The 115,343-nt window shown below is 43.6% G+C and carries 95 protein-coding genes, 3 tRNA genes and 1 pseudogene; 53 read left to right on the forward strand and 46 right to left on the reverse strand.

All coding sequences use genetic code 11. The features are described 5' to 3' along the window. Nucleotides 1–209 precede the first annotated feature (209 nt). The 7 genes from IQ457_RS13730 to IQ457_RS06055 all read right to left on the reverse strand — a co-directional run bounded on the left by IQ457_RS13730 (nucleotide 210) and on the right by IQ457_RS06055 (nucleotide 5,032). Complete coding sequence (locus IQ457_RS13730; RefSeq protein ID WP_446737533.1) at nucleotides 210–299, reverse strand: PAAR domain-containing protein; 90 nt, start codon at nucleotides 297–299, stop codon at nucleotides 210–212. A 150-nt stretch (nucleotides 300–449) separates the two neighbouring features. Next, a complete protein-coding gene (locus IQ457_RS06030; RefSeq protein WP_342343307.1) occupies nucleotides 450–926 on the reverse strand; it encodes a tetratricopeptide repeat protein in 477 nt (158 codons plus the stop codon). Nucleotides 927–935: 9 nt separating this feature from the next. Continuing rightward, entirely contained in the window at nucleotides 936–1,259 is a 324-nt protein-coding gene (locus IQ457_RS06035; RefSeq protein WP_200662466.1) for a tetratricopeptide repeat protein, read from the reverse strand. A 21-nt stretch (nucleotides 1,260–1,280) separates the two neighbouring features. Then, the gene (locus IQ457_RS06040) at nucleotides 1,281–1,766 is read right to left on the reverse strand and encodes a hypothetical protein (protein ID WP_200662467.1); all 486 of its coding nucleotides are present in this window, start codon (nucleotides 1,764–1,766) and stop codon (nucleotides 1,281–1,283) included. Between the two features lie 174 nt (nucleotides 1,767–1,940). Beyond that, nucleotides 1,941–2,852: a hypothetical protein gene (locus IQ457_RS06045; protein WP_200662468.1), complete on the reverse strand. Its 912-nt coding sequence runs from the start codon at nucleotides 2,850–2,852 to the stop codon at nucleotides 1,941–1,943. Next, the gene (locus tag IQ457_RS06050; RefSeq protein ID WP_200662469.1) at nucleotides 2,830–3,792 is read right to left on the reverse strand and encodes a PAAR domain-containing protein; all 963 of its coding nucleotides are present in this window, start codon (nucleotides 3,790–3,792) and stop codon (nucleotides 2,830–2,832) included. The genes IQ457_RS06045 and IQ457_RS06050 overlap by 23 nt, the downstream gene beginning before the upstream one ends. A 220-nt stretch (nucleotides 3,793–4,012) precedes the next feature. Continuing rightward, complete coding sequence (locus tag IQ457_RS06055) at nucleotides 4,013–5,032, reverse strand: lipoate--protein ligase (RefSeq protein WP_200662470.1); 1,020 nt, start codon at nucleotides 5,030–5,032, stop codon at nucleotides 4,013–4,015. Between the two features lie 233 nt (nucleotides 5,033–5,265). Between IQ457_RS06055 and IQ457_RS06060 the strand changes: the two genes are divergently transcribed. Both IQ457_RS06060 and IQ457_RS06065 read left to right on the forward strand, forming a co-directional pair. Beyond that, complete coding sequence (locus IQ457_RS06060) at nucleotides 5,266–5,712, forward strand: hypothetical protein (protein WP_200662471.1); 447 nt, start codon at nucleotides 5,266–5,268, stop codon at nucleotides 5,710–5,712. 36 nt (nucleotides 5,713–5,748) lie between these two features. Next, nucleotides 5,749–6,339 (forward strand): hypothetical protein, encoded by a 591-nt coding sequence (locus tag IQ457_RS06065; protein ID WP_200662472.1) that lies wholly within the window; start codon nucleotides 5,749–5,751, stop codon nucleotides 6,337–6,339. A 103-nt stretch (nucleotides 6,340–6,442) separates the two neighbouring features. On the opposite strand, the gene IQ457_RS06070 is transcribed toward IQ457_RS06065, so the two are convergent. Then, on the reverse strand, nucleotides 6,443–6,991 hold the full coding sequence (locus IQ457_RS06070; RefSeq protein WP_242465368.1) for a GMC oxidoreductase: 549 nt from the start codon (nucleotides 6,989–6,991) through the stop codon (nucleotides 6,443–6,445). A gap of 187 nt (nucleotides 6,992–7,178) precedes the next feature. Here IQ457_RS06070 and IQ457_RS06075 point away from each other — a divergent pair. Together IQ457_RS06075 and IQ457_RS06080 are read left to right on the forward strand one after the other, a co-directional pair. Then, a pseudogene (locus IQ457_RS06075) lies at nucleotides 7,179–7,403 on the forward strand (tryptophan synthase subunit beta); the annotation flags it as partial. Nucleotides 7,404–7,500: 97 nt separating this feature from the next. Continuing rightward, complete coding sequence (locus IQ457_RS06080) at nucleotides 7,501–8,397, forward strand: DMT family transporter (protein WP_200662473.1); 897 nt, start codon at nucleotides 7,501–7,503, stop codon at nucleotides 8,395–8,397. A 47-nt stretch (nucleotides 8,398–8,444) separates the two neighbouring features. Here the strand turns inward: IQ457_RS06080 and IQ457_RS06085 are convergent, their stop codons facing one another. Beyond that, nucleotides 8,445–8,627, reverse strand: coding sequence for a hypothetical protein (locus IQ457_RS06085; RefSeq protein WP_200662474.1), 183 nt, complete (start codon nucleotides 8,625–8,627; stop codon nucleotides 8,445–8,447). Between the two features lie 5 nt (nucleotides 8,628–8,632). On the opposite strand from IQ457_RS06085, the gene IQ457_RS06090 reads away from it, so the two are divergent. Next, nucleotides 8,633–9,178 carry a hypothetical protein gene (locus tag IQ457_RS06090; RefSeq protein WP_200662475.1) on the forward strand — a complete coding sequence of 182 codons (546 nt, stop codon included), beginning with the start codon at nucleotides 8,633–8,635 and terminating at the stop codon, nucleotides 9,176–9,178. Between the two features lie 344 nt (nucleotides 9,179–9,522). After that, nucleotides 9,523–10,626, forward strand: coding sequence for an alkene reductase (gene nemA / locus IQ457_RS06095; RefSeq protein ID WP_200662476.1), 1,104 nt, complete (start codon nucleotides 9,523–9,525; stop codon nucleotides 10,624–10,626). A 114-nt stretch (nucleotides 10,627–10,740) separates the two neighbouring features. Here the strand turns inward: nemA and IQ457_RS06100 are convergent, their stop codons facing one another. After that, complete coding sequence (locus IQ457_RS06100; protein ID WP_200662477.1) at nucleotides 10,741–11,736, reverse strand: pirin family protein; 996 nt, start codon at nucleotides 11,734–11,736, stop codon at nucleotides 10,741–10,743. A 256-nt stretch (nucleotides 11,737–11,992) separates the two neighbouring features. After that, nucleotides 11,993–13,294: an NAD(P)/FAD-dependent oxidoreductase gene (locus IQ457_RS06105; protein WP_200662478.1), complete on the reverse strand. Its 1,302-nt coding sequence runs from the start codon at nucleotides 13,292–13,294 to the stop codon at nucleotides 11,993–11,995. Between the two features lie 400 nt (nucleotides 13,295–13,694). On the opposite strand from IQ457_RS06105, the gene acs reads away from it, so the two are divergent. The 3 genes from acs (at nucleotide 13,695) to pgsA (ending at nucleotide 18,254) form a co-directional block, all read left to right on the forward strand. Next, a complete protein-coding gene (acs, locus tag IQ457_RS06110; protein WP_200662479.1) occupies nucleotides 13,695–15,656 on the forward strand; it encodes an acetate--CoA ligase in 1,962 nt (653 codons plus the stop codon). Between the two features lie 181 nt (nucleotides 15,657–15,837). After that, nucleotides 15,838–17,043: an NAD(P)/FAD-dependent oxidoreductase gene (locus tag IQ457_RS06115; protein WP_200662480.1), complete on the forward strand. Its 1,206-nt coding sequence runs from the start codon at nucleotides 15,838–15,840 to the stop codon at nucleotides 17,041–17,043. Between the two features lie 524 nt (nucleotides 17,044–17,567). Next, nucleotides 17,568–18,254, forward strand: a complete 687-nt coding sequence (gene pgsA, locus IQ457_RS06120; RefSeq protein WP_200662481.1) for a CDP-diacylglycerol--glycerol-3-phosphate 3-phosphatidyltransferase — start codon at nucleotides 17,568–17,570, stop codon at nucleotides 18,252–18,254. A 136-nt stretch (nucleotides 18,255–18,390) separates the two neighbouring features. Here the strand turns inward: pgsA and IQ457_RS06125 are convergent, their stop codons facing one another. Together IQ457_RS06125 and IQ457_RS06130 are read right to left on the reverse strand one after the other, a co-directional pair. Beyond that, the gene (locus tag IQ457_RS06125) at nucleotides 18,391–18,885 is read right to left on the reverse strand and encodes a pyridoxamine 5'-phosphate oxidase family protein (RefSeq protein ID WP_200662482.1); all 495 of its coding nucleotides are present in this window, start codon (nucleotides 18,883–18,885) and stop codon (nucleotides 18,391–18,393) included. A gap of 314 nt (nucleotides 18,886–19,199) precedes the next feature. Then, nucleotides 19,200–19,694 (reverse strand): pyridoxamine 5'-phosphate oxidase family protein, encoded by a 495-nt coding sequence (locus IQ457_RS06130; protein ID WP_102077008.1) that lies wholly within the window; start codon nucleotides 19,692–19,694, stop codon nucleotides 19,200–19,202. Between the two features lie 419 nt (nucleotides 19,695–20,113). Here IQ457_RS06130 and purL point away from each other — a divergent pair, with 419 nt between their 5' ends. Both purL and IQ457_RS06140 read left to right on the forward strand, forming a co-directional pair. Next, nucleotides 20,114–24,133 carry a phosphoribosylformylglycinamidine synthase gene (gene purL / locus IQ457_RS06135; protein ID WP_200662483.1) on the forward strand — a complete coding sequence of 1,340 codons (4,020 nt, stop codon included), beginning with the start codon at nucleotides 20,114–20,116 and terminating at the stop codon, nucleotides 24,131–24,133. A 353-nt stretch (nucleotides 24,134–24,486) separates the two neighbouring features. Continuing rightward, on the forward strand, nucleotides 24,487–26,259 hold the full coding sequence (locus IQ457_RS06140) for a hypothetical protein (protein ID WP_200662484.1): 1,773 nt from the start codon (nucleotides 24,487–24,489) through the stop codon (nucleotides 26,257–26,259). Nucleotides 26,260–26,378: 119 nt separating this feature from the next. On the opposite strand, the gene IQ457_RS06145 is transcribed toward IQ457_RS06140, so the two are convergent. The 7 genes from IQ457_RS06145 to IQ457_RS06175 all read right to left on the reverse strand — a co-directional run bounded on the left by IQ457_RS06145 (nucleotide 26,379) and on the right by IQ457_RS06175 (nucleotide 33,734). Further along, nucleotides 26,379–26,597, reverse strand: coding sequence for a hypothetical protein (locus IQ457_RS06145; RefSeq protein WP_200662485.1), 219 nt, complete (start codon nucleotides 26,595–26,597; stop codon nucleotides 26,379–26,381). A gap of 30 nt (nucleotides 26,598–26,627) precedes the next feature. Then, nucleotides 26,628–27,512, reverse strand: a complete 885-nt coding sequence (locus tag IQ457_RS06150; protein ID WP_200662486.1) for an N-acetylmuramoyl-L-alanine amidase — start codon at nucleotides 27,510–27,512, stop codon at nucleotides 26,628–26,630. 93 nt (nucleotides 27,513–27,605) lie between these two features. After that, entirely contained in the window at nucleotides 27,606–28,379 is a 774-nt protein-coding gene (locus IQ457_RS06155; RefSeq protein WP_200662487.1) for an MOSC domain-containing protein, read from the reverse strand. Nucleotides 28,380–28,579: 200 nt separating this feature from the next. Then, complete coding sequence (gene rsfS / locus IQ457_RS06160; protein WP_068406254.1) at nucleotides 28,580–28,993, reverse strand: ribosome silencing factor; 414 nt, start codon at nucleotides 28,991–28,993, stop codon at nucleotides 28,580–28,582. 149 nt (nucleotides 28,994–29,142) lie between these two features. Next, the gene (locus IQ457_RS06165) at nucleotides 29,143–30,036 is read right to left on the reverse strand and encodes a nicotinate-nicotinamide nucleotide adenylyltransferase (RefSeq protein ID WP_200662488.1); all 894 of its coding nucleotides are present in this window, start codon (nucleotides 30,034–30,036) and stop codon (nucleotides 29,143–29,145) included. Between the two features lie 201 nt (nucleotides 30,037–30,237). Continuing rightward, the gene (pta, locus tag IQ457_RS06170; protein WP_200662489.1) at nucleotides 30,238–32,394 is read right to left on the reverse strand and encodes a phosphate acetyltransferase; all 2,157 of its coding nucleotides are present in this window, start codon (nucleotides 32,392–32,394) and stop codon (nucleotides 30,238–30,240) included. A 110-nt stretch (nucleotides 32,395–32,504) separates the two neighbouring features. Beyond that, nucleotides 32,505–33,734 (reverse strand): acetate/propionate family kinase, encoded by a 1,230-nt coding sequence (locus IQ457_RS06175; RefSeq protein WP_200662490.1) that lies wholly within the window; start codon nucleotides 33,732–33,734, stop codon nucleotides 32,505–32,507. A 535-nt stretch (nucleotides 33,735–34,269) separates the two neighbouring features. Here IQ457_RS06175 and lptM point away from each other — a divergent pair. The 4 genes from lptM (at nucleotide 34,270) to IQ457_RS06195 (ending at nucleotide 38,205) form a co-directional block, all read left to right on the forward strand. Beyond that, the gene (gene lptM / locus IQ457_RS06180) at nucleotides 34,270–34,581 is read left to right on the forward strand and encodes an LPS translocon maturation chaperone LptM (protein WP_200662491.1); all 312 of its coding nucleotides are present in this window, start codon (nucleotides 34,270–34,272) and stop codon (nucleotides 34,579–34,581) included. Between the two features lie 131 nt (nucleotides 34,582–34,712). Then, nucleotides 34,713–36,047: a diaminopimelate decarboxylase gene (gene lysA, locus IQ457_RS06185; RefSeq protein ID WP_200662492.1), complete on the forward strand. Its 1,335-nt coding sequence runs from the start codon at nucleotides 34,713–34,715 to the stop codon at nucleotides 36,045–36,047. Between the two features lie 223 nt (nucleotides 36,048–36,270). Continuing rightward, nucleotides 36,271–37,158: a diaminopimelate epimerase gene (gene dapF, locus IQ457_RS06190; RefSeq protein ID WP_144297846.1), complete on the forward strand. Its 888-nt coding sequence runs from the start codon at nucleotides 36,271–36,273 to the stop codon at nucleotides 37,156–37,158. A 6-nt stretch (nucleotides 37,159–37,164) separates the two neighbouring features. Next, entirely contained in the window at nucleotides 37,165–38,205 is a 1,041-nt protein-coding gene (locus IQ457_RS06195; protein WP_200662493.1) for a tyrosine recombinase XerC, read from the forward strand. Nucleotides 38,206–38,239: 34 nt separating this feature from the next. Here IQ457_RS06195 and IQ457_RS06200 read toward each other — a convergent pair whose 3' ends face one another. Beyond that, entirely contained in the window at nucleotides 38,240–39,136 is an 897-nt protein-coding gene (locus IQ457_RS06200; RefSeq protein ID WP_200662494.1) for a carbon-nitrogen hydrolase family protein, read from the reverse strand. 298 nt (nucleotides 39,137–39,434) lie between these two features. Here IQ457_RS06200 and IQ457_RS06205 point away from each other — a divergent pair, with 298 nt between their 5' ends. Beyond that, nucleotides 39,435–41,123, forward strand: a complete 1,689-nt coding sequence (locus IQ457_RS06205) for an RNA polymerase factor sigma-54 (RefSeq protein ID WP_191690112.1) — start codon at nucleotides 39,435–39,437, stop codon at nucleotides 41,121–41,123. A gap of 430 nt (nucleotides 41,124–41,553) precedes the next feature. Then, nucleotides 41,554–41,934, forward strand: a complete 381-nt coding sequence (gene hpf / locus IQ457_RS06210; RefSeq protein ID WP_102077023.1) for a ribosome hibernation-promoting factor, HPF/YfiA family — start codon at nucleotides 41,554–41,556, stop codon at nucleotides 41,932–41,934. 289 nt (nucleotides 41,935–42,223) lie between these two features. Here hpf and thiS read toward each other — a convergent pair whose 3' ends face one another. From thiS to IQ457_RS06230, 4 genes are all read right to left on the reverse strand, one after another. Beyond that, entirely contained in the window at nucleotides 42,224–42,424 is a 201-nt protein-coding gene (gene thiS, locus IQ457_RS06215) for a sulfur carrier protein ThiS (RefSeq protein WP_102077024.1), read from the reverse strand. A 66-nt stretch (nucleotides 42,425–42,490) separates the two neighbouring features. Beyond that, entirely contained in the window at nucleotides 42,491–42,862 is a 372-nt protein-coding gene (locus tag IQ457_RS06220; protein ID WP_068406292.1) for a DUF423 domain-containing protein, read from the reverse strand. 63 nt (nucleotides 42,863–42,925) lie between these two features. Continuing rightward, nucleotides 42,926–43,789 carry an RNA polymerase sigma factor RpoH gene (gene rpoH / locus IQ457_RS06225; RefSeq protein ID WP_197488882.1) on the reverse strand — a complete coding sequence of 288 codons (864 nt, stop codon included), beginning with the start codon at nucleotides 43,787–43,789 and terminating at the stop codon, nucleotides 42,926–42,928. 240 nt (nucleotides 43,790–44,029) lie between these two features. Further along, entirely contained in the window at nucleotides 44,030–44,512 is a 483-nt protein-coding gene (locus IQ457_RS06230) for a sulfurtransferase TusA family protein (protein WP_200662495.1), read from the reverse strand. Between the two features lie 454 nt (nucleotides 44,513–44,966). Between IQ457_RS06230 and IQ457_RS06235 the strand changes: the two genes are divergently transcribed. Continuing rightward, nucleotides 44,967–46,538, forward strand: a complete 1,572-nt coding sequence (locus IQ457_RS06235; protein WP_242465369.1) for a M48 family metallopeptidase — start codon at nucleotides 44,967–44,969, stop codon at nucleotides 46,536–46,538. Nucleotides 46,539–46,600: 62 nt separating this feature from the next. Here the strand turns inward: IQ457_RS06235 and IQ457_RS06240 are convergent, their stop codons facing one another. Both IQ457_RS06240 and rpsU read right to left on the reverse strand, forming a co-directional pair. Next, nucleotides 46,601–47,050: a GatB/YqeY domain-containing protein gene (locus IQ457_RS06240; RefSeq protein ID WP_068406303.1), complete on the reverse strand. Its 450-nt coding sequence runs from the start codon at nucleotides 47,048–47,050 to the stop codon at nucleotides 46,601–46,603. 174 nt (nucleotides 47,051–47,224) lie between these two features. Then, the gene (rpsU, locus tag IQ457_RS06245; RefSeq protein ID WP_010195908.1) at nucleotides 47,225–47,440 is read right to left on the reverse strand and encodes a 30S ribosomal protein S21; all 216 of its coding nucleotides are present in this window, start codon (nucleotides 47,438–47,440) and stop codon (nucleotides 47,225–47,227) included. Between the two features lie 505 nt (nucleotides 47,441–47,945). On the opposite strand from rpsU, the gene IQ457_RS06250 reads away from it, so the two are divergent. The 4 genes from IQ457_RS06250 to IQ457_RS06265 all read left to right on the forward strand — a co-directional run bounded on the left by IQ457_RS06250 (nucleotide 47,946) and on the right by IQ457_RS06265 (nucleotide 50,616). Further along, nucleotides 47,946–48,386: a hypothetical protein gene (locus IQ457_RS06250; protein WP_200662496.1), complete on the forward strand. Its 441-nt coding sequence runs from the start codon at nucleotides 47,946–47,948 to the stop codon at nucleotides 48,384–48,386. A 144-nt stretch (nucleotides 48,387–48,530) separates the two neighbouring features. Continuing rightward, entirely contained in the window at nucleotides 48,531–49,058 is a 528-nt protein-coding gene (locus IQ457_RS06255; RefSeq protein WP_068406307.1) for a c-type cytochrome, read from the forward strand. 94 nt (nucleotides 49,059–49,152) lie between these two features. Continuing rightward, complete coding sequence (gene tsaD, locus IQ457_RS06260) at nucleotides 49,153–50,193, forward strand: tRNA (adenosine(37)-N6)-threonylcarbamoyltransferase complex transferase subunit TsaD (protein ID WP_200662497.1); 1,041 nt, start codon at nucleotides 49,153–49,155, stop codon at nucleotides 50,191–50,193. A 51-nt stretch (nucleotides 50,194–50,244) separates the two neighbouring features. Next, on the forward strand, nucleotides 50,245–50,616 hold the full coding sequence (locus IQ457_RS06265) for a CrcB family protein (RefSeq protein WP_200662498.1): 372 nt from the start codon (nucleotides 50,245–50,247) through the stop codon (nucleotides 50,614–50,616). A gap of 83 nt (nucleotides 50,617–50,699) precedes the next feature. Here the strand turns inward: IQ457_RS06265 and IQ457_RS06270 are convergent, their stop codons facing one another. From IQ457_RS06270 to potA, 4 genes are all read right to left on the reverse strand, one after another. Then, a complete protein-coding gene (locus IQ457_RS06270; protein ID WP_200662499.1) occupies nucleotides 50,700–51,590 on the reverse strand; it encodes a LysR family transcriptional regulator in 891 nt (296 codons plus the stop codon). Between the two features lie 118 nt (nucleotides 51,591–51,708). Further along, nucleotides 51,709–52,566: a spermidine/putrescine ABC transporter permease PotC gene (potC, locus tag IQ457_RS06275; RefSeq protein WP_207161704.1), complete on the reverse strand. Its 858-nt coding sequence runs from the start codon at nucleotides 52,564–52,566 to the stop codon at nucleotides 51,709–51,711. Further along, nucleotides 52,566–53,474, reverse strand: coding sequence for a spermidine/putrescine ABC transporter permease PotB (gene potB / locus IQ457_RS06280; protein WP_198328838.1), 909 nt, complete (start codon nucleotides 53,472–53,474; stop codon nucleotides 52,566–52,568). Before potB ends, potC begins: the two co-directional genes overlap by 1 nt. Further along, nucleotides 53,474–54,748, reverse strand: coding sequence for a spermidine/putrescine ABC transporter ATP-binding protein PotA (potA, locus tag IQ457_RS06285; protein WP_144297835.1), 1,275 nt, complete (start codon nucleotides 54,746–54,748; stop codon nucleotides 53,474–53,476). The genes potB and potA overlap by 1 nt, the downstream gene beginning before the upstream one ends. A 464-nt stretch (nucleotides 54,749–55,212) precedes the next feature. Here potA and IQ457_RS06290 point away from each other — a divergent pair, with 464 nt between their 5' ends. Then, on the forward strand, nucleotides 55,213–55,851 hold the full coding sequence (locus tag IQ457_RS06290; protein ID WP_068406318.1) for a carbonic anhydrase: 639 nt from the start codon (nucleotides 55,213–55,215) through the stop codon (nucleotides 55,849–55,851). Nucleotides 55,852–55,983: 132 nt separating this feature from the next. Continuing rightward, the gene (gloA, locus tag IQ457_RS06295; RefSeq protein WP_200662500.1) at nucleotides 55,984–56,553 is read left to right on the forward strand and encodes a lactoylglutathione lyase; all 570 of its coding nucleotides are present in this window, start codon (nucleotides 55,984–55,986) and stop codon (nucleotides 56,551–56,553) included. Nucleotides 56,554–56,630: 77 nt separating this feature from the next. Here gloA and IQ457_RS06300 read toward each other — a convergent pair whose 3' ends face one another. From IQ457_RS06300 to ribA, 3 genes are all read right to left on the reverse strand, one after another. Further along, nucleotides 56,631–57,101, reverse strand: coding sequence for a c-type cytochrome (locus tag IQ457_RS06300; protein WP_200662501.1), 471 nt, complete (start codon nucleotides 57,099–57,101; stop codon nucleotides 56,631–56,633). 503 nt (nucleotides 57,102–57,604) lie between these two features. Next, nucleotides 57,605–58,612 (reverse strand): oxygen-dependent coproporphyrinogen oxidase, encoded by a 1,008-nt coding sequence (gene hemF / locus IQ457_RS06305; RefSeq protein WP_200662502.1) that lies wholly within the window; start codon nucleotides 58,610–58,612, stop codon nucleotides 57,605–57,607. An 18-nt stretch (nucleotides 58,613–58,630) separates the two neighbouring features. Further along, nucleotides 58,631–59,314 (reverse strand): GTP cyclohydrolase II, encoded by a 684-nt coding sequence (ribA, locus tag IQ457_RS06310; protein WP_200662503.1) that lies wholly within the window; start codon nucleotides 59,312–59,314, stop codon nucleotides 58,631–58,633. Between the two features lie 541 nt (nucleotides 59,315–59,855). Here ribA and dxs point away from each other — a divergent pair. Both dxs and IQ457_RS06320 read left to right on the forward strand, forming a co-directional pair. Beyond that, a complete protein-coding gene (gene dxs / locus IQ457_RS06315; protein ID WP_200662504.1) occupies nucleotides 59,856–61,904 on the forward strand; it encodes a 1-deoxy-D-xylulose-5-phosphate synthase in 2,049 nt (682 codons plus the stop codon). A 264-nt stretch (nucleotides 61,905–62,168) separates the two neighbouring features. Continuing rightward, nucleotides 62,169–62,996: an inositol monophosphatase family protein gene (locus tag IQ457_RS06320; RefSeq protein WP_200662505.1), complete on the forward strand. Its 828-nt coding sequence runs from the start codon at nucleotides 62,169–62,171 to the stop codon at nucleotides 62,994–62,996. Nucleotides 62,997–63,046: 50 nt separating this feature from the next. On the opposite strand, the gene IQ457_RS06325 is transcribed toward IQ457_RS06320, so the two are convergent. Next, a complete protein-coding gene (locus IQ457_RS06325) occupies nucleotides 63,047–64,486 on the reverse strand; it encodes a WS/DGAT/MGAT family O-acyltransferase (RefSeq protein WP_200662506.1) in 1,440 nt (479 codons plus the stop codon). 260 nt (nucleotides 64,487–64,746) lie between these two features. After that, on the reverse strand, nucleotides 64,747–65,601 hold the full coding sequence (locus IQ457_RS06330; RefSeq protein WP_242465370.1) for a thiazole synthase: 855 nt from the start codon (nucleotides 65,599–65,601) through the stop codon (nucleotides 64,747–64,749). Nucleotides 65,602–65,985: 384 nt separating this feature from the next. On the opposite strand from IQ457_RS06330, the gene gspE reads away from it, so the two are divergent. Continuing rightward, nucleotides 65,986–67,542, forward strand: a complete 1,557-nt coding sequence (gene gspE / locus IQ457_RS06335; RefSeq protein ID WP_200662507.1) for a type II secretion system ATPase GspE — start codon at nucleotides 65,986–65,988, stop codon at nucleotides 67,540–67,542. A gap of 123 nt (nucleotides 67,543–67,665) precedes the next feature. Here gspE and IQ457_RS06340 read toward each other — a convergent pair whose 3' ends face one another. Next, nucleotides 67,666–68,160: a RidA family protein gene (locus IQ457_RS06340; protein WP_200662508.1), complete on the reverse strand. Its 495-nt coding sequence runs from the start codon at nucleotides 68,158–68,160 to the stop codon at nucleotides 67,666–67,668. A 74-nt stretch (nucleotides 68,161–68,234) separates the two neighbouring features. Further along, nucleotides 68,235–68,990 carry a DUF4442 domain-containing protein gene (locus IQ457_RS06345; RefSeq protein ID WP_200662509.1) on the reverse strand — a complete coding sequence of 252 codons (756 nt, stop codon included), beginning with the start codon at nucleotides 68,988–68,990 and terminating at the stop codon, nucleotides 68,235–68,237. Between the two features lie 350 nt (nucleotides 68,991–69,340). Here IQ457_RS06345 and IQ457_RS06350 point away from each other — a divergent pair, with 350 nt between their 5' ends. From IQ457_RS06350 to IQ457_RS13650, 23 genes are all read left to right on the forward strand, one after another. Beyond that, nucleotides 69,341–70,801, forward strand: a complete 1,461-nt coding sequence (locus IQ457_RS06350; protein WP_242465371.1) for an McrB family protein — start codon at nucleotides 69,341–69,343, stop codon at nucleotides 70,799–70,801. A gap of 18 nt (nucleotides 70,802–70,819) precedes the next feature. After that, complete coding sequence (locus IQ457_RS06355) at nucleotides 70,820–72,427, forward strand: McrC family protein (protein ID WP_200662511.1); 1,608 nt, start codon at nucleotides 70,820–70,822, stop codon at nucleotides 72,425–72,427. A gap of 242 nt (nucleotides 72,428–72,669) precedes the next feature. After that, nucleotides 72,670–72,746 (forward strand) — tRNA-Pro (locus IQ457_RS06360). A 109-nt stretch (nucleotides 72,747–72,855) separates the two neighbouring features. Continuing rightward, nucleotides 72,856–72,932: transfer RNA gene (locus tag IQ457_RS06365), tRNA-Arg, on the forward strand. A 39-nt stretch (nucleotides 72,933–72,971) separates the two neighbouring features. Further along, nucleotides 72,972–73,047 (forward strand) — tRNA-His (locus IQ457_RS06370). Between the two features lie 466 nt (nucleotides 73,048–73,513). Then, on the forward strand, nucleotides 73,514–74,449 hold the full coding sequence (locus tag IQ457_RS06375; RefSeq protein ID WP_200662512.1) for an AraC family transcriptional regulator: 936 nt from the start codon (nucleotides 73,514–73,516) through the stop codon (nucleotides 74,447–74,449). Between the two features lie 355 nt (nucleotides 74,450–74,804). After that, nucleotides 74,805–75,860, forward strand: a complete 1,056-nt coding sequence (locus IQ457_RS06380) for a hypothetical protein (RefSeq protein WP_200662513.1) — start codon at nucleotides 74,805–74,807, stop codon at nucleotides 75,858–75,860. A 79-nt stretch (nucleotides 75,861–75,939) separates the two neighbouring features. Beyond that, complete coding sequence (gene gspF / locus IQ457_RS06385) at nucleotides 75,940–77,142, forward strand: type II secretion system inner membrane protein GspF (protein ID WP_200662514.1); 1,203 nt, start codon at nucleotides 75,940–75,942, stop codon at nucleotides 77,140–77,142. Between the two features lie 486 nt (nucleotides 77,143–77,628). Then, on the forward strand, nucleotides 77,629–78,090 hold the full coding sequence (gspG, locus tag IQ457_RS06390; protein WP_190295551.1) for a type II secretion system major pseudopilin GspG: 462 nt from the start codon (nucleotides 77,629–77,631) through the stop codon (nucleotides 78,088–78,090). Nucleotides 78,091–78,364: 274 nt separating this feature from the next. After that, nucleotides 78,365–78,925, forward strand: coding sequence for a protein-disulfide reductase DsbD domain-containing protein (locus IQ457_RS06395; RefSeq protein ID WP_200662515.1), 561 nt, complete (start codon nucleotides 78,365–78,367; stop codon nucleotides 78,923–78,925). A 93-nt stretch (nucleotides 78,926–79,018) separates the two neighbouring features. Then, nucleotides 79,019–81,172, forward strand: a complete 2,154-nt coding sequence (locus tag IQ457_RS06400) for a cytochrome c biogenesis protein CcdA (protein ID WP_200662516.1) — start codon at nucleotides 79,019–79,021, stop codon at nucleotides 81,170–81,172. A gap of 393 nt (nucleotides 81,173–81,565) precedes the next feature. After that, nucleotides 81,566–83,002 carry a phospholipase A gene (locus tag IQ457_RS06405; RefSeq protein WP_200662517.1) on the forward strand — a complete coding sequence of 479 codons (1,437 nt, stop codon included), beginning with the start codon at nucleotides 81,566–81,568 and terminating at the stop codon, nucleotides 83,000–83,002. A gap of 27 nt (nucleotides 83,003–83,029) precedes the next feature. After that, complete coding sequence (locus IQ457_RS06410; protein WP_200662518.1) at nucleotides 83,030–83,836, forward strand: ComF family protein; 807 nt, start codon at nucleotides 83,030–83,032, stop codon at nucleotides 83,834–83,836. A 293-nt stretch (nucleotides 83,837–84,129) separates the two neighbouring features. Next, on the forward strand, nucleotides 84,130–84,618 hold the full coding sequence (locus tag IQ457_RS06415) for a pilus assembly FimT family protein (protein WP_342343305.1): 489 nt from the start codon (nucleotides 84,130–84,132) through the stop codon (nucleotides 84,616–84,618). Beyond that, on the forward strand, nucleotides 84,612–85,205 hold the full coding sequence (gene pilV, locus IQ457_RS06420) for a type IV pilus modification protein PilV (protein ID WP_200662519.1): 594 nt from the start codon (nucleotides 84,612–84,614) through the stop codon (nucleotides 85,203–85,205). The genes IQ457_RS06415 and pilV overlap by 7 nt, the downstream gene beginning before the upstream one ends. 1 nt (nucleotide 85,206) lies before the next feature. Continuing rightward, the gene (locus tag IQ457_RS06425; RefSeq protein ID WP_200662520.1) at nucleotides 85,207–86,277 is read left to right on the forward strand and encodes a PilW family protein; all 1,071 of its coding nucleotides are present in this window, start codon (nucleotides 85,207–85,209) and stop codon (nucleotides 86,275–86,277) included. Beyond that, the gene (locus IQ457_RS06430) at nucleotides 86,277–87,089 is read left to right on the forward strand and encodes a pilus assembly PilX family protein (protein WP_200662521.1); all 813 of its coding nucleotides are present in this window, start codon (nucleotides 86,277–86,279) and stop codon (nucleotides 87,087–87,089) included. Before IQ457_RS06425 ends, IQ457_RS06430 begins: the two co-directional genes overlap by 1 nt. A gap of 85 nt (nucleotides 87,090–87,174) precedes the next feature. Then, nucleotides 87,175–91,284 carry a hypothetical protein gene (locus tag IQ457_RS06435; RefSeq protein WP_200662522.1) on the forward strand — a complete coding sequence of 1,370 codons (4,110 nt, stop codon included), beginning with the start codon at nucleotides 87,175–87,177 and terminating at the stop codon, nucleotides 91,282–91,284. Between the two features lies 1 nt (nucleotide 91,285). Continuing rightward, complete coding sequence (locus IQ457_RS06440) at nucleotides 91,286–91,792, forward strand: type IV pilin protein (protein ID WP_200662523.1); 507 nt, start codon at nucleotides 91,286–91,288, stop codon at nucleotides 91,790–91,792. Continuing rightward, nucleotides 91,789–92,328 (forward strand): type IV pilin protein, encoded by a 540-nt coding sequence (locus IQ457_RS06445; protein ID WP_342343306.1) that lies wholly within the window; start codon nucleotides 91,789–91,791, stop codon nucleotides 92,326–92,328. The genes IQ457_RS06440 and IQ457_RS06445 overlap by 4 nt, the downstream gene beginning before the upstream one ends. Nucleotides 92,329–92,625: 297 nt before the next feature. Then, a complete protein-coding gene (locus IQ457_RS13645) occupies nucleotides 92,626–93,012 on the forward strand; it encodes a prepilin-type N-terminal cleavage/methylation domain-containing protein (protein WP_200662524.1) in 387 nt (128 codons plus the stop codon). A gap of 93 nt (nucleotides 93,013–93,105) precedes the next feature. Beyond that, nucleotides 93,106–94,446 (forward strand): O-antigen ligase family protein, encoded by a 1,341-nt coding sequence (locus IQ457_RS06455; RefSeq protein WP_207161705.1) that lies wholly within the window; start codon nucleotides 93,106–93,108, stop codon nucleotides 94,444–94,446. Nucleotides 94,447–94,587: 141 nt separating this feature from the next. Further along, nucleotides 94,588–94,965, forward strand: coding sequence for a pilin (locus IQ457_RS13650; protein WP_207161706.1), 378 nt, complete (start codon nucleotides 94,588–94,590; stop codon nucleotides 94,963–94,965). Between the two features lie 113 nt (nucleotides 94,966–95,078). Here the strand turns inward: IQ457_RS13650 and fdxA are convergent, their stop codons facing one another. Further along, nucleotides 95,079–95,402, reverse strand: a complete 324-nt coding sequence (fdxA, locus tag IQ457_RS06465; protein ID WP_200662525.1) for a ferredoxin FdxA — start codon at nucleotides 95,400–95,402, stop codon at nucleotides 95,079–95,081. A gap of 107 nt (nucleotides 95,403–95,509) precedes the next feature. Then, on the reverse strand, nucleotides 95,510–98,611 hold the full coding sequence (mutS, locus tag IQ457_RS06470; protein WP_200662526.1) for a DNA mismatch repair protein MutS: 3,102 nt from the start codon (nucleotides 98,609–98,611) through the stop codon (nucleotides 95,510–95,512). 470 nt (nucleotides 98,612–99,081) lie between these two features. Here mutS and secA point away from each other — a divergent pair, with 470 nt between their 5' ends. Both secA and IQ457_RS06480 read left to right on the forward strand, forming a co-directional pair. After that, entirely contained in the window at nucleotides 99,082–101,859 is a 2,778-nt protein-coding gene (gene secA, locus IQ457_RS06475) for a preprotein translocase subunit SecA (RefSeq protein WP_200662527.1), read from the forward strand. 315 nt (nucleotides 101,860–102,174) lie between these two features. Further along, a complete protein-coding gene (locus tag IQ457_RS06480) occupies nucleotides 102,175–102,732 on the forward strand; it encodes a hypothetical protein (protein WP_200662528.1) in 558 nt (185 codons plus the stop codon). Between the two features lie 110 nt (nucleotides 102,733–102,842). Here the strand turns inward: IQ457_RS06480 and IQ457_RS06485 are convergent, their stop codons facing one another. From IQ457_RS06485 to IQ457_RS06505, 5 genes are all read right to left on the reverse strand, one after another. Continuing rightward, a complete protein-coding gene (locus tag IQ457_RS06485; protein ID WP_242465372.1) occupies nucleotides 102,843–103,574 on the reverse strand; it encodes a YsnF/AvaK domain-containing protein in 732 nt (243 codons plus the stop codon). 204 nt (nucleotides 103,575–103,778) lie between these two features. Then, entirely contained in the window at nucleotides 103,779–104,627 is an 849-nt protein-coding gene (locus tag IQ457_RS06490; RefSeq protein WP_200662529.1) for a DUF2382 domain-containing protein, read from the reverse strand. Nucleotides 104,628–105,154: 527 nt separating this feature from the next. Continuing rightward, complete coding sequence (locus tag IQ457_RS06495; RefSeq protein ID WP_198328753.1) at nucleotides 105,155–106,336, reverse strand: thiolase family protein; 1,182 nt, start codon at nucleotides 106,334–106,336, stop codon at nucleotides 105,155–105,157. A 101-nt stretch (nucleotides 106,337–106,437) separates the two neighbouring features. Then, the gene (locus IQ457_RS06500; protein ID WP_068406383.1) at nucleotides 106,438–107,799 is read right to left on the reverse strand and encodes a homoserine dehydrogenase; all 1,362 of its coding nucleotides are present in this window, start codon (nucleotides 107,797–107,799) and stop codon (nucleotides 106,438–106,440) included. 223 nt (nucleotides 107,800–108,022) lie between these two features. After that, entirely contained in the window at nucleotides 108,023–108,880 is an 858-nt protein-coding gene (locus IQ457_RS06505; RefSeq protein WP_200662530.1) for a DsbC family protein, read from the reverse strand. Nucleotides 108,881–109,293: 413 nt separating this feature from the next. Between IQ457_RS06505 and IQ457_RS06510 the strand changes: the two genes are divergently transcribed. Next, on the forward strand, nucleotides 109,294–110,217 hold the full coding sequence (locus IQ457_RS06510) for a DUF808 domain-containing protein (protein WP_200662531.1): 924 nt from the start codon (nucleotides 109,294–109,296) through the stop codon (nucleotides 110,215–110,217). Nucleotides 110,218–110,494: 277 nt separating this feature from the next. Here the strand turns inward: IQ457_RS06510 and IQ457_RS06515 are convergent, their stop codons facing one another. Further along, a complete protein-coding gene (locus tag IQ457_RS06515; protein ID WP_200662532.1) occupies nucleotides 110,495–114,820 on the reverse strand; it encodes an Rne/Rng family ribonuclease in 4,326 nt (1,441 codons plus the stop codon). Nucleotides 114,821–115,343 lie beyond the last annotated feature (523 nt).

A 115,343-nucleotide genomic window follows, 5' to 3' on the forward strand; every position in this document is an offset into this window, starting at 1 on the left:
TTATTAGGTGTCTTAAGTTTGGGAGGGTTACCGGATGAACAAGCACTCAATAATATTAAAGAGCATGATCCCATTAAAAATCTGAATTTCAGCATCGATACACTTATCATGTTGTAGTCGCAATCATTGATAACCATAGTAAACCGCGTACATCTCTGTCGCTGGCAACAAGCTTATCATAAATGTCTGTTGTGTTAAGAATGGGGTATTTACAGAATAGTAGTGACTTTTTTGCATTTTTTACAAACGACTTTATCGCCTTTACGCGCGACAGGAATGCCGTTATGAGTGGTGACTATAAAGCATTATATTGATAGCCTGATTTGGGTCAATACGTGCCTGAAGTGAAGAAGATGTTGGATGGTTTGGCGGAGTGATGGGGTTGTTAGACATTTCATAAACTAGTGACTGTATGAGCTAAAAACTACTGGCTCATACAGCTATCGTTATCATTGGCTCATTTCTTCAATATCACCTAATGTGAGACCAGTTTCTTGGGTGCTGTAGATAGTGATGCCTGTATCATCGATTTTATCATTCATGACCAATCTACCAATGCGATTACTGGCTTCTTGATTGCCTTGGTCGGCAGATTTTTTGTACCATTCAAAAGCTTCGTCATAGTCTTGAGGGACGCCATAGCCGTTTTCGTAGAGACCACCGATATTAAGTTGTGCTAAATCCAGATCTTGAGCCGCAGCTCTTCTGTACCAATCCAATGCTTTGGTATAGCTTTGCGTCACGCCGTAGCCGTTTTCATAAAGATTGCCAATATTGTTTTGAGCATCGATAGAAGCACTACTAGGGTCTATGTTATTAGCTGATAACAAATACCACTTCATGGCTTTTTCATAGTTTTGATCAATACCTTTTCCATTTTCGTATATGATAGCTAGATCGGTTTGAGCGTGAGAATATCCCTGTATAGCAGCTAGCTAAACCCACTCAAATGCTTTGCGATAATCTTGATCTACACCAATACCTTCGTGATACATAATGCCTATGTGATGTTGAGCAGGCGCATAGCCTTGAGTAGCAGCTTCCTTAAATAGTTCAAAAGCTTTGTCATCATCTTCAGGGACTGAGTCACCCTCAAAATAGGCAAGGCCAAGCTCGTATATATCAGCAGGGGTGCTTTGATTAGATAATATGGGTATATTTGAAGACTCTGCTGAGCAAGCAGAAGCTATCAAACCACTGGCTAGCACTGTCGCTAGTAGTAAAGACTGAATTAAAGGCGTGATGTTTTTTTGATACATCGAAATCTCTTAGGTAAACATTTATTTGCTAGTCTGGATTGAATTTACCTGTGTATGGGTCATGGCTTTTGGTACAGGTATACACTCTACTTCTTTTTGGGATCGGTTAGGCTGACAATAATCAAGTGTGTCTGATATGATCTCTTCTTGCATCTCTAAAATATTTGGAACCGCTGGAGTCAAGTAAACTTTACCCATATCAATAAATTTTTTATTTTGGAGGTAGTCTTCATTTTCTTGTTTCTTAGTTGTTGAGGGTATATCGCCTATTGTATATAACTTTGAGACGTAGGCTTCATGGTCAAAAATTAAAGAAGCACCATAATAATTTTTGATAGAGTCATGGCTTGGACCAACTAACCAATACTTATATTCTACTGGTGGTATTAAAAAATTTCCGAATGCATCTGTATTACTGAAGTTCTGAGAAGTTAGGAATACTTTAACGCCATTTATAGGCTGATCAGTTTTTCTATCAATCACTTGACCTTCAAACTGAGGAGTCATGTAAGCTACCTTTGCTTCACACGCCGTGAGCACTACGCACATCATAATTGTAGTCATATAAAATATATTAAGTTTCACTTAATTAATCTCCAGTCGGCTGTGCGGTGAGGGTTTAAAACTGGAGTTTTACTATGAGAATTTCTTAACTTGGCACTTACTATATGAGCTACATGACTAAGAGATATTCTTGTCATTCATCTTTGCCATCAGATTTAAATACATAGCTTTTGCTTGCTTTAACGTTTCGGGAGGTAGTTCTGTTTGCATTGCTTCGACAAATCTAGTATCTACATTATTAAACTCATCCTCATGGCGCCCATCACGTAAGTCACTACTGACATAAGCATAGGCTAAGGTCTTAACGAGATCAGGCTCTATACTAGCGCCATAATCTTTTGGATATAGGTAAATATTCATAAGTGCTAATGCTGACTCCCAGTTTTTTTCTAACAATAAATCCGCCTTCAACAACTTAATGATTTCATCTCCTTTAGACTTATCTTTCATATGGTGAATATATAAGTACGCTAGTAAGCCTCTGGATTTTTTCACATTCTGCTTGATAGCAATTTTGTTATAATACTCTGCTTTAGTATAATTAATACGGTTGAACTTTGGATCGCGATAAATCATCATAAGCAATCTAGTGGCATCAGGATATCCTGCCTTAAAAGCTTGCTCTAAATAATAAATACTTTCATCTATATTTAAGCGATTGCTGTCAGTAAATTGTTCTGGATAGTTAACTTGATAATGACCTATCAATACGCCAGATTCTTTTTCACCTAAATCAAATGCTTTCATATGATATTCGTAAGCTAGTTGGTAGTCTTCTAGTACTAAGTCCTGATACGCTGCATAATTAAAGCAATACTCAGCTTTTTTTTGATCATCACATACTGACCGAAGGCGTTCTGGGTTTTTAATATTTTTTACTTCTTCTGTAAAGTTAGAAGACTCTGTTTTTATACTGGTAGCAGTATGAGGAACAAAATTAGCATCCGCACAAGCAACAGTTATATTTAACGATGACAGTATGATTAGTATCTTTGGAGCAGTCGTCTTAATCATCTTTTGGTATTGCATTCTGAATATCACTCCCTTTTTCTTTTACTGCATTATAATCGTCATAGGTATCCCATGCTTGTCTAACTCGTTTGGGCGCAATATCTTTAGCCTTTTCTACAAGCTTGCTTTTACCTGTACCTGTAGCTTTATCAATTGCCTTATCTTTTAGAGCATCATTATTCTTGTTTATTACGTTATCTAAAACAGCTCGTCCTGCATCATATTGAGGTGAAACCTGCCTTCCTGCGTTATCGAATACGATACTAGTCTTCTTAATACCATCAGCAGCCTCGCCTTTCCATTCATCTCGAACCTTTGCCATTGGGTTTTTATAATCTTCAGTCAGTTCAGTATTGCTATTGCCTTGACGAGTAGTATTAATAGCGTTGTCTGCTTGAGCATCGTCACCAAAACCAAAGAAATCTAATGTTTTATTAACGATACTTCTATCTTCTTTTTTCTGTTTGGTCAAAGCCTCAGCTTTAGCTTTGTTCTTATGATCATAGTATGCAATCCAAGCGTCGTTAATTTGTTTCTGAGTTTGTTTGGTTCCATCGGCATTATATCCTGTAGGCTTTTTAGGTTCGTTGCTATTTTTTAAACCTTTAGTGCTCGCAAAGCTATTCCCAAATAAAGCATCAGGCTCCGACTTTAGAAACACCAAAGGTTCTGCCTGCGCAATACTGCCAACATCAAAGTCAGACTCTGCAAACGCTTGCTGAGTCGCAATCAGTTTAGCGCCGCAGCTGGTGACATCGCCACCACGTGCGATAGGCGCACCATCGACAATAAAGGAGACATCACCACTAACAATAGTGGTGACCTTTTTGCATTTTTTACAGATGACTTTATCGCCTTTACGGGCAACAGGGATGCCGTTATGAGTGGTTTGCGGTGAGCCGGAGATGACCGTCCCACCATGAGAAGTCTTTGCGCCGACGGTGATATAGGCTGCCATAGTGCTACCTTGCTTAAATGCCCAAAGTGTAGACTCTTAACTCGAGTTTATTATTTGCATCACATTATAGATGGCTAGAGCGTTAAATATCAAACTTAAGTTTATCTAAGGGTGTGATTTAGGCAGCAAGCTTAATCTACGCAAAGTATAAAGGCGATTAAAATGCTGACGGTAATAAGAAATAGAAACTCTTTACTCACTATAAATAATAAGCAAAAATCTAACCTTCCATCTCACTAGTCAGCCACTTAGACACTTCATCAATTTGTACTGCCAGTTCAGCATGAGCCTTACCTAATTCAGCGAGCTTGGCATTAATCTCATGTTTGTCATATTTAATACCTGTCAATGTGTCTTTTAATAGGTCAATCAACTCAACGTTTAGCGCATCAGAGAAGATAACGACCTCACTGATAACCGCTTGCTTGATGTCCATATGCAAATCAATAATGCCCCAATCAAAGCGCGTCTCGATATGATGGCTAAATTCAGGCGTCTTACCAAAACGCCAATCCCAATCTGCCATTTGCTGATAGTATTTATTGAGTGTCGGCTGCTTGGCGAGACTGGCTTCATCCAATTCTTCTACTGGCGTAGTGTCGCCATACTCAGTGTCACGATAATATTCACAAAACGCCTCGATAATCGCATCAGATAAAATCTCATGATTGATATTTTCGTTAAACTCAATTAGGTTGGCGACGCGCGCACGCACCGACTTGATACCTTTGGCTTTGAGTTTAAGCGGATGCGGATTGAGATAATCGCCCAGCTTTTGCATGTTGGCATTAACTAATAAAGTCCCGTGATGAAAGCTGCGATCCGCCGCATGTTTAAAGGCGCTACCTGATATTTTTTTATCGCCGACTTGCATGTCGTTACGCCCAGATAAATCCGCGTCTATGCCCAACTTTTTTAGTGCATTAATAATGATGGTAAAGTTCGCTTCTTGATCGTAGTCAACTTTGGGTGATAAAAAGGTAAAGTTGGTATTGCCCAAATCATGAAACACCGCGCCACCGCCACTCTGCCGCCGCGCCAAAAATACATCATCGGCTTCCATCTTATCGATTTTGCATTCTACCCATGGGTTTTGCGAGCGCCCAATGACCACGGTCTCGCTATTGCGCCATAAAAATAGCGTGTGCGAGTCGGGATTGAGCGTATTAAATATCCAATCCTCGGTCGCGAGGTTAAACCAAGGGTTGGTCACGGCAGATTTTAAGATGCGCAGTTTCATTACTTATCCTTTTTCTTGAATAATTATTCTAGATTGAATGTTATCAATAGATAATGTCATTGTTGCCGATGCGTGGTTGGAATTCAATGGGTGTGTGGTATGGGAGCGGTTTAAGTCTGAGGTTTTAAGAAGTCAACTTATTTTTATTATTTCTGTTATGATTACGACTGATATTAAGTAACAAATAGCATTGGTTCAAACCAGCTAACTGATGCATAAGAAGAGATTTGGTTATGGATGAAAGGATAAAAAACTTAGACACTCCTAAGAAATGTGAGATTTTTGCTAAAAATGCTTTGAATGCAGGCAGAGAAGATTTGGTAAAACAAACAAAAGAACGAGCTATTCACTTAAAAGCTGAAAACTATGGTGCTGAAACGTCGGCAGAGAAAGAAGCTATAAAAGCAGTCTATGCTTATGAAGAGGTGCTAAGTGCCAAAAATGGTAAGAAAACACGCGCATCTAGAACTTGGCCAATGATTCAAAAATACGGAATAATTAATGCTGTCGAGCGCGCCGTTGATCGTAAATCTGAGACAAAAGGTTATACCGCATTATTAGAGATGGGCTTGGAAGCCTATGCTTTCGAAGCAGTAATACTTCGCTATCCTGAACTGTTTTCCGACAGTGCTGTAGAAATATCTCAACGACGAATGAGCGAGTGGAAAGAAAATGTTTAGAATAAACACAGTTTTAACTTAGTTGGAGAGTTATGCATGCAAATAGATTTGGCAAATTGGATATCTGTGTTTATAGCTTTAATAGCAACGGCCTCAGCTGCCATAACTTATGCGGTCTACCGTTCGTCAACCGATCCAGAAGTTATTGTTTATGTAGATACAGATAAAAAGCGACCATCACTTATTATTTTAATTATTGAGAACATAGGTAAAGGGCCAGCAGAAAATATAAGTTTTGAAACGTCTAGAGATTTACCTGAAAAAGCTTTCACTATAGAAGAACCTCAGAGCATGCCAAAAACAATGATATCTGGGCCTATCGTAGATGGAATTCCTTTCTTAGCCCCTAACCAAAAAATTATTATTTCTTGGGGGCAATATGGAGGGTTAAAAAAATATATTGGAGGTAAGAATATTATAGTTAAAGCTAAGTACAGAAGAGCTAATTCTATGACTTGGTTTAATAGATCATCGAGTTCGTCTCAGCTTTTCGTTGAAGCATTTCACGGAACAGATATTTCTGATTCAAACTGGGATAAGAAGATTTCAGAAAGTTTAATAAAAACTAATGAGCAATTACAAAATATTGATAAAGCAATTAAAAAATTAGGTTCAGGGGAAAGCTAGAATTTGCTCACAAGCACAGACCCTACACACAAGTTACCATTAGCCTTATTCCTATTAGTAGAAACGTGTATATTATGTTAGCAAATTCTACACTACTACTAACCTACCCAAAATCTTCCCTCAGAATAGCCGCCATATTACGCTCAGCAAGCCCCGTAATAAACACATACGGATTGACGCCAGCGCTACCGGGGATTAATGCGCCATCTTGCACGTAGATATTTTCGTGCCCTTTGACGCGTCCAAATTCATCAGTCGCCAAGCCTAACACACAACCGCCAAGCGGGTGATAGCAGAAGTTATCGCCGAAGCCTTTGGTAAATAATAAGCTTGAAGTAGAGCCACCATTTACTTTGGCGAGTCTTTCGATCAGCTCTTTAGCAGCGTTCACCGAATACTCATTTTGCTCGCGTTTCCAGTTAAGTTTGACGGTTTTAGTGGCGTTATCATAGTAATAGTTACCGCGTTCTGGATTGTCAGTGATGGCGAGATAGAGCGTTGTCCAAGTCTCAAGTCCTAATGGTAATGGCGCGAGTTCAGCAAAGATTTTATACTTTGAGCCGCCTCTATCGCCGTCCCACATATTGATACCTTTGACCGGAATGGTCGATTGGGTGGTGCCCGCGGCGTGGACGAAATTGCGCCCAGTCATGATGTTACCGTTTGGGCCCCAATGCTGGCCAATATGCTCGTTTAGCTTAGTAAGCTTGCCTTCCGCTTGGCTTTTTAATAATAGCTCTGAGGTGCCCGTACTGCCAGCATTAAGGAAGAGCTTATCGCAAGTGTAATGCTCAACTTTATCGATGCCGCCCGTGGTATTGAGGACATGAACTTCTAATCTGAGTCGCTCATTCTATGAGTCGGCGACTGATGCAGAATGTTTACAAGCCTTTATGGCGCTATCACGCCTTGAAGGTATCATTCCGGCTTTAGAGTCGGCGCACGCCATTGCCTATGCGATGAAAATCGCCAAAGATATGTCAGCGGATGAGACGATTTTGGTCAATTTATCAGGGCGCGGCGATAAAGATATTGATTTTATTTTGGATAAGGTAAAGCTATAAAAAATCTGCAAGCAGTATAAAAAAACAACAGCTCTCAAGCGTGTAACCAGTTATCATCGTGGTTTTTTTAACGTCTAACGCTTGATAGGATTCACCCATGTCCAACCGCGACCTCATTATTTTTATGACATTGTCCTTTATGTGGTCGCTGTCCTTTATTTTTTACCGTATCGGCGTGCCAGAATTTGGCTCGCTAGCATTTGCCAGTTTGCGCGTGGTGCTAGCTGGCTTGACCATGCTGGTTTTTGTCTTAATCAGCCCAAAAAACAGGGAGGGCATACGCGATAACTGGAAAGTGCTCACGCTGGTGGGACTATTTTCTGCCGCCATCCCCTTTATGCTGTTTGCTTTTTCAGCGCGCTCGGTCAATGCTGGGGTGTTGGCGGTGCTTAATGCGTCTGTCCCGATGATGAGCGGCTTTATCGCCAGTACCTTTTTTAAAGACAGACTGTCAAAAAAACAAATTCTCGGCTTAATCATTGGCGTTATCGGCGTGATTATTTTGATGAGTGAGAACTTATTTGGTAGTCAAAGTGCTTCTTCTGAGTCGTCATTATTACCAATGGGCTACGCTTTATTTGCCTGTGTTGGTTACGCGGTCGGCGCCAATATCACCCGCAACTATTTATACAACGTCTCGCCGGTGGCGATTACCGCAGGCTCGCTTATCATCGCCAGTATAATTATGCTGCCGATAGCGGTGTATGAGTTTCCCTATGGCAAGACCATTAGCCTCACTGCTTGGACGTCAGTGATTTGTATCGGCGTCTTTTCTACCGCCATCGCGCTGATTTTTATGAATCAACTCATCAAAAGTATCGGTCCGATGCGCGCGACCAGTATTACCTTAGTGATTCCGATTTTTGCCATTATTTTAGGCTATCTGCTGCTTGGTGAAGCTTTAGACACGCCAGCGATTATCGGTTCAATGGTGATATTGTTTGGTACTTATCTGTCGTTAGAGCTGTCTATTAAAAAGATGCTTAAATCCTAAGATATTGCTTTTTTCTAATTGATAAATAGCCTTTTAATAAATGCCACTTATTTAGCACCTTCTGCCATGATAAGTTGAATGGGAAAGGTAATAATGTCAAACGCCTTGGCAAGTGGCATCAGCGTTTTAAGCCTTTTTTCTTCTGCTAATGCTTTGTCCGGCTGATACGTATAAAACTTTAGCGTGGTCGGTTGCGGCAAGCGATAGGTAAGCGTCTCGATATTTTTCACCGCCGGTGCCACTGTCACAGGAAGGGGTAACACCGGGACCAGCGACTGATGAAGTTGCCTTACCACTAGCGGGCAAGACCGAAGTGAAGATGCCGCAGTCGGTCAATTTCGATTTCCAAACCAGTCTGAGTGAAAAGTATCAGCTATTAGGAATGGTTAACGCCCGCTGGGTAGATTGGAGTAACTTTAATGTTGCCCCGCCTTTAGCGACATTATCTACACAAGAGCCTTTGGCCGCCTATAAAAAAGATGGTTACGCGGTTGAGGTGGTATTGGGTAAGCAGTTTAATCCAAAAGTTTCAGGCGAAGTACGTGTCGGATATGACCACGGTACTGGTGCGCCGCTCAGTCTATTAGGACCTTATGACTCTATCAAAAGCTTGGGATTAAGCGCGCAATACAAACTGACCGAGCAGCTGAGTGTGTCTGCGGGCGGTCAGTATATGTGGTTTGAAGGCGGTCCAGTCGATACTAAGGTTGATGGTCGGGTAGCCAATATTGACGATGGAACTGGCTACGCGCTTGGTATGAAATTGGGTTATTATTTTTAAAAATTGACTGAGATTGTTTGTTAAAAATAGCTCATATTAGTGCTGATAGAAAATAGAAAAAATCACTAACTTAAAAGCAGGTGCTTTTTTTATTACTAAATTTTAGCAAAAATTAATGATTCTATTAGCTTAACACCCTTATAAGGTCACATAAATAATAGCGTTTAAAAGGTTGGAAATATACTTGCGTAGGTGTTTTTGTTTGTAAGTATTACTTGGAATCGCGGTATCTACCCTTATAAAGAACTCGGCTGATAAATGGCTGTCTTAACAATTAGCATGGCTATTTATCAAAGCTCAATAACTCTTATAAATCTATTTTATAACAACAAACAAGGCTCCTCATGGCACACGATACCTTATTCGAACCCGTAAAAATGGGTACCCAAACTCTAAAAAATCGCATCTTTATGGCTCCCTTAACCCGCTTACGCGCGGTCGAGCCGGGCGATGTTCCTACGGCACTAGCCAGTGAATATTACGCACAGCGTAGTGGTGCAGGATTGGTCATTACCGAAGCGACGCAAGTGTCTTTTCAGGCAAAAGGCTATGCTGGCGCGCCCGGTATTCATACCGAAGATCAGACGACGGCGTGGAAAACCATCGTTAATAATGTCCATGCCAAAGGCGGCAAGATTGTCGTCCAGCTATGGCACACCGGTTTGGTTTCACACGAAAGCGTCCAACCTGATGGCAAAGCGCCTATTTCGGCGTCTGATGTTCATGTGGGCGTGCGCACGACATTGCGTGACAGTAATAATCAACCGATACGCGTTGAATCTACAACTCCGCGTCCAGCCACGCTTGAGGAAGTAAAGCAAGTTATCGCTGACTTTGGGCTTGCGACTAAGAACGCTAAAGAAGCAGGATTTGATGGCGTAGAAATTCATGGCGCGCATGGTTATCTGTTGCATCAGTTTTGGGTTGAGCAAACCAACCAACGTGATGATGAATATGGCGGTAGCCGCGAAAACCGTGCGCGTTTGACCCTTGATGTTATCGATGCTTGTGTTGCTGCATGGGACGCTGACCATGTTGGTATTCGCATCTCACCGCTTGGTACTTTTAATAATGTTGAAGCAGGCTACCATGAAGACGAAAATATTTGGCTTATTGAGCAAATCAATAAGCGCGGGCTGATGTATCTGCATCTATCTGAGCCTGATTGGGCTGGTGGTACGCCTTATAGCACCGAATTCCGTCAGCGCGTTCGTGACGCTTTTGGGCAAATGATTATTGCTGCTGGTGGTTATACTCCTGAAAAAGCGGAGCAGAATATTAAGGAGGGCTATATCGATGCGGTGGCTTTTGGTCGTGATTATATTGCCAATCCTGACTTAGCTGAGCGTATCCGCCAAGGCGCGCCGCTCAATGAGCAACATCCGCAAACCTTCTATGGCGGCGGTACAGAAGGATATACCGATTATCCTTTTTTAAAACAAGCTTAAATATTATCGGATAGCCATTTTAAATTGGCTTTATCGATTTAAATAAAGTGATAATGAATAAAAAGCCACCTTGCTAACAATAGTAAGGTGGCTTTTTTAATGGGTAATATTTAGCTATTTACCAAAGTTACCCGTTTGGTAATCACGAAACGTTTGTTTTAACTCCGCTTGGGTATTCATGACAAAAGGACCATAGCCTACCACTGGTTCGCCGATCGGCTCACCGCTTAATAGTAATAGTTTAACCGTACTTGGTGCTTGCTTATCACCAGAAAGCTTATCATCAGCTGGCTTGGGGTACGTCAACTTAATACTATCGCTTACCTGCATTGCTGATTGTCCATTGTCGAAATCAATAATAGCGATATCAGTAACAGTCGGCGCTGTAAACTGAATCAGACTGCCTGCGCTTACTGACTTATCATTAACTAGTAGCGTGCCTTCTTGTACCAATATCATGATGTTATGATTGCTTGGCACTTGCAGCGTCGTTGAGCCAGCGCTATGCAAAGCGATATTCCACATATTGATTGGCGTAAAGGTACTTGCTGCGCCTTTAGTGTCTTGCCATTCACCAGCAATAATTGCCGCTTGACCAATAGCATGTCCATTTTCAATATTGCTTAAATCGACGATAGGCAAATCAGCGCGTTTTAGCGTTTGATATTTAGGCGCGGTCAGCTTATGGGCGCTTGGCAAATTGACCCATAATTGCCCCATGCTAAAAAGTCCACCACGGCGGCTAAAGTCGGGCGAGTGGAATTCTTCGTGCATAATGCCGCGCCCTGCGGTCATCCATTGCACATCACCTTCTTTGATGATGCCACAACCGCCAGCCGAATCGGCATGGCTAATCTCTCCTGCGTAGGCAATCGTCACCGTTTCAAAACCCTTATGCGGATGCTGCCCGATACCGTGCGGCTCATTCTCATGGTTTGGATTTGGCGCAAAGGTGGTCGGCTGACCATAGTCCAATAATAAAAACGGATCGGTATGCTGATAATTAAAATCAGCTTCGTTATCTAAATGATTAAACAAAGTTTTGACATAAAAACCATCACCGACCCAATGCGGTGCTTTATCGTTATGAATATGTTTGATGGCGCGCATTGCATACCTCGTCAGCCTAACTGTATTAAAGAATACTTATTTATTTCACTGCCATTCTTTAACAGGAATGAAATGCCTACTCTTAAGTAATTCTAAATCCATAAGGGTTTATATGGTGGTTATATTCAAAATAGTCAAATAATTAGTGTTTTTAAATTTGCATCGCTGGCGTTTGAAAGGCTAGCGTTTGAATGCTTACTGTTTAAATGCTTACTGTTTAAATGCTTATCGTTTAAATTAAGGGTCTGTCTTAACATCAAACCACTTCGCCGCAAACAAAACCACTGGCCCACGCCCATTGAAAGTTATAGCCGCCAAGCCAGCCGGTGACATCGAGCACTTCACCGATAAAATATAGGCTATCTTGATATTTGCTTTGCATGGTCTTTGACGAGACTTCATCGGTTGTGATGCCGCCGCGTGTGACTTCAGCGGTTCGATAGCCTTCAGTGCCAGACGGTTTTAGCTGCCAGCTGTTCAGCGTCGTGCCAAGCTCTATCAAGCGCTCATCTTTAATATTGGCAAGTTCGGTGTCTTTGATATCGTCCCACAAATGCGTTTGTAGCGCTGCCAGCAGTTTTTTCGGCAAAGCATTGTTGGTATTGTCTGCCAAGACCGTGCGGATAAGCTGGCGCGGGTGCGATTTTTTATGAGTTAGCAAAAGCGCCGTTATATCTATTTCGGGTAGCAAATTGATAGTAATGGTTTCGCCAACATGCCAATAGTTGGACAGTTGCAGCATAGCTGGGCCCGACAGGCCGCGGTGAGTAAAGAGCAGCGGTAGCTTAAAGGAGATGCGCTCATTACTGGCAATCACCGGCAGACTGATACCGGCAAGCGTGCGAATCAGCTCACCCGTTTTATCGGTAAAGGTAAAGGGCACAAGGCTGGCATCAGTTGCAACTAACGTATGACCAAACTGTTGTGCCAGCTCGTAACCAAAACCGCTCGCGCCTAGCGTTGGAATCGATAAGCCGCCCGTCGCTACCACGAGCGATTCGCAGCGATAGCTGGTTTGCGGCAGCTTACTTTGATTGCCGTTATTTTTTCTCTCTTGTTTTTCTTTTTTACTCAGGATTTTACTGGTAATTAATTCAAAGCGAGATCTCTTATTATTCTCATCAGTCTTTACTTGTTCGATGTGGGTATTGAGCTTGACTTGCACGCCCACAGCAGCGCATTCATCAAGGAGCATGGTTAAAATATCTTGCGCCGAATCATCACAAAATAGCTGCCCGTGCTCGCGCTCATGGTAAGGAATTTTATGCTGCTCAACCATAGCAATGAATTCCCAGCTCGGATAACGGCTGAGCGCGGATTTACAAAAATGGGCATTACTACCGATAAAGTGCTCGGGCTCGACGAAGTAATTGGTAAAGTTGCAGCGCCCGCCACCTGACATCAGGATTTTTTTACCGGCTTTATTGGCATGGTCGAGCACCAAGACGCGGCGACCACGGCGACCCGCAGTCAGCGCACAATATAACCCCGACGCCCCAGCGCCGATGACGATGACATCGTAGTGATTGTGTGCTGCTGCATTGCGCGGGTTTTCCATGATGATAGGTTCCAAAAAGCGCTAAGCTTTAAAAAAAATAGAAATAAAAAATCGTAAAACTAAAAAGTAGCCGAATGCGGCGTCTTAATCATAAAGGGTAGCTATTGTCCATGTTTTATAGCAGGTTACAAGGATTAAATAATTTTGCTCAGTCAACTTATAAAAATCGCTACCCATGATTAAGTATACAGCTGTGCAGCGAAATTGTTGTGTTTTGCGCTCGACGTCTTGCAACGACGCGGCTTATTTGTCAAACTAACTTAAGTGTCAGACATTATGGAAGATGACTCTTATCACTTGTATAGGCCACCGTTTGCCGTTCATATTTAACGCAAGCCGTTTAATGATAGTTGCAACGACAGCCGTTACAAGTCAGAATAATTAAAAAAGGATGACTACGATGACTCAAAAATCATTTCCTATCGCGGCTGAGTTTGTCGCCGCTGCCAATACTACCGCCGAGCAGTACACCAAAGAATACCAACAATCTATCGCGTCACCTGAGGCGAACGATGCCTTTTGGGCCAAGCGTGCCGAGCTGATTGATTGGATAAAAAAACCCACCAAAATCAGCGACGTCAGTTATGACTTAGAAGATTTTCATATCAAATGGTATGAGGATGGTGAGCTTAATATTTCAGTCAACTGCCTTGATCGCCATGTCAAAAATCACCCTTATAAGCCTGCTATTATTTGGGAAGGTGACCATCCATCGCTGCACAAAATTATCTCATTTAAAGAGCTGCACGAAGCGGTGTGTCGTCTCGGGAATGCCATGCGCAAACTTGGGGTCAAAAAAGGCGACCGCGTCACTTTATATATGCCAATGATACCAGAAGCGATGGTCGCCATGCTGGCGTGTACACGCATTGGCGCAGTGCATTCGGTGGTATTTGGCGGTTTTTCTGCCGAGAGTTTGGGCAATCGCATTATCGACAGCCAATCAAAATTGGTCATTACCGCCGACGAAGGTATTCGCGGTAATAAACGCACGCCGCTCAAAGCCAATGTTGACCGTGCGTTAGACATGGATGGCACCGATAGCGTGACCAATGTCGTGGTCGTCCATCGTACGGGTAACTCTGTGCCGATGAGCGGTCGCCGCGATGTCTGGTATCACAGTTTGGTCGATGGCGAATCAAAGCATTGCGAGCCTGAAATCATGAATGCCGAGGATCCGCTGTTTTTATTATATACCTCAGGCTCTACCGGTAAGCCAAAAGGCGTGCTGCATACCACTGGCGGTTATATCACTTATGCGCTTTCGACCTTCCGAGATGTGTTTGATATCAAAGAAGACGATGTCTACTGGTGTACCGCCGATGTCGGCTGGGTGACCGGTCATACTTATGCCACTTATGCACCGCTTGCTAATGGGACGACGACGGTCATGTTCGAGGGCGTACCAGAGTATCCAACCTGGGCGCGTATTGGACATATTATTGATAAACACCAAATCACGATTTTATACACGGCACCGACGGCCATCCGTGCGATGATGAAAGAAGGCGATACCTTTGTCCGTGAATCTGACCGTTCAAGTTTGCGCTTGCTTGGCTCCGTTGGTGAACCGATCAATCCAGAAGCGTGGGATTGGTATTACAATGTCGTTGGCGGCGGTAAATGTCCGATTGTCGATACGTGGTGGCAGACAGAAACCGGCGGTATCTTACTGGCGCCAATACCGGGTACTGTCGATATGAAACCGGGTGCGGCGATGAATCCGCTATATGGCATCGAGCCGGTCGTCGTCGATGCTGATGGTCATGTCTTAGAAGGTGCGGCAGAAGGTAACCTTGCGATTAGTGGCGGCTGGCCGGGGCAGATGCGTACTATTTATAATGATCACGAGCGCTTTTTAAAAACCTATTTCACAGAATATCCGGGCTATTACTTTACTGGCGATGGTGCGCAGCGTGACGAAGACGGTCACTACTGGATTACCGGACGCGTGGATGATGTGCTCAATGTTGCCGGGCATCGCTTGGGCACGGCAGAGATTGAAAGCGCGGTGGTTGCGCACCCAGCAACGGCTGAAGCAGCGATTGTCGGTATGCCGCATGACATTCGCGGTATGGGGGTTTGTGCCTTTATCATTCTAAAATCGGGCGAAACCGCAACGGATGCTTTAAAATCTGAGCTCAATCGCCACGTGCGTGCGGAGATTGGCCCGATTGCCAACTTGGATGCTATTTATATGGTGGATGTCTTACCCAAGACGCGCTCTGGTAAAATCATGCGCCGTATCCTGCGAAATCTTGCCGCAGGGCAATATGTTGGTCTGGGCGATTTATCGACCCTTGCTGATAGCGCTGTCATCAATGAGCTGATTGACGTGGTCAAAGCGGAACGCGGAGAGTAAAGAGTATGATTCGTTAATTGGATATACTAAAAGAATATGCACTAAACTAATTTTTCCCTTCTTTAAAAGCCATACTATCGTAAATATTATGGCTTTTTTACGTAGAGGTTATTGCTATTAGCGCGCTTTAAAGTTTCAATAACTTTTGTTTTTCTCCATATTTACAAGGTTTACCGTCATTATGCTGAACTCTTCTTTGCAGCCTACGCCGATATCAGCGCCAAAAATTGCCATTATCGGTGCTGGCTTAACGGGACTATTTACTGCCACCTTATTAGAGCGCGCTTCTAGCCAAATGAATGAGCAGAAAATTAATGACAAATCCTCAATACCAGAAATCACTATTTTTGAGAAATCACGCAGCGTCGGGCGTCTAGCAACACGTTACCGCAGCGATAGCCTTACTGATAAAAACTGGCAATGGGCATTTGGGGCGCAGTTTTTTACCGCCAAGAGCGCAAGCTTTCAACAATTTATTGAACCGTGGTCACAGACAGGTTTGCTACAGCCATGGTGCGCGCAAGTAGTGAGCTTAACGCCAATGTCGGCAAATAATCAGAAACCCGATATTCACTTCAAAGAGCAATGGGGCAGTACGCAAGCGCGTTATATCAGCACGCCAAAGATGACCAGTTGGGGACGAGCATTGGCTGATGAATTGCAGCATAGCACCATTAAGTTTAACACCCGCGTCGCGCCATTATCTCAATATAAGCAAACGCCAAATAGCAACATCAATAATAAAACTAACGACAAAACCAGTGAAAAAACCAGTAATAAAACTGAGCTATTCGATGAAAATAGCAACAGTCTTGGTCATTTTGATTGGGTGATTTGTACCGCGCCAAATGGCCAAGCAGTCGAGATTATGGCTGATAGCGGTTTTAGTGAATGCGCAAAAATCACTGAGCCAAAAATGCAGGCGTGCTATAGCTTAATGCTTGGTTGGAATGAGAACCAACCATTACCTGAGGCGCTAAGCCGTTTAGACACAGCGTGGGATGTGGCTTATGTACAGGATTCTATCATTGATAGAATATTTATCGAACATCATAAACCTGAGCATCATACGCTATTACCCAGCATGACCATTCATGCGCGCAACGACTGGTCAGAGCAGCACGTCGATGACGATATCAATACCATAAAAGCAAAGTTGTTAGAAGCCGCTCAGCGAGCATTAAACTGGAATGCGGAGAGCGCGCCAAGCCAAGTTGATTGTCACCGTTGGCGTTACGCCGCGACCGTAACCGCTTCTCATAAAGAGCAGTTAGGAGTATTGGTTGATGATAAGCAACAATGGATTGTCAGCGGCGATTGGTGCGGACAAGGTAATATCGAAAGCTGCTATCAAATGGCGGCGCAGACGGTGACAGCGATGGTTTAATTTACAGATAATAAAGGCTTTAAGGAATTAAACTTAGACGTATTACATCATAATAAATTTGAATTTATATAGATCATTAACTTATAGGCAAAAAAGAGCCCACGAAGGAGGTGTCGTGGGCTGAGGAAAACTTATCATGCGACCGAGCTACTACTGATTAACGAGCCACAAGTAAATTGATCAAGATTTATTATTGTTAATATAAAGATGATGACAAAATCTATGATTTCAAGAAATTATCACGTCTGCTTACAATTTCCAGTGTACAACTGTATTTATTCCTCAGTCATCATAACTGAAATTGGTCGATTTACCTAGCTTGCTTACATGTCATTACGTTTTGGTTTATTATCCGCCGATTATTGGCTAAAAACATTCATAACAAACATTTTGCTAAGGATTTTTTGCTCAAAAACACTTGCAATTGAGTAAAGCCAAAACCAACCGGCACAGAAGCATGACGACATGGCGGAAAAATGCTAAGCTAGCCACATTCTTATCGCTCACTATAAACTGGGTTTGTCATGACCGAGAGTACACCGCTGCACACACCAGAACAAAAACCGCTACCAACGCCAAACGACAGAAGTATCTTTAACCTACCCAACAATCTTACGATTGCGCGTATTTTAATGATTCCGCTGTTTGTGGCGATTGCTTATTGGCCACCCGCCATGGGAATTGGCATGCCAGCGATTTCGGACAATGTCATCGCGCGAGTAGGTATGAGCGAATTTAGCGACAGTTTGCTGCGCCATTTGCTGCTAACCGGTGTGTTTATTGTCGCCGCAGTGACGGATTGGCTGGATGGTTATTTTGCCCGTAAGCTTAACGTGGTCTCTGCTTTTGGGCGCTTCTTAGACCCAGTCGCTGATAAGCTCATGGTCGCAGCCGCACTGATTATCTTGGTACAATGGCATCCCAATATCATTATGGCGATTGCCGCGATTGTGATTATCTCGCGTGAAATTGCCGTCTCGGCGCTACGCGAGTGGATGGCGGAGCTTGGCAATCGCACCAGTGTCGCCGTTTCTTATGTTGGTAAACTCAAAACCACTTTTCAGATGATCGCCATAACTGTGTTATTGTTAAATTGGCAATCGCTTGAAATGATAGGGTATGTCTTGATGGTGGCGGCGGTAATTTTAACCTTATGGTCTATGATGATTTACTTAAGAGCGGCTTGGCCGTATTTAAAACAAAGCGGTTAGTATATAGAATAAATGCTATCAGTCCTTAAGTTTACATGCTTAAGTTTAAACCGCTCATAAACAAAAACGCCAGTCATGATAAGTGACTGGCGTTTTTTATTTATCATAGTTTTAAGTGTATTTAATGATCAAATAATTACAACTCAATAGAGAAATTTTCCCCTAAGCTTTTTTCAATCGCTGTATCGGTAACTGCCGCCGCCGTCATTTTGACCGCGCTGGTAATGGCATTACCATTTGCCCAGTATTCCGCCCCATGCGGCACCACTTTAATCAGCTGTACCCTTGGATCTTCTTTGCCTTGCTCAAAATAGGCGTTATACATAACCGACCATAGTTCATCGAGTTTTTCCGCATCCTCAACCAATTCAGCAGTACCAGAAATAGATAGATACCTATCATCACCTTTAGATGTATAAGCCAAATTTACTTCCGCATTTTGTTTAATGTTATCAACAGTCTCAGATGGCGTGTGTCCGATAAACCAAATTTCTTTGGCGCCAATGCTGGTTTCGGTGGTATTCATCGGGCAAGAGTGCAGATGGTCTTCGCCATTGCGTGTGGTCATCATGGTATATTTAATATCTTTTACCATCGCTTGGATGGTATCCATTTGCGCTTGTTTACTCATAATAGTTATCCTTTACTATTGAAATAGGCAGTTTGAGTTTCAGGTTTAAAAGTTTAAAAGCTACCGGCAGATAATTAATGAATCATTAATAACTCTTAGCCGATGACTCGTTATGTGTGCAATCAGTTATTAATATAATAAAGTTGCTTAATAAAACGATATAGCTGCTCTGTAATACGCTGTGACGCTTTGTAAGCTTTAAGGTTTTGATTAAACAAAAAAACGCCAGTAAATTAATAATTTACTGGCGTTCAAATAGATGTCTTATTTTTTGTTTTTTATTATTAAGACAGCAAAACTTACAGAAAGCGAGGTTATAGAGAGACGGAGAAAGTCTCGCCTAAATCTTCAGCAGTTTTACCTTCTTGCACCGCTGCAGTTGCCATTTTAAACATATTGACCACTGAGCTACCGCTAATCCAGCACTCGGCACCATGTGGTACCACTTTAATCAATTGGACGTTTTCATCTTCTTTACCTTCAGCGAAAAAGGCGTTATAAACAGGCGACCATAGCTCATCTAACTTGTCTTTATCGGTTGATAATTCAGCGTTACCACTGATAGAAACGTAATTCTTTTCATCTTGAGTAGCGTATGTTAATCCAATTCTTGCATCGTTTTGAATGTCTTTGACGACGTCTGAGGTTTTATCACCGATAAACCAAATTTCTTTGGCAGCGACATCCGCTTTATTAGTGGTCATCGGCCAAGCATGAATGTCACCTTTTTTATTGGTAGTACTCATCATAGCAAATTTTACGTCTTTGATGATTTCTTGAATTTTCGCGATATGCTCTTGGTTACTCATTAGGTTTATCCTTTTATCATTATAGCAAGTGGTTCTTTGTTTAACTTATGGTTGCTTATTAATCATTCAGTTTAGACAAGCCAGCGCCGTTTATAATAATTTTTATGAGCAGGTTATAGATATAGTTTTAAAGCTCTTTATATTTATTAGCTTGTTATAAGGCGCTTAACTCATCGCAACTGCCAACTAGAATAGCGATTATCACTCTCTTATTTATATAGGTCGCCAGTAATGCGATGTGAGTGTTTGTAAGGTTTACAAGAATTAGGTAAAAATTGTGACGCCAGCTGAGCAATATTTCTCTGACGAAAAGTTTTTTATCTTGGTTTTGACCTGCTTATTACAGGGCTTCTTGTTATAATACGCAGACCATTTACTTTGCATGGCAGAGATGCCTTGATCTTACGGATTATGCCTTTATGATGACCATCGCCGGACAACCGTTTCTTACCGATTTTCAGACGCAGCAACTCATCAGTCAGTTTCAGCAAAAAACCGAGCTAAATGTCAGCCAGATTCATACTCAGCAGGTTTATGTGTTATCGCGCGACCTCGTAGGTGATGAGCAGAAAAAAGCGCTGGATTTGTTTGGGGTGCATGCCGATATTCAACTTGCCACCCCTGAAGACAATCAAATACAAGTGATCGTCGGTCCGCGTTTTGGGACGATTTCGCCGTGGGCCAGTAAAGCGACCGATATTTTTAATAACTGTGAAATTGAGATTAAACGCGTCGAGCGCGTTATCGTTTATACCCTAACGATTGACGCAAAAGCAGACGGTGAATTGAGCGCGACCAATAACACGTTATCTAAAGCCGCTGAGCAATTATTGTTTGACCGTATGACCCAAAGCCTAGTTTATGATTTAAATGACGTAAATAAGCTGTTTGATGATGAACAGCCAGCGTCGCTTAATCGCATCGATGTCATCGGTCAAGGTCAATCAGCACTAGAGAATGCCAATAAAGAATTTGGTTTTGCCTTGTCGAGCGAAGATATCGACTATCTAATGAATGCCTACGTTAATGAGCTAAAGCGTAATCCAACTGACGTTGAGCTGATGATGTTTGCACAGGCCAACTCAGAGCATTGCCGTCATAAGATTTTCAACGCTGAATGGACAGTCGATGGTGTAGTACAGCCAAAATCCCTATTTCAGATGATTAAAAATACTTATAAAGCCAATCCACAAGGTATTTTGTCGGCTTATAAAGACAACGCCGCGGTGATGGCTGGTGCTAAGGGGCTGCGTTACTACCCAGTGCCGACAGATGCCACGGATGCAAATTCTGCCCATCCTTATGGCTTTCATAAAGAAGAAATCGATATCTTAATGAAAGTTGAAACCCATAACCATCCAACGGCGATTGCGCCTTATGCGGGTGCAGCGACAGGTGCAGGCGGTGAGATTCGTGATGAAGGCGCAACGGGACGTGGCGGTAAGCCAAAAGCCGGTCTGACGGGTTTCCATGTATCACATCTGCATATTCCAGAGCTTGCGGAAAAATGGGAACACTCGGGGCAAGTAAGCACAAAGGACTATGGAACGCCCGATCGTATGGCCACCAGCCTTGAGATTATGACCGAAGCACCACTTGGCTCAGCCAATTTCTCGAACGAGTTTGGTCGTCCAAACCTATGCGGGTATTTCCGTAGTTTCCAATTAGACACTTCAGCAGCAAAAGATGGCAGCCAAATGCGCGGCTATCATAAGCCCATCATGCTGGCAGGTGGTTACGGTAACATCAAACGTAACCTAATAGAAAAAAATGCCATTCAACAAGGTGATCTCTTGATCGTTCTTGGCGGCCCTGCGATGCAAATTGGGTTGGGCGGCGGCGCAGCATCGTCTGTTGATAGCGGCGAGTTAGATGAAGGCTTGGACTTCGCTTCTGTGCAGCGCGATAACGCCGAGATGGAGCGTCGCTGCCAAGAAGTCATCGATCGCTGCTGGGCCTTAGCTGGGAATGATGTCGATGCAAGTAACAACAGCGCGGACGGTAACCCAATCGTCTCATTACATGACGTTGGTGCAGGTGGTCTATCAAACGCCATGCCAGAATTGGTCAATGACCACGAGATGGGCGCCCATTTAAACCTGCGTAAAATCCCATCGCTAGAAGCGGGCATGTCGCCGATGGCGATTTGGTCAAACGAAGCGCAAGAGCGGTATGTGCTAGCGATTCGCCCAGAGAGTAAAGATCAGTTTGATGCCATCTGTGCGCGTGAGCGTTGCCCGTATGCTATCTTAGGGGAAGCGACTGAAATACGTCAGCTTATCGTTGATGATGAATTGTTAGACGCGCAGCCAGTCGATATGCCGATGCAAGTATTGCTCGGTGGTACGCCGCAGATGCAGCGTAGCTTTAATCGTCAAGACAATGAATTGCCGCCGCTTGAGCTTAATGACTTTAATTTAGCTGAATCTATCAAAGATGTGCTGCGTCATCCAACCGTTGCGAGCAAATCATTCCTCATTAGCATCGGTGACCGCTCAATCACTGGTATGGTTGTTCGCGATCAGTACGTCGGTCGCTATCAAGTGCCGGTTGCCGATTGCGCCGTTACCGCGTCTGGTTTATTAGCGCTAGATGGTCAGCCGATGAGCGGTGAAGCGATGAGCGTTGGTGAACGTACGCCTGTTGCCCTTATTAGCCCAAAAGCTTCTGCACGCTTAGCCGTCGGTGAAGCGATTACCAATATTGCTGGTGCGCGTATTAATCAGTTATCTGATATCACCATGTCAGCGAACTGGATGGCAGCCTGCGGCGATGACAATGAGGACGCTGCATTGTTTGACGCTGTGTATGCGATCGGTGAAGAGCTATGCCCAGCACTCGGTATAGCGATTCCTGTTGGTAAAGACTCGCTATCGATGCGTGCTAATTGGACGGATAGCAACAAAGACGGCAGCAAAGATAAATCAGTCGTATCGCCAATGAGCCTCGTCATTACTGCTTTTGCGCCTGTTATTGATGTGGCAAAAACCTTAACACCTGAGCTAATCAATGGTGACAGCGCCTTCTACCGTGTTGATTTATCAAAAGGCAAACTGCGCCTTGGCGGTTCAATCCTTGCGCAAACAGCAAGCCAATTAGGCAATGAATGTCCTGACCTTGAAAAGCCAAGCGATTTAATAGACTTCTTTAACTTTATCCAAGCGGGTAATGCCCAAGGCGTCATCAGTGCTTATCACGATATTGGTGATGGTGGCTTGCTGGCGACGATTGCAGAGATGCAATTCACCAGTCGACAAGGTATCAAGCTGTCATTGGACGATAAAAATTTACTCGGTCAATTATTCAGTGAAGAGCTGGGCGCGGTCATTCAGGTCTTACCAGAAAATGTCGCTGCTCTTATGCAATTGGCAGAAGAATTTAACATCAGCGATATGCTCAGCCTCGTCGGTCAAAGCTGTGAGGAAGACAGCTTAATCATCCAAACGCCGCTACATATGGGCGATGATACCTTACGCTTTAGCCGTTCTGAGCTACAACAAGAATGGAGTCAGGTCAGCTATCAAATCGCCCGCCGCCGCGACAACCCAGCGTGCGTCCAGCAAGAGTATGACTTGATTAGCGATGCTAGCCATCAAGGTCTAATCGCTGCACCAAACTTTGACCTCAATCAAAAAGTGGAAGAGCCATATTTAGCTAGCCGTGAAAGCAAGCCAAGAGTCGCTATCCTGCGTGAGCAAGGCGTCAACGGTCAGACCGAAATGGCAGCAGGCTTTACCCAAGCGGGCTTTGAAGCGGTCGACGTCCACATGAGCGATTTACTTGAAGGTCGTATCAATCTACGTGACTTCGATGGTCTGGTCGCTTGTGGTGGCTTTAGTTATGGTGACGTCCTCGGCGCAGGCTCTGGCTGGGCGAACTCTATCTTGTTCCATGACGAATTGCGCATGCAGTTTGTGCGCTTCTTTGCCCGTCCTGATACCTTCTCACTCGGTGTCTGTAACGGCTGTCAGATGATGGCGCAGTTAAAAGATCTGATCCCAGGTGCGGAAAACTTTCCAAGATTTATTGCTAATAAATCGGCGCGATTTGAGGCGCGTACGGTCAACGTCAAAGTCGAGCGCACCAAGTCTATCCTATTCAAAGGCATGCAAGACAGCATCCTGCCAATCGCTGTTGCCCACGGTGAAGGCTATGCCACGCTGGACAATACCGAGATCGACGGTATGGCAAAACACGGTCAGCTCGCCATGCGCTTTGTCGATAGCCAAGGTCATCCAACTGAGACTTATCCGCTCAATCCAAACGGTTCGGTCGGCGGTGTCACTGGTCTGTGTAGCACCGACGGTCGCGTCACCATCATGATGCCGCACCCTGAGCGTACGCTACGTGCCTACAATCATAGCTGGAAACCAGAAGCATGGGATGAAGACGGCGCGTGGATGCGTATGTTCCGTAATGCGCGGGCTTGGTTGCGTTAAGCTGTTTTAGGGTATTATTTTAGACAGATGTTTTTTAAAATGAGAAGGTGGGCGCAAAGCTCACCTTTTTTTGTATTTGGGATTTGAGTTTTAAGAAGTAGGCGGAGCTATTCCCGCCTTCCGCTTGTATCTGCCAGTCTAGGCGAGGCGCTGGCTACGGTTTGGGTCGTCGCTTGCTCCGCGTCGCCACCCAAAACCTACCCATCGCAACTCGCCCAAACCAGCAGGATACCGCTACAGTCGGGGCTAGCGGCGACATTGTGTTCTTGATACTATCTATTGTGGTTTAGAGATTTCATCTTATAAAGACGCGATTTTTACTTTATTGAATTTACGTTACGGATACTATTTGGATGACAAAAATAATCGACTATATGAACGAGTTTCCTCTACCAATGAGCTGTGTACCGCTAACTTTGAAGTCGCTTCTTTCACAAAAAAGTATCGATATATCAGATAGTAAAATAAATGTAACCACCCGATTTGAAAAAAATCAGTATATGGATGGATATGAGTATCTGCATATGCTCATGGTTTGTATTCCTGAGAAAGATATTCAATCTCTTAAAGTGCTACCAGAAAGTACAGAGGGCACAGTCAAATCATCTACGCCAACTTGTGATGAAGTAGGTGGTATTTATCCAATTCAAACAAATGTGTCAGGATACGACTATATTGTCGCATCATGGGGCGATGGGTCACGTTATTCCTATAACTTAGCTGAAAAAGTGTGGATGACTTTAGGATTGTCACCAAGAGTTATAGGTAATGATGTACAAAAAATAATATATGATGATTTATCACTACCTATCATAGGGGTTAGCGAAGGAGATGTTGCTTCTGAATTTGAGTTTAATCTCAAGCGAGATGTTTATTGGACGATGCGAAATGATTATTTGAGAAAGTATTTATGGATGACGGGCTGTTATGGTGTGCGAGTTTTCTTCTATGAAGCATATATAGATGACAGTTCTGAAGTAAGACAATTAATAAATGGTAATAATCACTATAATGAAATTATTGGCAATGGCTGGGGTGAACTAGATATAAGTGAAGTTGATGGAAAAATACTATTACAGCTATGGGCATCAGTTGTAGCAGTTTCTCCAGTTTTATGTAGTGAACAGGATATTTATTCATTGATATGGCCAGGCGATTCACAGCCCATTACACGTAATCAAGTTAGAGATATTCGTAGTAATAAATACGCTTATTTAGATGATAGGTTTTTAGAAAAATATGAGAAAAATAAAGTTTTTAGTGCTGTACCTTTTAAAGTCCATAATGGTTTCTCCAGCTGTCCTTCATATAAAGGCCAATGGGGATTTCGAGATTGTAAGCGAGTAGGCAGAAATATAATCAAAGCTCCTTTCTATGAGCTATATAGAGGTATACCAGACCAAGAGGTTTATCACGCACACCAATATGCGATCTCAGAAGAAGAGTTTGTAGCTAGAGATAGTTCAGAAGAGCATATTGTTTCTAAAGTAGATAGACTATTACTACAGCTAATAGATTTGAGTGAGAACTTATCGAAACTTGTTAAAGCTACTAATGGTGAAATAATGCCTCCCACTGAGTTTAGTGAGTTTGAGCGTAGACTTTATGATGAAGAGGGCTTTAGGAATTTTCCGATTATCCAGCGTATGGCGCAAGTTACTCCGTTAGACATGTATCAGCAGGATTTTCTATCTCGTTGCAAAACCTTAAACGAAATTATAGTTAGATTAAAAGTAGGTACTTTAAAAAGGGTTTTACGAGCTCTAGGCGCACGTAAAGATGAAGTTGCTAACTTAAAAGGATTAAAAGTTCTTCAAGCTATTCTAAATATTTTAGAATATTTGAATGAACAACTTGAAGATAAAGATGCATTAGCTGGTTCAGCAAATATGGTAGAGTGGAAGAACGAAAACCCTACTATAGCCCCTCTATTTGTTAATAACGATTTAAGAAACAGTGAGTCTCATGAGTCGATAGAGGATGCTATAAATTTTCTTGAAAGAATAGGTTTTGATACATCTACGGTTAATAGTGGTTACGGTAAAGCTTTAGACTTCCTACTTGATGGAGTCATTAACTCTATTGAATCAATTAATCGTAATATCACAGATTTACTTAATCGTTAAGTTTTTAAATACTTGTTGGCCGTAACAAACAGCGGGCTATATTTGTCTTCATTTACATAAGAGTTCATCAAAATTATAAGAGTTCATCAAAATTAATCTAATCTTTGGCAGTTATCCAATTACTCATCCTCCGACCGATCATTAGCCTTCTTCTGAGCCTCAGCAATCAACTCATGAATCTTTGCGCTTTCTCTTAACACACAAGCCTCATAAGCCGACAGCTGCTCATGTTCTTGTTCTTTTTTTATTTCCTGTTCTTGCTCCTGCCTTGCTTTTTCTTCCAGATATTTCTGTAGCTCGTCTTGCTCATTTTTCTCGTTGTATTGTGAGTTGCTCATGGCTTATGTCTCCTACTATTTTTTTATCCATTAATAAAAGTCATCACGACCAGCATACTTCTTATTGAGTGCACGTAGTATCGCATACGTTTCTAAATCCAGCTCGCCCGTTGGCTGCTGCGGACGGAAATGCAATTGAAAGGCATACACGACATCGCGACTGGCTTTATCCCACGCGTCTGTGTCATTGATTTGATAACCATAATCGCGAAACGCTTGCTTAATCTCAGGTATCGTTGCCGTGGCAAACGCGTCTTGATTCATAAAGAACTGCTTATCAAACTCATCATACCAAGCCCCAATGCCGTACTCCTTATGCAGTCGCTCCCAAGGGAATTTAGCACCAGGATCGATTTTACGCGACGGTGCCATATCCGCATGACCGATGATATTCTTTGCTGAGATATTATATCTTTTCGCCAAGTCTTGTACCAGCTGCGCTACTTTTTGAATCTGAACCTCATTAAATTCGACATAGTGCTCATAAGGATGATAGTCGAGCGCACCGCTTTTTAAGGCGTCTCGATATTCAGGTTTGATGCCTGGGTTGACAATCTCAATGCCGATAGAGGTATCGTTGAGTATCGTTCTACCAGCAAAACCGCCATTGCCAGCATGCCACGCGCGTTCGCCCTCGGGCACTAAGTTATAAATTTTATTATCGTTATTATCCAAAATCAGATAGTGAGCGCTGACGTCACCAGTAGTCAAAAGCCTAATAGCGCGGGCATTATTACTCACCGTATAATGCAAAATAATGGTTTTGATACGCTCGCTTTTGCCCGTAGCTTGATAGGTTTCGCTATCGATGACGAAAGGCTCGCTGGACGCTATTTGGACATTATGAGTGGTCACGCAGCCAATTAGGGGCAGCGTTAAGGCACATGCGAATGCTAAAAAGATATTTTTTGCCATGAAATGCTCTGTATGAATAAGGGTGGGCGATGATGCTTAGCTTTATCTGATATTGATAGTAGATAGATAAGATTGAGATATTTTTAAAGCTTTTTAATCCTTGCGGATTTTCTTCGCCAAAACCGTTTTCCAACTGTCTTCCAAACATTCAATCGCCAGCCAAGGCTCGATAATCTCAGCGTCAAATTTCTCTTTTGAGTTTGATAATTGCCATAGCTTTTCAAGCGTCGCAAAAGGATAGGGGCGTTCGATGAGATAAACCGGCAAATCAGTGTGAATCATACCGTCACGTACGACTTCAAAATACCAGCCAGCAATACCTTGTTTGGTCACCCAAGAGGCAATATTAGGCACTTTATTAAACTGTCCAATTTGGTCATTGATTTTGTAGCACGGACGGCGCGGCTGTACAATGCGGAGTTGGACGCTGTCGTTATCGTTATTATCAGTATTGCCATATTGCCCACCGTATTGAAAAACATCACCGATACACACCGTCGACTCATCCATTGCAGGCAGACCTTTTACCGCCTCAGTCGTTAAGTTTTCACCTAATGTGCCAACGCGTACCTTTAGACCAAACTCAGCGTTAATTTTCTCATAGGTTGCGACTGGCAGTTGATGCACGGCCTTTAGCGGGCCGCCGTGATGGCGTCGGTCGGCTTGTTCATCAGTGCTCAGACCCATAAAATTCACCGCAACCGCTTCTTTGATGGGTGCTTTATCAATCGCGCTCATCTGCTCACGGGCAAATGGCATCGCTTTGCCAGCACGGACGCAGGTTAAATTGGCAATATGTAGCGGTAAAGGTTGATTGAAATCAGCGCTATTTTTTTGGCTAGAAGATGCTATTTGCTCTATGCTCATGGATTATCCTAATCGATAGGGATTTATTAGGCGAGTGGTTAACTCATTAGAGATGTTAAAGATGGCTATTATCTTAGCCTAATCGGGCATGTGATTATATGGCTTTAGCGATTTAACCTTTATCTGTACCAAATTTTAAACAAAAAAAGACCAGAGTTGACTCTGGTCTTTTTATAAAGCAGTGCTGTTAACAAACAAGATTATTTATTTTTATTACGGCGACCTGCGGTTTTCTTCTCACGCGGTACAGCGACCAGCTCAGCCAATTGATCAGGTGACGACCATAGGCCTTCTAAGTCATAGAACTCACGCGCAGCTGGCGTCATCATATGCACGACAACAGAGCCCAAATCAATCAGCGTCCAGTCAGAATCGGTACCGCCTTCACGGCCAAGTGGCATAAAGCCCGCTTGCTTAACTTCAGCGCCGACGCTGTCTGCCATCGCACGGACGTGGCGTTTTGAAGTACCGTCAGCGATGACGATGCGCTCCATCACGTCCGTTAGATTTTCTACGTTTAAAACAGTGATATTTTTTGCTTTCATATCGTCAAGCGTGTTTTCGACTACCGCTAAGCATTCTTTTAAGCGTTCTTCAGTCATGGTATTGGTCATAAATGGTCTTCTCTTCAATCATAAATATTAAAAATAAAATAGTAAATCATCACATTGCTTGCTCACGAGCCCTTGAAAAATAGGTAAATAGGCAGGTGTTTTTGCGGCAACATGGATAAAATAGGTAAAGTTAAACGTATAAGGCGATTTTAACGGAATTGAGCAGCAGAATATAGCTGATGGTCGATAATATATTGATAAACGGCAGGATTTAGCCATTTAGCGAACGAATTGGGTACAGTCGGGTTAATGATAGCATTTATTGGCTGTAAAGTTGCGTTTTGCGAACCTTGCTTGCGCAGCTGTTGACGTACTTGGGTGCTTGATATCGCCGCCACAGGGCGCGGGTCTATATAAATGCGTCCTTGAGCGGTGTTTTTCAAGTTACTGCTGGCTGTTAAAGATTTTAAAGCTGGCGCGACAAGGTCAGTAGCCGAGTCAGTGATGAAGTGTTGCAATGCTATGGGAAGCTGAGATTGCAGTGCAGTAAGGTTTGACGTTACTAAGTCTTGATTAATAAGCTTTTCTTGTGCAATAGTATTTTCATCATTATTAATAATAATAGGGTCATTTTCAGCAATGCTAAGCCGATTAAATACCCATAAATTGACATAATCGGTCAGAGCCAGACCATTTTTCCATTTATCCAAACTCTGCGCACTGTCCATACCCATGATAAATATCAGGCTATCGTGCGGGTAGCGCGCGCGTAAGGTTTTTACGCTATCAATGGTATAGACCGGCGGCGCTTGCCAGAGCTCAAGCTCATTGATTTTTAGCGGGGTATCTTTTATAGCCAGCTTTAGCATGGCTAGGCGGTGCTTAGGGTCGGTGCTGTCTGCTTTAAACGGCGAGCGCGCATTGGGCAATAATGACACCTGTAGCTCGCGCTGTTGATGCTTTGCTATTGGTAATAAACTTTGATAAACATACAGCGCCATTTGCAAATGACCATTATGCACAGGATCAAATGAGCCACCCAAATAGGCGCGAATGGCGGGTTTGGCGTTTTTCGTTAGGTGATAGTCTTTAGAATAAGCCATAAATAAATGAGCAAAAAGCGCTGCGAATGGACAGTGTCGTTAAGTGAACTATAGCATTATTGTCGAGCGCTCAGTAGGGTCGTATGTTTTAAAGCCCTAAAGATTTAACAAAAATAGCCAATAAAAAACCGACCATCATGATGATAGTCGGTTAAATGTAGAGCGATTAAGGATAACTGTAAAATATAAGCTGTAACGAGATTAAATCGCGTCGCTATGTGCTTGGATGGCGGTCAGGGCGATGGTATAAATAATATCATCGACCAACGCACCACGCGATAAGTCATTAACGGGCTTATTCAAGCCTTGCAGCATCGGTCCGACACTGACCACATTGGCGCTACGTTGTACCGCTTTATAGGTGGTGTTACCGGTATTTAGGTCAGGGAAGATAAAGACGTTTGCTTGTCCGGCAACCGGTGAGTCAGGGGCTTTTTGTTTGCCAACGCTCATGACCGAAGCGGCATCATATTGTAATGGACCGTCGACGGCGAGGTGCGGCGCACGCTGGCGGACGATTTCGGTTGCACGAATGACTTTTTCGACATCAGCGCCCGTACCAGATGAACCCGTTGAGTAGCTAATCATCGCCACTTTTGGATTGATACCAAAGGCGGCGGCAGACTGAGCCGATTGAATGGCGATTTCAGCGAGCTCTTCGGCGTTCGGGTCAGGATTAATGGCGCAGTCACCATATACCACCACTTGCTCAGGTAGCAGCATAAAGAACACTGACGATACCAGCGAATACTGCGGCGCAGTTTTAATCAGCTGAAACGCAGGGCGCACGGTATTCGCTGTAGTATGTATTGCCCCAGAGACCAAACCGTCTACCTCGTCCATCTCGAGCATGGTCGTACCTAAATAAACCGTGTCTTTTAGGTATTCAGCAGCGACTTCGGCGTTGGTTTTACCCTTACGGCGCTCGACCACGGCATTGATATATTTATCCATATCAAGGGTATCAGGGTCGATAATCTCAAGGCCCTCAGGCAACACCAAATCGCGATTTTTCACTACTTGCTCGACCTCACTACGCTTGGCAATCAACACGCAGTTGGCGATACCGCGACTTTGGCAAATGCACGCCGCTTCGACCGTACGTGGCTCTGAGCCTTCTGGGAGCACGATACGTTTTTTGGCATTTTGCGCTTTTTTGACCACTTGATGACGAAATGCCGAAGGAGACAGGCGCATCTCATACTCTTGGCTAAAGTACTCTTTAATCCAGTTGAGGTCTAAATGCGCGGCGACATAACGTGCCACTTCTTCGGCGCGCTCGGTATCATCGCTTGGAATCTCAGAGCTCAAATGCATCAGGCTTTGTACGGTCTCATAACTGTCGCTTTCGACACTCATGATAGGGATGCCGGTTTTGAGCGCCGATTGCCAAAGCTCAGCGACGGTTGCGCTTGGTACCACGCCGCCCGTTAATACCAGTCCTGCTAAAGGGATGCCGTTGATACAAGCAAGTCCTGCGGCCAACAGTAAGTCGTCGCGGTCACCCGGCACAACGATAAGCGTACCACGTTTAAAGACTTCATCAACGCGAGCGACCGAGCGCGCGGTCAAACTGATGCGGTTGATACGGCGCGATTTTGCCTCACCGACGTTTAACCAAGTGGCGTCGAGCTCAGCGGCGATATCCCACGTGCGTGGCACAGAGAGCGAGTCACTAAAGGGCACCACGCCGATTAAGCGGAACTCTTCGGTATTAAAGTGCGGTGACAGGCGCTGCACTTCTTGCATAAAGCCCTCGTCTAAATTGACGATGGCTTCGCCTGGGGCGACCATCTGATTTTCGAGGGTGCTTTGGGCGTTTGGTAAATCGTGCATCCGCATTAAGATACAACCAAGCGTGCGCTCACTGGCGATACCGCCAAATTCACGGGCGTGGACGTCAAGCTTGTCAGCCAGATAGGCAGGTTTACTGGTATCGGCGGTGCTGACAAAAATGATTTTAGCATCTAAGGCATGGGCAATGGCGCGGTTGATTTGCGACGCATAAGAGGTCTCAGTCGTCGATACTAAGCCTTCACAAATCACCACATCGTAGTCGTCGCCTAAGGTATGATAATTGACGACTACTTCTTCCATCAAATCATCAAGATTGTCGTCGCCAAGCATACGCTCAAGGCGCTGACGGCTGATAGATTTGGGTGGATTAAGACCAAAAGCGTGCATTGCCAGCGCACTTGAGCTGTCTAAACTGTTTTGCTTATCTAAGGTATCGTCTTGTAAAAACGGCTTCATAAAGCCAGCTTTGATACCGTTATAGTCAAAGGCGCGAATTAAGCCTAACGCCGCTGACGTCACACCGATACCGCGACTGATGGGCACAAGTAAAAAAGTTTGCATAATGTATCCTACTATTTATTTTATTTTTTAAGCGCGTTTTATCCTTGTGCCATACAAACGCTCCCTGTTTTCTTATGGCACAAGTAATGGTTTGTTTAGCAATCTGATGCTTACAAACCTAAGGCTTCGCGCGTTTCTTGGGCAATGCGGCATTCTTCATCGGTTGGTACCACCCACAGCTCAATGCTGCTATCGTCGGCATGGAAACTGCCTTCTTTGCCACCGACCAAGCTGGCGTTTTTAGTGCTATCTACCTTGATACCAAAATGCGGCATCATCTCTAAAATACGCGTCCGTGTGGTCACTGAGTTTTCGCCAATCCCGCCGGTAAAGACAATGCCGGTAAAGTCAGGTAGCGCACAGCTTAAGCTGGCAAGGTACTTAGCGACGCGGTAGCAGAACATCTCAATCGCAAGCTTAGCATCTTGATGACCTTCATTTGCTGCTTGCTCGATAGTACGTAAATCATTGGATAAGCCTGAAATACCCAGCAGCCCACTTTCGTTATTGAGCATCTTATCGGTTTCTTCTAAGCTCATGCCTAGTTGGCGCTTGAGGTGAATATGCAGGCTTGGGTCGACATCACCGCTGCGCGTGCCCATCATTAGCCCTTCAAGCGGGGTTAGACCCATACTGGTATCGAGACTTTCACCATTATAGACAGCCGTCGCCGAGCAGCCATTACCTAGGTGCGCGGTCAACCAACCATGTGGCGCTTTAGCACTGGTGATTTCGCTGGCGCGTTCTGATACATAAGCGTGCGAGGTACCATGAAAGCCGTAACGACGGATTTTATATTCATCATAAAGGAATTTTGGCAGTGGATAACGAAAGGCAACTGGCGGCATGGTTTGGTGGAAGGCGGTATCAAATACCACCACTTGCGGAATCTCGGGATAAATCGCTTGTACCGCTTCGATACCTAGCGCATTGGCAGGGTTATGGAGCGGTGCCAATACTTTTAAGCGTTTGACTTCTTCTAACACATGCTGATCGACACGCACCGCTTCTGAATACTCGCGGCCGCCATGCACCACGCGGTGGCCGACAGCAATAAAGTGATATTGCTCAAGTAACTCAAGAATTTTTTTCAAGGCCAGCTCATGACGACCACCAGCAATGGCGATTTCTAGCTTTTCACCATTTAGCGTTGTGTGTTTGATGCGCGCAGTGTCGAGGCCTAAGTTTTCTGCCAGACCTGTGATACGCGTAGCATTGTCTTCGCTGATCAGCGCGTACTTGATTGAAGAGGAGCCGCAATTAAGGACTAAAGTGGGGTTGGTTAGATTCGATGTTTCAGAGTCTTTATCATTAAAATTGGTGGTTACGCCAGCGCTCATACTCTATCCTTAGAAGTTATTTTTTGGGTGGTGATTCGACATCGATAGTCACCAATTACATAAAAAAACCAGCCATATTCTTGTCGCCGTAAGCCAAACAGCTGCCATACGCAACAATCCTATCGCTGATTTTTATCATTGCCGCTGCAAGGCTTCACTATAATGTACCATATTTTGAGGTTTATACCACGATAACTATAAGGCTTTAATCATGCCGTTTTATACAAGTGTACACCGAATACCATCAACCGCTGCCAGAGATAATAGGATAAAAGCTGTTTTTATAAAATTGTAAGTAAGTTTGTCTGTGGTTCTCTGTCTGTAGCTATTGATAGCGTTTATAAAATCCCATTTTGCCTAGCGTTAGTCGTTAATTCTTATAAATTTATGCGCCAATCAGCAGCAGGGGGCGCACAACTTTATCGAATAATGCTATGATTAAAAAATTGTCCTATTTTTCTACTGCAGCCTTATTTTCGCTGATAGTGATTGTTATCGCCTGCAAACCATTGCAAGATGAAAGGTTAGCCATTCTATGTTTACTATACGCCGTACCTCAAATTTTAACAGCGCTAATTTAAGCGTTGACGTCAAACCTGCTGTTTATCAGGTAACCATAGCGACGCTGGTAATCGGGGCAACTGCGTTGGCAGGTTGCGGGCAAAAAGGCGATTTGTATTTAGCAGAACCAAGTAGCCAAACGGTAAAAGATAATACGGCTGTGCTTGAGAGCACCAGTCATCCGCAAGATGCCGCCTTTACTAAGCTTAATGACAATGCAAATAACGCGCAAAACGCCGAAGATTTTCAGTTGCCGGCGCCAAGTACGGATCCTAACGATTATTAATGCTTGTCTATTAGTATTGGTTTATTAAAAGCCAAATATTCAAACGATTCTTAGCCTATTCAAGCTGCTAAACCCATTAATCCGTTAATCCGTTAATCCCTTAATACATTGATTATATTAGAGACAACTTTATGAGTCAGTCAGTCACGACCAAAACTGAGCAAGGATTGTATGTGCATCCTGAAGCCTTAACCGACCATTTGCCTGCGCTCGATTATCGCGATGGCGCGTTATATATGGAGCAGGTAAGTATTGATGAGGTGGCCAAGCACTATGGTACGCCGTGTTATGTCTATTCAAAACAAGCGGTTTTAGACGTTTATCAGGCTTATACGACGAGTTTTGCCAGCCTAAAGCATCAGATTTGCTATGCGGTTAAAGCAAACTCTAACCTTGCTGTACTTGGCATCTTGGCGCAAGCAGGAGCAGGATTTGATATCGTCTCACGCGGTGAGTTGATGCGGGTGTTGGCAGCGGGCGGGAAAGCTGAGCGCGTGGTATTTTCAGGCGTTGGCAAAACCTATAGCGAAATCGAATATGCCCTTAACCAAGGTATTGGCTGCTTTAACGTTGAGTCAATTAGTGAATTGGCGCTGATTAATGAAGTGGCAAAAGCGCTTGATAAAACCGCGCCGATTTCATTGCGGGTCAATCCAGACGTCGATGCCAAAACCCATCCGTATATCTCAACCGGTTTAAAAGACAATAAATTTGGCATCAGCCATGAAAATGCCGTTGCGGTTTATGAACAAGCGGCACAGTTGTCGCATATTGATATCGTCGGTATCGACTGTCATATCGGCTCGCAGTTGACAGAGGTTGCGCCATTTGTTGCAGCGCTTGATAAAGTGATTGAATTGATACATAGTTTGCGAGCTAAAGGTATTGAGCTGCGTCATATCGACTTGGGCGGCGGGCTTGGCGTACGTTATATCGATGAGACGCCGGTATCTATCGAGACGTTTGCGCAAGCGTTACTGCCTAAGCTGAGTGAGCTTGGTTTAACGGTATTCTTTGAGCCGGGTCGTAGTATCGTGGCCAATGCAGGTGTATTATTAACCAAGGTTGATGTACTTAAACCAACCGAGCACAAGAACTTTGCTATTGTCGATGCGGCAATGAATGATTTGATACGTCCAGCGTTATATCAAGCAGAAATGGCGGTGATTCCAAGTGTTTTACCTAAAGAAGGTATTGATAGCGATGACACGCAGCCATGGGATATCGTTGGCGCGATTTGTGAAACCGGTGACTTTTTAGCAAAAGACCGCTTACTGTCATTAGCAACAGGTGATATTTTAGCCATTACTGGGGCTGGCGCCTATGGCTTTACCATGAGTAGCAATTACAATTCACGCGGTCGTGCTAGCGAAGTGATGGTAGCCGATGATAAGCATCAACTGATTCGCAAACGCGAAACGCTTGAATCTTTATATGCTAATGAAGTGTTGTGGCAGGATAAATAACTCTTTTAACCAATTTAGTGCTTACGAGTTTTTTAATTAAAAAAAACCCATTGTGATAACGACAATGGGTTTTTTATTGCCTGCTTTAATGAAGGTTTGGATAAGAAATATTTGTTCGGTAATAGAGCTTTAACTTAGCGTTTGATAGCGGTGATAATTATGATTGTATCTGACAGCGTGCTAATATAAGGCATACATAAAAATAGGATAGGATAACAAGGATATGCTAATAGAATTTACAAAAATGCATGGGCTGGGCAATGATTTTATGGTCATCGATTTGGTGACCCAACGCTTAGAGTTGACCAAGGAATTGGTACAGCTGTTGGGTGATCGTCATTTAGGCATCGGCTTTGATCAATTGCTCGTCGTCGAGCCGCCGATGCGCCCCGATGTTGATTTTAGTTATCGCATTTTTAATACCGATGGCACAGAGGTTGAGCAATGCGGTAATGGCGCGCGCTGTTTTGCCCGTTTTGTGCAAGCGCGTAAACTGTCATTTAAGCAGCGCCTGCGCGTTGAAACGGCGAGCGGGATAATCTCCTTAACGACCGACCGTTATGGCTGGGTCGAGGTTGATATGGGTAAGCCCAAATTTGAGCCAAGTGAGATTCCCTTTACCCCAAGAGCGACGACCAAAATCCAAAATGCCTATCATCTAAACGTTAATGGTACGCCGGTGCAGCTTTATGTCGCCAATATGGGCAATCCGCATGCGGTCATCAGGGTTGATAATGTCCTAGAAGCTGATGTTGAGACCTTGGGTAAAGCCATCGAATCACATCCGGCCTTTCCAGAGCGCGTCAATGTCGGCTTCATGCAGGTCATGAATCAGCGTCATATCCGTCTGCGTGTTTATGAGCGCGGCGTTGGCGAAACCCAAGCTTGTGGTACGGGCGCTTGTGCAGCGGTGGCGGTTGGTATCCGTGAAGGCTGGCTTGATGAAGGCGAAGACATACGCGCGCAGCTTTATGGCGGCAGCATGATTATCAAATGGCAGCCGGGTTATTCTGTGATGATGACTGGGCCAACGGCGTTTGTCTATGAAGGGGTGTTTAGCCCAGATGGCTTAATGGCGCAAGCAGGCATTAAGCCTACTCCAGAAGGCTAATAGATAATGACGACAACGCCTAGCTCGAATATTCAGTCAAACATTACATCAAACACTAAATCAAACACATGGCTATCGGCAGAATTGGCAACAACCATCGAAGCAGATAGTACGCTACGTGAACTGCTAGCGCCAGTGCATCGTTGGCTAAATACGCTGTCGGTACGCAATCACTCCGAGCACACATTGGTGGCTTATTTTGCAGGTCTAAATCAATTGGCGCTGTTTTTACGCGGCAAACGTCTGACATGGACGCGTTGTGATAAGCGGCAGTTAGCCCAGCATATCAGCCAACGCCTAGATGAAGATAAGCTGGCACTGGCGAGCGTTCAGCAAGAGCTATCGGCTATCCGTCATTTTTATGGCTGGTTGATAGAAGAGGGTTTAGCGCGTATCAATCCAACCACGGGCTATCAGCTCAAACGCAGTCCAAGACCGCTGCCGTCTATCGCTGACGTTGATTTATTGTCGCAACTGCTTGACCAAGAAATCCCTGATACGCCAGAGCAGGCGCGCTTGTGGCTGCGGGATAAGGCAATGTTTGAATTACTTTATAGTAGCGGTCTGCGTGTTGGTGAGCTAGTGGCGCTCGATATGGCCGATATAGACTTGGCTGATTTGCGCGTGCGCGTGACGGGTAAAGGCAATAAAACGCGCTTGGTGCCCTTAGGTATCAAAGCCGCCGAGGCGATTAAACGTTATCTACCGCATCGCAATCTGTGGGTCGAGCAGATGGACAGCGCCTTGTTTATCAGTGAAAAGTTAGGTACACGTTTATCCACGCGAGCCGTGCAGCAGCGTCTTAAGGTTGCGGCTACACGCGCTGGTATTGCGCAAAATATGTATCCACATTTATTGCGCCACTGCTTTGCATCGCATATGCTATCTGGCAGTGGCGATTTGCGCGCGGTACAAGAAATGCTCGGTCATAGCGACATTAGTACCACGCAGATTTATACTCATGTTGATTTTGCTAAATTGACCCAAGTTTATGATCGCGCTCATCCGCGTGCGTCTCACGCGCAAAATGACGTTGAAATTAATTAAGCTCCGATTATTTCTTAAGCATTTAATCCTACATTTATGCCAAACGGTGACAGTCAAAGATTGGCATCTTTTGCCGTCCTTGGACTTGGGTTGCTTTATCTAAGGTTGCTAAGACCAGAGTATAATTTTTCTGATCTTTAGTATTAAGGTTTTTCAATTCACTATCCTCATAGCTATTGATAATCGTGCCGTCATAAGCAGTAATCGTGCTATGTCCCCATGTTTGCCGACTATCGCCATTCTTATAAAGATGCTCACCACCTTGTGCGGCACCAATCACCATACACTGACTGTCTAATGCCCGCGCGCGTAGCAATAGCGACCAATGTGCCTGTCCCGTTAAATAAGTAAACGCCGATGGCGCACTTAACACCTCTGCGCCCGCCTGCCGTAATCGCTGCGCTAAGGCTGGAAAGCGTAAATCAAAACAGACCATCATACCGAGCTGATAAACGGCATCATTTGCTTCGAGTGGAACCACAACCGTTTGCGTGCCAGGCTCAAAAGTCGCCGCTTCATTATAGCTGCCTTTTTTATCGGCAACGGTTGCAGTAAATAAATGAATTTTGTCGTAGCGTGCCACACGTGTACCATCTGGCGCAAACAACTGACTGACTTGGCGCAGTCTACCATTGGGCACGATGACGCCATCAGGGCGATAAGGGCAGGGCAGCGAGCCTGCTAATAGATAAATACCAAAAGCACGTGCATACTTGGCCATTGCGTCGGATAACTCATCAAAACGCTCGGCAGTGGCAAACTGTCGACCCATGCTACAGCAGTTTTCTGGTAAAACGACTAACTGCGCACCTTGCTTGCTTGCCTCACTAATAGCAGATCTTATATCGGCTAAATTGGCTTCGATGTCTTGCTGACTGTTCATTTGTACAGCAGCAACGGTCAGCGGTTCATTTTTAGTAATCTCATTCATAATATTATTCTCAATTTTTAAGCTTTATAGGGCTTTACTCTTAGTTATTTTTATTCTGTTATATTTAAAAGCTTGGCATCCCTGCAAAGCTATTGCAGTTTTATAATGTGAACAAAAGCTAAAAAATAGCTTACCTGAACAGAATATAAATTATCATAGCAACATTGTAGCAAAAAATGCTATCGTCATGACCTGATAGGCCAAAGCGCTTTTTAATGATGATAAGCGTTAATAAGCGCAGGCTTTAACCAGCATAACCTAGTCAGCATCACCACGATCGAAAGGTAATCAGTCACCCATGAGTATGTCGTTTGGATTGGCGACCACGCTAAATACCTCGCAAAAGCTAACCCCGCAAATGCAGCAAGCCATCAAATTGCTGCAGCTCTCTAGTCTTGAGCTTGCGCAGGAGGTGCAGGCGAAACTTGATAGCAATCCTTTGCTAGAACGTGTGGAAGAGGATGAAGATGACTATGTTGATTGTGATGGTTACGACAGTCATAATGGCGAGCCGTTAACATTAGATAGTTGGAACCGAAATACTAGCGTTGATTCGTTTGCTAAATCTACCCACTCTTTGGATGATGGTTTCGACTATTCTGACAATAGTAGTGATAGCTTAGATAAATTACAGCAAGCCAGTTTTGATGATGAAGCAATCGATAACTATGCCGTGGAGGGCGACGATTATAGCGGTTTTGACAGCGGTAATTATGCCTCTGCCGCGATAGGTTCAGGGAGTCTTTCAGCTCATTCGGCTAACGGCAACAATGAGGACTTTAATAGTTATCAGGGCAGTACCAGCGCCACCATTCAAGACCATGTACGCTGGCAGCTGAACTTTAAGCGCCTCTCCGAAACAGATACGCTTATCGCCGAATATCTCATGGATTCTATGGATGAGATGGGTTTTATACGCCTTGATATCGATGAGTTGTTACAAAGCTTTGATACCATCGCCAGCTTTTATCAATGGGACGAGCGCGTCGAGCACGATGAGGTCATGGCGGTACTGCGCATGATCCAATCGTGCGACCCGCTTGGCGTTGGCGCACGCAACCTCAATGAGTGCCTAGCGCTGCAATTGTCCAAGCTTGATACGAATACAAAATATCTTAAAGAAGCCCAAGCGCTTCTCTCAGCCAGTGAGCATTTGGTCAGCAATAATATCAAAGCCTTGACTGAACTCACCGGCCTCGCGCCTGAACAAATTACTCCCGCGCTTAACCTGCTACGTACGTTAAATCCATCACCCGGCCTACTATTTCAAAGCAGTCAGCCCGATTATATGCAGCCGTCAGAAAGCTACGATATTCCTGATGTATTAGTCACGCCGATTCGCCGCCACAATAGCAATCACACCACTGATAACAAAAATGGAAACGACACGACTGCGCAAATAGACGGCTGGCAAGTGCGCCTCAATCCTGACACTTTACCTAAGTTGCGGGTCAATCAAGAATATGCCAATTTGGTCAAACGTGGCGATGACAGTCCTGACAATCAATATCTGCGCGAAAATCTCACCGATGCGCGCCTGTTTATTCGCAGTATCGAAGAGCGCAATCAAAACCTTTTAAAAGTAGCAACCAGTATCGTGCGCTACCAGCAAGAGTTTTTGCAACATGGCGCCACTGCCATGCAGCCCTTGATTTTAAAAGCGATTGCCGAAGAAGTTGATTTGCACGAATCCACCGTTTCGCGCCTGACTACGAGCAAAACCATCTTGACACCACAAGGATTATTTTCCCTTAAGCATTTTTTCTCATCTCACGTTAGCAGTAGCGACGGTGACATCTCTTCAACCGCCATCAGCGCCATGATTAAACAGCTTATCGCTGATGAAGACCCGAAGAAGCCATTATCTGATAGCCGCATAAAAGATTTTTTATTTGCAGAAGGCATCGATATCGCCAGACGAACGGTAGCCAAATATCGTGAAGCAATGAATATCGGATCATCCACTCAGCGCAAACAAAAATATTAAATGTTGTCATTCAACGACTTATAAATGTCATACCGCCAGAATTAAGCCAATTCAAACGTAAATAAAAAATAAAATTTTTTGATTATATAGAAACATTTATGAAACATCATTTTTTATTACATTTACTTACAATTTGATGGCTTGCTACTCTTTGGTTTTCATGACAAATTAGAGTCATACCAACAACGAAAACCAAGTATTGGTTTGGCCGATTTAGTTAATTTAACAAATGATAAAAATGTATTTTAATTTTTTATTTTAATAAAGGAGTAGAAGAATAAAGCAGTTAGCGAATAGAAAATGACAAGCCAAACTTTATGATAAGAAAGGTACTGGATGAATTATTGGTAAGGCAGCATGACAAAAGCTATAAAGCTAACTCACTGCTGATTGTACGTAATAATATAAGCAATAATAAAAGGACGATAATATGAATGTTTCTATCAGTGGTCACCATATCAGTGTTACCGAAGCCATGGACAACGCCGTTCGCGAAAAGCTTGTAAAAGTAGAACGTCATTTCGATCAGATTCAAAGTATTCAGGTAAAATTATCGCTAGATAATAGCGGCTCAAGTGAAGGTGGGAAAAAGACCCATAAAGCCGAAGCGATTATGCGAGTTGCAGGTCAAGAAATGTTCGTCCAAGCCTGCGAAGACGATATGTATAAAGCCATTAATGAGATGGCAGACAAGCTTGATAGACAAGTACGTAAATATAAAACCCGTCAGGATCGTAAGAAAACTCAAGGTCCAGGGCGCGATGAACGCTACGAAGAGCTGACAGTTGATGATGCAGCACCTGCCATGTAATGGGTTCGTCACTGCTCTAAGTAGTATTCACTACAGCAACCGATCTACATAGTAGCTGACTTTATTATTATGACTGTTTGATAAATATAGCCTATAAGATAATTATTATAATTGGCGTATTTATTGGGCAGGCATATTTATAATAGTAGCTTCATATATGGTTAAGTCACTAAAAGAGTTTAGTTATTAAAAGTATGACAAATAAAAAAAGACCTAAACGTATGAACGTTAGAGGTCTTTTTTATTGCTTAACTTTTATCCATGAAAAAATTAGCGGGCTAATATTCGCTTAACCACCACCAACTGCTTGTACCACTTCTATATTCATACCTTCAACAATACGCATTTTGTCAAGCTCACTTTTTGGAATAAGTTCACCATCGATTTCAACCGCATAGCGGCCTTTACTAAGTCCAAGCTCATTGACGACCATTTGGACGGTTTGATGCGTGGTCTGCAATTTTTTACCATTAACACTAATATTACTCATAATATGTGCTCCCTAAAAGCTAATAATCCTTTGTTACTCATCCATTGACCCATTTTGTTATTCAACTTAAGCAGTATGGCCTAAGCGAAATGTCGAGACCGCAAGCCATAGCCAACCGGCAATCATCAGCATACCGCCGATAGGGGTAATCGCTCCAAGCCAGCGCGGTGCCCCAAGCGTCATGGCATATAAACTGCCCGCAAAAATAAGTGCGCCGATTTGTAGCAGCCATGCTGTGGTTTGGGTCGTATAATTAAGGCGAATAAGAATACCAACGAGCAATAATCCAAGCCCGTGTACAAACCAATATAGAGTTGCCGTCTGCCACCATTCAAGCTGCTGGATACTGACCGAATTTTTAAGCCCATGAGCGCCAAACGCGCCCAAGGCGACGGCGATAGCCATATTAATAGCGGCGATACTTATCCAATTTAGCATGGTAAAACTCGTGTTATAAATAGGATTGTTATCATAGGTAAGTTTTAACTAACAAACTAAAGCTTATTGGATATCATCGGGCAAAATAACGCTATCGATGGTCATGGCTTCACGGATTTTATCCATGGCGTTTTTTTCGATTTGGCGTACGCGCTCTGCTGAGATAGAGTAAACCGCTGCTAGTTCATGTAAGGTTGATTTTTGCTCAGAAAGCCAGCGCTGCTCAACGATATCGCGTGAACGATCATCTAGCGTATCCATCGCTGCTAGTAGAGCCGATGAGTTGTTCTCTTCCCAGTCATCCTCTTCAACCATCTCTGCAGGGTCGATACCATCTTCTAAAAACAGCTGCGGCGCGTAGCGACCATCGTCATCATCGCTCGATTGCGCTTCAAACGACGCATCATACGAGGTCAAGCGTGACTCCATTTCTAGCACTTGTTTACGTGTTACATTTAAATCGTTGGCAATGGCATCGGCTTCTTCGAGCGTTAATTGGTTGTTGGTCTTTTTCAGGCTGCGTAAGTTAAAGAATAATTTACGGTGCGCTTTAGTAGTAGCAACTTTGACAATACGCCAGTTACGGATAACGAATTCGTGAATCTCAGCCTTAATCCAATGCACGGCAAAGGATACCAAACGCACGCCTTTATTAGGATCAAAGCGTTTAACCGCTTTCATCAAGCCCAAGTTGCCTTCTTGGATTAAATCGGCTTGCGGCAGACCATAGCCTGAGTAGCTACGGGCAATATGAATCACAAAGCGTAAATGCGACATAACCAGCAGACGCGCCGCTTCAACATCGCCCTCATCATAATAGCGGTGAGCAAGTTCTTGCTCTTGAGTCGGTGTCAAAATCGGAATTTGATGCACGGTATTAATATAAGCGCCCAAGTTTACGCCAGGCGCCGATAAATGTGTTGGCATAGCAGGCACTAAGTCACGGGTACGTGTATCGCCAAGTGCGCTCGCATCGTAAGGCGGACGCGCCGCAGCGGCTTTCAAGGCCGCATCGCGTGCTTCGTTTTTTTCAGGTGCTGCGCTGTCTTTTTTACGGGTATTTGCAGCGTTATTAGAAGTATTAGCCATATTCTTGACCTTGGTTAAATAGATAAGCAATGAGTCAGATAAAAATCTTATAGTTATAATTGTAAAGGATAGCGCCGCTTAGTTGCTATCAGTTTTGGTAATGATGAAGTGATATATTGTATCAATAGAATCTTTAGATTTTGCTTCTAGATTTTCTCCACTACTTGCCGCTGTTGCTTGATTGATAAGCAATAATAAGGGATTTGCTATGCCCGTTTGCTGGCTCTGCTGACAAAAAGCGCTGATATCGGCTTGCGAGTTTGGGTCGGTTGCAACGACATATAGCGACTCACCAACCGCTACTTCTCGTAGCGCCACTTTGGTTTTTAATAGCGGCATAGGGCAGGCAAGTCCGCGTCCATCGACCATATTTTTAATAATGATTGGCTGTTTTTGCTTTGCGCTATCCGTCGAGTTAAAATTTTCTACTAAGTCAAAAGAATCTATCGGCAATAAATTGAGCAGCTGCGTTATCGATTGCTGCTGCGCGTCAGACACAGTTTCGGCAAAACAAATAGAATATGAGTCTCGCACAATGACAGATTGGTTATCAGTAGACATAAAATAAACCTTTAGAGTATCAATGTTTGAGAATGCTAGATTGAGTAGCGCCTTATTAACACGTTTTTATCACGACCTATTATTATAGCAAATTGCCCTCCCTCAATTGCAGTTGAATATAGTTATCACAATGATTGGTCAATCAGGACATATTACGGATATTAGATTTATTAAGTAAATTTATCGTTTAGGTTTAGAGCGTAATTCCGCCTTAAATTTGCATAAGCATGTTGCACAATCGTGACGCGCGTCGGCGTTATTGGTAGCCAAACGCATACGGCAATTGACCTTGGATAAACAAGCTCGTATAGTCAAAAAGACGTTATGATTACTCGTATAGGACACGCATTTGTACTTCTCTCATAGATCATCGAAGCTTAAGAAGCTAGCAATAAACACATTGGATAAATGTGTTTTTGTTCAGACGTCAAATAAGCTGCCAGCGTTTAAGTCATTGCCATCGAGATCAGCGTTTGCGCTAAATTTAGGCGTATCCGCGGCATTACTGACATTGGCAACCACTGCTAATAGTGCGAGCTTACAAGCCGCGCCATTTGCTTACGACGCATGGCAGACGTCAGGCGCGGGCGAATTGGATTTACCCAATTTGCGCGGGCCAGGGCTAAGTTTTGCTGAGCAATACCAAAATAAACTGCTCGGAGAATGGTCATTAAGAAACATCAATGGCCGCGCTAAGATGGAGCATGACCCTTGGATTTATGAAACCATTAAAGAGATGACGTGGCGGCTTAATGCGCAAGCCCGTCAGCAAGCGCCACTCGGCTTGGTTATTATTGATAATCCTAGTATCAACGCTTTTGCAGCACCCGGCGGGGTTATTGGACTAAATACTGGGACGATACTCGCGGCGAGCAGCATGGATGAGATTGCGAGCGTCGTCGCGCATGAGGTGGCTCATATTAGCCAGCACCATTATGAGAGCGGGGCGGATGAGCGCAAAAAAGCCTTGCTGATGCAAATAGGCGGTATGCTGGCGGCAATTGCGGCTTCAGCGGTCGATGGTGATGCCGCAGCGGCAGTAATGATGGGTAGTCAGACCGCCACCATGAATAGTAGCATGGCTTTTAGCCGTAATAATGAGCGTGATGCCGACCGCGTTGGTATGCAAATCATGAATCAAGCGGGTTATGATCCACGCGCGATGCCGCGTTTTTTTGCGACGATGAATCAAAAAAGTCAGCTGAACCAAACCGCCAATCAATTCCTGCCCAGTTTTGTACGCTCGCATCCTTTGAGTAACGAGCGTTTAAGCGAGTCGCAAAGCCGCGCTCAGCGTTATGCTTCATTGCCATTATCCAAGCAGCAGCGCCATCAAGCGTTGTTTGATTTGCTCTATTGGCGCACGCAAAGCACCGGCGAGCATGTCTCTGAAACCGCGTTGACGACCGCTGCTAAAAATAGCGTTGGCGCAAAATTGGCGCTGATGTATTGGTATGGCGAGCAGCAGCGTTTTGGCGAGGCCAATGAGATATATACGGAGCTGTCAGCGCTACCCGCAGCCCAGCGGCAAGTATTGGAACCCTTATTGTCCATAACCCAAAGTCAAATTCTCACTGAGCAGAATAAATGGCAACAAGCGGCTGAACTGCTTGAGAGTCAGCAGCGCTTATATCCTGAACGCCGCGACTTGCGTCTTTATTTAGCGGAAGCACTGACCAATAGCAATCAGCCAGCCAAGGCGCAAGCACTGCTTAAGCCACTGACCGAGCAGCAGCCAAGCGACCGCTATGCGTGGCAAAGCTTGCAATTGGCCAATGAAAAAATCGCCAAAACTACCGAGTCGCCGCAACTGGCAAAAATCGCCACCATCAATGCGCTACGCTACCGCAGTCACGACCAGCTGTGGAGTGGACGCTATGAGCGTGCGCTGACTTCCTTAACGCAAGCCAAGCAATTGACTGAGCAAATGCAAAAAACCGCGCAAGCGAGCAGTGCCCGACCGTTACTTGCCAATATCAATGCTGAAATCAAAGCAGTAAAAACCGCCAAAGACTTTAAGCCTTAGGCGGTTGTTTGCTAGCTTGGGTCGATACGCAGATTAAGAATATATAACTTTTTTAACTTCACTTAACCTTGCAGAGCATCTTTTACCAATTTAGAGATTAATGCAGGGTCAGCACGGCCTGCGGTTTTATTCTTTAACACCCCCATCACGCTGCCCATATCGCGCATTGAGGTGGCGCCTTGCTCTTTGATTTCGGCATTGACCAAAGCGGCAAGCTCGGCATCATCCATTTGTTTTGGCATAAACTCATTAATAATATCAATCTCGAACTGCTCTTTACTGGCCAAATCATCGCGGCCATTTTCGGTAAAGATAGACAAGGACTCATGACGCTGTTTGAGCTGCTTTTGTAGCACTTCTAACACTTGCGCATCATCAAGCTCGGTTTGGCGATCAATCTCAATCTGCTTGACCACAGATTGGACGTTGCGCAACACTTTGACGCGTTCAAGCTCGCGCGCTTTCATAGAGGTTTTGATGGTGTCAGATAACGTCTGTTTAAGTTGGCTCATTGTTATTATTCCTTATAAGTATGGGTAAAATAGTTTTTGGTAAGTGTTAAATAAAAATCTGCTGAGCATTTATCAGCAGCAATAACAAAAATTGTAGCATAAAAAACGCCACTGTTATTCATCGATAACAGTGGCGTTAGTGTAGCGCTGGTAGGTAGCTAATCGTATTAGTGATTAGTACATACGAGTGGTACGAATAGTTTCGCGTTGTAATTTTTTCTTATAACGCTTTACAGCAGCGGCTTTTTTGCGCTTGCGTACTTGCGTTGGTTTTTCATAAAATTCACGCTTACGTACGTCTGATAGAACGCCGGCTTTTTCACAAGCACGTTTGAAACGACGGATAGCGATGTCAACTGGTTCGTTTTCTTTAACCTTAACTGCAGGCATGAAATCTCCTTGATTAGGATGAGATATAAGGGCATTAGTTTGGCTGTGTATTAGTATTTAGCCGTAATATCTCAAGATTATCGGCATCAGCTCAAACTAGGATAGTCTTGCGCACTAGCACAAGGGCGCTTATTTTAATCAAAAACTGCAGTAAAGTCAAAGGCTTTAGCGTATTTATGTAAGATAAGGGCTTAAATAGAGGTCAAATAATAGACAATAAAATTTAATTACACCGTACAAATATAATAAGATTTAACCGAAGGCGTGAGTGTTAATATTTTTAATAATCTTTTAACAAATAATCAATAAATAGTGGACAAAACAGCTGTTTAGCAATAACGGCTTATATGGAGTCTATGGTATCCTATCCTATACTATACTCAGTCTGTCGCTCATATTTAAGCTGCTTTAAATTTCAAGATTTAGCTATTGAAACTAGACGCTTAAAAATATGCCTAGATAGACGTTACAAGGCTTTTATAGCTATTATTTTGAGGATCTTTGAATGAAAAATGGCATGAAGAAAACAACGATTGGTACTGTATTGTGGGCGACATTGTTTCTGACGATGGGCGTCAGTCTAAGTGCTTGTAGCAGTGACAAGGAAGAAGCGGGCACTGAATCAGGTGAAGTCTTAGCAAAAGATAAAGTCGATGAAGCTTCAGAACTTGCACGTGCAAACGCACCTGAAGCAGAAGATATGGACTTCCCAGAAACAGCGCCGATGCCTGCTGCTGACACGGCAGAAGGGACAGAAGAGGGTGCTACGGGTACTGACACTGCAGTAGCAGAAGATGGCGCAGCGACAGATGCGGCAGGAGATACGGCTACTACAAACACTGATACAGAAGCGGCTACTACTGATAGTGCCACGGCGACAAATACCGATGCGGCCGCTACGACTACTGATACGACTACTGATACGACTGAGCCTGCAACGAACTAATAGTATTTAGTAGCTATGAGTAATTAAGTAAGTAAGCCGCATGCTCATTTCATAATAGCGATTCATCATTGCCAGCGATGACTATTAATATGCCAGCTACGATATTTAAGTTTATATTAACAAACTATAGATGAAGGATTAACTATGACTATGCAGCAAAATACAATGAAGAAAAAATCCGTTGCTAAATTGGCGCTCACAAGCCTAAGCTTGAGTGCACTTTTGGCATTGAGCGCTTGTAGTGGCGGCGACAATACAGCGGCTGAAGAGCCAGCTACTACCAATGAAACTGAAACGGTGGCTATAGAACCTGAAGCGCCTGTAACAGAAACCGAAGTGGTCACCCCTGAGCCTGCGGTTGAAGCAGAGCCTACGGAAGTACCTGTCGTAGAGGCTGAACCTGAAGCTGCTGCTGAACCAGAAGTGTTGGCGGCCGATGCTGGTGCTCAGCTGTACGAAAAGCAGTGTAAAGTTTGCCATGAGAATGGTTTGCTTGACGCACCGAAATTTGGTGATAAAGAAGCTTGGGCACCGCACCTTGCCAAAGACATAGAAACGTTACACATGCATTCTGCTAAAGGCTTTAATAAAATGCCTGCGCAAGCGGTTGGAGACGTCACTGAAGCACAAGTTCATGCCGCAGTTGATTATATGGTTGCTGCCGCTCGCTAATATTACGTATTGAAATTTGCTAGAATGACCGCCATTGTAAGCTAACAGTGGCGGTTTTTTATTAATGCTACAAAGCAAATATAAAGGCACATAGATGAAAGTATTGGGTTTAGAGACCTCCTGTGATGAAACAGGTCTGGCGATTTTTGATAGCGAGCAGATAGATAGCAATAATAAAGGCTTGCTTGGGCAAGTGCTGTATTCACAGATAGAGCTGCACGCACTTTATGGCGGAGTAGTGCCTGAGCTTGCCAGCCGCGACCATATTCGTAAGCTAGTGCCTTTATTTAACGAATTGCTAGAGCAGTGCGATATCACTAAAAATGAGATTGATGCGATTGCTTATACCAAAGGGCCGGGACTTATAGGGGCGCTGATGACGGGCGCATTATTTGGACGTAGCTTGGCTTATGGCTTGGATGTGCCAGCGATTGGCGTTCACCATATGGAAGGACACCTGTTAGCGCCTTTGATGGGAGCGAATCCGCCAGCGTTTCCATTTGTCTCCTTACTGGTTTCTGGTGGTCATACTTTGCTGATTGCCGCATATGGTATCGGGCAATATGAAATCCTTGGTGAGTCTATCGATGACGCGGCGGGTGAATGTTTTGATAAAGCGGCTAAAATGCTTGGTCTGCCATACCCTGGTGGACCAAATATTGCCAAATTGGCAGAAAATGGCAATCAAAATGCCTATGACTTACCGCGCCCGATGCTACATCGCGGTTTAGATTTTTCCTTCAGCGGTATGAAAACGGCGGTGCATAATCTTATCAAGGACACTGATGGCTCCGACAGCGATCCAAAAGTGCGCGCCGATATTGCGGCAAGCTTTCAACATGCAGTAGTTGATACCTTGGTGAAAAAATGCGTCAAGGCACTGAAACAAGTCGAGATGAGCCGCTTGGTGATAGCTGGCGGCGTCAGTGCCAATAGCCATTTGCGTGAGACATTAGAGCGCGAGCTTGCTAAAATCAATGCTAGCGTTCATTATGCGCCGCCAGCCTTATGTACCGATAATGGAGCAATGATTGCTTATGCCGGTTACGAGCGTTTGCAAGCCGGTCAAGCAGATGATTTGGCTGTTAGCTGCGTCCCGCGTTGGCCGATGACCGAGCTGCCTGCGCTATTATAAATGCTATCTTATACTTAACCTATTAAACTTTATCTTACTCAAGGATAGCTTATGCAGTGGCTTGCAATTGGATTAGGTGCTGCTATTGGTGCTTGCCTGCGCGGCTGGCTGGCGCGTTTTAATCCGCTGCATCACTGGATACCGCTTGGTACGCTTGGCGCCAATGTCTTAGGTGGACTTTTAATAGGATTAGCATTAGTTTTGTTTGAGCGTATGGGTAGCGACTTGTCTCCCAATGTCAGGTTGTTTGTCATAACTGGTTTTTTGGGCGGACTGACGACTTTTAGTACCTTTAGTGCTGAAGTATTTACCTTTATCCATAACGGAAAACTGCTTGCGGGTTTAGGACTGATTGGGTTACATGTGGGGCTGACGTTATTAGCAACGGCAATTGGCTTTTATTTGTTTAAATTGATTTTGTAATAATAAAAACTCAGCAATAAAAAAGAGCCATATTAACGTTTAATACGGCTCTTTTTTAAACAACTTTTTAAAAAAAGCACTAGCTATACCGGTTTTACAATCCCTTCTAATAGACTGGCAAACCCTTGCATATAAGCAATATCTTGGCTTGCGGTGCGCGTCGCCGCATAAAGTTGGCAGTAAACGCCTTTACCGAGCGGCCGCGAAACCACCCAGCCTTTTTTTTCATACTCGCTTACCACCCAATCAGGCAGTGCCGCCACCCCGCGTTCACTTGCCACCAATTGAATTAGCATCGCCGTGAGCTCGGTGGTACGAATCGCTTTAAAACTGACCGCTTCTGGGGTCATAAAATTGGCAATGATATCGAGGCGCTTAGCTTCCACCGGATAGGCAATCAACGTTTCAGCAACCAAGTCTTGAGCATGAATAAATGGTTGCTCAGCCAAGTCGTGAGTCGGCGACAGCACCAAACGGCTCTCGTACTCAAACAATGGCTGATAGCTGATACCTTCTATTGGTAAATTACTGGTGGTAATCAATAAATCGATATCACCTTCTTGCAGTAAATGATGCGGCTCAGGCTCAAAACCGGTGGCAAAATCCAGCTCAACATCTGACCATTCGCGGCGATAATGATTGAGAATGGGCATCAGCCAATCAAAGCAGCTATGACATTCTGACGCTAAGCGCAATCGACCCGCTTGACCATGAGCTAAGCGTTTTAAATTGGCTTTGGTGCGTGTGACCTGCGGCATGATACTGTCTGCCAGCGCCAGTACCGTTTTGCCCGCTGGCGTAAAGGTCAGCGGACGCGTGCGCCGATTGACCAAGCTAATATCGTAGTAATTCTCTAACTCTTTTAACTGATGCGAGACCGCAGAGGCGGTGACATGCAGCTCATCGGCAGCAGCGGCCAATGATCCATGGGCTCGCAGCGCAGTTAGCGTATTAAGATGACGAAGCTCTAGCATAAAATAACCTAACCACTGACGTTAAAGAAATAGGAAAATAGGTGTTTATAATCTTGGAAAATCATAGGCGCTTTTTGCCTAAAATTACATTGCCATTATTTTACCGTAAAAATTAAAACTAGCGCCGACGCAGCAGTAATTGCGAGATAACCACTAAAACTAAGGAAGCGACGAGTAAAATTGTCCCAATCGCGTTGACCTCAGGTTTAAGTCCCACGCGCACCATAGAATAAATACGGAGCGGTAAAATCTCATAGCTAGGGCCGGTCACAAAGGTCGATACCACCACATCATCAAGCGATAAGGTAAAGGCAAGTAGCCAACCAGCCATCACCGCAGGGAAAATTACTGGAATCAACACCGTACGAACCATCGTTGATTCGCTAGCACCTAAATCTCGCGCCGCTTCCATCAAACGCTCGTCTAAACTGCTTAAACGCGCAAAGACAGTGATAACGACAAACGGCAAGCAAAAGGTAATGTGCGCTAGTAATAGCGAGACAAAGCCAAGCTGCAATCCGATTAATAAAAACAGCGCCAATAGCGATATCGCTAGGACAATTTCAGGTGACATCATCAGCACAAATAACAGGCCATTGAGCAGCCCTTTACCGCGAAAGTCATAACGATGTAGCGCAAGCGCCGTTAATGTACCGATAACGGTCGAAACCGTAGCCGCAACCAAGCCTAAAACAATAGAGTGCCAAAAGGCATCAAGCATCGCCTGATTATTCAGTAGCGACTCGTACCACTTTAAACTAAAGCCGCCCCAGTTATAACCAATTTTTGATTTATTAAATGACATCACCACCAAAACGATGATGGGCAGATATAATAAAATATAAATCAGACTAAGATAGCCTTTGGCGGCGATACTGCCGATACTAGATGGCTTGATAGGGCGTTTGGTTTTTATGGGTGCGTTATTTGTTGGTGAGCTATTGATTGACGAGTTATTAGATGAATTACCAGACATTAAGCCACCTCGTTAAAGTCAGTCTTGCCAATACGGCGGCTACTGGCGCGATAAGCGAGTAATAATACCGCCATCGCAAGGGTCAATAGCACACTGGCGGCGGCACCAAACGGCCAATCACGCGCATCTAAAAACTGGTTTTTGATAATATTACCAACGAGTAAGTTACGTGAGCCGCCCAAGATATCGGCGACATAAAACATCCCCATCGCTGGTAGTAGTACCAACAGCACCCCGGAGATAATCCCCGGTGTGGTTAAGGGTAATACCACGTGCCAAAAGGTTTGGCGCTTTGAAGCACCCAAATCTTGCGAGGCAAGCAGCATATCATTACGCAAATCACTGAATACCGCATACAGTGGCAGCACCATAAAGGGAAATAACAAATAGGTTAAACCGGCAATAACCGCGCCTTGGGTATATAGAATATCAATGGGCGCATCGATAATACCAAGTGTTAATAAGGATTTATTAATCAAACCATTGCTGGCAAATAATAGTTTTAGCGCATAAGTCCGCACCAAAGAGTTGGTCCAAAATGGCAATATCAGCATAAGCATCAATAGTGGCTGCCAGCGTTTATCCACTCGAGAAACAAACCAAGCAAAGGGATAGCCAAGTAATAAGCAAATGACTGTGGTAATGCCCGCCATCCATAATGAATGCACAAAGACATCAAAATAAAGCGGGTCAATCATGCGCACGTAACTGTCGAGAGTGACCGGTAAACTAATAAAAGCGGTGCTATCACGGGTCAAAAAGCTGACGGCAATCACCAGTATATTTGGCAATAGCGCAAAGATGAGCAGCCAACCCCAAATTAGCCATAGCGTTGCGGTACGAAAAGGGCTTTTATTGCTCAAGTTTTTATGACTTGATTTTTTATTACCTACGTTAGGACGCGCCATTAGCTGATATCCTTTTGGGCAGCTAATTTACTAGGGCTATTGTTTATCCCGTTATCAATGCCGCTAGCAAGCGTATCTTCTTCTGGCAACACCCATTCCCAGCCATCGACCCACGATACTTTAACGCCTTCGTTAAGCTTATAATCAAAACTTGGGTCGTCTTCATCAAAGAACTCCGAGGCTTTAATAATATGGCCGTTGGTTAGCTCAATAATCGAGTCTAAGGTACTGCCTTTATAATTACTTTCAATCACCCGCCCCAGTAAGCCGCCATGTTCTTTATCATTGGGGTCATAAATGCGTAAATCTTCAGGGCGCAATAGTAAGTTAACGATATCACCAACTTGCACGTCATTGGCAAAGTCAGGGCGGCGCAGATTGCGTAAGGTCGTCGGCCCCTCTTGCGCTTGTGCTTCGCAGACCTCGACCTCAATACGGCCATTGGTCACGCGCCCATCACGATCGGGCTGCTCAGGGTAAACGCCTTTGACTTCCGCTTTAAACAAGTTGGTTTCACCGATAAATTTGGCGGTAAAGAGATTGGCAGGGGTTTCATAAATCTCGATGGGCGTACCAATTTGCTGAAATCTGCCGTCTTTCATTACCGCAATGCGATCCGACATCGACAGCGCTTCTTCTTGATCGTGGGTGACAAAGACAAAGGTAATGCCAAGCTCACGTTGTAGACGTTTAAGCTCAGATTGCATTTGCAAACGCAATTTATGGTCGAGCGCCGATAAGGGCTCGTCGAGCAATAATAGCTTAGGACGATTGATCACCGCACGTGCAATCGCCACCCGCTGCTGCTGACCACCGGATAAATCTTGTGGTTTGCGATTGGCAAGGTGTTCAAGTTGTACCATCGCCAGCATCTCACGTACCCGCGTTTGTATCTCATCTTTTGGCACTTTTTTGAGTTTAAGCCCATAAGCGACGTTTTGCGCCACCGTCATATGTGGAAATAACGCATATTGCTGAAACACAGTATTGACCGGACGCTTATCCGCTGGCAAGCCTGCCATTTGCATGCCATCAAGATAAATCGCCCCTGCATTTGGCTGCTCAAAACCCGCAATTAATCGCAGCAAAGTCGTCTTACCGCAGCCTGATGGCCCAAGCAAGGTGATAAATTCGCCATGTTCAATATCAAGGTTAATATCCTTTAACACTTCGGTTTGATCATAAATTTTTTGGAGACCAGTCAGTTGCAGCAGCGCCTTGTCACTATTAGGCGACAAAGGTGCGGTTTGCAGGTTTACATTCGTTTCGGTCATAAGGTTGATTCCTAAAACACCAAATGCGCAGCAGCACTAAAATAGTAGATACTGGCAGCAATTTGCATGTTGTTAAGTCTGGCGATAAGCGTTGGCTATATATACAATCTGGTTGCTGGGTATTATAACAAACCCTTGTTATAAGTCAGTGCAAGTTCGTTATTGGTTGGTTTAGGTTGTTAAAAAAATAATGAGCTAAATGCTTGGCTGCAAATTTCTTGTCTTGAAATACTTTGGCTTGCAATGCTGCCATCTTACAATAAAGAATTTTTACCATTTTTTTGCCTTGCTTGCGCTACAATAATTTTATGTATGCCACATACAAGGATATTTGCAATAGCAAACGGCTAAGTTTAAGAGATAGGCTTAAAAAATAAGCATAGCTGAAAGCTGTATCTTAAAGTAGAAAACAGAATGCTAGCGCAATTTATAATTTAAACCATTTTGATAAACAAGGACCCCTTATGCCTAACAGTAACCGCCCAAAAACCGGACAAGAAGCACTGGCACTACTCAAAGAAGGTAATGTACGCTACGTAGAAAGTCTGACCAGCACTGACCCTTGCATGCAAAAACGTCCTGAGCTGATCAGTGACCAAGATCCATTAGCGATTATTTTGGGTTGCTCGGACGCCCGTGTCCCAGTTGAGATTGTGTTTGACCAAGGTTTGGGCGATTTGTTTGTCATACGCGTGGCGGGTAATGTGGTTGCGCCATCTCAAATCGGTTCGATTGAATTTGCGGCAGAAAAATTTGGCACCAAACTGGTGGTAGTGCTTGGGCATTCGCATTGCGGAGCGGTGACCGCTTGCGTCGATGCGCTGATCAATCCTGAGCAAAACTATTCGCCAAATTTACAATCAATCGTCGATCGTATTCGCCCAAGTGTCTATAACTTACATGAGCTGGCAACGGCCAACGGACAAGATGTCGATGCGGATGAATTGGTCGATCGTTCTATTCGTGCCAATGTACGCATGTCGGTTAGCCAATTAAAGCACGGTTCGCGCGCGCTAGAAGACTTAACCAGTAGCGGCCAGCTACTCGTCGTTGGCGCTGAGTATAATTTAGAGACTGGAAAAGTACGCTTTTTAGATACTTAATCGTTGTTTACTATTAAATTTATTATCATTTAACGACTAAAATAGTGGCGACGAATGAATTATGAAGGTATCCGCTATTAACGTTAACGATTAATAAGGGATAATTAAAAACACTTATATATGGGAAAAATTATGACGGATTTAAAAAATTTAGATGCTAATAAAGACAGTATCGCTCAGCCTGAGAGCAGCGTAAAAGCAGAAGGTGTGCAGCCGATTTCAGCACAGACAGCAGGTTATACTTTTAACCACACCATGCTACGCGTCAAAGACCCTGCCAAATCGTTGGCCTTTTATACGGGGATTTTAGGCATGACGTTACTGGCGGTAAAAAAATTCCCTGCGATGGGTTTTGATTTATATTTTTTAGCCAAGTTGACTGACAGCGAGCGGGAAAATCTGCCAGCGGGTGACGATTTAGAAATTTTCGCCTTCCGTCAGCGCGGTATTTTAGAGCTGACTCATAACTACGGTACCGAAACCCAAGCGAACTTTAGTTATCATGATGGTAATGGTGAACCACAAGGCTTTGGTCATATCTGCTTTAGTGTGCCAAGTCTTGACGAAGCGGTTGCTTGGTTTGATCAAAACAACGTCGAGTTTAAAAAACGTCCAGAAGACGGCAGTATGAAAAATATCGCCTTTATCAAAGACGTTGACGGTTACTGGATTGAAATCGTCCAAGCCGACTTAATGGGTTAAATAAGTTACTCTTTAACCAATAAAAAAGCCGCTATATTAACAGTAGCGGCTTTTTTGTATCTGAAAGCGAATACTCATTAGTCTTTTTTCACTTTAAAATCGGTATGGCATGATTTACAGCTGTCACCGACTTGCCCAAGCGCAGGCAAAACTTGATCGACACTGGTTGCATTTTGTGCTGCTGCATTCAAGTTAGCAGTGGCTTTTTGGAAGTCATCAGCTTCAGCGCGGAAACCATCAACGTTGCTCCAAACCGCTTCAGTAGCATTACCTGTGGCTTCTTGGTTTTCAAAGTGGCTCCAAGGATTGGCAGAGTCTTTTGCTAAAAATGCTGCTTGCTCTTTAAAAACTTCGGCATCAAAGGTATCTGGCGCTTCAGCCATATCACCCATGATACCCATCGCATCGCCCCAGCTTTTCATGGTGTCTTGACGCGCTTTGACGTCAGGGTCAACTGACGTACTACAAGCCGTTAGACCTAAGGCGGCTGCTATCAACGTTACGCCGACGATAGACTTGAATGATTTATTATTGGAAACCTGTGCCATCTGTATTGCTCCTTTATACGTGGCTAATAAAAAGGTGCCGAAGCACTTGCATGCTCGCCACCTGTTATATTGCTACTATGAATTGAATATTATGTGGTTGTTCTAAATGTTAAAGACAGCTAAGTTCTGGTCTTTTACCATATAGCCTGTTAAACCAACATGACTTTAAATCTATAACGCTTTAAACCCATACTGCTATTAATTAAACCTCAACAGGCTAAAATAAAGTAGGATAATAAAGTACCTTTTTGTAATGTCATTTTTGTAATGGCATTTTAATCAGCTATGAATGTTCGCCAAAGCGCGTTTTATAAGCTAAAAGTCAAAATGCCCCGTTTAACAGTTTAGCTGCTCTTAGGCTGCTCTCAAATAAAAAATAGTAAATAATAAAGGTCAGCAGTAACGCTGACCTTGATAGTGTTTTTCTGAAATTTTAAAGAGAGCAAATAGGCTGTTTATCCAAGAACCAAAACGCTGTCTGCGGCTTATTATGCCAATGACGACTATAAAGTCAACCAATCACGCGGTTTTAGATAAAAATCGGTCAATTCAAACTCAGGCGTCCCGGGGGCAGGTTCAAAGCGATAATGCCAGCTGGCAAGCGGCGGCATACTGACTAAGATGGACTCAATGCGTCCATTACTTTGTAGCCCAAATAGGGTACCACGGTCATAAACAAGGTTGTATTCGACGTAGCGTCCGCGGCGATAGAGCTGAAATTCACGTTGTGCTTCGGTATAAGGGGTGTTTTTACGCTGCTCAAAAATTGGCAAAATCCCTTCAAGATAACCATTACCGACCGCTTGCATAAATTTAAAGCAGGTATCAAAATCCCAACCGCGGCTCTCAGTATTGACGTCGTCATAAAATAGGCCGCCGATACCGCGCTGCTCATCGCGATGGCGCAGATGGAAGTATTCGTCACACCATTGTTTAAAGTCAGGATAGACGCTGTCGCCAAACGGCGCGCATAGGTCGTGACAAACCTGATGCCAATGTACGCAGTCAGCAAGCACCGGATAAAACGGCGTTAAATCAAAACCGCCACCAAACCACCAAATCGGGTCCTCGCCCTCGGCTTCAGCAACGAATAAACGCACGTTGGCATGGCTGGTTGGCACATTGGGGTTTTTAGGATGCACTACCAATGAAACGCCCATCGCTTGCGCTTTACGGCCAGCGATATCAGGATGCCGCGCAGTTGCGGAAGCGGGTAGGTTATGCACATGAATATGGCTAAACATCACGCCCGCTTTTTCAATCACTTCACCACCTGCGAGCACGCAAGAACGGCCGCCGCCGCCCTCAGGACGTTCCCAATCGTCAGGCACAAAGGTTGCCGGCTGATCATTGCTGCTGCCGTCGCGCTCTTGCGCTTCTAAGGCTTGACAGATACGCGCTTGCAGATCCACCAAAAACTCACGCACGCGCGTGATGTCATTGTGGGTTGGCGTCACGGCAGAATTGGTCTCTGGCAAATTGTCATGATTATCTATATTTGGTACGGTCATAAAATATCTAATTATTTACTATCTATTAAGGTGTAAGGCGGTATTAAAATCTTTATCGAGCAGATGGCCCATGCGGTCGCGTTTGGTCGCTAGATACTCAGCATTCATATCGTTTACCCCGACCAATAACGGCACGCGCTCGACGACATTAATACCATGCTCGGTTAAGTAAGCCACTTTATCGGGATTATTGGTAATCAGGCGCACGCTATCGACGCCGACATGAGCAAGCATCGGCCCGCACATATCATAAACGCGCGCATCAGCCGGTAAACCCAACATAAGATTGGCATCTAACGTATCATGCCCTTGATCTTGCAAGGCATAAGCACGGATTTTATTGGTCAAGCCAATGCCGCGTCCTTCTTGACGCAAGTATAATATCGCCCCGCAGCCGGTTTCTTGTATCGCCTGCATCGCGGTATTAAGCTGGGGACCACAATCGCATTTTAATGAGCTAAAGGCATCACCCGTCAAGCATTCCGAATGAATACGAATAAGCGGAATGAGCGCTTCTTTTGACGTCTGACTGTCTTCGATTGATGCCGTGTCCTGCTGATTTAAAACCTCAGTTTGATTGGCCACAGGTAAACCGACAGTAAGCATCACATGCTCTTGACCGTCTGCATTTTCAAAGATATGAATATCAAACTCGCCGTGACGAGTCGGTAGTTTGGCATTGGTGATAAATTGATATGACATTAATGTCCTGCATAAGCCGATCATCGTGACGCTAGCGGTCGGTTAAAGTTTTATAATAATAAAGGTGTGACATAAGCGCTGCTAACTAAAATAGCATACGAAAGCTGTTTGGTGGAAATACACACAAAGTTCACAGACGGCGCACGATGATTAAAGCGACAATTAAAAATAAATGCTATTATGCCATACTATTTTGACGGATACAGTGACAAGTCTTAGCCCTTGCATTACTATGTCGTCACTGTCGCCCGATATGCGCTCAATATGAAAGCAAAATTAGCAGGCGCTATAATATTTTATATGAGGACATAGTCTCATTTTAAAATGTCTATAAAATTGAAAGTTCTAAATTTTGAAAGTTTGTTTTATTTTAAATCGTTATTCACAGCTATTTTAAGCGCTGTATTAATAAAGATATAGTCGATGACATTTGTCAGTTTATAATGTCCGCACTATTATTAACGCCACCTAGATGCTAGCTAGTGATAGCCCGTATCTAAGGTAGCATCTTGTTAGCAGATTGGTAGGTATCGTACGTTTTATGCAGCAGTCACCTCATTCCCCACAGTCTAAGTCATCATCTGCGTCAGCCATTGATTCTGCTGCATCGCTATCGCATCTGCAAAAAACCTATGCAGTTATTCCACGTGAGCGTCCGCATACGCCGCTACTTGATACGGTAGACGCCCCGATTGATTTAAAAGCGTTTAGCGAAAGTCAGCTCATTACCTTGGCGGATGAGCTACGGCTTTTTCTGCTTTATTCAGCTGGTCAAAGTGGCGGTCATTTCGGGGCCAATTTAGGCGTCATTGAGTTGACCATTGCCCTGCATTATCTGTTAGATGCGCCGCAAGATCAGATTGTTTGGGACGTCGGTCATCAGGCCTATGCCCATAAAGTGTTGACGGGTCGCCGTGAAAAGCTTGGTACTATTCGCGCAAAAGATGGTTTGACCGCTTTTCCAGAACGCGCCGAGTCGGTTTATGACACTTTTGGCGTTGGGCATTCATCGACGTCTATTTCGGCGGGTCTTGGCATGAGCCTGGCGCTACGCTATCAAGGCCGCGCGCAAACGGTTGCCTGTATTATAGGTGATGGCGCAATGACCGGCGGCATGGCGTTTGAAGCGATGAATGACGCCGTCCAACAAGATGCGGATTTGCTGGTCATTTTAAACGACAACGACATGTCGATATCTTGCTCGATTGGTGGTTTTTCACGGCATTTAGCGACATTGTGGGAGTCAGGCTATCAGGTTGATATCTCTGATGCTGGCGAGCCGATATTATGCCAGCGTCCTGACATGCAAGCCTACGACCGCCGTAAACGTCATAACGAGCTGCGCGATGTGCCGCAATTAGAAGACAATCTATTTAAAGCCATTGGTTTTACTTATTTCGGTCCGTTTGATGGCCACAATATCCCTGAGCTACTGCGCGTACTATCGCTTGCCAAGCAATTAAAAGGCCCAGTGTTGGTGCATATCTATACCACCAAAGGTAAAGGGTTTGCGCCTGCTGAATTAGATCCAGTTGGCTATCATGCTATCAGTAGATTGCCTGCTGAAGATAGCGAGAAGAAAGCGCTAACCGCTAACTTAGCACCGAGTACACCGCTATTAAAATACTCGCAAGTATTTGGCCAGTTTTTATGTGATAAAGCTGCTGCTGACGAGAAATTGCTTGCGATTACCCCAGCCATGGAAGAAGGCTCGGGCATGATTGAGTTTGCCCGTCAATTTCCCAATCGTTTTTTTGATGTAGCGATTGCTGAACAACACGCGGTAACGTTAGCAGGCGGCATGGCAACCCAAGGTGTCAAGCCAATCGTCGCCATCTATTCAACCTTTTTGCAGCGTGGCTACGATCAGCTGATTCATGACGTGGCATTGCAAAACCTTGATGTGATGTTTGCTGTTGACCGCGCCGGTCTAGTCGGTGAAGATGGTGCTACTCATGCCGGCGTATTCGACTTTGCCTTTTTACGCTGCGTACCAAATATGCTGATTGCCGCGCCAAAAGATGAAAACGAATGTTATCACTTGCTCAATACTTGCTATGAATATCAAGGCTGTACAGCTGTGCGCTATCCGCGCGGGGCTGGCGTTGGCGCGACGATTACCCAGCCCGCACAGGTTTTTTCCATTGGTAAAGCGGTAGTAGAGTCAGTTTTAGGTCAAGATAACGCACCTAATAAGTTGGCATTATTAGCCTTTGGTACCATGGTTGCGACGGCTCAGCAAGCGGCAGAAAGCTTGATTAACGATAATATAAACTCAAACTGCCAAGTACATGTGGTGAATATGCGCTGGGTAAAACCTTTAGATACGCACTTGCTTGACAGCTTAATCAAGCAAGGCATCACCCATATCGCCACTTTAGAAGAGCATACGATTATGGGCGGCGCGGGCAGTGCAGTAAATGAATATTTGTTAAACGAATCAATAGCCTTTAAAAATAGCCGTCCAGTAATCTGTAATATCGGTATTCCTGATCGCTTTATTGCTCATGGTTCACCAGCAGAACAAATGGCTGACTGTGGTCTGGATGTTGCAGGGGTCTTGAGCCAGCTGCAGCAGTTGCTAAAATAAAACCCTATCGCTCAAAAAAAATTGCTAAAATAGCGGATTGAAAAATAAAGCATTTTTGTTTAAACCTCGCCTACTTGCCGTAGGTGTGAATTATTTGACAACTTGGGCGGCACTACTGCTGGCAATCATTTATTTGGTTCGCTAGGCGGCGATGGTTTTCATGAGTTATTAATCCGATTTAATTTTAAGCGGCTTTTATTTTTCGTACATTTTATCAGTCCTATCTTTCAAGTAGTATTCATTCATCAAGCAAATAGGTTATTTATGGAACCCATGGTCGTTATCGCAGCGCGTGCTGCTGAAAAAGTTGGTAAAGAGATTTTATATGCGCATCAAAACCGCCACAAAATCGAGCTAGATATTGAGTCAAAAGGGCTTGATGGTTTAGTGACGCGCATTGATCGTTTTAGCGAAGAGTTGACGATTGAGACCCTAAAAGCCAGCTATCCAAATCACTCGTTTTTGGGTGAAGAGTTTGGTATGCAAGAAGGTCGCGGCAAAGATGCTGACTGGTGCTGGATTATTGATCCGCTAGACGGTACTAAAAACTTCGTCCATGGCGTACCGCAGTTTTGTGTTTCTATCGCGGTGCAACATAAAGGCGTGACCCAGCACGGCGTCATCTATGACCCTGTACGTGATGAGATGTTCTCGGCTAGCCGTGGTAAAGGCGCACGCTTGAACAATCGCCGTATGCAAGTGAGCGAGCGTAAAACCATCGACGGCGGCTTATTTACCACTGGTCATCCGCTTGAGCGTAAACGTAATGGTGAAGTCATCTCTTATGCCAAGCAGCACTTTGAAAGCTTACAAAAAATCTCTGAAGCGGGCGGTCAAATTCGCCGTTTAGGCTCAGCCGCGCTAGATTTATGCTATGTAGCAGCTGGTCGTTTTGACGGTTATTTTGAGATGTCTATTAAGCCGTGGGATATTGCTGCTGGTGAGCTTATCGTCACCGAAGCACGCGGTGTGGTCGTTGACCATACAGGCGCGCACAACTCAATGACCTCAGGCTCTATCTTTGCTTGTAACGTTAAATTACTAAAACCGTTAATGCAAGTGGTTGTCCCAACGTGGGGCGATATTTTGTAGTTTTAACTTATTAAAGATTTAGAAAATTAATATTGAAAAAGCTGGTTCCATTATGGCGCCAGCTTTTTTGTTTTGCCGCTTTTCTTGTCATTACTTTTATCTGTCACCGTAATGCCTTGAAATTCAAGCTCTTTGCTGGTGCGCTCTAATAGTTGCAACTCTTCTTCTATGAGGACGAGCATATCTTGTACATGCGGTAAAGCTTTACTGCAAGCGGTAATGCCAAATTCAATCTTATCCAAATAGCTGGCGAGAGTGATATTCATCGCTTGTCCATTGAATACAATCGATGCCGGATACAAAGATTGCAGACGCGCGCCGTTCCAATATAGCGGCTTCTCTGACCCAGGGACGTTGGAGATAATCAGGTTAAAGGCCTGTTTTTTCGGAAACAGCCCAGTTGCCAAATTGATACCTTCCCACGCATAAGAAATCACACTGTAATTGATAACCTGCGCTTGATTCATACGGCGGAAGCGGCGTTTGCCGTTATTCATACTGCGATGAATCAGCTCGATGCGGCTGAGTGGATCGTCTAAATGCGTGCCCAAATTGGCAAGAACAAATGACAACTGGTTGCCCGCCACGCTATTATCGGTACGTAATGACATGGGTACAAAAGCAATCAAAGGCTTACTTGGTAGCGCATCTATCGACAGGAGATAACGGCGAATAGCACCAGCACAAACGGCAAGCACCACATCGTTTTTACTGATATTTAAACGCTCAGCAATATCATTAAAACGCTGTATCTCATAGGACTGCGCGGCGATGCGCCGCGAGGCTGAAATGCGTTTATTAAGCACACTCATCGGCGCGGCAAAGGTACTGACATAACTGTCATCACCGAAATTTTTTAAGTTATCGAGCAATTCTGTAAATACCGGTTTAATGGTTGATATTTGCTCTTTGATAATGCGCCGCGCCGAACGCTCTTGCGGCAAAATCGCATCGACTTGGTTACGATGACGTGCCATTAGTGACCAAATCGGTAGCGTCACCGGTTCGGTTGGCGATTGCGATAAGGATTTTTTGACCAAGCGCATGGCAGCGATGCCATCAACGAGCGAATGATGGATTTTAAAATATAAGGCAAAACGTTCAGGCGCGCCTTCGCTTTCTGGCTCAATTCCTTCAATAACATGACATTCCCATAGCGGCATTGCCCGATCTAACAGGCGACCATGCTCTCTTGATACGTACATCAAAAGCTCGCGTACACGCGCGGGCTGTGGTAGCGCTACATGGTGCAAGTGATGCTCAACATCAAAGTGTTTGTCTTTTTTCCAAAATATCAAATGCTCAAGCACTTGGTTAAAAGGAAAAGTCGGCGGCACCTCAGAGTGCTGCATCTGCTTGACTAATTGACAAACAAAACTGCTGTCCGCATTTTCGGGCAATTCGAATAAAAATAGACCCCCAACATGCATGGGTTGTTTACGCGACTCAAGAAGTAAAAACAACTGGTCGACTGCTGTGAGAAGTCGCATAATAAATCCTTTTATGACGATGAATAAAAAATGGCAATAAACTAAATAAGTATTCAGTTAAACAAAGGTAAAGTGTAGTAAAATTAAAAAATATAGCAAAAAATTATTGAAAATTTAACAGTAGTTAGAAAAATATCTTAATATAAAAAGCATGGCGCACGGGATTTTTATTATTTCATTATGTGTTAAGCCATGCTTTTAAAGATTTAAGCTAGAAAATTCGCCCTGCAGGATTCAACTTGAAAAATCTAAGCTAAAAACTACTGAAAAAAGTAGCCGGTCTGCGGCGAACTGGCAGCGGCCATTTTGCGCATCGGCATACGACCTGCTAAGAACGCCTGACGCCCTGCCCATATAGCATGTTTCATGGCCTGCGCCATCAGCACAGGATGTTGCGCATTGGCAATGGCGGAGTTCATCAGCACGCCATCACAACCAAGCTCCATCGCAATCGCGGCATCAGAAGCGGTACCGACGCCAGCATCAACCAATACGGGTACATTAGCGTTTTCGATAATAAGGCTAAGCGTATGGCGATTGAGCAAACCTAAACCTGAGCCAATTAAGCTACCAAGCGGCATAATTGCCACACAGCCCATGCTCTCTAATTCTTGAGCGACGATGGGGTCGTCAGAGGTATAAACCATGACTTCAAAACCATCATCGATTAGCACCTTGGCGGCTTTTAGAGTTTCCATCACGTTTGGATAAAGGGTTTTTTCATCGCCTAATACTTCTAGCTTCACCAGATTATGCCCGCCTAATAGCTCGCGAGCAAGCTTACACGTCCGAATCGCGGTTTCGGCATCAAAACAGCCTGCGGTATTGGGTAAGATGGTATATTTATCCGGTGAAATCACATCTAATAAATTTGGCTCATTGCTATTTTGACCAATATTGGTACGGCGAATAGCAACGGTGACAATCTCAGCTTCTGACGCGCCAATCGCCGCACCCGTCTCAGCCATGTCTTTATATTTACCAGTACCGACCAACAATCGAGAAGAGAATGTACGACTGCCAACCGTAAAAGTATCCTGTGATAAGTTATCTTTTAACGATGTATCTTGTGAAAGTGATTGAGCGTTGGTAGGAGTATTTGCGGCTTGTGACATAAGGATAATCCTAATAGCGGGCGGACAAAGGTGACTAACGAGGTTATTAAGTTTGTTACTGTGTTTAATAAGAGTTTTTATTAAATAGTAGTAGAGGCAAAACGTATATAGGCGTTATGTGGCCAAAGGCTTGCGATGTTAAATGCTAATAATATAACTGCTTTAAAAGCAAAGTCATAAATCCAAACAAAGCCTTGCTACTTGTATAAAACAAAATGTTATTATAACAAACTCATACGCGCTTACTGACAATCTTTACCCAGTTTAACGATTGTAGTGTTTTTTGGCATGTATTAGATTGTGTTTTCAAGACTGTTTTCAAAGTTATTTTATAAGCTGTTTTTTAAGTTCTTTTTTAAATTAACCACTCACTAGGTCGTCTTTATGCTGCAGCTGCCGTACAGTTTTGCAAAACGCCATCAAATTTTGGCCATTCTTGCTATTGATCCTGAGTTGCCACCGACCTTGGTGTTGACCAAAACCACGCCACTGTCCGCCATTAATGAGGCGGTGCGTTTTTTACAGCAGCAAGGCGTGCGCGGTGTGCCAAATTACGAAAGTATCAGCATTGAAGATTTCGAAAAACGCATGAATGCCGCCTATGCCGGTAATACGGGCGAGTCGCAGCATATTGCCGCTGGGCTTGAAGACCATCCTGACCTCGATAGCCTGGCCGATAGTGTTCCTGAAACGGAAGATTTGATGGATCAGCAAGACGATGCGCCAATTATTCGTCTGATTAATGCGCTGTTGTCTGAAGCGATACGTTTAAATGCCTCAGATATTCATATTGAAACTTTTGAGAAGCGCTTAGTGGTACGCTTTCGTGTCGATGGAGAGCTAAAAGAAATTATCACGCCAAAACGCCAATTGGCGCCGTTACTGGTCTCGCGTATCAAAGTAATGGCCAAACTGGATATCGCCGAAAAACGTGTGCCGCAAGACGGACGTATTAGCTTGCGCTTAGCGGGACGAGAGGTCGATGTGCGGGTATCGACGCTGCCATCAAGCTTTGGTGAGCGCGTGGTCATGCGTTTATTAGATAAGCAAGCCGGTCGTCTCAATATGACTTATCTCGGACTGTCTGATAATGACTATAGTGAGCTTAAGCGCTTAATCCATCGTCCGCATGGCATTATTTTGGTGACTGGACCGACGGGTTCGGGTAAAACCACTACGCTCTATTCGGCATTAACCGATTTAAATGACCAAACCCGTAATATTTTGACTGCTGAAGATCCGATTGAATTTCAGCTCGATGGTATTGGTCAGACGCAGGTGAATAATAAAGTCGATATGACCTTTGCTAAAAGTTTGCGCGCCATGTTGCGGCAAGATCCAGATGTGGTGATGGTAGGTGAGATTCGTGATTTAGAAACCGCCGAAATCGCCGTGCAAGCGTCTTTGACAGGGCATTTGGTATTATCGACACTGCATACCAATACCGCCATCGGTGCGGTCACACGTTTGCAGGACATGGGCGTAGAGCCATTTTTATTATCGTCCTCACTGATTGGTGTCGTCGCTCAGCGCTTGGTACGGACGCTATGTACGCATTGTCATGGCTGGCAGGCTGCTGATAACGAGCAGGCCAAATTGTTTACTGAAATTGGTATTGCGGCAAATGCTACAAATACGGCTACTGAAAAATTAACAGAGAATATTATTAATTTGCCGAAACCAGTGGGCTGTGATAAATGTAATAATTCAGGCTTTAAAGGGCGGACGGCAATTTATGAAGTGGTACCGATTGACGATACCTTGCGCCGGATGATTCATAGTAATACTGCCGAGTACGAGCTAGAAGAATACGCCCGTCAGCAAACGCCATCGATACGTGCTGATGGACTACGCAAAGTCATAGAGGGTCGGACGACGTTAGAAGAAGTGCTGCGGGTAACCAAAGAAAGCGCCCTAACTGATGACGCTATGATTGTATAAAAAAACGATAGTATAAAGAAAAACGATTGTATAAAGCAAAACGGTTATTGAGTCAAAAGTCGGTGCAATTGGCTCAATAACCGTTAATCAAAAAGTCAGTTTGGTTTATTTTAAGTAGTGCTGCTATTTTGCGGCGATACACTCAACTTCAACGCTTGCGCCCGCTGCCAGCTCTGAAACGCCAAAGGCTGAGCGTACAGGATAAGGCTTAGCCAACTCTGCTTTATAGACTTTATTAAAGCCATCAAAGTCGTCCATATCAGTCAGCATCGCCATACATTTGACGATGTCTGATTTTTGGTAGCCGTACTTTAACAAGGTTTTATTGATATTATCGAGCGCTTGCTTGGCTTCGGCTTTGACGCCACCTTTGACCAATTTACCGTCTTTAAAACCAATCTGTCCTGACATATATAACGTATCGCCCACACGTACCGCTTCTGAAAATGGATAATTGCCGCCATCACCGAGAAATACTGGGCTAGATTTGGTGACGGTTGCATTATTAGTTGTTGGCGCGGCATTAGCCGTAACCGCAAAACCTAAGCCTAATGAACAGGCGCTAATCAGCACTACTTTAGATAAATGAGTCGTCAGTTTATTGATATATCTAGACATACTTGTCTCCTTGTTATTGTAATGTTTTATAAATCCATTTTTTGGTAGCTAATTACTTCTTTAACAGGTTTAAATTAATTGCTCTCGAGTTCCTGTGTTGAGTGTTTGCTGCTTGCTTCACTCTCGTCTTGCTCAGACTTAGATTGCTCATCTTTGGTTTTTTCATTGTCATTTTGCTTGTTTTCTAGCGCTTTAGCGGCTTTACCTTGACGGCGTGCTTCTAGCTCAGATTTGGGTATCCAAGCCCACGTCATCTCGACGACGATAGGGTCACGGTCGCTATCTGACTCGCGGTCATGAATCACGCACGGTATGACCATCTCACCCTTTGGCGTATTTAAAATATCCAAGCGTTGCTGGTCAGATAATGATGCCACCGCGGCGATTTGACCTTTTTTAATCGGGCGATAAAAATTCACCGAGTAAGATTTAATCAATAATACGCGGTCAGAGGGTAGGTTTAAACCCAAAATAAACCCTGTTGCGGTTTCCGCAAGTAAGGTGATAGCAACCGCATGAACCGAGCCAATATGGTTTTGCACCGCTTTGGTATTATTTAAGCTGACCACCACTTGATTGGGATCGACGTTTTCATAATAAATACCTGTTGTACCCACGTATGGCACCACTTTACCAAAGGCTTTCGATAAAATGCTGGCGCGCGCGGCCGCAGGCAGAAACTTGGTGACAGATAGCAGTTTGGTAAATTGGTTGCTGATGGGTTTTAGCGTGCTATTTGGTTTTTCGTCTAGCACTTTGGTGTTGTCAGAAACTCTGGCTGGTAGTTTGCTACTCAGTTTGCTAGGGAGTTTCTTTAATAATCCTGACATACAACATTCCTCAATTTTAAGTGGGATTTACAGTGTTTTGCTAGTGCGATAAAAAGGTTAAGACGATAGATAAGGCGACAAATTCTTTTTATCTTCGCAACTTAACTTAGCAACTATTTTAGTTATGGTACATTAAGTGCCGTATCGCTACCATTATTAACATGAACTGCCGCGCGTATAAAATATGACTAACGTAACGGTATCTTAGGTATGAGAAGTAATGCCATTTTTGTTAGCTCGTTTAATTTTAGCGAGCCACGTTATAATCGTCAGGTTTTAGCACATTTCAACTATTTTGCCGTTTTTTTCTCATGTTCGACAATGCCATGCTAGATAAGGTCATGCCAAATATGTCTCCTTCCAAACCAACCAATATCATCTATACAGGCATTGCTGGTACAGGTAAAACCTATCGCTTGCTCCAAATCGCACAGCAATATACTGACTGCTTACCAAAGATAAATGACAAAGAATTATTGAGACAACTTTTGCAGCCGTTAAGCTGGCGTGATGTGGTTTGTTTGATATTTTTGGATTTTAAGTCTAAAAAACAGGACTTGGTCAAGGTGCCAGAAATTGTCAATCATGAGTTTTTTGTCAATAAAGCGGCGCAAAATGCACGTGATAAAAACTTAAGCAATACCGCTTGGTCTGTGCTGCAAATGCATACGCCTGCTAGCTCACAAACCGTTAGTTATAAAAATCGAGCCAGCCAAGCCTATTTTGATAAAGACCATAGCGGTGCATGGTATTTACTGCCAGAAAGTATAGATTTGTTAAGTGATTTAGCGCAGCAATTAGCTGAGTTTCAACAGGCGCAGCGCGAGAATAATAGCCAAAATAAAGAGTTCCGTCAGCAGCGCTTTAGTATGGTCAGCTTTCATCAAGCCTATGGTTATGAGGAATTTGTCGAAGGTATCCGTCCGGTGATGGCATCGTCCGATCATACAAAAAACAGCTCATCTCAAATGAGTTATGACGTGCAAGATGGTGCATTTTTGAAATTGTGCCAACGCGCTGCTAATGATCCCGAGCAGCGTTATGCGATGCTGATTGATGAAATTAATCGCGCTAACGTATCACGGGTCTTTGGCGAGCTATTAAGTTTGATTGAACCCGATAAACGCGCTGGCATGGCAAATACGATGACGGTTAATTTGGCCTATTCAGGGCGAACCTTTAACGTCCCTGCCAACGTTGATATTTATGCCACCATGAACACCCAAGACCACTCACTAGCGCCGCTTGATATGGCATTACGACGGCGTTTTCGCTTTATTGATTGTCCGCCGCAGCCCGAATTATTACCTGTTATTTATGTCAATCCAGTTAATTCAGAAACCGGTAATTCAGAAACCGGTAATTCAGAAACGGTTGATCCGGCAGAAACGATAGATTTAGCAAAAATTTTAACTGGTTTAAATCATCGTATTACGCAAACCCTTGGTGCAGAGGCGCAATTAGGTCATGCGTTTTTATGGTCAGTAGACAGTCTTGAACAATTGCAAACGGCACTGATTGAGCAAATCATTCCGCAATTGGCGCAAGCAGCGGGTGGACAAGTCACTGTTTTGCAATATATCTTTCAAGATGAGCAGCAGCCGCTAAATGCGCAGTTTATACAAGATAGCCAAGCACTGATTGATAATGCCAATAACTTAGCCAGTCCTAATAATTCAAATCCCATGTTTGCCGACCAGCATTCATTGCTCGGCCAGTCTATGAGTAGTGGCAGTTATAAAATTAATGCCGATTTAATCAATAATACGGCTGAGTTTGCCAAGCCGTTTGTCTATCAGCGTTTATATTAACAAGGTGGCTAGCTTGTGATGAGTAGAGTATTACAGTCTGATGACAAAGCGATAGGCAGCCACATTAATCACAACGTTAATAGTGGCAATAGCAATAGTGCGAGTATTGCTAATAACGTCAGTGCGGCTGCACTTAGTGCTAATATTATTACGGTGTTTGAGCATCAACGTTTAACGGCCTATGATTTTGCCCACGTAGCGGACTTTCACTGGTTAATAACGCAAGAGCTTGCCTTTTTTAGCATTAAACGTCAGCAAGGACAATGGCAGCTAAAAGTCGGCCATTATATTGGTATTATTTTATTACCCAGTGGCATGACGCTTGAGATATTGCCTAAGTTAATAGCAAAAACGTCTAGCAAACATAATCAGCAACAGCCATACGGTTTAGCTAAATCCAATGACATCAATCAAACGCGGCAATGGGTGCAGAATATGCTGGCGGATTTAACCAGTAGCAGTCATGATAAAAATAAGCTTCCTAATGCAAAAAACTTTGGCCAATTTAGCGATCAGTTAGCAGCGCTACCGACTAAAGCAATGCCATTATCTGACTGGCTGCTTGCGCAGTTTTTACAGCGTTTGGCGCATTATCAGCCGACGAAGCATTATCAAGCGCAAATCCATAACCAAGCAGCGTTACAAGGTCGTTTGCTGATTAAAGAGCAATTACGCCATAACAGCATGCAGCCGCATAAGTTTGTCTGTGAAAGCAGTGTGCTGAGCCAAAAGATGCTGTGTAATCGCTTGATTAAAAGCGCGCTCAACTTACTTACTCCGTTATCTCCACCATCAATGTCACTGCCCGCATTACAGCAGTGGCGACAAGTAGCAGGGTTAAGTCGTTATGAGTTGCAGCGGCTTGAGTCTTTTTATCAGCAAGCAAAGCGGCAATTGGCGCTACAGCCTTTATCTCGGCAGCAATTACAAGCGGCGCAGCAATTATTGGACTTAGCTTATTGGCTCTTGCAGCAATCTGACGCTCATACTGGCAATGGCGTTAAGCCACAAACATTAGCCAATCAAAACGCCGCACAACCGCGCCTATGTTTATTGATTGATATGAATCAAGCGTTCGAGCAATGGGCAAGTCTGCGCATAGCGGCCCAGTTTCAGCAAATTGATTTGGCTTATAAGCCTTTGTTTCAAGCACAGCGAGTGTGGCTACATGATGCAAAAGGGCAGGCATGTTTGTCCATTCGTCCTGATTTATTGATTTATAAAAGTGCTCATGTGCAGACTGACCCTAATCTCAAAGCGCTTGACGGGGACTCCGTAAAGCCAGAATCGCATATGTCTGCTCACTTACCCCAATCAGGTAATTATAGCCATGTGATTGATATTAAATGGAAGCATTTGCCGCATGCAGGGGCGATTAGTGCGGGCGACGCCTATCAGTTGAGCAGTTACGCGCAGGCTTATCACGCCGAGCAGGGCTGGCTGGTTTATCCGGTACAGGACAATAGCAGACAACCAATCCTGCTCCAGCAACAAGCTTATAATGACGCAGACAATGATAAAAGCTACAAAAAGCCGTCCAATCATGCCAAATTATGGCTGATGCCCTTTAATGTGCTGACCGGAAAAGTAAACGGTGACTTGCTTCCAGATTTGAATGTAGTATAATAAGCGCTGTTGGCAATGTAGTATTAAGGTCAGTAAAAAACCAACGTTGCGACGCCGCCATTGTTATAAAAATGGCGCATTTTTGAAAGAATTTAACGATTCTTTAAAATAATCAAAAATAGGTGTTGACACAATCGGCTTTACCCCTTAATATGTGCACCTCGATAGCGAGGAACATTAACAAGTTAGCGGTATTACCAACAACAAGTTAATTAACAAATTATCGAGATAATAGAGAATTTCGGAGTGTGGCGCAGTTTGGTAGCGCATCTGGTTTGGGACCAGAGGGTCGTAGGTTCGAATCCTATCACTCCGACCATCTATTTAAAGAGCCTTACAGGCTTTTTTTTATGTATGATGATATAGTTTTTTATGTTAGATATTTCTGATATGATAAACCAATCAAAATATATAAAAGTCCTCTAAGAGCGCCTGTAGCTCAGCTGGATAGAGCATCTCCCTTCTAAGGAGGTGGCCGCAGGTTCGAATCCTGCCAGGCGCACCATTTAGCCTGTCAATCTTGCCTTATCAGGCAATAGTTATGGCGGTTGTAGCTCAGTTGGTAGAGCCCCGGGTTGTGATCTCGGTTGTCGTGGGTTCGAGTCCCATCAGTCGCCCCATATTTTATTCTGCATCTCCTTCCTCATTAAATTCAAAAATATCAAAATAACCCTGCTTGCCTTTACTGGCATTTTTTTGTGCCTGTTTGTTTTATATCAATGCATACTTTTTAAGTTATGATGATATGCGAACTAGCCTGCTGTTTTAATTCTAATAAGTTATAAGCTTCCCAGGCATTTAATTATCTAAGCATCTGCTAGCCTTTTTTCGCTGTTTTTCTTATGATAGATAGGCTCGCGAATGTTCTATCATTTGTTAAGCCTTGTTCAATTAAGCTATCACATTAAATTATTTACTTGATATTCTTATTCAAATTTTTGCTTTGATTTTATCTAAAATAAAATACCTATCAAATAAAAATAAAATTTTTTGCCCCATTATTTCAAAAGATTTTGCAGTCATCAGTGCTTTGTTTCTATTTTTAAATTTTGCTATTTTAATTACCCATGATTGAGGAAGTGAGCGATGGACGCACTAAGCGTGTTGCTACAAAATGTACATTTATTCGAAACGAAGTATTATCGATTGAATGTGACGGGCAATTGGTCTTATTCACTCACTAGGCAAGATACGATTTTATTTTATTTGGTGATGTCGGGTGGTTTTTGTATCGACGTCGGCAATGGCCCACGAGAAACGCGCGCTGGCGATATGATTATGATTCCAAGCGCGCATCAGCATGTGAGTTATGCGCTAAACTATCATAGTGATGAGGCGCAGCCGTTAGATGAGTTATTGACGAGCTGTAAAGAGCATACGCTGGATTTAAAGGGTGACGGTGATTCTGAGGCGTCATTGATATTAATCGAGTGTAAGTATGATAAGGCGATGATTCGGCCTTTATTGTCCGTACTGCCATCGATTCTGCCGGAAGTCAATGATGAAGATGATGGCCGGTTTGAGGTGATTGATGTCGAGATTAGGCTGCTGACGCTAGAGGCTGAGCACGAGCGCATGGGTAAAACCGCGGTGATCAATCATTGGGCAAGTATTATGATGATTGAATGTTTGCGGGTATATATTGAAAGTCTGCCTGAAGCCACTGAGAATTGGCTAAAAGCGATGAAAGATCCGTTTTTGACCAAAGCGCTGGTTGCGATGCATGAGATGCCAAGCGAAAATTGGACGATTAATAAGCTTGCTGAGGTAGCAGGCATGTCGCGCTCAAGCTTTGCTCAGCGCTTTAAAGAGGTCGTTGGTATACCGCCGTTGACCTATTTGATGGATTATCGCTTGCGCTTGGCCGCGCGTTATTTGCGTTTGCAGCAAAACAGTATCAGCCGTATTAGCGGTTTGGTTGGTTATGCTTCGGATTCAACCTTTAGCCAAGCGTTTAAGCGTGTTTACGGCATCTCCCCTAAAGCTTATCGGCAGCAGTATCAACAGCAAACGCTCTCTTAATTAGCTGTTAATTGCTAAACCTTTTTTAAAAGCGCTCAGGCTATTTATCGGCTTTAGCGCTTTTTTGCTCGCTGCTCATTATTAATTAAAACTCCCGCCTTTTAGCATAACTATTGGTTACTACTACCTTTATCACTGATTTAGATACTGAGTATTTCGGCGATGGCTAGCTGACAATGCACTTAGGTTAAGGTACTATAGAGTCATGTTTTGCCCAAGCTTCATAGCGAGATTCTAGCGCATTTTATGGCACTATCTGCTGGCCGCTATTGGAAAGTAGTTGGTTATAAGTGCTGATAGACTATTCATTTAGGATAACTTGGGCAAAGTTTATTTTTACAGCTAATGGTATTTTATGACTGAACCAACCGCTAAGCCAACCGTGACTTCAAATAGCCAGCATACTACTGCGTCCGCTACTTCGACAGCCAACGCTGATAAAAAAGACGTGAAAAGTAAGGCAAAAAATAAACCGCGTACGGCAAAAAATAAGCAAAAAACCAATATTACGCCTGTGCTTGATAAAGCGGCGCTGCTCGCGTTATTTACCTTGCCAGACGCCGAATCAGGTGCTGAGCAAGTAAGTCTAAATACTCTTAGCAGCAGTGAATCGAATAGCAGCGAAACCAATATCGCCGCGCAGCGGTTAGCGCTTTATCGTCGTCAGCATGAGCGTACACGTCAGCTTTATATGGCGTCTGCCGCCACCCGTCCTACGTATCTGGTGCAAACGCTAAAAACCCAGTTTGCAGAATATCAGCAATATTTACTGGCGCAGCAGCTTGATAAACGTGGTCTGATGGATACCGACGGGCTAGAGCGTTTATGGCAACAGTTGCACGTGGTCGATGATATTATCGAAGATATCGTCCGTCATATGCCGGCGCAGCAGCCCGCTGGTTGGCAGCTGACGACGCAAGATGGTCATAATCCACTGCGTTTCCCTACCGTTGGTAAACTCAAACATGACAAGCCTATTGTAGATCAAGGCAGCTTGAACAGTTATGTCCTCGGGCACTTTGGGGTTAGCAGCTTTACTTATGACCGCGCTTATTATATTGGACACGTGGTTGGTTACTTATTTAGCTGCTATTTTTGCGCCCATCTGTCTATCAGTTATGGGGTTACCGCCCTTGCTCCGCAGATCGTGAGCGACTATGAATACGCTAGTTTAGAGACGCCACATATGGTAAGACTGCTACAAGGCTTGGATGGTTATTGCAAAAAACGTATTTATCAATTGGCGGTTATCTGTGCGCGCCTTAGTGTCTTTGCTAGCGATAAGCGTATCGAGCGCATGCTGATTGCTGAGGTCAATGACTTTGATAAAAAATTGCAACAACAGCATTTAGATGTTTTATTATTACAAGGCTTAATGCCAGATAGTAGTGATTCTACGCCGCTTTTTTAAGGTGTTTATTCGCTAAAATTTACTTTAAAATTCCTGCTTATCAGCATTTCTCATTGACCACCTTAGGATATTTGCCGCTATGCCCGCTTATCATTATAAAGCGTTAGACGACCATGGCAGTGTCCAAAAGGGCTTAATCGAAGGCGACTCGGCGCGCCAAGTGCGTCAGCAGCTGCGCGATAAGCAGTGGACCCCCGTTGAAGTCAACGCGGTCAATGACAGACAAAGTCAACACAAAAGCCGCTATAAAAAACCCTCTGCTTACGAGTTGGCATTGCTGACGCGTCAATTATCGGTATTGCTTGCCGCCGGTATCCCTTTAGAAGAAACGCTCGCTGCCGTCGCCAAACAATCGCCAAAAACCCATATCAAATCATTGATGCTTGCCGTGCGCTCGCACGTACTAGAAGGCTTGAGCCTTGCGCGTGCGCTGCAACAAGCGGCCAGTTTTCCGCCGCTTTATATTGCTACCATTGCCGCAGGGGAGAAGTCCGGTCATTTAGATTTAATTCTCAATCAATTGGCAGACTACACCGAAAACCGTTTTGCCCTACAAAAGAAAATCCAAGGGGCGATGGTCTATCCGATTGTGCTGATGGTGATGGCGGTTGGGGTAATCATGGGCTTGATGAGCTTTGTGGTGCCTAAAATTGTCAAAGTTTTTGAACAATCTGAGCAAGCGCTGCCCTTAATTACCCAAGTGGTTCTGAGTTTATCAAATCTTATCACCCAGTGGTGGTGGCTAATGCTGCTGGTCTTGGCAGGCGCGGCGTTTTTGTTTTATCGCTTTGCCCAAACTCAAGCAGGTAAATTAGCCATAGACAGTACCGTGCTTAAATTGCCGATATTGGCTAGGTTGTCAAAAGGGCTTAATGCGGCGCGTTTTGCCAGTACGCTTGCGATATTGGTACGCTCGGGGGTGCCGCTGATTGAAGCGCTGCATATTGGCGCGGCGGTGACGACCAATTTACACATTCAAAAAACCATTATCACCGCAGCCGATAGGGTAACGGAAGGCTCAAGCTTATCGAGTCAATTAGAAAAATCCGCCTACTTTCCGCCGATGATGGTACAAATGATTAAAAGTGGGGAAAATTCAGGCGAGCTTGAAAACATGCTCAGCCGCGCCGCTAATATGCAAGAGGCCGAAGCAACCAACTTTATCAGCACCTTACTGTCGTTACTTGAGCCGTTAATGCTAGTACTGATGGGCGTGGTGGTGATGATTATCGTCATGGCGGTGATGCTGCCGATTGTGAATATGAATGATTTGGCAGGTTAGTAAACGCTTAAGCTTTGTTAATTTCTCTGCAGCTGACTCAAAATCTATTACCTTTATCTTGCTAAAGCTTCCGCTAAATTTCTTAAGCCTTGCTTACTGTTGTAGATTGTTGACAGCGGTACGTTTTTACTAGAGCACAGTCAATCATCACGCTATAGTAAGCGCTCGTCAAAAGCTTTGCTTATAAACTGTTTAGTATAAAGGATAGCGGTCATCCAATATTTCACGGCGTGTATCCATAAAAGTCAATATTCATAACAATCCACTGCAGCGCTGGATAAAAATAAAAGCATGGTTTATAGTGATAAACGGTTTAGGGTTCATTAATTTAAAGCCAACCCATTAAAACGCTCTGAACAGCACATTCATTATTTATATCACCTGATACCAAAAGCGATGACCAAAGCGATGACTATAATTGACACGACGCAAGTAGATACCATGCCAAAAAACGCTAGGAATAATGAGAAGTTGCAGGCAGAAAATATGAATAAAAATACGCCCGCTGCTCTGAAAGGTCGTGCGTTATTGCGTCATAGCCAATCTGGATTTACCCTTATTGAGATTATGGTGGTGATTGTGATTTTGGCCATTCTCGCAGGTCTAGTCGTACCAAAAGTGGTTGGACAAAGTGACAAAGCGCGCGTCAAAACCACAGAAACGGCGCTGGCAACGGTATCCAATGCGCTTGATATGTACAAGGTTGATAATTCGCGTTATCCAACGACGGCGCAAGGTTTAGAGGCCCTAACCACACCGCCCGCTGACGCCAAAAACTATCCCGATGGCGGTTATATCAAAGGTGGCTATCCGACCGATGGTTGGGAAAACGAGCTGCAATATGTCGCGCCAGGTAGTGAAGGCCGCCCTTATGATTTATTTTCATTAGGCGCTGATGGGCAGCAAGGCGGCGAAGGGCAAGACGCTGATATTTATGCCCAGTTATAAGCTGCGCTTTAAAGTGATTAGATTAAAGTGATTAGCGCTGAGCAACATAGCGTTTTCTAACACTTTATTGATTAATGCGGCGTTAAAATTTCTAAATATCAACCAATAAGGCTTTATTGGTTGATATTTTTTATGAAAGCATAAAATAAGTACTATGCCGGTAAGTACCATGCTGAATAGACACCCACCATATACGTTCAGCCTTTTTAATCAAAAGTCATGACAAACAGTTATTAAGAGTAATTTTAAAACCCGCTATCAAAGGTAGTTATTTATGTTTATCAAAACAGCCACGCTAGTTATCAAAAAACGCCTTGCTAAAAAGTCTCATCTATTGGCAATGGCGCTTATAAGCACCTCGTTGATGACAGGTTTATCAACAATTTCGATGAGCGCGCAGGCAGCAGGGCTAGGTGAATTGTTTGGCAATAACAATGCAGCACAATCGAAGTTCTTGCCGGTCGATAAAGCTTTTAAAGTAGATAGTATTACCAAAGCGACGTCTAAAGGCACGCAGTTATCGATTACCTTTGATATCACGCCCGGCCATTACGTTTATAAAGACAAGCTGACGCTAAGTTTTCCAAAGGGCATCAGTGCGACGCCATTTCGCTTTAGCCAGTCGCCAATTTCTATTAATGATCCTACCTTTGGGAAAGTGTCTGTTTTTACGCAAAAAAATATAATTGCTACCACCACGCTGAGCACCAATAATAGTAAAGGCGCCAAAAATGTACCCGTTGTCATCGGCTGGCAGGGCTGTGCTAAAGCGGGTCTATGCTATCCTCCAGAGAAAATTAAAACCACAGTCAATATTGGCACAGCTGGTAAATAAACAGCCACGTAAATAAATAATGATGTAAATAGACGAGTCTATACAGACAGTGAATTGGTCAATTCGAATTTTGGTAATAATAGGTAGCCCTTCATGTCCCTTAAGAGCGCAGAAAAGTCTCCGTCATTGACGCAAAATAAACCGTCAAAAAAATCTTATCTGTTGGCGTTCGCTTTCAGCGCGGGCTCATTATTGACAGGGCTAGGAGCTACTGGGCTGACGGCCGTGCCAGTGGCATCGCAAGCGGCAGGATTGGGCGATTTATTTAGCAGTGATAAAAGCGCGACCCAACCGAAATTTTTGCCCGTTAACGAAGCGTTTCAGGTCAGCAGTAGTAGCAAACCTGTCAATAATGGTACGCGCTTAGCCATTAACTTTGACATTACGCCTGAGCACTATGTTTATAAAGACCAAATTAAGCTAACGCTGCCTGGTGGCGTGAGCGCTGCACCTTTTACCTTTAGCCAAAAGCCAGTCTCCATTGATGATCCAACCTTTGGGCAAGTATTGGTATTTGACCAAGCCAATATGGTTGCTACTACCATTTTGAGTAGTAGTAATGGCAAAGGTATAGATAATGCTGCTGTAACGATAGGTTGGCAAGGCTGTGCCAAAGCGGGTCTATGCTATCCACCGGAGAAAATAAAAACCACGGTCAATATTGCTGCTGCGTCACAATCGGCAGCCAATAGTTCAAGTAGCACTGCTACAGATTCTGCGAGCAATAATAGCAATGCAGAAACTGCGCAAGCCTCTACAGATGGGACAGTTACCAATAGTCTTGCTACAGAGCAAACTACGCCAGATGACGAGGTGATTGATTATGCATTGTTAGATGACGAAGCGTTAGATGCAGAGCTTGGTGCAATCAATACCATCTCTGGAGCCGATGAAGAAGTGGTAGGCGATAATGTCACAAGTGAAGCAGCGAACAATAGCGCTGCAACAAACAATACCGTTGTTGGTGATAACACGATTGATAGCGACCCTTTTGGCTTAGCCTCGCATCCGTGGTTGGCATTGGTGTTATTATTTTTGGCAGGATTAGGCTTGGCATTGACGCCATGCGTGTTACCGATGCTACCGATTGTTGCCAATATCGTCGCGCGTGAAGACAATCCAACGGTAAAACGCGGTGTTATTTTAACGACCAGCTACGCTATTGGTGTTGCCATCGCTTATGGTATTTTAGGCGCGGTCATTGCGGTATTTGGCGAATCGTTAGGCATTATCGGTTGGCTACAAAATCCGATTATTTTAATTGGGTTTGCCATCGTTTTTGTCTTATTAGCCCTTTATATGTTGGGCGTATTTAGCATTCGTCTGCCAAGATTCATCAGTAGTAAAATGCAGGGTCTAAGCCAAGCAGGTGATAGCAAGCTTGGTAGTACGGGTGGCAGTTTAATCGCTGGTTTTTTATCGGCGCTCGTGGTATCGCCATGCGTTTCGGCACCCTTATTTGGTGCGCTACTTGCCGTATCGACGATTGGTAGCCCACTTCTCGGGTTTGCCGCTTTATTTATGCTCGGTTTTGGTTTGTCGGCACCGCTTATTTTAATCGGCGCGACCCAAGGCAAAATAATGCCCAAAGCTGGCGAGTGGATGAACTGGGTCAAGCAAGGCTTTGCTTTGCTGCTGTTTGCCGTGGCGTTGTTATTAATTGAGCGCGTCTTTATATCGCCTGTAATGCTGATGGTGTGGGCACTGTGGTTTATGGTAGTGGCGATGTGGGCATGGAGCTGGCTAGGCAAAGGTCGGATGCTGACCCAAGCGCTAGGCTTAATCGCCGGTATTTGGGCGACGTGCTTAATCGTTGGTGCCGCCTTAGGTAACGATGATAGCTTACATCCGCTGGCGTCATTAAGTGCGGCTCCGATGATGCAGACGACTGCTGGTCAACCAGCCACCAGTAATGCAACCGATAAGACGGTCACGACGCTGGCTGAGCTAGGCACTATTGTCGCCGCCAACCCTAAAGTGCTGGTCGATGTCACCGCTGAATGGTGCATTGAGTGCCGGATTATGGATAAAAACTTATTTCATAATCGCCCGGCGCAGATGCAAGATTGGCAATTGGTCAGACTTGATATCACGGAGACAACAGCGGATTCAAAAGCAATCTTAGCGCGTTATAAACTATTTGGTCCGCCAGCATTGCTGTATTATCAAGACGGTCAATTGGTCAATCAACAAGTAGGTGAAATCGGGCGCGCAGAATTTGAGCAAACCTTAACTGCGTTAAATTAATCGTTCAAATGTAGATAAATTCCACGTCATTTCTACCCATTAAAAAGCCAACATCCTTCGATAAGAGGATGTTGGCTTTTTCAATCTTACTAAATAGCCTTTTTAATATAGACGCTAAATCCTTGGTTTAACGTTATTTATTACTATTATTTAACTACTTACCTTATTATTTACATCAGCATTTGCTCGCAATAACGCTAGTATAGTACCCTTATTTTCATTACAATAAAGCAACATTGCGAAAGGCGCATTACCACAAGTAATGGCTACCTGACACGTCCATATTTATTGGTTTTCTCTGGTTTTTATTCTATTTTAGCAATCATGCTAATGGTTATATCAATTATCTCATAGACTCTGCTGGCACTCATGCCAGTTAGATAAAGGACACTTATGTTTTCTACTATTACGCCGCAGCGTCCCTCTTTAGCGCTTAACAAAGCAGGCAAAAATAATAACAGTCAGCGGTCCAAAAGCTATTTAACCATGGCGGTTGGGACAGCGCTTGCTTGTTTTACCTTACAAGCCCACGCAGCCAATGGCGCTCAAAGCTACGAAGAGCTACCGGTAGAGAGTATCGCATTTGAGTATGATACTGATGAGGCGGCAAAAGTTGTCAATAAGCGTGTGGTCAATCCAAATGCGGCGGCTCAAAGCGACATGGTGATTAGTAAGGAGTTTGTCGCCGAACAAGCAAGACTGTTTTATGAATGTACACAAGTGCAAACCAGTGGCGCGCGTTTGGCTTGTTTTGATAAAGTTGCTGAGCAAGGTAAAACGCCGAGCTACACCACGACTAAACAACCAGTTGATTTGGCAAAAACCCTACAAAGTACCCTTGCTGGTAATCCGCAAGTTGTCCTAGTAGAGGAAAACACCACCATTTCTGCAAAAGGTAATGCGACGAATAATGAAGCTGGTAATGGCGAAAGTTTGGATACGGTTGGACTGACGCAAAGGGAGGCGGAAGTATTAGAAAACGTCGGCGTCACCCAAGCTGATATCGAGAAATACACGCCGTTAAGTTTGGCTTATGATTTGGATAAAAACAGCGAGCGCGGTACCTGGACAGTCAGACCGCACCGACCAACTTATTTGCTACCGCTATTTTATACTTTTGATCCCAATTTAGGTCCAAGCACGCCGTCGCAAGATAAAGAGGAATTTACCTCTAACGACACCCGTAATACAGAGCTAAAGTTCCAGCTGTCATTAAAGACCAAAGTGATGGAAGATTTGTTTGATACCAGTGCCGATTTATGGTTTGGTTATACCCAAGAGTCGCACTGGCAGGTTTATAACGAAGACAACTCACGACCATTTCGTGCTACCGATTATCAGCCGGAGATATTTTTGACCCAGCCTGTCACAGCTGATCTGCCTTTTGGTGGCCGTCTGCGCATGTTAGGAGCGGGTGCGATTCACCACTCTAATGGGCAAGATGATCCCTTATCGCGCTCGTGGAACCGTGCTTATCTGATGGCAGGGGCAGAGTGGGGCAAATTGTCGGTCATACCGCGTCTATGGGCGCGCGTCAATAACGAGAGCTCTAGTAGTGAGGACAATCCAGACATCGAAGATTACATGGGCTATGGCGATATCAAGTTCTTATATGACTTGCCTGAGCAGAAAAGCCTAAGCGGTACCTTGCGTTATAATCCGAGTACCAACAAGGGTGCTGCCCAAATTGATTATGTCTATCCATTATCCAAAAACGTTAACGGCTATGTTCAATTATTCCAAGGTTATGGCGAATCCATTATTGATTATAACCATGAAAACACTTCGATTGGTTTTGGTATCGTGCTAAATGACTGGAAAGGTTTTTAGGATAAACGCGCCGATAGGTATCGATAGATGCGCCGTTTAGCGCCTTATCAAAGCGGACTATGGCTGGCAGAGTATGGAGACGTACGCTGTCAGTTATGTCGTATTTATCGTAGTACACCGCAATCCCACCTGCCACAAAATCAACCCTCAGCAATTCCGCCTAATAATCACTCCTTTTTTACGAAGCTACGCCAGCACGTTAATAACCGTTTTGATAGCGGCTTACTTTGCTCTGATTGTCATAACAGTATTGTGTGGCTACCTAAATCCTTTGACGTGGATATTACGGCGGGCACTAGTCTGTCTATACAAGCAGCCACTTATTATGACTATCCGATACGGCAAGCGATCCGTGCGTTTAAACATCATGAAGATATGACTAAGCTGCCATTATTGCTGCATGCACTGCGCCAATTACCTAGACCGCAGGGCTGCCATCGCGATAATAGCGTCATTGTTGCCATGCCGACAACCAATCAACGGCTTGTTAAACGTGGTTTTGATCCGGTGAGTATTTTAGCCGCGCAACTGTCTAAGCATTGGCAAATTCCACTGTGGAACGGCGTAGAACGTATCGATAATACTGTCAGTCAGCAAGGACTAACGCGGGCTGAGCGTTTAGGCAATTTAGACAATGCCTTTGCTTTAGTAGAAACACCTCCCGCGAAGCGTTTATTGTTATTCGATGATGTTGCGACTACAGGAGCAAGTTTACAAGCACTGGCGCGCACATTGTATCTTCAAACTCTTCCACTTGGAGCATCTGTTTCATCTTCATCAGACAATCCATATAAATTGCAGGCTTTTACACTGGCTCATGGGAGTCAGTATTAAAATTGTCTCGATATATGAAGTCAGACAATTATGTTGCTAATATGTTACCTTAACGTTATATTTACGATAAAAATCATAAAGATAATTGTGATGTATGTTTTTAATTGTGCGCAAATTTATACTTACGAGAATATTTCAGCGATAAAAAATTGAAATGTAAATGAATTATTTAGAATAAGCATATGTTCTGGAATAGAAGTTGCATGGATATCTATAGACAGTAATTAAGTCCCGCTCAGGGTTTTAAGTTAACAATATCTTAAATACAACGAAAGATAGAGGTAGGAATTTGAGTGAAGGCATCTGAGAATAACGTAGCACAGACGTTACGAATGACCAGCTCAGGGTTCACCCTGATTGAGCTGATGGTCACGATTGCCGTGCTTGCTATTATCGTCAGTATTGCTGCGCCCAGTATCAGTACTCAGCTTGCCAATCAAAGAGTAAAGTCGACGACGGCGACGTTAGAGAATGCGTTAAAAGAAGCCAAAGTGGAAAGTGTGATTCGTCGTCAGAACCTTATTTTGAGCTATGACAATACTAGAACGCCTAAAATAATTACGATTACTGCCCCTGATTCAAAAACTATCGCAAATTATAGTTATAACGTTGAAAGTACTATCAAGCCAGACACACCCGTAACTATTGTCTTTGAGCCAAGTAAACGGGTTAGCACAGTACGTACTTATACAATCTGTGATAGCAATGCTAATGCAACGACGCGCCAGATTGAGGTGAATCGAGTGGCTAATATCACTAGTAAATTGGGAGGGACATGTTAATGAATAATCCAAACTCTCAAAGTGGTGTGGGATTGATTGAGGTTATGGTTGCTCTATTATTATTGGCAGTGGCAATAATTGGTTACAGTGCTTTACAAGGACAGGCTATTAAAGTGACTAATGAATCCCTCGAGCGCTCCCAATCACTAGTGATAATGCGAATGATAGCAGAAAAAATCCACGCTAATCCTTCTGCTATCGCGACTTATGAAAGAAGCTTAAATGTAGCCGGTACACCAGCTGCTCCTAGTAAACTATGTGGTTTAGATGGTGGTGCCATAACTGATTTATGCCAGCCAGCCGAGCTAGCTGTAGCTGAAAGCTTTAAAATTAAATCTGAATTACAAAACTATGATTTTCAAATACAGATGCACCCTTGTCCTAATACTGGAGGCACAGGAACTAATGCAGCAGCGAATATCATGTACTCATATTGTTTAATATCAGCCTGGGGAGACACTACCCCTACTATCGGTACTAACGAAAATAAAGATTGCTTGACTTCTCGAGTTGTCGATGGAGATGCTGTAAAGGAAGCGGGTGGTAGTTACCATCCTAAAGCAACTTGTATGATGATGGAAATATGATATGAGTTCAATGCAGTATAAAACGATATCTTGGAGTTCTAGCGAAATGTTATCCAAAAACAATGATGGTTTTACTTTAGTAGAATTGATGATTGCACTGGTACTAGGATTACTGATTTCTGCTGCTGCATTACAGATTTTTTATACTAGTTCAGTCAATAGTCGTCGTCAAGAAGCAAGCTCGCAAGTACAAGATAATGCTATTTTTGGTTTTTCACAGATGCAAAAAAACTTAAGACGTTCTAATTATGGGGCTAAATCTACAAGTGCCCATGATGAGTATTTTATGAATCATTTGACTCCGCAAGGTGGTGTGGTATTGACAGCACCACTCGGAACTTCGGGTAAATGGTTAGAAGGTAATTTATCTGGTTTAGTTTTAAGTGGTGCGGCTATTCCGAGCGAGTTGTTATCGAATAATGCCTCTACAAAAAGTATAAGTAATTTAAATGGTATCGTAAATAGTGATCAACTGACTATACAATATCAGTCTGGTCAAGCAGGATCATATGATTGTGAAGGAGATGAGATACCAGAAAATTTCTATGTCATTGAGCGCTATTTCGTTCGCATAGACAGTACTGTTAGCCCAGCCACACCGGGACTAGCTTGTGCATCAGCGATATATAATTATAATGAATCCACAGCTGGAAGTCCTAGCGGTCTTGATATTGCCAGTTATACAGTGCCGGGAGAGACGGTAGCGAAAAATAATAACCTAGCAGGTTTAGGCACAATTATTATTCCTAACGTCGACTACTTTAGAGTAATGCTAGGAGTATCAAATAGTACTGGTTTTGCAACTTATCCAGATAGAACTCGTATTGCTTATATACCAATACCTAATAATCGTACTCTTGCTACAGATCATCGCATCGTCAGTTTGCAGATAGGTATATTGGCACGATCAGACAATCCGACTGCAACTCCACAAACTAATAGTAGCCTATCTTTCACAGTACTTGATAAAACAAATGTTAAACTGAATGCAGCAGCTATTGCAGGACCTACCTATTTACGCAGTGTCTATGAGACTACTGTTCTATTACGTAATGCTAGGGGAGGCTTATAATGAAACAGTCTTCAGTCAATCGTTCTAACATACCTTCTACTACTATTAATAATCAATCAGGTGCAGTTTTGATCGTTGTGCTTTTTACTTTAATACTGATTATGATTGTAGGAGCAATAGCTATTAAGCAAAGTACTACAGACTTAAAAGTTGCTACTGCAGATCAAGTAAATAAACTGCTTTTTCAAGCAAATGATGCGGCTTTAATGAAAGTGGAAAAAGAAGACCGTATTTTAAGTGAGCGTAGAGAAAGTGTTGATACATTAAAAGGCTATATGTCGAGTTCACAGCGCGAAGGTCATGAAGTTAGCTTTTGTGTAAGACCACGTAGTACGAGATTGTTTAGTATTCTTGAGATTAGCGAGCGCAATAAAAACAATGACTTATTAGCTAATAGAAATAATGGCTATTGTAATCCTCAAGCTAGTGATGATTATGTCAGCGAAGGTCGAGTAATGACACAGATGACCTTTGTTAGACCGCTTGCCAAAGATGACGAAGGCGTTTTTTATAAGGAAGTAGAAGGTACACTATCAAATGATTTCGAAAAACCAGAAACAGGCGGTAACGTTACGATCGAATGTACAACATTCATAGGTTACGTCACCTCTATCATACCAGCGTTGTCTCAGGCACCGTTAGGGAGTGCGAGTAGTATAGACTCAACCTCGATAGCAGGGTGTCTAAAAAAATCACGAACAGGAACAGATACAGTTGATAGCTGTCTAATGGCATTAGATGTACCGTTTCAGACACAGCAGCAAACGTATCTTAATCAGCCTGTTGGTGTTGAATGTATCTCTGGCAGCTAGCAAAAACACTTAAGTCAATTGACCTTCACAGACTGGATGAAGAATGTGATTTTTCTAAGAAATCAAAAATATATGGGTGGTTATTATGAAAATCGTAAATAGCAAAATAAATAGTGCATCCCATCCTTCTGTCAAAGGCTGGTCTTTAAAGGTATTATCAACGGTAATATTAGGGTGTATGACTAGCAGTGCAGGTCATACGACTGACTTAGAGATATATCAGGGCGCGACCTATGGTAACGCCTCTATTATGATGATGCTTGATAACTCGGGGAGTATGGATCCTAGAAGTATTAGCGAAGATTATCCTGGTAATGGATTTAATGTAGTTAAAGCTAATGATGGAAAGTATTACTGCAACTATGATGGACGATATGTTAGCAATGCCGTTTCTACTGATATCATAACTCAGAGAATGTATGATGATAATGGCAATCTGACACCTACTAATATCGCTTCTAATATTAAAACATATCAAATAACTTACTGTGTTAAAAGTGGCCAAAGATACTATGATCGTATGTCACGTCTCAAAATGGCGCTCGTTCCTATGTTCGCCAACCCTAAAAGTACAACTGGCTTTGGTGAGAACGCTGATCTCAGTAAATACAACATCGGTTTGGGATCTTTCTTTTTCCAATCTTCTAGTGAGGGCGGCGGTAAAATCGAATATCCCGTAACAAATTTGACCTTAGCTAATAGAAAAGAACTTGTTGATAAAATAATTGGGTTAGAGCCATCAACGAATACGCCGATAGCTAATGCCTATGCCGAAGCTGGTGCCTATATGCTAGGTACACGTACTTATAGTTTAGTCAATGAAACGAGGTACTACGAAGTCGGATATTCAAATCAGAACTGGTGGAATAGCAAATATAATTTGTATAAATGCGTGAGTTCTAGTTCAGATTTATCTACATCAGGTAGTTTTAAGTATTACTCATGTAATAATAGAGGATATGAAAATAAGCAAAGTAATGAAAGAAACTTAAATACTAGTTTGTTGGGTAATTTTGACAAAACCTCTGAATCAGGAGGTACAGTCACTTACTATAAAAGCGTCACAAAAGATTGGATAGACTATAAGTGGAGTGGTTTTGAGCGTTCAGCAGATAACACCAAAAAACAACCAGACAAGTTAAAGTATCAGTCGCCTATTAGTGATGCAGCAACCCAATGCGATGGCTATGGGATTTATTTTTTAACTGATGGTGAACCTAACAATGCTTATAGCAGTACCCGTGATTTAATGAATAATAGCCTAGAAGGTGGTGATATAAGTATAGGAAGCTCCTGCAGTTCTGGTTTGACAAATACCAACGATACTTCTGGTTGGGAGTGTACGGGCGAGTACTCAAAAGCCTTATATAACAAAAATAATGTTAAAAAGAATACTATTGCTACTGCAACAGTAGGCTTTGGTAATGTTTTTAAGCAGCTTACCGCACAAGGAAAGGTTACTAAGACAATTACACGCCCTAGCGGTGCTGTTGAGACAGCTCGAGTATATCAATGTAATGCCGAAGGTATTAGTCAGGATGCTAAAAATCTATGTAAATTAGGTGAGAAAGGCGAAGGATACGGTGAAGGTGGGTTCTTCTATACTGAAACCTCTGGCGAAATTGCGTCTAGTGTAAAAAAATTCATTGAAGATGTGAGTAAGGCTGAGATTGAACCGATATCCGCAGGGACAATGTCAGTACCGCTAGATAGCTTGGGCGGACTGAAATCACGTCAATTTGCTTATCTACCGATACTGGAGCCTATTCCCAAATCGCCACTATTATGGAATGGTAACCTCAAAAAATATAAAGTAAAAAACGCGACACTAGTAGGCGCTGACAATAAGTTTGTATTTGCTGATAATACAGGTTTGTTTGCAGATGATACCCATGATCTGTGGAATACTATCATGGATACTAACCGTCCAGATACTTTGAAACCAGATAAAGGAGCGCCACAAGTTGGCGGCGCATATCAAAAAATATTTGAAAACGCTGATGCTCCTATTATTGGTGACAGAAATCTATTTGTCGATAATGGCAACAGTTTAACCAATTTAAAAGTAGTAGATAGAAAACCTATAAATTTTAATGATCTGACTACTGCAAATGGATATGACAACACTAAAAAAATAACACTACTCAACTTTATGGGTTACAGCGAACCCACAAGTACGACAGTAACGGACGGTAGAGCGTTAACTTCTGTACAAGATAAATGGTTAAAAAACATCGGTGGTGTTTTACATTCTATACCTCAGCTAATCACCCAAAAAGTTGAAGTAAAAGCCTCGGGAGAGTTCGATAACAATAGCCGAAAAGACTATGTTATCTACGGCTCTATGGATGGTGCTTTGCATATGCTTGATGATAGCACAGGTAAAGAAACCTTCACCTTTATACCAAAGCAAATTCTGGACCTACAACCCGCCGCGATAACAGGTATTGGTACTGCTAAAGATGGTAGCTATCCTTATGGGGTTGACGCGCCTTGGTTAACTTATGTCTCCTATACCAGTAAGTCTAAAACAACTGGCACAGGGGCAGCGGCAACCACTACGAATACTTATGAGGCCGATCAAAGCTTCGCCTTAGGCGGCTTACGTATGGGTGGCTCAATGTACTATGCGTTGGACGTATCAGATGTCACTAAGCCTAACATTGTTTATGGTGTGGGTTCTAACTATGCTAATCGATTGAAAGGCGATACTGTTGCGTTAGGTGGTACTAAGAATAATGTGACCAGTCTAGCAACAGATGAACAAAAAGCCTTCGCAAAAATGGGACAGACATGGGGTAAACCAACGCTTGGTTACGTCAAGAGTGGTGGCAAAAAAGTCATGGTTAGCTTCTTGCCAGGTGGTTATGACACTTGCTATGAAGATTCTAAATTTAAGTTAAATACCAGTTATCCTACGGATGCTCAATGTAATAATAAACCAGCAGCCCAAGGTAGCGCCGTATATATGGTACAAATGGGAGAAGTCGAAACCAAATCTAATAAAGAAGAGACGGTAAATACTGCTAAGAATAACGGTAAATTACTCTGGTGGGCTAATAATGAAGGTACCTCAAATGATAGCACCACACGTAGTAGCTCGTTACAGTATTCTAAAGCAGCAGATTTGAAACATAGTGTGGTGACTCAAATCAGAGCCTTAGATCGTAACTATGATGGTTTTATTGATCATATATATTTTGCTGACTTAGGTGGGCAGGTATGGCGTGTGGATATTAACAATAATAAAGATACGGATAACTTTAAAATAGATCGCGTCGTCAAAGTATTAGATGTGAGTGATCAAGTAGGCACTGGTGATGCGCCCCCACGTTTTTATGAGCGTCCGCTGATTACTTTTTATAACGGCAAGTTTGCTTATAAAGATGCTAAAAATGTCGCCGGTAGCTCATCTGGTGTTCAAGCAATGATCACAGTAGGTACTGGAGATCGTAGTAATCCTGTGACTGCATCAAGAAGCAAACCTGATGCGCTTTATACGGTTATAGATAAAGATGTGACTCGTAGTGACTTATTTTATTATGGAAAAGATACCGCTCCAGAAATAGACTTACGTTCACCAATCATTAAGGTGGCAGGCACAACAAATAGAAACGATAAACTTCAAGAATTGAAGTTTACACATGCAGATGTAGGTACAACTGGCATTAAAAGAAGAATGCAAGATAATGTCATTCAAGGTTGGTATATGCCATTTACTCATTGGTTAGGGGTAGAAGAAAAGGTAGACGGCAAGTACAAACTCAAAATGTTCAATGAGCCTGATGCTATTGCCAGTGTATTGATATCTTCTTCATATAATCCCGATAAAGGGCAAGAAATTAAAGCATGTAGTGCTGGTGTTAGAGGGTCGACCCAACGTGAGCGTACGTGTTTACCTTATGGTGCGTGTCTCGATGCAACAGGTAATGATGTAACAACATCACGTTCAACCTTTAATGCAGGATCAGGTATCGTCGATAATATTATTAGCCAATTCAACGATACTTCTGTTTTTACCAGCTTAGTGAATCGCTGTGAAGGTGATGACTGTAAGCCTGAAGTCATCTGTCCTAGCGGTAACTGCAGCAATAAACCACCTATATTTGAAGGGTGTGTTGGCCCAGATTGTGGTGTAGGTAGTGGTGTTAATTCTGATAAACGTATTAATCCGTTGAGCTGGTTGGAATACTGATATGTCTATTGAAGCGAAAAACTTAGACACTAGACAGATGGGTTTTACCTTGATAGAACTGATGGTTGTCGTCGTCATTATAGGTATTTTGTCAGCCATTGCTATTCCAAGCTATCGTGCTTATATCATTCGCAATGCAGAAGCAGATGCGCAGCGCAAGATGCTATCAATCTCTAATGAGCTTGAGCAATGGCGTGCTAAAGCCTTAACCTATAAAGGTTTTGTACCAAAAGCAGATAGCATTGCTCCTACCACAGGGGCGATTAATTTGCCGGCTAACAATCCAAGATATATTATTAAACTGGGTCATGTTGCTGGTAATCCGGCGGCATTTAGTCCTCTGAATGAAGGTAGTGAGCGCGCTATGGGGTGGGTAATGATGGCAACACCGGTTGGTATAACGGGAGCCAAGAGCTTTAAGATGAATAGCCAAGGCTTACGATGTGCAAACAATGTCAGTTTTAGTATTACGACTTCTAATTGCGGGGCAGGAGAAACAACTTGGTGACAATATTAAGCAAAAAAAATCCTGACAAAAGTGATGGTTCATCAAGTTTAGGCCCTGAGCAAAAAGGTTTTACGCTGATAGAGCTGATGATAGTGGTCGCTATATTAGGTATATTGGCAGCCATTGCTTACCCTAGCTACCAAGGCTATGTTGTGCGAACGAACCGTACAGATATGATGAGTGAGATGCAACAAATCGCCAGTCGTATCGAGTCCAATAAATTAAACTATAAGCGCTATGACAGAATACCTTTAACTACTGTGTTAACAGGCACAGTAGCTGCGAATGGTAGTGTGAGCTTTCCCTCTGCTGGTACGGCACTATACAACGTGATAATAGGTACAGGAACATGGGGCGAAGCAGACTGGACAACCAGTACTGGTACATTAGGTGGATCTGACTGGATGATTAGAGCCACCCCAGTTGCAGGCCAGCGTATGGCAGATGATGGTGACCTCACCTTAGATAGTCAAGGTGAAAAGTGCCGAATTGTAAACGCTATTGCAACATGCGGTATGGACAACGAGTGGCAATGAATAATTTTGATTATAATCATTGACAAAAAATGTCAGTTAAGTTTACTATTTGCTACTTAATGTGACATAAATTGACATTAACGGGTAGGGTAAGCGAAACATTTAGCGTTAGATATAATAGAGATAATTATTCATTACGAATAAATAGTACGATTAATAAGCTAATTAGAAAAATACATATTACGAATAATATATTTGGCACATTATGTGCAGCATTTAAAAACAAGAAAGAAATTATATTTATAACTGGCAGTGATACTATTAATCTACTGTCATATTACCCTAAAGGACAAGTCTATGAATGCTCAAAAAGGTTTTACCTTAATCGAATTAATGATCGTTGTTGCTATTATCGGTATTCTAGCTGCGATCGCGATTCCTGCCTATCAAGGTTACACTCAAAAAGCTCGTGTTAGTGCTTGTATGTCAGAGTTTAAAGGCTACTCAAACGATTTATACAACTGGGCTGCTGATCCCAACAGAAAAACTGCTGATAAACCAGCTGTGGGAGACGCTAACCTACCTAACTGTGAAGCACCTGATACTGCCCTCACAACTGCTATAACAGGTATTAAAGATACTACCACTTTAGCCGCTATCACTATTACACCTAAAGAAGGTACTCCAGGCGTAAAGGTTACATGTGATTTGACCGCTGGTGCAACTTGTGGCCCTACTACTTAAGATAAGCCATAATCTATAAAATCTAATCAATTATTTAAAAAGCCAAACTTAATGTTTGGCTTTTTTTATCCTTAACTATAGTCTGAGTGTGCTATGCTAAAAAAATCCTCCTTTGGTAAAAAGCAAAATCTACGGTCAATTACAACATATATCAGACCTTTACTTAATAAAGAGCTACTGATAGCGGTATATTTTCTATTTTTTATCTTTGGCATAACGACACGTAGTGACTATACGTTTTATAATGAGTATAGGGTTATTCAAATAGTCCTGTTGTTACTTTTTGGTTTTGGCTCATGTTTTTATAAACGATACACTACTTTAAAAGCTGAATTCTTTTTTTTTGCATTTATTCTCATTGGTAGTAGATTTTGGGCGCAACCTGCCTTCATTATTACAAATTTATTGTTGGCTTATCTGTTATATCGGTGTTTCAGCTTTTTGAATTATCATGATTTAATTAGTAAGATTATAGTACTAGCCAGCTTATTGATGTTTATACAGTTACCCTTTGCCTTATGGGATTATGCGCGCACAGGTACTTATGAGGCTATCTGGTATCCACTAAGGTGGAATATTCGCGTTTATGATAGCTATTTTTTGATTTTTTCTATTTTTGCTGTTTGGTTTTATATAACGAAGCAGGCTTATCGATATTTATACTTATTATTTTTGTTTTTAGCTTTTTTTGCTGTTCTTTTAGATGGTGGGCGTTCGACTACTATCGCTTATACGCTATTTATCGCTATAGTTTGTGTTGCGTATCATCATGTACGTTGGGAGCTTTTCAGGACGTATGTAGCATCATGGTTTGCTTATCTATCAGTCACTTATGCTGCTAGCTTGGCGATTGTAAATAAAGGTGGCGGTGTTGGTCTACGAATAGCACGTGAGTCATCTAGCGGCCGTATCGACTTGTGGGTAAATGCTTTACAATGCTGGTCACACAGTCCTATCATTGGTTGTGGCTTCTATCAGTTAGAAGATTACCCAAACTTACCTGCTCATCCTCATAATTTATTTATCCAAGTATTAACCGAAACAGGACTATTGGGTTTTGGGTTTCTAATTTATATTATATTTATGATTATGAAAAGAATCAACTGGTCGCATCATCAGTCTTATTTTGTTATGGCTGCGCTTTTGGCAGTTGGGGTGGACTCATTTTTTTCAGGGGTACATATTTATCCAGTGACTCAAATGGCGTTACTATGGTTATTTGTATTTCTATTAAAAAATCCTGAGTTTATATATTCAAAAAATATTAATTCACCAATTTTGCAAAGCAATAGCAGCTTAGCTAAAGTCTTGCCAATATTGGTATACATGATAATAAGCTTTTGGTTTATTTATATTTTAAGCAACACCAACGCTTTATCATCAGAGACACCAATCACGCCACCGCGCTTTTGGGTATATGGCTATCAGCTATAACCTAGAGCAAATATGCTTTTAATAATAATTATGCGGTCATTGTGATCTGAAATGTCGACTTTGCATTCTTATAGCTAAGAAGAGTGTTGATGGCATAGTGCGTGCAAGGTTAAGACATCTTTTATATTATCGGCTTATATCATGATATTGTCGTCAGATCGTCGAATTCGCGTTCAGTCGGGGTTTACCTTAATCGAAATGATGATTGTGGTGGTTATTATCGGCTTACTAGCAGCTATAGCTATACCGTCGTATCAAGTGTACGCTAATAAAGCCCATGTTAATGCTTGTTTGTCAGAAGCTAAGAGTTACGGTAACGAGGTTTTCACTTTATTAAATGATGAAGACTCTGCTTCAACTCCAAGCTCACCAATCTTGAGTTCTTGTCAATCTATTACGGATGCTACAGGTTGGACACTAAACACTTGGCAAAAGATTGAAGCAATTACAAAAGCGCCTTCTAACGCGCGTATCGAATGTGATATTCCTAAAGGTACGCCATGTGTGGTATTACCTTAAAGTCCTTATAAAGATTCGTTTGCCATAAAAAACCACCTAGTAGCCATTTTTATGTAACGGCTATTAGGTGGTTTTTTATTATCCAAATATATTGATATATTTTATAGAATTAACTACTTCTCCAAATACTGAATCTTACCTTCCACACCATCCCACTTTGCCGCTTCTGGCAGCTGCTCTTTCATCTCGGTGATGTTTGGCCATTTTTGTGCCAGCTCTTCATTGAGCTGAATAAAGACTTCTTGCCCTTTTGGCACTTCATCTTCTGAGAAGATGGCATTGGCGGGGCATTCAGGCTCGCATAGCGCGCAGTCGATGCACTCATCTGGGTCGATAGCGAGGAAGTTTGGGCCTTCATAAAAGCAGTCCACAGGACAGACTTCCACACAGTCGGTGTATTTGCAAAGAATGCAGTTATCTGTAACGACAAAGGTCATAGTGGTCTACCTGTTATTGGTTTGGCAAAGTACAAATACGATTGTAAGTACATTAGCTGAAAAATAAGACATATTTTAGCGCTTTTAGGGCTATTTGACAAATCCCTTTAATGACTAATGATTTCCTTGAGATGATACAGTAAATCGTGCGCTTGCTTCGGCGTTAGGTTGTCAGGGTTAATCGCGGCTAGCTCATCTTGTAAGCTAAATAATTGATTTTGTTGTGGAATGGTAGTGGTACTTTCACTTGAGTGAACACTGTCTTCCTTTGTTTTCTCTGATACACTATGATAAGCCTGCGCTCTTTCATCCTTTACTGACTTAGCTAATTCATTTTTATCATCAATGGCTTTTACACTTTCAGTTTTTAAATTATCTACTAAATACCGCTTCGCATCATTTAATACTTGCGTCGGGATACCAGCCATTTTTGCCACATGTAATCCAAAGCTAGAGCTTGCTGCGCCGTCCTTAATTTGATGTAGTAGTAGCAGTTGACCATCGACTTCACTGACGGCGACATGCACATTACGAATACTGGCGTGTTGGTTGGCAGCAGGGATGACCAATTGCGTCAACTCAAAGTAATGGGTGGCAAATAATGTCAGGCAGCCAATCTCGACCAGTCGATTGACGCAGGCATGAGCGATTGCTAAACCATCAGTAGTAGCCGTTCCGCGTCCGACTTCATCCATCAGTACCAGCGATTTATTGGTCGCTTGATTAAGAATATTGGCCGTTTCAATCATCTCAACCATAAAGGTAGATTTGCCGCCTGCCAAATCATCAGCTGAGCCAATACGAGTAAAGATACGGTCAATATCACCGATATGGGCACTCGCTGCGGGGACAAAGCTGCCACAATGGGCAATTAGGACAATGAGTGCAGTTTGGCGCATATAGGTCGATTTACCGCCCATATTAGGACCGGTAATCATGAGGAGGCGTTCAGGATTTGAAGCGCTGCCGAGCGCACAGTCATTGGCGACAAAATGGCTGCTATGTTTGGTACTGCTTTGATGAATAGTATTGTTAATGTTGGCAGGATTGAGCGCAGCTTCAACGACGATATGGCGACCTGCTTTGATATCGATACTGGTTTGGCTGCCGTTTTCCAAATAACTGCCATTGTTTGAATTGTTACCCATGACTGGACGCTGCCAGTTATAAGTCGTTGCAAGTTGTGCCCAATTACTAAGAACATCTATTTGCGCGATAGCAGCGCTCAGCTGTTGTAGTTCTGCTAAATGGTTACTCAGTTCGGTTAACAGTTCGTTATACAATTGCTTTTCACGAGTTAGAGCTAATGACTGCGCGCTTAGATATTCGGTCTCAACCGATTTTAGCTCATCAGTGATAAATCGCTCGCTGCTCTTTAACGTTTGCCGCCGGATAAAATGTGCCGGAGCATTTTGTGCTTGCATTTTTGGCAGCTCAAAATAAAAGCCGCTGACTTTATTAAAACCGACTTTTAAGCTAGGCAGATTATTTGCTTCGCGCTCGCAAGCCATCATCTCATCTAATGTCGATTGAATGTTGTCATGAAGATGGGTTAAGCGATCAAATTCTTCATCATAGCCAGCTGCGAGCATACCACCATCACGAATATGCGCCGGTGGCTCTGCAATAATGGCACGCTCAATTAGCTCAGCGACGGACTGTACCGCCGGTAGCTGCTCGGGCAATTGCTGCATTAGCATGGGCAACAGTCCTGCTTGCTCATGACTGATACCTGCATTGCTCAGTAGGGTAGTAAGTTGAGTGCTGCTAGTAATACCATCGGCGAGCTTACGCAGGTCACGCGGTTTGGCGCTCATCAGCCCAATACGGCTAGCGATTCGTTCGATATCGCCGATGGTAGTTAAGGTTTCACGTAAACTGCTGACTAATGAATTATTTTCTAAGTTTTCATTAACCTGCTTATTTTCGCCAAAATTATTGTCTGACTGCAAAAGGCTAGTGATTGCATCTAAACGCAGATTAATACGCGCATGTTGACGTAGCGGGCGCTTCATTTGCTGAACCAGCAAGCGACGTCCCATTGGCGTTTGACAGTGATTGAGCACAGATATCAGCGATGTACCATTACTGCTAACGGGCGTAAATAACTCAAGATTTTGCTGACTATTAGCATCAATAATTAAATAATCGTCGCTATATTCGACGATAAGTTGATTCAGCTGTGGTATATGGCGCTGCTGGGTTTGTCTTGCGTAGTGAATAAGGGCGGCACAGCTAGACTGGCTAAGCGTAGCATTGTTAATACCAAGCCCATCGAGGCGTTGTACCTCAAATTGCTGGCAAAGGGTTTCATTGGCATGTTCACGGTGAAAGTCATTGGCTGCCACTTCTATAATAGGGCAGTCTAAACTTTGACGTAGCCACAACGACCAATTTTCTTCAGCTTGTTCACCGAGCGCTTCACTAATGATACATTCACTTGGGGCAAAGCGTGCCAGCACCGTCAGCATTTGAGCTTGCAAGTCTTCGATATCGTCATTATTAGCGTTTACCGTTTGCGTCGTTAACGTCCCTGCGGCCAAGTCCATTTGGCTGATGGCAGCCTGCAAAGGTTGTTTACTATTCGCTTTAGGAGTTTCGATATCAATCGCAACGACGGTCGGCGTATGATTGGGCGCAATTAAAGCGTCATCAGTGATGGTTCCAGCGGTCAAGGTTTTCACCACTTCGCGGCGCATGATGCTACCAGAAGCCGATTTACTTTTATCTTTTTTCTGCTTATCTCCCATCGCAGGCGTATTGGACGAGCTGCTAGTAGTTGATTCGTCAATTTGTTCACAAACGACGACCGTTTGCCCAGCTGCAATCAGCCGTGCCATATAGCTGTCAGCTGCGTGGAACGGCACGCCAGCCATGGCAATGGTATTACCGGCTTTATCGGTACCACGGCGGGTTAGGGTAATATCGAGTATCTGCGCCGCGCGTTTGGCATCGTCGAAAAATAACTCATAAAAATCACCCATCCGGTACAGCAATAACGCTTGTGGATAGTTGGCTTTCATGGTCAGATATTGCACCATCATTGGCGTATGGTCGGCCAAATTATAAATAGCATCGCCGATTAGCAACTGATCGCTGCTTACTTGCTGTGATTTTACGTGCTCTGATTTTAAGTGCTCAGCGTTTAAAGGTTCAGGTTTATTAAATGTTAAAGCATTAGGGTTTGGCGCGGATGGTTTTACGGTCATGCAGAATCTCTTATGATGCTTAAATGGGTTTGCTTAGGATGAATGCGTATTTTTTAGAATAAATTAGCGGTGAATGCTGTCAGATAGTTGCGTTTATGAATGGCGCGAAAAAGCTGTTAAATTAAGGATATAAGCGCTATTTTAACACGTTCAGCGACCTTTTTACGTCGGCAAATATCTACTCGCTGCCCTTGTATCCATCGGCGTCATAACCATATATAATGACGGCACACTTAATTGGGCGATACTTCATTAAGCGACTCATCATTAGGCAGTACCTTGTTAATCAATGCTTTGTTAATCAATGCTTTGTTAATCAATACTTTGACAATCAGGGCGTTATTAATCAGTAAGTTATTTAAAGGTACTTAGTCAGTGATGATTGTCAGCATTGTAATGACCAAGCGGCACTATATAAAGCCTTGGCGAATGCGCACTAATTATCGAATATTTCCATAGGTCAAAAAATTATGTTATCAAAGATTATAGGCAGTGTCGTTGGCACCAAAAATGACCGCGAACTCAAGCGCATGCGCCGCGTGGTCAGCAAAATCAACGCATATGAGGCTGACATTCAAGCCCTGTCTGATGAGCAATTACAACAAAAAACCGCAGAATTTAAAGAAAGACACCAAAACGGTGAAAGCTTAGACGCCTTATTACCAGAAGCGTTTGCCGTCTGCCGCGAAGCCTCCTTACGCGTCAATGGCATGCGCCACTACGACGTGCAGCTCATCGGTGGTATCACCTTGCACGAAGGCAAAATTGCTGAGATGAAAACCGGTGAGGGTAAAACCTTGATGGGTACCTTGGCGATGTACCTCAATGCCATTAGTGGCAAAGGCGTGCATCTGGTGACGGTCAACGATTATTTGGCGGCGCGTGATGCCGAATTAAACCGCCCATTATTTGGCTTTTTGGGCATGACGGTTGGCGTTATTTATTCGCAGCAGCCGCCGCAAGAAAAAATCGACGCTTATCAAGCGGATATCACGTACGGTACCAATAACGAATATGGCTTTGATTATCTGCGCGATAACATGGTCTTTAGCCTGGCTGAGAAAAAACAGCGTCCGCTAAATTATTGTATTATTGATGAAATCGACTCTATCTTAATCGATGAAGCGCGTACGCCACTGATTATCTCAGGGCAAGCGGAAGATTCATCACGTATGTATGCGCTGATTAACACCATTATTCCAAGGCTTAAACGCTCAAAAGATGAAGAAGCCAATAAGAATAACGAAGACGAAGATTTTTGGATTGATGAAAAAAATCGTCAAATTGAAATCAGCGAAAAAGGCTACGAGAAAATTGAGCGCTTCTTAATCGAAGTGGGTGAGCTTGGCGAAAACGAAAGTTTATATAGCCCGAGCCGTTTGCCGCTACTTGCTCACGTCCAAGCGGCCATTCGTGCCCATCATGTGTTTGTCAAAAACGTCCATTATATCGTTGACGACGGCGAAGTGATTATCGTAGATGAAAACACTGGTCGTACTATGCCGGGTCGCCGCTGGTCAGAAGGCTTGCACCAAGCGGTAGAGGCCAAAGAAAACGTCGAGATTCAAGCAGAGAACCAAACGCTTGCGACGACGACTTTCCAGAACTACTTCCGTCTCTATGACAAACTATCCGGTATGACCGGTACCGCCGATACCGAAGCGGCAGAATTTAAATCTACTTATGATTTAGACGTCATCGTGATTCCAACCCATGAGCCGATTGCGCGTATCGATATGGATGACCAGATTTTCTTAACCAAGTTGGGTAAATACAAAGGTATCATCCGCGAGATTAAAGAGATTCAAGCCAAAGGTGCGCCAGTCTTGGTGGGTACGGCGACGATTGAGGCCAGTGAAGAGCTGTCTTATCTGCTCGATCAAGAAGGCATCAAGCATAATGTCCTAAACGCCAAGCAACACGAGCGAGAGGCAGAAATTATCGCGCAGGCCGGTAGTCCCAAAGCGGTGACCATCGCCACCAATATGGCAGGCCGTGGTACCGATATTATCTTGGGCGGTAACTGGCAATCATTTATCGAAGATATTGATGCGGTCAGTCCGGAAGAGATGGCGCGCCTAAAAGCCGAATGGCAGGTCAAGCATGACCAAGTCGTTGCAGCAGGTGGTTTACATATCATTGGCTCTGAGCGTCATGAATCACGCCGTATCGATAACCAGCTCCGTGGTCGAGCCGGTCGTCAAGGTGACCCTGGGATGTCGCGCTTTTTCTTATCGCTTGAAGATGACTTGATGCGTATCTTCGCCGGTGACCGCGTTGTTAATATGATGCGGGCGATGGGTCTAAAAGAAGATGAAGCCATCGAGCATAAAATGGTTTCAAAATCGATTGAAAATGCCCAAGGTAAAGTCGAAAGTCGTGACTTTGATGCCCGTAAAAACCTATTGAAATACGATGACGTCGCCAATGAGCAGCGTAAAGTTATCTATGGTCAGCGCGATGACTTGCTTGCAGAGATGGATTTATTGGAGGCCATCGAAGTCATGCATCATGAAGTCTACAATGCCATGATTGATCAGTTTATCCCGCCAGGCTCTATCGATGATCAATGGAATATCGACGGCTTAGAAGACGAGCTTGAAGATGAGTTTAAAATTTCAATGCCGATTAACGATTGGCTAGATGAAGACCGCCGCCTAGATGAAGAAGGTTTACGTGCCAAAATCATCCAAACCGCACTGGATCGTTATCATGCCCGCCGTGAGCAAATGGGCGAAAAAGATGCCGCCCAGCTCGAGCGTCATTTTATGCTACAAAGTTTGGATAAGCACTGGAAAGAGCATTTAACCCAAATGGATCAGCTACGTAAAGGTATCCATCTGCGCGGTTATGCACAAAAAAATCCTGAGCAAGAATATAAGCGCGAATCGTTTGAGCTGTTCCAAATGATGCTTGGCGCGATTAAATCTGAAACCGTACAAGATTTATCACGCGTGCATATCCCAACCAAAGAAGAATTAGAAGCGCTAGAAGCTCAGCAGCGTGAAAATGCCGCGCATATGCAAATGCAGTTTGAACACAGTGATATCGACAATATGGATGGTGGCGTAGAGCGACCGGCGGCGCAAAACCGTAGCGTTGCTGCTGGCATAGCCGCAGGTGCTATTACAAGCAGTGGTAACAATGCCGGCGAGCCTGACCCATACGCTGGGATGAATATCAGCCGTAACGCGCCATGTCCTTGTGGTTCAGGCCTAAAGTATAAGCAATGTCACGGTAAAATCTAAATATTGATAATCAAAAATTGTTAAGCTATGATAAAAAGTCCCTGTCTTATTTAGATAGGGACTTTTTTATAGCGATAAGATTTATAGCCATAAGGATTTCGATAGGAAAAATTATTCTAGCAGCATCTTTTACTTTTAATCTTTAGCGTTTTTAAGTTAGTTTGGCTCTGTTAATATTTTGACTGTGTTAACAAATGGTCTAACTATTAAGAATATAAAAGTAACAGCAATTTTGTGGTGATTAATTACAAATTCAGCATAGGCGTGAATTTACATACACGCTATAGTGTTTAACATATTTTTTTGGAGAGTGTCATGAATATAGAATTATTAAAACAATTTCGTACCTCTGTCATTGTTGCAGGTCTGCTCGCTGGCGCGATGACAATTAGTGCTTGTCAACAACAGCAGGAGCCAGAATCAAGCCTAGAAGACAGTATCAGTGAAGAGCAATCGGTGCCTATGTCCGCAGAGCCTGCTGAGCCAAGTGATGTGGTGGTAGATGCGCCAGTCAGCGATGTGGAAGAGGATACCTTAGCGTCTGTTAATTCTGGCGTTAAGCAAATGAGCTACTCATGTTCACCGGCACTAGCCGTCGAAGCCACTTACAAAGACGCTGACAAACAAGTGATTCTTGAGACTGCTCAAGGTACAGTAACTCTGACCAAAACCAATGATGCGACCAATCCTGAAGTTTTCAATCTAGATACAGCGTTTGACGGTGGTAAAGGCTTTATCCAGTGGCGCGTGGCGCACGAAGATCGTGAAACTGGTGTGATGCGTACCGCTGGTGCCGATTCAGAAAACGTCAGTACTTATGAATGTAAAACATCACCAGCGTCTGAAACTAAAACGGCAGAAACAGCCGCCTAACAACAAATACCTCGCATAAAAAAAGCAACGTTAACGTTGCTTTTTTTAGTTTGGTCTTACGACTGCTTACAAAAACGCTTTATGCTTTATCAGCCCATTTTTTATAAACACTATTTTTTATAAGCAGCATTGCTTTGTTGCTCATGTGCTAGATAACCTTCTTCTTTAACATCTAGCTCTTCGTGTTGTAGCGCTACTTGAATGCTGTCGGTATGGGTATGCGTGGTTTTATTAATCTCTATTTCTTGGATCACATGAGTGTCTTTGGTAATCGTCGCTACCTGACGCGATAAGACAATCTCAATCGGCGCGTCACCAATCTCAACCTGCTTGCCATTGATGGTCACGACTGCTTTACTATCTAGCGACGGCTCAACATGACGCAATATGTCCTTATCATCATAATTACCTGATAGTAAATCCTGGCTCTCTGCGTCTTGATAATCAGTACGCACGGTAATATATTCTTCTACCAGCTCAATAGGCACCTCAATGGTTTTGGTGCGTCTGTGCTTGGTTACCGTGACTTTGCCAACATCCAAGCGTTCTTTGTTAATCACAGGACGCTCTTCTAATAATTCTAAATAGCCACCATTGCCTGTATCGGTTTGATGGTTTGCTAAATTAGTAGATAAATTATTTGCTAAGCCTTGTTGTATACTGCTCGACACAGTTTGTTGCTGATTAGTATTGGATAAATCCGTAGCGGACAAATCTGGCGCAGGCAATTTGTTCTCACCGCTATGATTGGCAATTTGCTCTAAATGCGAAGTAGGGTCAGTTGCTAAAGATGAGCGTTGATGCGTTTGTCGTGGGTCAATTTTTTTGTCGTCGTTAATCATGGTAGTGTCCCTTAAATAATGATGTAGTTTAAAAAGAGGTATAAAAAAAGACCAGAGGCAAGCTCTGGTCTTATTTACTGAGCTTGAAACTCAGCTGCTCATTACTATCGCGCGATGCATATCTAATTTTTATTTTTCTAATGATTATTTCTTAATTTAAGGAATCTTCCTTAAAAGTAATGCAAAGTGCGAAAGTATTGCCTATTACATACCACGAGCGCGGCGGACATCTTCGGCAGTGATATCATCACGGTCAAAAAGGTTACCTTCGCGGTCAACCACATTACCATCACCATCGATATCTAATTCTTCACGTTGAATGGTTTCAGCGATAGTTTCAGTATGACGTTCGGTAGTTTTACCGACGTTTACTTCTTCAGCGACATAGGTTTCTTTATTGACGCGTGCACGTTCTGCTTCTAGTTCAACTTCGACCGTTTGATTGCCATCTACATCACCGATGCGGCGGTCTGTTGGACGATCTACATTGGTACGTTGAATGTTGGCATGCTCTTCTTCAAGGTCAACATTGACATTACGCTCTTCGGTAACGACATGCTTACCGACTTTTACTAAGCCTGCAACGATGCGGTCTTTATTTACTGTCAAACGCTCTTCTAGTAGCTCTAAGGTATTTGGCGCATTATAAGCGTGGTCAGCGATTTCCATACGTTCTGCTTCTGGCACAGTATCAGCAGCGAATGATTGACGATCTTTTTCGTACTGTTCTTTATAGCTGTACTGGTAATCGTGATCATAGACTTCCATCGCTTCTACTTGTGCTTGCGTTAAGCTATCAAAGAAGACGTCGTCACCGACGATACGAGCGAGACCTGCTGGCACGAGAACTTCTTTTGAGCTGAACCAGCCGCCTGCATCAACGATTAAATAACGAATACGACCAGTGGTATCTTCTACTAGCGCGCCTTCGATTTTGCCGATTTTTTCTTCATTGACACCATAAGCAGTTTTACCAGTTGGATCATAATAGTCATCACCAATTAGGTCACGGTGAGTTGCTTGGATATCTCTTAAACGAATTAGTTGGCTCATTATTGTCTTCCTTTTTTATGAGTAAATTTATTTTGATTGGTTTAATAATTATTTTTCATAAAATAGCAATACAGTAAAAATTTGCGTTGCTAAAAAACTGTCGTCTATTTCTTTTGAACTTGTTTAAACTTAGATTTTATAAATCAACAAGATTAGATGAAGAAGATATTACCGTGGTTATTAATAGAATCTCGCTATCATTAAGGACTAGCTATCGTTAATAAGCAGCCTCTCCATCAACTTGTTATTATCGTAGCAGCAGGTTTTTCGATACGATATATGAGCAAGGTAGCAAAGTGTGCGCTTGAGGTAATTGCGTGTAATAGGCTGTAAATGACGCCGTTACTATATAAAATTAAGTTAAGGCTTTCTTACAGCGTGTTCACCGCTTTGCGGTATTTGTCATTTTTAGGTATAAAAAAACCGCACAGCTAATAGCTATGCGGTCTTAAAATTTTAAGAAAATCAGTCGATATTTTAAATCAGAACTTCGAATTTAAAAGCTCAAACGTTGAATTGGCTTAAACTTAAGCCAGTTCAATGGCAACGGCAACAGCTTCACCGCCACCGATACATAAGGTTGCAACGCCTTTTTTACCACCAGTACGTTTAAGCGAGTTGATAAGGGTAACTAAGATACGCGCGCCAGAGCAGCCAACTGGATGGCCAAGTGCACAAGCGCCGCCTTCGACGTTGACTTTAGCGTGGTCGATTTTTAACTTATCCATCGCTGCCATGGTCACCATCGCAAAAGCTTCGTTGATTTCCCATAAATCGACGTCTGCAATTGACCAACCCGCCTTGTCCAGCACTTTTTCAATCGCGCCAATCGGAGCAATGGTAAACTCGCTTGGGTGGCGCGAGTTAGAGGCGGTGGCAACAATACGTGCTTGATAATCTAAACCTTCGGCTTTAGCTTGTGATTCTTTCATCATCACAACCGCCGCCGCGCCGTCTGAGATTGAGCTGGCGTTTGCCGCTGTAATCGTCCCTTCTTTTGCAAAAGCAGGGCGCAGGGTAGGAATGCGCTCAGCATTGGCAAGGGCAGGCTGCTCGTCGGTATCAACCGTTTGCTCGCCTTTACGCGATTTGAAAGTGACAGGCTCGATTTCATCTTTAAAATGGTCGTCTTTAATCGCTGTCAAAGCACGGTTTAGCGATTCAATAGCAAACTCGTCCATTTGCTCACGGCTATAGCCTTTTTCATCGGCCATTTCTTGCGCGAACTGCCCCATTAATTTGCCGGTTTCGGCATCTTCTAGACCGTCTAAGAACATATGGTCTTTGACTTCTTTATGTCCCATGCGGTAGCCGCTGCGTGACCCTGGCATGATGTAAGGCGCATTGGTCATTGATTCCATACCGCCAGCCACTGCGACGTTAAAGCTGCCCGCTTTGATACCATCGTGCGCTTGCATAACTGCTTTTAGACCAGAACCACAAAGTTTATTAATGGTAACGGCACCAGTAGCATCGTTAAGACCTGCTTTACGCATCGCCTGACGGGCAGGGCCTTGACCAAGACCAGCAGTCAAGATACAGCCCATGATGACTTCATCAATATTATCAACGCTCACGCCTGAACGCTCAACGGCTGCTTTGATAGCGGTTGCGCCCAATTCGGTTGCGCTGACGTCCTTTAAAGCGCCTTGAAAACCACCCATCGGAGTACGGGCGCCATTTAAAATTACAATTGCATCATTTGACATCGTTATTTTTCCTTTTTCGGTATTTGAAACGAAAGTTTTTTAGTCATTAAAAAAAAGTTTTTAGCTAAGGTCACACGTTTATAGATGAATCGCTGGATAGATTAAGCTAGCTCGTCTAAGCGAATACGGACGACTTTATCTGTAATGGTATCGAGCTTCTCGATTTTTTCAATCGCCAGATTCATCTGACTTTCCACCACAGGTAGGGTCAAGATAATCACTGGTACTTGGCCCAGCTTATGCGCAGGTTTTTGTAAAATGGCATCGATATTGATACCCGCGTCACTCAAAATACGAGTGATATCCGCCAAAACGCCCGGATTGTCATGCGCATGCACGCGCAGATAGTAACCGGTAATCATTTGCTCAGCACGCAAGATAGGTGTGTCTGATAATTGCTCTGGGATAAACGCTAGATGCGGCACATGGTGACCGTTCGTGCTTTCATTGTTGCTATCTTTACTACCAAGAACGCGAACCAAATCCATGACATCCGCCATGACTGCAGAAGCCGTTGCTCCAGCACCAGCGCCATCACCGCAATATAGCGTCTGACCAAGTGGGTGCGAGTTGACTAATACCGCATTTTTTACGCCATTAACGTTGGCAAGTAGGGCGTTCTGTGGAATGAGGGTTGGATGAACACGCAGCTCGATACCAGCCGCGCCGTTATTTCCTTGGCCATCACCTGAACCGTTGTCTTCGCGGCGTACCGCAAAGCCTAGATGTTTGATACGGTAGCCAAGCTCTTCGGCGTAGTTGACGTCTTGCAAGGTAATACCGGTGATACCTTCGCAGTAAACTTTGTCAAACTGTAGCGGAATCCCAAAGGCGATAGAGGCGAGGAGCGCAAGCTTATGCGCCGCATCAATACCTTCGACATCAAAGGTTGGATCGGCTTCGGCGTAACCAAGTGCTTGTGCTTCGCTTAAAACATCGGCGAACGGGCGACCTTTATCACGCATTTCAGTCATGATAAAGTTGCCAGTGCCATTGATAATACCAGCTAACCACTCAATCTTATTGGCAGCAAGGCCTTCACGCATGACTTTGATAATTGGAATACCACCTGCCACCGCCGCTTCATAAGCAACGTGCACATTATGGGCTTCGGCAAAGGCAAAAATCTCATTGCCGTGTTCGGCGAGCAAGGCTTTATTGGCAGTGACCACATGTTTGCCGTGTTTAATGGCGTGCATAATCACATCTTTAGCCAAGGTCGTACCGCCAATCACTTCGATGACAATGTCGACATTGTCACTGGCAGCAGTTGCCATCAAGTCACTATTTTGTACGATGGTAGCGTCGATATCATCGCGCTGACGACGGGTACCAACTTCGGTAATCACAATGTCGCGTCCGCTACGGCGTTTTAACTCATCTAAATTGTCATTGATTAGATTGATCACGCCCGTTCCGACGGTGCCCAGACCAAGTATCGCTAGTTTGATGGATTTGCTCACAGTATCCTCAAGAGATTATAGAGTTGGATAAAAATGCTTCTATGACAGCGCTTACATAAAAAGCCTTATATAAAAGTGCTTAAATAAGAGGCTGATATAAAGAAGAAAAGTATAAAAATACACCGCTAATTTTACCTAGCGCTTCATCGTATCATACCGATAAGCGCTTGTGGCGTCTACCCAATCTCACTGTCGCTAAGGTCAGTAATATAAGGGTAGATGACTAGCTGGCATCAATCGCTGTTTGCGCCAATTGCGCCGCGGGTAGATAGCCGCCAATTTGTTGGCCAGACTCGGTAAAGATAGCTGGCGTGCCGCGTACCCCTAGCGACATTCCCAGCTCAATTTGCTCTTTTACCGGGCTATTGCAGCTAGGCGCTTGGACATTAGCGCCCATTTTTGCTTGATCCATCGCCGCCTTGCGATCTTCGCTACACCAAATGGCTTCCATCTTTGGGATACTGCCTTCGCTGCGCGGCCACGCCAAATAACGCACTTCAATACCGCGTGCATTGATCTCGCCCATTTCTTCATGAAGCTTGGTGCAATAAGGGCAGTCGGCATCAGTAAAGGCATAAACAACTGATTTGGTCGCGCCTTTTGCTGGATAAATAACCATGTCTTTTTTATCGACCGTTTTTAGAGCGTCTTGCGCGGCTTTGGCAACCAAAGCGCCACTGATATCAACTGGCGCTTCTTGCCCAACGGCGATGATTTGTCCTTGGATAATATGTTTGCCAGATTTATCGGTAAAAAACGATGGTAAGCCCGATGCCGTTACCCAGTAAATATCGTCCATATCCGTTGGTACGGCTGAAATGATTTCTTCTTCAATCCCTGAGGCTTTTAGGTTTGCTTGTAAGGCTTTGACCACTGCTGCATCATTATCGGCGACTTGTGCGGTGCTGACTTTGGCTTCGGCGCTATTGACGATGCCTGTATTGCTGGTTGCATCAGCTGCATTATTCGAGCAGCCTGCGGCAATCGCGACCAGCAATGCGCCCATCATCATCCGCGATAAAGGCTTGCGAGAAAACAGAGCGCGAGCAGGGGTAGGTTTAGAGAAAGAAGGTAAAAACATAGATATTTCCTTTAGGCGATGATGCCTAAGCAAGATATAGATATAAAAACAGGGACATAGATGGTGTATGAACGCTTATCCCATATACGCTAGATTTTGTTGTCAGCGCGATATATTTCAAGGATGAGGTGCAATTTATTGATAATAAAAGATAAGTAGCAATACTGGTTATATTAGCATATTTTTAGAAATAACCACTAAAGGCTATTTGTTGACATTGCCAACTTTATTAACGGTAAATATTATCGGCAAATGTATTATTTACAGATAGCCATTAAAAAGCCGATATAAAATACATTTGCACTATTTCATCTAGGTTTATGTCTAGGTAGGCTACTGTCATCAACATTAAATTATTCATTAAAATAATTTTTCTATTATTATTTTTCTTTCTAACTTTCTAAGGAGACCCTATGGCAGGTGCCAGTTTATTAACCCTACTTGATGATATCAGTGTGATACTCGATGATGTTTCGGTCATGACTAAGGTCGCCGCCAAAAAAACCGCGGGGGTATTGGGTGATGATTTGGCGTTGAATGCCGAGCAGGTCACCGGCGTCACAGCAAATCGTGAGCTGCCAGTCGTTTGGGCGGTTGCCAAAGGCTCGTTTATTAATAAGCTTATTTTGGTGCCAGCAGCTATCCTTATTAGCGCCATTTATCCGCCTTTAATTACCTTTTTGCTGATGTGTGGCGGCTTGTTTTTGGTTTATGAAGGCGCTGAAAAGGTTATTCATCGCTTTTGGCCGCATGCCCTGCCCGATGATGAAGAGCAAAATGCCCGTCGACAGGCCAACGCTGATGAAACTGTTGATTTGGTCGCCTTTGAAAAAGAAAAAATTAAAGGGGCGGTACGTACCGATTTTATTTTATCAGCAGAAATTATTGTGATTGCGCTAGGTGCAACGGCAACCGCTACCTTGTTACAACGTAGTTTGGTGCTATCTATTTTGGCCATCGGTATTACTGTTGGTATTTATGGTTTGGTCGCGGGCATCGTTAAAATTGATGACTTAGGCTTGCATATGATGGAGAAAGACGGTGATTTTACTCAAAAAGTCGGTAAGGTTTTATTTACGGCAGCGCCTAAATTAATGAAGTTTTTATCTATCGCTGGGACTTTGGCGATGTTTTTAGTCGGTGGCGGTATTTTGGTGCACGGTATTAACTTTTTGCACTATGAGGTTGAAGATATTGCGCATTTGACAGGCGTGTTTGAAAGTTTTACCACTGCCTTATTAAATGGCGTTATCGGTTTTATTATTGGCGCTGCTATCGTTGCGCTATTTACGGTTATCAATAAGATACGTCATAAAGACGAGCCTACTGCCCATTAAGCTTGTTTTTCGAAGACTAAGATTATCAAAACTTGGCATTGATATATAGTGAGTGAAAAGTAATATTGATACATCACGCACTGCTGATATCAATTTTTCTCGCTTGCTGTGCCTACGCAGACAGAGGCTACAAAAAATTGATATCAGCAATACTGTCGCGTTTTTAGGATGTTTTGACTATAAAAGATCGTTATAAAGCTATATTGATTAAAAAGCCCCAAAGTTGCTAACAACTTTGGGGCTTTGATATTTTATAAAAGAGTATTAATGATAGCTATTAGCTTTCGCTATCAGAATCGTCATTCTCTGATTTTTCCGCTTGCGTCGGCTTTTTATGCTCCGCTTTCGGCTTACGCGTCCGCGCTTTTGGGACTTTTGGCGTGGTTAAATTAAACATGCCTTTTTGTGGTAGTAATTGCTCAGCCACATTTTCGATCATGTTTTTATAACTGGCGATGGTCGTTTTTGACTTCGCCGCCTGAATTTCCTCTTTTGTCGCTTGCTCAGATAGCTGTTCAGTTGGCTCAGATGCTTGCTCGGTTTCGCTTTGCTCGACATCAGAAACGCTGATTTCAGATTCAGTATCTTTAACTTCAGCATCGGTAACTTTAGTATCTGCTGCTTCAAGGTTTTGCGCTTCTACGGCATCAACATCAGATTGCCCCGAGTCTTCTGCTTCGAGCGCTTGCTCTACTTTTAGCAACTCTTCACTATCGGCGCTGACATCGTCTGTCTGACTTTGATTGGCCAGTGCAGTGGCGTCTACATTCTGAGCGTCAACGTCAACGTCGCTGTCGGCTGCTAGAGAGCCGTTTTTAGGCGCTTCGGCGACTGTGGTTGCAGCTGGCTCCTGATAGTCAGGATGCTGACCGCGTGGGTCGTTGCTCGCCCGCTTGCTAATAGGGCGAGGCTCAACGGCTGTTTTACCTTGCGCCGCAGCAAACTGACTGACGGCTTGCGTCATCGCCTCAAAGCTTGCGAGATAATCCGCTGCTAAAGGTTCATAACCATAGTTACTGAAGTCAAAATCTTGCTTGGCAGTTTTGCCAGTCTCGACTTTAGACTCGTTGTTACTATCTACCTTTTCGTTAACAGCGTTAGCTTGCTCTAGATGCAAAGCGATAGCCGCATTAAAACAATTAATCACGCCTTCAGCGGCTAAACGCGCTTGCGCCTCTGGCAAGGTTGCGCGGATAAACTCGCCAACCGTGCCGCGGATAGCTGGAACGTTCACAGCGCGATGCTCATTTACCACAGGCGATTGATTATCCGATGCTGTAGTTGTCGAGGCTTGAGCCTGCTGACGACGAACCACGCGTGGATCATTGCTGGCTTGACCGAACTTTTCAGCCGTCACATAGCGCTTGGCGAACAAAGCTTGATGGTCAAGCTCAAACGCTGTTTGATTGCTACTGTCAGTATCATCGGTATTAGCATCAACATTAGAAGCCGCTTTTTGCGCTTTCTCGGTAGGCGCTATGCCATCAGCTTTTCTGCTAGTTTCGACAGCACTACCACTTTTAGAGGTCGAGTGCTCATCGGCTGCTGATTTTGTAGCTTCGACATTACGCTCGTCTACAGAATTAGCGTCAGACTTTTGCACTTTGTCTTCAGTGGTGCTTGTCTTAGCGTCGTCCATTTTTGCTGCCGCTACCACCGCATCGCCACTTTCAGCCTTATCATTTTGAGCATTGTCACTTTTAGCAGCGTCGGCAGTCACAGTTTGCGTACTGGTTTTTGGACTACTATCAACCGTTTCACCAACACTTTTGGCAGGTTGATCGTTAGTACCTTGCTTATCAGTACTTTGCTCGTCAGTTTTAGGCTGCTCAGAATTTTTAGGACGGCTGTCTTCTTGAGGCGCTTTTTCTGACTCAGCTTTATCGCTCGCTTTGTCTGAATTTTGCTTTTCAGAGAGCCGTTTTTCAGATTCTGGGCGCGTTGCTGTTACTGATTTGCTGTCATCTAAAGACAAATGCACAACTTCGGGTGACTTGAGCTCCGTAGCCGCTTCATTGACCTGTAATACCACTTCATTAGGGTCTTGGTTGCGGCGGGTACTGGTCTGATTTTTGTCATTGCTATGACTGGTCTCTTTATTGCTTTGCTCGTTATTCGCACTTAACGTCTCACCGCGCTCAATTTTACCGCGTGAGGAGCGCTGGCTGTTTGATTTACGCTTGGCACGCGTTTGCTCATCTATTGTATTAGCGTCTTTCCTAGCAGCGTCATTGTGCTCGGTATTGCTATTGTCATTTCCATTACGACCCCTGTCTTGACGGTTGTTGCGATTACGGTCATTAGAGCGGCGATTATCATGCTGACGTTTATCTTGGTTATCAGCCTGCTTGTCGTCAGTGCCGGTTGAGCGGCTGTCGTCTACGTTGTTGCTAGCTGCATTACCATTGGACTCATCTGACTGCTCTTTTCTTTGACGCGTTTTAGAAGGTCTTGATTTACGCGGCTTACGTCTTCTTCTGTCTTCAGCGTCGTTATCATCAGTATTACTATTAGCGGCTTGCTGACGATTAGTATTCGGCTGTTGCTCAGTGCTTTGCTGATTGCTTGCCGTTTGCGGTGCTACTGTGGCTTGAGCATTAGCATCTAAAGCGCTGCTATCTATTTGTCCAAACGAACCAAGACTTTGAGCGCCCGTATTTACCAGTGCTTCAATGGCTTCGGCAGCATCACGACTACTGACCTTAGGCGTCGTCGATGCTTGTGGCGCTTGGGCAAATAGGTTGGATAACCAAGCGACTGCTTGCGGTTGGGCGGTAGTCGCGTTATTATTTCGCGAAGCTACTGGCGCCGCGGTAGTCGCAACAGTTGGCGTACTTTGTGACTGAGTTTGAGGTTGGGGTACACGTGTTGCTACATTGCTAGCGCTAGCATTGGCATTGCTACGATGGTCATTGCTATGACTGGTCGTGCTTTGCTGCTGTTGCTGTGCATGCTGTTGGCTATTGACACGAGTAGTCGATTGACTGTTGTTATTGCTGTTATCGGCTACCTGACGTGGCTGGCGCGTTGGCTGCTGCTCTGGGCGCACTGAATCAGCGGTTTGCCAATCGACGTTATAACCAAGATCGCTATGTTCTTGTTGCTGGGTATCGGTGATACGCTCGTAGCTTGATGGGGCAAAACCATCGCGATTAAAGTGTAGCTTAAAGTTTGGCGTTTCTAAATGCGCGTGCGGCAAAATAGTAATACGAGTGCCGCTGTCTTGCTCAAGATAAACCAAGCTATCGCGCTTTTCGTTTAATAAGAACGCAGCAATATCGGTTGGCACTTCAGCTTGCACTTCACCTTGACGTTCTTTAAGGGCGATTTGTTCAATTTGACGCATAATTGACAGTGATAACGAGCGCAAATCACGAATCATGCCATTGCCATGGCAACGCGGGCAGATATAACCAGTTGACTCTTCTAATGATGGACGCAAGCGCTGACGGCTCATTTCCATCAAGCCAAACTTAGAAATATCACCAAACTGTACGCGCGCGCGGTCATATTTGGTTGCTTCAACCAAACGTTTTTCCACCTCTTTTTGGTGCTTGTTGTCATTCATATCGATGAAATCAATGACAATCAAGCCGCCCATATCGCGCAGACGTAGCTGGCGAGCTATCTCATCGGCTGCTTCTAGGTTGGTATGATAGGCAGTTTCAGCAACATCTGAGCCTTTGGTTGATTTTGCTGAGTTGATATCGATAGACACCAAGGCTTCCGTTTGGTCAATAACGATTGAGCCACCTGATGGCAGGCGTACTTCGCGCTGATAAGCTGTTTCAATCTGCTTTTCGATATTAAAGCGCGAAAACATTGGCTCATAATCGGTATATTTGCGCAATTTTTCTGCTTGTTTTGGCATCACGGCATCGATAAAACCGGCCGCTTCGATATAAGCGTTTTCGTTGTCAATCCAAATCTCGCTAATATCGTCGCGTAGATAATCACGCACGGCACGGGTGACGACGCCTGCTTCTTGGTGTACCAAACGCGGTGATGGGTATTTTTGATTTTGCTCTTGGATGGCTTGCCAGATATTAAGCAAGTGATTTAAATCGTGTTGCAAGTCTTCTTGGGTCTTGCCAATACCAGCAGTACGAATGATGACACTCATGCCTTTTGGCAAATCAAGATTGCTGAGCATGCGCTTCATATCTTCGCGTAATTTGCCCGAGATTTGACGCGAAATGCCGCCGCCACGAGGGTTGTTTGGCATCAACACCAAATAACGCCCTGCCAAAGAGACATAAGTCGAAAGCGCTGCGCCTTTATTGCCGCGCTCTTCTTTTTCAACTTGGACGATAAGCTCGTCACCCTCTTTGATTAATTTTTTGATGTTTTCATCGCGTGGATTGCCGCTTAAATATTCAGCAGAAATTTCTCGAATCGGCAAAAAGCCTTGGCGCTGTGAGCCATATTCGACAAATACCGCTTCAAGCGATGGCTCGACACGGGTAACGTGACCTTTATAAATGTTGGATTTTTTTTGCTCGCGGGTACGGTTTTCTAAATCGAAATCGTAGAGGTGATTACCTTTACAAAGGGCAACGCGAATTTCTTCGTTTTGAGTAGCGTTGATTAAAATGCGTTTCATATTTGAATCCTATGAGTACGCATAACAACGACGGGGCAGGCTTTCGGGCAAGGGAGCAAGTGCGGTTAAGGGTAAATCAACCTGAGCAGATGTGAGTGAGCGGTAGAACGTAAAGCAGAAGTAACGGCAAGCACATGAGCTTTTCGTAACTGCTGTTAACCTAAAATGTATTAGCCATTTATCCTGCTAATGTCGGTAACGTTTATATAGACAAGGTAGGGTGTAAGGCTACTATCTATATTAGTATTATGAGTAAGCTTGCTCTAACGATTAAGGCACGTGCGGGTTTGTGGTCTTTTTGACAGTCATTTATCCAAGTTTAATCCGCACACCTTGTAAGGGCGGCGATGGATAAGGACTGAGATTTAAGAGGTCACAATTACCAAAAAAGCATCGTGTTGTCACAATTAATCAATCAAGGTCTAGCAATCATAGCGCTGTTAATAAAGAACTGTTTTATCGGTAAGTGCTAGTGCATAAAACAGTGCCGTGCAGCGGTTATCCTTTTAGGTAAAGCAATTGG

This window comes from Psychrobacter sp. M9-54-1 (assembly GCF_016613355.1).
Taxonomy (GTDB): Bacteria; Pseudomonadota; Gammaproteobacteria; order Pseudomonadales; family Moraxellaceae; genus Psychrobacter; species Psychrobacter faecalis.

What these genes read in the sequence shown, in the direction of transcription:
- IQ457_RS06035 (WP_200662466.1), bottom strand. Translation starts at nt 1,259, where the DNA reads ATGTATCAAAAAAACATCACGCCTTTAATTCAGTCTTTACTACTAGCG.
- IQ457_RS06040 (WP_200662467.1), bottom strand. Translation starts at nt 1,766, where the DNA reads ATGACTCCTCAGTTTGAAGGTCAAGTGATTGATAGAAAAACTGATCAG.
- IQ457_RS06045 (WP_200662468.1), bottom strand. Translation starts at nt 2,852, where the DNA reads ATGCAATACCAAAAGATGATTAAGACGACTGCTCCAAAGATACTAATC.
- IQ457_RS06050 (WP_200662469.1), bottom strand. Translation starts at nt 3,792, where the DNA reads ATGGCAGCCTATATCACCGTCGGCGCAAAGACTTCTCATGGTGGGACG.
- IQ457_RS06055 (WP_200662470.1), bottom strand. Translation starts at nt 5,032, where the DNA reads ATGAAACTGCGCATCTTAAAATCTGCCGTGACCAACCCTTGGTTTAAC.
- IQ457_RS06060 (WP_200662471.1), top strand. Translation starts at nt 5,266, where the DNA reads ATGGATGAAAGGATAAAAAACTTAGACACTCCTAAGAAATGTGAGATT.
- IQ457_RS06065 (WP_200662472.1), top strand. Translation starts at nt 5,749, where the DNA reads ATGCAAATAGATTTGGCAAATTGGATATCTGTGTTTATAGCTTTAATA.
- IQ457_RS06070 (WP_242465368.1), bottom strand. Translation starts at nt 6,991, where the DNA reads ATGACTGGGCGCAATTTCGTCCACGCCGCGGGCACCACCCAATCGACC.
- IQ457_RS06080 (WP_200662473.1), top strand. Translation starts at nt 7,501, where the DNA reads ATGTCCAACCGCGACCTCATTATTTTTATGACATTGTCCTTTATGTGG.
- nemA (WP_200662476.1), top strand. Translation starts at nt 9,523, where the DNA reads ATGGCACACGATACCTTATTCGAACCCGTAAAAATGGGTACCCAAACT.
- IQ457_RS06100 (WP_200662477.1), bottom strand. Translation starts at nt 11,736, where the DNA reads ATGCGCGCCATCAAACATATTCATAACGATAAAGCACCGCATTGGGTC.
- IQ457_RS06105 (WP_200662478.1), bottom strand. Translation starts at nt 13,294, where the DNA reads ATGGAAAACCCGCGCAATGCAGCAGCACACAATCACTACGATGTCATC.
- acs (WP_200662479.1), top strand. Translation starts at nt 13,695, where the DNA reads ATGACTCAAAAATCATTTCCTATCGCGGCTGAGTTTGTCGCCGCTGCC.
- IQ457_RS06115 (WP_200662480.1), top strand. Translation starts at nt 15,838, where the DNA reads ATGCTGAACTCTTCTTTGCAGCCTACGCCGATATCAGCGCCAAAAATT.
- pgsA (WP_200662481.1), top strand. Translation starts at nt 17,568, where the DNA reads ATGACCGAGAGTACACCGCTGCACACACCAGAACAAAAACCGCTACCA.
- IQ457_RS06125 (WP_200662482.1), bottom strand. Translation starts at nt 18,885, where the DNA reads ATGAGTAAACAAGCGCAAATGGATACCATCCAAGCGATGGTAAAAGAT.
- IQ457_RS06130 (WP_102077008.1), bottom strand. Translation starts at nt 19,694, where the DNA reads ATGAGTAACCAAGAGCATATCGCGAAAATTCAAGAAATCATCAAAGAC.
- purL (WP_200662483.1), top strand. Translation starts at nt 20,114, where the DNA reads ATGATGACCATCGCCGGACAACCGTTTCTTACCGATTTTCAGACGCAG.
- IQ457_RS06140 (WP_200662484.1), top strand. Translation starts at nt 24,487, where the DNA reads ATGACAAAAATAATCGACTATATGAACGAGTTTCCTCTACCAATGAGC.
- IQ457_RS06145 (WP_200662485.1), bottom strand. Translation starts at nt 26,597, where the DNA reads ATGAGCAACTCACAATACAACGAGAAAAATGAGCAAGACGAGCTACAG.
- IQ457_RS06150 (WP_200662486.1), bottom strand. Translation starts at nt 27,512, where the DNA reads ATGGCAAAAAATATCTTTTTAGCATTCGCATGTGCCTTAACGCTGCCC.
- IQ457_RS06155 (WP_200662487.1), bottom strand. Translation starts at nt 28,379, where the DNA reads ATGAGCATAGAGCAAATAGCATCTTCTAGCCAAAAAAATAGCGCTGAT.
- rsfS (WP_068406254.1), bottom strand. Translation starts at nt 28,993, where the DNA reads ATGACCAATACCATGACTGAAGAACGCTTAAAAGAATGCTTAGCGGTA.
- IQ457_RS06165 (WP_200662488.1), bottom strand. Translation starts at nt 30,036, where the DNA reads ATGGCTTATTCTAAAGACTATCACCTAACGAAAAACGCCAAACCCGCC.
- pta (WP_200662489.1), bottom strand. Translation starts at nt 32,394, where the DNA reads ATGCAAACTTTTTTACTTGTGCCCATCAGTCGCGGTATCGGTGTGACG.
- IQ457_RS06175 (WP_200662490.1), bottom strand. Translation starts at nt 33,734, where the DNA reads ATGAGCGCTGGCGTAACCACCAATTTTAATGATAAAGACTCTGAAACA.
- lptM (WP_200662491.1), top strand. Translation starts at nt 34,270, where the DNA reads ATGTTTACTATACGCCGTACCTCAAATTTTAACAGCGCTAATTTAAGC.
- lysA (WP_200662492.1), top strand. Translation starts at nt 34,713, where the DNA reads ATGAGTCAGTCAGTCACGACCAAAACTGAGCAAGGATTGTATGTGCAT.
- dapF (WP_144297846.1), top strand. Translation starts at nt 36,271, where the DNA reads ATGCTAATAGAATTTACAAAAATGCATGGGCTGGGCAATGATTTTATG.
- IQ457_RS06195 (WP_200662493.1), top strand. Translation starts at nt 37,165, where the DNA reads ATGACGACAACGCCTAGCTCGAATATTCAGTCAAACATTACATCAAAC.
- IQ457_RS06200 (WP_200662494.1), bottom strand. Translation starts at nt 39,136, where the DNA reads ATGAATGAGATTACTAAAAATGAACCGCTGACCGTTGCTGCTGTACAA.
- IQ457_RS06205 (WP_191690112.1), top strand. Translation starts at nt 39,435, where the DNA reads ATGAGTATGTCGTTTGGATTGGCGACCACGCTAAATACCTCGCAAAAG.
- hpf (WP_102077023.1), top strand. Translation starts at nt 41,554, where the DNA reads ATGAATGTTTCTATCAGTGGTCACCATATCAGTGTTACCGAAGCCATG.
- thiS (WP_102077024.1), bottom strand. Translation starts at nt 42,424, where the DNA reads ATGAGTAATATTAGTGTTAATGGTAAAAAATTGCAGACCACGCATCAA.
- IQ457_RS06220 (WP_068406292.1), bottom strand. Translation starts at nt 42,862, where the DNA reads ATGCTAAATTGGATAAGTATCGCCGCTATTAATATGGCTATCGCCGTC.
- rpoH (WP_197488882.1), bottom strand. Translation starts at nt 43,789, where the DNA reads ATGCCAACACATTTATCGGCGCCTGGCGTAAACTTGGGCGCTTATATT.
- IQ457_RS06230 (WP_200662495.1), bottom strand. Translation starts at nt 44,512, where the DNA reads ATGTCTACTGATAACCAATCTGTCATTGTGCGAGACTCATATTCTATT.
- IQ457_RS06240 (WP_068406303.1), bottom strand. Translation starts at nt 47,050, where the DNA reads ATGAGCCAACTTAAACAGACGTTATCTGACACCATCAAAACCTCTATG.
- rpsU (WP_010195908.1), bottom strand. Translation starts at nt 47,440, where the DNA reads ATGCCTGCAGTTAAGGTTAAAGAAAACGAACCAGTTGACATCGCTATC.
- IQ457_RS06250 (WP_200662496.1), top strand. Translation starts at nt 47,946, where the DNA reads ATGAAAAATGGCATGAAGAAAACAACGATTGGTACTGTATTGTGGGCG.
- IQ457_RS06255 (WP_068406307.1), top strand. Translation starts at nt 48,531, where the DNA reads ATGACTATGCAGCAAAATACAATGAAGAAAAAATCCGTTGCTAAATTG.
- tsaD (WP_200662497.1), top strand. Translation starts at nt 49,153, where the DNA reads ATGAAAGTATTGGGTTTAGAGACCTCCTGTGATGAAACAGGTCTGGCG.
- IQ457_RS06265 (WP_200662498.1), top strand. Translation starts at nt 50,245, where the DNA reads ATGCAGTGGCTTGCAATTGGATTAGGTGCTGCTATTGGTGCTTGCCTG.
- IQ457_RS06270 (WP_200662499.1), bottom strand. Translation starts at nt 51,590, where the DNA reads ATGCTAGAGCTTCGTCATCTTAATACGCTAACTGCGCTGCGAGCCCAT.
- potC (WP_207161704.1), bottom strand. Translation starts at nt 52,566, where the DNA reads ATGTCTGGTAATTCATCTAATAACTCGTCAATCAATAGCTCACCAACA.
- potB (WP_198328838.1), bottom strand. Translation starts at nt 53,474, where the DNA reads ATGGCGCGTCCTAACGTAGGTAATAAAAAATCAAGTCATAAAAACTTG.
- potA (WP_144297835.1), bottom strand. Translation starts at nt 54,748, where the DNA reads ATGACCGAAACGAATGTAAACCTGCAAACCGCACCTTTGTCGCCTAAT.
- IQ457_RS06290 (WP_068406318.1), top strand. Translation starts at nt 55,213, where the DNA reads ATGCCTAACAGTAACCGCCCAAAAACCGGACAAGAAGCACTGGCACTA.
- gloA (WP_200662500.1), top strand. Translation starts at nt 55,984, where the DNA reads ATGACGGATTTAAAAAATTTAGATGCTAATAAAGACAGTATCGCTCAG.
- IQ457_RS06300 (WP_200662501.1), bottom strand. Translation starts at nt 57,101, where the DNA reads ATGGCACAGGTTTCCAATAATAAATCATTCAAGTCTATCGTCGGCGTA.
- hemF (WP_200662502.1), bottom strand. Translation starts at nt 58,612, where the DNA reads ATGACCGTACCAAATATAGATAATCATGACAATTTGCCAGAGACCAAT.
- ribA (WP_200662503.1), bottom strand. Translation starts at nt 59,314, where the DNA reads ATGTCATATCAATTTATCACCAATGCCAAACTACCGACTCGTCACGGC.
- dxs (WP_200662504.1), top strand. Translation starts at nt 59,856, where the DNA reads ATGCAGCAGTCACCTCATTCCCCACAGTCTAAGTCATCATCTGCGTCA.
- IQ457_RS06320 (WP_200662505.1), top strand. Translation starts at nt 62,169, where the DNA reads ATGGAACCCATGGTCGTTATCGCAGCGCGTGCTGCTGAAAAAGTTGGT.
- IQ457_RS06325 (WP_200662506.1), bottom strand. Translation starts at nt 64,486, where the DNA reads ATGCGACTTCTCACAGCAGTCGACCAGTTGTTTTTACTTCTTGAGTCG.
- IQ457_RS06330 (WP_242465370.1), bottom strand. Translation starts at nt 65,601, where the DNA reads ATGTCACAAGCCGCAAATACTCCTACCAACGCTCAATCACTTTCACAA.
- gspE (WP_200662507.1), top strand. Translation starts at nt 65,986, where the DNA reads ATGCTGCAGCTGCCGTACAGTTTTGCAAAACGCCATCAAATTTTGGCC.
- IQ457_RS06340 (WP_200662508.1), bottom strand. Translation starts at nt 68,160, where the DNA reads ATGTCTAGATATATCAATAAACTGACGACTCATTTATCTAAAGTAGTG.
- IQ457_RS06345 (WP_200662509.1), bottom strand. Translation starts at nt 68,990, where the DNA reads ATGTCAGGATTATTAAAGAAACTCCCTAGCAAACTGAGTAGCAAACTA.
- IQ457_RS06350 (WP_242465371.1), top strand. Translation starts at nt 69,341, where the DNA reads ATGTCTCCTTCCAAACCAACCAATATCATCTATACAGGCATTGCTGGT.
- IQ457_RS06355 (WP_200662511.1), top strand. Translation starts at nt 70,820, where the DNA reads ATGAGTAGAGTATTACAGTCTGATGACAAAGCGATAGGCAGCCACATT.
- IQ457_RS06375 (WP_200662512.1), top strand. Translation starts at nt 73,514, where the DNA reads ATGGACGCACTAAGCGTGTTGCTACAAAATGTACATTTATTCGAAACG.
- IQ457_RS06380 (WP_200662513.1), top strand. Translation starts at nt 74,805, where the DNA reads ATGACTGAACCAACCGCTAAGCCAACCGTGACTTCAAATAGCCAGCAT.
- gspF (WP_200662514.1), top strand. Translation starts at nt 75,940, where the DNA reads ATGCCCGCTTATCATTATAAAGCGTTAGACGACCATGGCAGTGTCCAA.
- gspG (WP_190295551.1), top strand. Translation starts at nt 77,629, where the DNA reads ATGAATAAAAATACGCCCGCTGCTCTGAAAGGTCGTGCGTTATTGCGT.
- IQ457_RS06395 (WP_200662515.1), top strand. Translation starts at nt 78,365, where the DNA reads ATGTTTATCAAAACAGCCACGCTAGTTATCAAAAAACGCCTTGCTAAA.
- IQ457_RS06400 (WP_200662516.1), top strand. Translation starts at nt 79,019, where the DNA reads ATGTCCCTTAAGAGCGCAGAAAAGTCTCCGTCATTGACGCAAAATAAA.
- IQ457_RS06405 (WP_200662517.1), top strand. Translation starts at nt 81,566, where the DNA reads ATGTTTTCTACTATTACGCCGCAGCGTCCCTCTTTAGCGCTTAACAAA.
- IQ457_RS06410 (WP_200662518.1), top strand. Translation starts at nt 83,030, where the DNA reads ATGCGCCGTTTAGCGCCTTATCAAAGCGGACTATGGCTGGCAGAGTAT.
- pilV (WP_200662519.1), top strand. Translation starts at nt 84,612, where the DNA reads ATGTTAATGAATAATCCAAACTCTCAAAGTGGTGTGGGATTGATTGAG.
- IQ457_RS06425 (WP_200662520.1), top strand. Translation starts at nt 85,207, where the DNA reads ATGAGTTCAATGCAGTATAAAACGATATCTTGGAGTTCTAGCGAAATG.
- IQ457_RS06430 (WP_200662521.1), top strand. Translation starts at nt 86,277, where the DNA reads ATGAAACAGTCTTCAGTCAATCGTTCTAACATACCTTCTACTACTATT.
- IQ457_RS06435 (WP_200662522.1), top strand. Translation starts at nt 87,175, where the DNA reads ATGAAAATCGTAAATAGCAAAATAAATAGTGCATCCCATCCTTCTGTC.
- IQ457_RS06440 (WP_200662523.1), top strand. Translation starts at nt 91,286, where the DNA reads ATGTCTATTGAAGCGAAAAACTTAGACACTAGACAGATGGGTTTTACC.
- IQ457_RS13645 (WP_200662524.1), top strand. Translation starts at nt 92,626, where the DNA reads ATGAATGCTCAAAAAGGTTTTACCTTAATCGAATTAATGATCGTTGTT.
- IQ457_RS06455 (WP_207161705.1), top strand. Translation starts at nt 93,106, where the DNA reads ATGCTAAAAAAATCCTCCTTTGGTAAAAAGCAAAATCTACGGTCAATT.
- IQ457_RS13650 (WP_207161706.1), top strand. Translation starts at nt 94,588, where the DNA reads ATGATATTGTCGTCAGATCGTCGAATTCGCGTTCAGTCGGGGTTTACC.
- fdxA (WP_200662525.1), bottom strand. Translation starts at nt 95,402, where the DNA reads ATGACCTTTGTCGTTACAGATAACTGCATTCTTTGCAAATACACCGAC.
- mutS (WP_200662526.1), bottom strand. Translation starts at nt 98,611, where the DNA reads ATGACCGTAAAACCATCCGCGCCAAACCCTAATGCTTTAACATTTAAT.
- secA (WP_200662527.1), top strand. Translation starts at nt 99,082, where the DNA reads ATGTTATCAAAGATTATAGGCAGTGTCGTTGGCACCAAAAATGACCGC.
- IQ457_RS06480 (WP_200662528.1), top strand. Translation starts at nt 102,175, where the DNA reads ATGAATATAGAATTATTAAAACAATTTCGTACCTCTGTCATTGTTGCA.
- IQ457_RS06485 (WP_242465372.1), bottom strand. Translation starts at nt 103,574, where the DNA reads ATGATTAACGACGACAAAAAAATTGACCCACGACAAACGCATCAACGC.
- IQ457_RS06490 (WP_200662529.1), bottom strand. Translation starts at nt 104,627, where the DNA reads ATGAGCCAACTAATTCGTTTAAGAGATATCCAAGCAACTCACCGTGAC.
- IQ457_RS06495 (WP_198328753.1), bottom strand. Translation starts at nt 106,336, where the DNA reads ATGTCAAATGATGCAATTGTAATTTTAAATGGCGCCCGTACTCCGATG.
- IQ457_RS06505 (WP_200662530.1), bottom strand. Translation starts at nt 108,880, where the DNA reads ATGTTTTTACCTTCTTTCTCTAAACCTACCCCTGCTCGCGCTCTGTTT.
- IQ457_RS06510 (WP_200662531.1), top strand. Translation starts at nt 109,294, where the DNA reads ATGGCAGGTGCCAGTTTATTAACCCTACTTGATGATATCAGTGTGATA.
- IQ457_RS06515 (WP_200662532.1), bottom strand. Translation starts at nt 114,820, where the DNA reads ATGAAACGCATTTTAATCAACGCTACTCAAAACGAAGAAATTCGCGTT.